Source organism: Rahnella sp. RFA10(1/100), assembly GCF_004195115.1.
GTDB classification, from domain to species: Bacteria; Pseudomonadota; Gammaproteobacteria; order Enterobacterales; family Enterobacteriaceae; genus Rahnella; species Rahnella perminowiae.
Genome location: NZ_SEWR01000006.1, coordinates 115,343 through 230,685, shown reverse-complemented (window position 1 = coordinate 230,685; position 115,343 = coordinate 115,343). Strand labels below are relative to the sequence as shown.

Sequence of the window (115,343 nt, the reverse complement as noted above, 5' to 3'; positions counted from 1 at the left end):
TCGAACGTTTTGCCGGGCTTAAAAACCAGCATGGTTTCTCGTTGCTGCACATCGCCTGCTGTCAGGACACCGAAGAAGATCGCGGCACCGTGCAATATTTGCAGGACTGCGCGCTGGAAGCGGAACTGGCCAGCGAATTCCTGTTTATCGAGGAAATCGGTCTGGGGGAACGCGGGCAATTCACCGACACGCAGGATCAGGTGATTTCTAACCTGTTTAAACTGTATCCGTGGGAATTCATGTTCCGCGAAGTCTTCGCGACCAAGCTGGAAGATGCCGGTGTACGCTGGCTGGAACCGGCCTGGAAAGCCATTGTGTCGAATAAAGCGTTATTGCCGCTGTTGTGGGAAATGTTCCCGGATCACCCGAATCTTTTACCGGCTTATTTTGCCGAAGATCCGCATCCGGAACTGGATCACTACGTGGTGAAGCCGCTGTTTTCCCGCGAAGGCGCGAACATTAAAGTCATCGAGAAAGGCCAGGAAGTCGCCCGTGTGGATGGCCCGTACGGTGCTGAAGGCATGATCGTGCAGCAGTTCCATCCGCTGCCAGTGTTTGAAGGCAGTTACACCCTGATCGGCAGCTGGCTGGTCAATGATCAACCCTGCGGGATCGGCATCCGTGAAGATAAAGCGCTGATCACCCAGGATCTTTCACGTTTTTATCCGCACACGATTGTCGGATGAAAAACCAGAAAAGGATAATGAAGAAATTCATTATCCTTTTTATTTCGGGCTGACAGTGGCGCTATTAACCTAACTGCACCGAGAGCATCGAAAGCGATCCCATCACGATCCCGTCCGTTGGCTGCGTGATCGGCTCAATACCATTCCACGCGCCTAAAACATACAGCAATGGCAGATAGTGATCCGGAGACGGATTCGATAATGCGCCGCCTTCATGCTCCATAAACTGCACCAGAGGATGATCTTTCGCCTCACCCTTCCAGCGCAGATTGTCTTTCACATAAGTCTCAAAAGACGTCGCCCACGGATAAGCTTCAGTATCGCCGCCCCATTTCACCATCCGCAGGTTATGCACCACATTACCGCTGGCAACAATCATCACGCCTTCGTCACGCAGCGCCGCCAGCTTCTTACCCAGTTCATAGTGGTATTCCGGCGGCTGTGTACCATCAATACTCAGCTGGATCACCGGAATATCCGCGTCAGGATACATCTTGATCAGCACACCCCAGGTGCCATGGTCGAAACCCCACTCGCGGGTATCTGAAATCACATTTACCGGGCTAAGTAATTCCTGAACCCGCTTTGCCAGCGCCGGTGAACCGGGTGCCGGATAACGCTTATCAAACAGCGCCTGCGGGAAGCCGCCAAAATCATGAATCGTGCGCGGGTTTTCCATCGCCGTAACCGCAGTACCACGGGTGAACCAGTGAGCTGATACGGCCAGGATCGCCTTTGGCCGCGGTAATGTTTCACCCAGCGTATGCCAGGCACGGGTATAAATATTGTCTTCCAGCACGTTCATCGGACTGCCGTGGCCTAAGAAGAGTGCGGGCATACGTTGAGTCGTCATCATGAATTCCTTACCCAAATAAAAGAGAGCGGGCCGGTGAGTGACCTGCCGCGTAATAACACTACGTTACTCTTTTTGATGGCCGGTGACAGCCGGGTAACCGTGAAGGAGATGTTCAATAAATTTGATGAGTCAAATCAAAAGAAAGCGGGAGGATGGCGTTCTTCAAAGCACAATTTTGGCAATAATTCACAATAAAAAGCAAAAAGGCCGCACAGGCGGCCTTTTCTGTTACGCATAACCCGTCGCTTAGCTTGCCTGACGGGTCTGCGCCTGGCGATAGGCCACCAGATCGGCGATGGTCACTACCGGCATATTATGCTGACGGGCAAACACCACCACTTCCGGCGCGTGCGCCATAGTGCCGTCATCATTAGTGAGTTCACACAGCACGCCGAAAGGCTTCAGACCCGCCAGCGTTGCCAGATCTACCGACGCTTCAGTGTGACCGCCACGGGTCAGCACCCCACCGGCCTGCGCACGCAGCGGGAAAATATGCCCCGGGCGATTCAGATCAGAAGGTTTCGCGCCGTCTTTGATTGCCGCACGGATAGTCGTAATACGGTCGGCCGCAGAAACGCCAGTAGTTACCCCTTCAGCCGCTTCAATAGTCACGGTAAATGGCGTCTGGAACGGGCTGGAGTTGTTCTCAACCATCATTGGCAAATCCAGCCGTTTACGGCTGTCTTCGTTCATGGTCAGGCACACGATGCCGCTGCCGTGACGAATGGTCAGCGCCATTTGCTCAACGGTCATATTTTCAGCGGCAAAAATTAAATCGCCTTCGTTTTCACGATCTTCGTCATCCAGTACCAATACACCTACGCCATTACGCATGGCGTCAATAGCATGCTCAACACGTTCAGCTGATGTACCGAATTCGGAAAGTAGGGTCTGATTCATGGTAAAAATAACCTCATGTTCTGTATGTGGATTACCAGAATCAGGGCGTCTTGAGGAGGCTAGCTGCAGCAGCCATCAGGCGTGCTACAGTTATAAAAAATAACGCAGCGGGCATGTTTGCCCGGCTTGAATCGTTACTCTCTCCCATCCGGACTTTAACCGTCGGCCCCGGAATTACACCGGATCTGCTGACCTCTAATCCCGAAGGATTGAGCGCTCGCGGGCTTCCACATGGAAGGGATTATAACGCTTCCGATATTCCGTGGTTTACCGCCGGTGGGGACTTTCACCCCGCCCTGAGAATAAGCAAAACAACTATAGCGCCAATAAATCAACAGGGCAATCCTGCGGTTTGGCCAATTAGTGCCCCTGAAGGTTTATAGAAACGGCCTCAGCGATTACACTATGGAAAAGCACCTCCTTCTAGAAAAGGAAATAACATGATTGACCCGAAAAAAATTGAACAAATTGCCCGCCAGGTTCACGAATCAATGCCTAAAGGGATCCGTGAGTTTGGTGAGGATGCCGAGAAGAAAATCCGTCAGGTATTGCAGGCGCAGTTCAGCCGCATGGATTTAGTCAATCGCGAAGAGTTTGACGTTCAGACCCAGGTTTTACTGCGTACGCGTGAAAAACTGGCCGCGCTGGAACAACGCCTGTCCGTGCTGGAAGGCAAACAGGCAGAAGCGGAAAAACCGCAAGATCCGGCCTGATTATTACGAGTTGTGTAAACAGAAAGGGCCTGCCTGGCAGGCTCTTTCATTATGTAAAATCGGGTTTATTGTATGCGGAATACTGTTTTAGCACCGGGTAATAACAGCCACAATCCTGCAAACACCACGACCGCGTACAGTGCTTTCCAGCCGACCATAGCCAGCAATCCGCAGCACAATACCGCACCCAGCATCGCCATCCATTTTGAGCGCCCTTTCAGAATCCGGGTACCCGACAGCATGCATAACAGATAAATCAGGATGAAAATCCCGTTAGCGTAAGTGATCAGCGCGCCCAGCGGCAGATGCAACCAGTAAATCAGTAATGTAAACAACACGCAGCAACCCACCACCAGATTCAGCGCGGCAACCGGCACCTGCTGAGCGGAAAGCTGTGCCAGTGCACTTTGCGGTTTAACCTGCGCCTGCGACCATACCAGCCGGGAAAAACTCTGGGTATAAATATTGACGCTGGCAAAACATGCCAGGTAGCCAATGATGCAGGCGATCCACAGTGCTTTTTGCCCGAATAATTGTACGACAATACCCGGTAACGAGGCCCCGGCTTCCCGCCCTTCTCCCCAGGCATGAAATTTCAGCACCGCCACCGTACATCCCCAGTAAACCGCGCCCGCCAGCAGCATGCCGATCAATAATGCGCGCGGGAAGTCCCGTTGCGGATGACGAAATTCGGTCGCCAGATGCGCAAAAGCCTCCAGCCCGACGAAACACCAGAACATCACCGCCAGCGCATCAAACAGATTTGATGGAGAAATGTCATGCACCGCAGGCAGCGGGATTTCAGGCAGAGAAATATTCCCTTTCCACCAGATCGCCGCCACCAGTGCGATCACCAGCAATGCGATTACCGTCTGGATATTGGCACTTGACCCGGCACTGCGTGTGCCGAGGAACCAGATGAAAAAAAGCGTACCAAGCTGCACCAGCAACAGATTTGTGCTGCTCCAGCCAAAGGCTGCCTGCCAGAAACCGGCAGCAATATGCAGCGCGGCGGGCAACCCGACCGGGATAACTGACAGGAATAACCAACCGGTAACCCGTGCCATATGTGGTCCGAAAGCTTTGCCGACAAAATGCGCCGCGCCGCCCGCGCTGGGGAAATGCCGGCCAAGCGCGGCAAATCCGATGGCTATCGGAAACACTAACAGGATGAGCACCGGCCATGCCCACAGGCTGTCATTTTGCGCCAGCTCCGCCGCCAGTGCAGGCACCGCAAAAACCCCGGTTCCGAGTAATGAGGTCGAAAGCAGCCCGACGCCCTGCGCCAGGCTCAGTTCCTGTTTTAATCCGCTCACAACAGAGTCACTTCCGTTTCATCGTTGATAGAAAAATCAAAAAGAAAAGGGCTTATCAGATAAGCCCTTCGTTGCAAATAACCTGATCCAGACAGAGGAAATCAGTCCTGCGATTTAATTTGATTGATGATTTTGGTGGTAGAAAGACCATCTTCAAAATTCAGTACGCGCACTTCGCCGCCGTTCGCCCAGACCTCCTGACTCCCGGCAATTTGCTCAGGCTTGTAGTCGCCACCTTTGACCAGCAGATCTGGCAAGATCCCGGCGATCAAACGCTGCGGAGTGTCTTCTTCGAAAGACACCACCCAGTCGACAGCGCCCAGCGCGCCCAGCACGATCATACGGTTTTGCAGCGCATTCACCGGACGGGTTTCGCCTTTCAGGCGTTTGGTCGAAGCATCACTGTTCACCGCGACGATCAGACGGTCACCCAGTTTGCGGGCGTTCGCCAGATAAGAAACGTGTCCGGCATGCAGAATGTCGAAGATGCCATTGGTCATCACGACTTTCTCACCGCGCTGACGCGCCATCGCCACGGCAGCTTTTAGTTGTTCTTCGTTCATTATGCCAAAACCAACGTCTGAACGTCCGCCGATAGCATTTTCCAGTTCAACCGGAGAAACGGTTGAGGTACCGAGTTTACCCACGACCACACCGGCGGCGGCGTTCGCCAGGAAGCAGGATTCTTCCAGCGTATTGCCTGCGGCCAGTGCAGCAGCGAGCGTGCCGATCACCGTGTCACCGGCACCGGTCACGTCATACACTTCCTGCGCCTGCGTTGGCATGTGGAATGGCGCTTTGCCGGGCTGCAATAAGGTCATCCCGTGCTCAGAGCGGGTGACCAGCAGCGCGGAAAGTTCGAAATCAGCGATCAGCTGCATACCACGGGTAACAATTTCACCTTCGTTTTTGCAATGACCGACAACAGCTTCGAATTCGGATAAATTTGGCGTCAGTAACGTTGCTCCACGGTAACGTTCGAAATCCGATCCTTTAGGATCAACCAGCACTGGCACACCCGCTTTTCTCGCCAGTTGGATCATTTTCTGCACTTCAGTCAGGGCACCTTTGGCGTAGTCTGACAGCACCAGTGCGCCACTTTGCGGTAAAGCCTGTTCTATTTTGGTCAGCATCGGCTCGAGATCAACGCCTTCAAAACCTTCCTCAAAGTCGAGGCGGATCAGTTGCTGGTTACGGGACAAAATTCGCAGTTTGGTGATGGTAGGATGTGTGGATAGTGCGACGAAATCGCAGTTAACTTTCACTTCTGCCAGACGCTCACTGAGGGCACGCGCAGCGTCGTCTACGCCGGTCAGGCCGATCAGACAGGAAGAGGCGCCCAGAGATGAAATGTTCATCGCCACGTTAGCTGCACCGCCAGGCCGCTCTTCAATGGTACTGACCTTCACCACCGGCACCGGAGCTTCCGGAGAAATACGATTGGTCGGGCCATACCAGTAACGGTCTAACATTACGTCACCGACAACCAGCACACCTGCGCGGTGAAAATCAGGCAAAGTCACTTTCATCCCAAGACTCCAAAACAGATAAATCAAATCGGGTAAATACAATGCGCCGGATAATATCACAAGCGCCTGTTAGCCGAATAAAAACCCTCAGCCGAGCCACTTTACCCAGCTGGCACGGATCTGCGCGCGCTCAGTAGCAAAGCTGTCCGCGGCCACTTTCCCGCTGTGTTCCTGCAACGCCAGATGATGAATTTCATCGCGCAGCGTCACATAAGCCTGCGTCAGATGGCGCGCTTCCTCTTCCGGCATGATGTCATATCGTGCCATCAGTTCAAAAATCCGCACGTTATCAGACCAGCGCGTCAGCTTCGGCTCATCATGCGCGAAACGCAGAACCAGGTATTGTGCAATGAATTCAATATCCGTGATGCCACCCGGATCGGCTTTCAGATCAAACTCGTGGGCTTTTTTACTCCCCAGATGGGCATACATTTTCTCGCGCATTTCACGGACCTCCTTACGCAGGCCGTCGCCATCGCGCTGGCGGCAAAGAATGTCGCGACGCGTGGCGTTAAATTGCTGTGTCAGTTGCGGATCCCCGTAAACCACGCGCGCGCGAACCAGCGCCTGATGCTCCCACGTCCAGGCTTCATTGGCCTGATAATCTGCAAACGCTTCAATGGTACTGACCAGCATGCCGGATGCGCCGGAAGGTCGCAGACGCGGATCAACCTCGTAAAGAATGCCTGACGATGTCCGGGTGCTGAATAAGTGCATAATGCGCTGCGCCAGCCGAAGATAAAACTGACGTCCGTCGATGCTGCGTTCACCGTCCGTCATCACCTCCGGCGCGCAATCGAGCAGGAAGACCAGATCCAGATCTGAGCTATAACCCAGCTCCCAGCCACCGAGTTTCCCGTAACCGACCACGGCAAAACCGCGCCCCTCACGGTGCTGAAGATGCGCGGGCTGCCCGTATTTTACGACCATTTGTTCCCACGCATGCTGCACCACGACATCGAGAATGGCCTCCGCAAGGTAGGTTAAATGGTCACTGACTTTCATCACCGGCAATGCCCCGGAAATATCCCCGGCTGCGATACGCAAATGCTGGGCCTGTTTGAACTGGCGCACGGCTTCAAGCTGCTGTTCTTCGTCTTCTGTTGGCACCCGCATCAGATACTGACGCAGTTCGTCGCGGTAAGCGCCCGGCTCAATCGGCTGGTAAAGCGTGCGCGGGTCGAGCAGTTCATCGAGCAATAAAGGATGACGTGCAAGTTGTGTCGCGACCATCGGCGAGGCGGCACACAGACGGATTAACTGTTTGAGCGCACCGGGATATTCCACCAGCAACTCGATATATGTCGTGCGCGTGACGATATTAAGCAGTAACTGCATCAGCCGCTGTAACGTGACATCGGCATTTTTATAGGTACAGACCTGCGCCAGTAAACGCGGCATCAGCAAATCCAGTTGATCACGCCCGCGTGGCCCGATCGTACGTTTATCCACGTCACGGCGAAAATCAGCAATCTGATGCAAAACATGCCGTTGCGCGTTCTCGTCAAGTTGCGGTACCAGCGGAGCCAGCTCGTCAGGCTCCAGTGCATCAATCCATAAGCTGCTGAAATGGGCGAGTTGCACATCGTCTTCGGCATCTGGCGTATCATCGCCTATCAGCTCATTAAACACCGAGCGCACAGCCTGCATGTGAGCATTCACGGCATCCAGAAGCTGTGGCCAGCCGGCGTAATCCATCCCCCACGCCAGACGCGCCTGATTCAGTTCATCCGACGGCAAGGTCTGAGTTTGCTCGTCCGCTATCGCCTGCAATAAGTTTTCCAGGCGGCGCAGAAACAGATAACTGTTACGCAACTGCAACACCTGTTCTACCGGCAGCAGGCCCAGATTTTCCAGCGCCTGGAGCGTGGGCAGCAACGCACGTTGCTGCAATGCCGGTTCACGCCCGCCACGGATCAGCTGGAATACCTGCACAATAAATTCAATCTCACGGATACCGCCCGCACCGAGTTTAATGTTGTCTTTCAGACCACGGCGGCGTACTTCGCGGGCGATCATGCCTTTCATGTTGCGCAGGGACTGGATCACACTGAAATCGATATAGCGGCGGAAAACAAAAGGCATCAGCATTTTTCGCAGTTCCTGACTGCTGATATCCTCCGCACCGCCCATCAGACGCGCTTTCACCATCGCGTAGCGCTCCCAGTCGCGCCCCTGCTCCTGGTAATAATCTTCCAGTGCGGGAAAGCTCATCACCAGCGGGCCGCTGTCGCCGAACGGGCGCAAACGCATATCCACGCGATAGACAAAACCATCGATAGTCGGCTGATCCAGTGCCTTGATCAGACGCTGACCAAGGCGGGTGAAAAACTGCGCGTTATCCAGTTCACGGCGTCCGCCGCGGGTCTGGCCATTTTCCGGATAAGCAAAAATCAGGTCGATATCCGAAGAGAAATTAAGTTCACCTCCGCCCAGTTTCCCCATCCCGAGGATCAGTATACGTTGCGCTTCTCCTGCCGCATTGACCGGCGTACCGAACTCACGGCAACAGGCTTCATATAACCAGTCACGGGCACTGACAATCAGTAACTCTGCCAGTTCGCTCAGTTGGTGAAGCGTATCTTTCGCTTCACTGGTTTGTGCTGATTGCGACCATGCAATGCGGGTCAGAATACGCCGGCGAAACAGACGCAGCGCTTTCATTAAGCCGGCTTCATCGGTCACCTGTGTCAGCGATCCCTCCAGCCACTGGCGGTAAAGTTGCCACTCCTGCGCCTGGGGGGGATTTTGGTCAATTTCATGCCACCACTGCGGAAACGCCAGCAAACTGTCCGTCACGAATTCACTGCTGCTCAGAATGGCCAGTTGTTGATCATCGGGAAGGGGCAGGTTGTCAGGATGTTCACGCCAGCGTTCAAGCAAACTCTGCGCATGGCTTTGCAAAACAGAAGAAAGTGGCAACATGAAATCAGATTCCTTGCAAAAAAAAGCCCGGGCAGTTTGCCCAGGCTAGTCAGTCAGTTAACGAGGTTGTCCGTTTAACCAGAAAGCATCCATCATCACCGCGTGAGAACGGGCCGAATCCTCCCAGGCGTGTTGCTGCTGAACGATGGCCTGTTGCAGGTCCACCCAGCCGGCAATATACGCATCGACGTCTTTTTCAGGGTAAGCACCGGCAAGCAAATGGAAGGTAATGATCTGACGTTTCAGGCGCGCCAGTTGATCGCGATAACCTTCTTCCGTCAGTGGCTGCGCAAAGGCTTCTTTCAGATCCGCTGCGGTACGACCGAGCATGATGTCAGCAAAACGTTTGAAGGAAGCGTCCAGTTTCTTCGCAGATTTATCATCAATAAACGGCGTCCAGCCTGAGGTTGCCAGCCAGGAAGTAAGCACTAACTTGCACTTCAGACAGGCCGTGCCATAACAAATTTCCTGCGCATCCGCCGATTTCTGTTCCAGCACCGGCACCAGATCAGTCAGCAATGTGCGCAGTTCTGCGGACGCTTTACGCGGCACCAGCCCGCCGAACAGTACCAGAATCTGACGCACGGTTTCCACCGCCTGCAATACGCTCAGACGTGCAATTTTGTCGCCGCGAACCCACAGTTCTTCATGATATTGCCAGTGATCCAGCGCCAGTTCGAACATCGCAGACATAGCCTGTTCAACCGTGGCTTTCGGCTTCGCTTTAAACACCGGCAGCGGTTTAATGTCGCGCGCAGGATTGCCCTTCGCGAGGTGATAACCACGAGCCGCCTTGCTGAAACCGCCCTGACGTAAGCCGCCATGAGCACCGATTTCTGCCGCCAGTGCCAGTAAATCGGCGGTGTTACCCTTTTTCAGCTCAAGTTCGATTTCAGCCAGCGGTTCGGTGAGTTCGCCGGCGACCACCTCACCCTGATCTAACCCAAGTTCTATCTCGCTTTCGCCGTAAGTAATTACCCACTTCTCGCGAGTAAAATCCGTGCGGAACAGCGGAGCGAGTTCTTTCTGTAAAGCAGCGGGCTTGCAGCCTTCCGGCCAGATATCTTTCGGGAACGCGCTGAGTTTCAACACCGGCTTTTTCAGCTCAACGTTGTATTCCGGGCGCTGATGTAACCCACCCACCACTTTGCCACCGGTTTTGATGGTCATTTCATACTGATCGTCAAAACCACGTATGCGCAGACCCATGTCATGCGAACGTAAATAGTTTTCCGCAGTCTCAAAATAGATGTTGGTCAGTTTTGAAGGCGCGGTGTGCTCACTGTTAAAACCAGCGAGTTGCGAAGGTAATTCGGCGATTGCGGCCGGGGTGGCGATAAATTTTAATTCTATTTCTACGGTCATATGAGTCTTCACACCGATGCTTTGCTGCCAAAAGGGATTAACGCGTCGCTGCAATTCTATCATAAGCACAGCGCGCAAGCCGCATGTTGCGGGATTGTAAGATAGTTCTCATTCCGGTTTATACGTTGCGTCGTCACACTGTTGCCCTTACTATCGGTCTCCAACTTTTAGTACCTGTATGAGTGCAATGGCCGGACAGTGGCGGTTGCCAGAAGACGTATCCCGATAAAACGGATCCACACTTCACGTTCCCTAAATTCACAAAGAAACGATGAAATAATGCAGAAATTACGCCTAATTGGTTTCGCTTTGCTTGGTTTAAGCATGACATGGGGCGCTCACGCTGATGAGAAGCGCTATATCTCCGACGATTTGATCACCTATATCCACAGCGGTCCGGGTAATCAGTATCGTATCGTAGGCACTCTGAATGCCGGTGAAGAAGTCACCCTGCGCAGTGTCAACGAGAGCACAAAATACGGTGAGATCGTTGATTCTAAAGGCAAAACAGCCTGGATCCCACTTGATCAGTTAAGCAATGTGCCGAGCCTGCGTACCCGCGTTCCGGATCTGGAACAACAGGTGAAAACGCTGACCGACAAGCTGAACAACATTGATTCCAGCTGGAATCAGCGCACGGCCCAAATGCAGTCCAAAGTCTCGTCGAGTGACGGTATTATTGATGGTCTGAAGAAAGAAAATCAGGATCTGAAAAATCAGCTGATCGTTGCCAAAAAGAAAGTTGATGCCGTGAATGTCCAGCTCGATGACAAACAAAGAACCATTATTTTACAATGGTTTATGTATGGCGGTGGTGTCGCAGGTGTCGGTCTGGTGCTGGGGCTGGTATTGCCACATCTGGTTCCGCGTCGCAGGAAAAAAGATCGCTGGATGAGCTGAAGGCTCCCACGCAAGACTCGTGATCTCTTGTCATTGCTCAGGCACTCCGGTGCCTTTTCGTGTTTGTTTTTGTCAGGAAATCATCAGCCCGGGAAATCAACAACACAACTTTGCTATGATAAAGGCAGGGTTCCTTTTCTGTTTTCAGCGACATGATGCGTTGGAATAAGCTAATTGCAGGAGTTATCGCGTGGAGATTTACCTGGTCGGCGGCGCAGTCCGAGACAGTTTATTAAACCTGCCTGTGTCTGAACACGATTGGGTCGTGGTAGGCGCCACGCCTGAATACATGCTCGAAAAGGGTTATCAGCAGGTCGGTAAAGATTTCCCGGTTTTCCTGCATCCGGTGACTCATGATGAATATGCGCTGGCCCGTACTGAGCGAAAATCGGGCTCCGGTTATAACGGTTTCACCTGTTACGCCGCCCCCGATGTGACGCTGGAACAAGATTTAATGCGTCGGGATCTGACCATCAATGCCATCGCCAAAAGCAAAGACGGCGAACTTTTCGATCCATACCACGGCCAGCGTGATATAGAACAACGTCTGCTGCGCCACGTTTCCGATGCTTTCGGCGAGGATCCGCTGCGTGTTCTGCGAGTTGCCCGCTTTGCAGCACGCTTCGCGCATTTAGGTTTCACGGTCGCCCCGGAAACGCAGGCTCTGATGCAACAGATGGCGGAAAGCGGCGAGCTGGAAGCCCTGATATCTGAACGTGTGTGGAAAGAAACAGAAAAAGCATTACAAACGCAGGACCCGCAGGTCTTTTTCCAGGTGCTGCGTGACTGTGGTGCCCTGAAAGTTCTGTTCCCTGAAATTGATGCGTTATTTGGCGTGCCTGCGCCGGAGAAATGGCACCCGGAAATTGATACCGGCATCCATACGCTGATGACACTGAAAATCGCCAGTACCCTGACACCTGACGTTGATGTGCGTTTTTCAGCACTTTGCCATGATTTGGGTAAGGCCCTGACGCCGCCGCAATTCTGGCCTGCTCATCACGGACATGGCCCGGCAGGCGTAAAACTGGTGGAAAAACTCTGCCAGCGGCTGAAAGTGCCGACACACATTCGTGATTTAGCGAAACTGGTCGCGGAGTTTCATGATTTGATTCATACCGTGAATAAACTGCGTCCGGAAACCCTGTTAAAACTGTTCGATACCATTGATGTCTGGCGCAAACCTCAGCGGCTTGAGCAGATGATTATGACCAGTGAAGCCGACGCACGCGGACGGACGACCTTTGAAAATAATCCGTATCCGCAAGGCGATTACCTGCGAGAAGCCTTTAACGTTGCCCGCAGCGTGACAAATAAAGATGTGCTGGATGCCGGTTTCCAGGGTATGGCTATCCGCGATGAACTGAAGAAACGCCGTACTCAGGCGGTGGCCGACTGGAAACAAACCCAGGATGCGGCGAGCTAAACGCTGACTTTTTTCATAAGAAAAGCCCCGCCGGTTATTCACCGTGCGGGGCTTTTTATGGCCTCAGGGCAAGCAAAAATCAGGCAATGAAGACAAAATACACGGCAATTGCCACGAAGAAACGATAAATCGCAAACGGGATAAACGAAATACGTTTAATCACCGCCAGGAAGGTTTTAATCGCGATCAGCGCAACAATGAATGCAGAGACAAACCCTGTGACAAACATCGGTAAATCTGACATGTTCAGGAAGCTGTAGCTCTTGTACAAATCCAGAGCCGTCGCCCCCATCATCATCGGCACCGCCAGCAGGAAAGAGAACTCAGACGCCGCAAAACGGCTAATCCCCATTAACATCCCGCCACTGATGGTCGCCCCTGAACGGGAGAACCCCGGCCAGAGCGCCAGACACTGGAAAACACCGATCATAAATGCCTGGACGTAGGTGATGTCATCCACGCCCTCGGCACGCGGTTTTTTGGGTTTCAGCAATTCAGCAGCAATCAGCAAGATACCGCCGACAACCAGCGAGTACATGACATATTTTGGCTCAAACAACGTTTTGATTTGAGAGTGCAAAAGCAGCCCCACTACCGTTGCCGGAACCATTCCCAATATAATATGTAATAAATTCAAACGGCGAAAACCGGTGCCTTCGTGAACAGGCGGTTTACCGAAATGCAAACCTAACATGCTGAACAAACGACGCCAGAACATCACAACCACAGCCAAAATGGAACCTAACTGAATAACGACTTCAAATGATTTTGAGGTATCCCCGGTAAAGCCAAGAAGATTCCCGACAATAATCAAATGACCGGTAGAAGAGACAGGCAAAAACTCCGTGAGCCCTTCAACCACCCCCAAAATAGCCGCAACAAGCAAAGAATGACTTTCGACGATCATTATCGCACCCTACCCTTTAAAAGATCCGCTATGGGAAATATGCTTACAAAACAGACAATAAAAAAGCGGCATCATGCTGAGCCGCTTCATTAAAGAAACCCCGGCAACCCGGACTTTCCTTTTAACGCTTCTTTATGACATTAAATAGACAAGCGTTTTTTAAATTTTATCCATGACAGGATTTAAAAACGCTTTCCGCGCTCAATAATCACACCGACATTGGCCGCCTGAGCAACGGCACCCGGCTTGCTGAGCTTAATCCGAACCCACGGGGAATGAAACCGGCTCAGCAGCAATGTCGCAACTTCTTCCGCTACGCGCTCAACCAGCGCGAAATTTTGTGAAGAAACATGCTCGATCACTGCGTCACTGACATCAGCATAGCTTAAACAATCATTCACATCGTCACTGGCGGCGGACTTTTGGTTATCCCAGGCCATTTCGATATCGAAGACCAGTTTCTGTTTAATGGTCTGTTCCCATTCGTAAGCGCCAATAGTAGTGATTACATTTAGTTGCTCAATAAATACGATATCCATCACGCGATTCTCTGTTTTTGGCCCAGCCGGATACCACTTCCAGCAGAAAATGCGTATTATCCATGGATGTTGCGATTAAAACGACCCTTATTAGACGGAACGGCTTTATGAGTGCTACCGCGCTTGGAATGATTATTTTCGCCTACCTTTGCGGCTCGATTTCCAGTGCGATTCTGGTCTGCCGGGTAGCCCGCTTACCTGATCCGCGTACGGCGGGCTCAGGCAATCCTGGCGCCACCAACGTTTTACGCCTTGGCGGCCGTCTGGCTGCAGCGGCTGTTCTGATTTTCGATGTCCTCAAAGGCATGCTGCCGGTCTGGCTGGCATATCGCCTGAACATTCCGCCGATGTATCTTGGCCTGACGGCGATTGCGGCGTGTCTCGGCCACATCTACCCGGTATTCTTCCGTTTTAAAGGCGGCAAGGGTGTTGCCACAGCGTTCGGCGCCATTGCCCCGATCGGCTGGGACTTAACCGGCCTGATGACCGGTACATGGCTGCTGACCGTGCTGCTGAGCGGTTATTCCTCACTGGGCGCCATTGTCAGCGCACTGATAGCCCCCTTTTACGTCTGGTGGTTCAAACCCGAGTTTACCTTTCCGGTTGCGATGCTTTCATGTCTGATCCTGTTGCGTCATCACGACAATATCCAGCGTCTGTGGCGGGGCCAGGAAGGAAAAATCTGGGATAAGCTGAAGAAGAAACGTAAAGCCACAAAAGAAGATAAAGCCGAATAGCGGATAACGTCAGACTTCAGACATAAAAAACGACCTCAGCAGGTCGTTTTTTATTGGTTTTTTCAGCGCAGCAAGCCTGACTGAGCGGGAGCGAGACAAGGCACCAGGAGAGCTGAAAGCGCAGCATACTTGAGTATGTGAGCATTTCGGGTCGGCGCAGCAACGCAGTCGCAGCCCCGCTCAGACTGGCGAAGGCCTGACTCAGACTGGCGGAAGCTCAGCGAGAGGCCAGCGCGGGCGAACGGTCACACCGAGATCGGGCGTTGCACCGCTTTTCAACCGCACCATACCCGCATACGCGATCATCGCACCGTTATCAGTACAGAACTCAGGACGTGCATAAAACACCTGGCCGCCACGCTTCGCCATTACGTCAGCCAGTTTGGTGCGTAATGTGCGGTTCGCGCTGACACCACCAGCCATCACCAGCTGTTTAAAACCCGTCTGATCGAGTGCGCGTTTACATTTAATCGCCAGCGTATCGACCACCGCATCTTCAAAAGCGCGGGCGATATCGGCATGCGTCTGAGGATCACTGTCATTGCCACGAATGGTATTCGCTGCGAAAGTTTTGAGGCCGGAGAAACTGAAATCCAGCCCCGGCCGATCTGTCATCGGGCGCGGGAAGGTAAAACGTCCTGCAACACCCTGAGAAGCCATTTTCGACAGCAACGGGCCACCCGGGTAATCAAGGCCGAGTAATTTAGCCGTTTTATCAAAGGCTTCACCGGCAGCATCATCAATGGATTCGCCGAGCAAGGTATATTCGCCGATCCCGGTAACGCTGATTAACTGCGTATGGCCACCGGAAACCAGCAGCGCCACAAACGGGAAATCCGGCGGATTATCTTCCAGCATCGGTGCCAGAAGATGGCCTTCCATGTGATGCACCGGCACCGCAGGTACATCCCAGGCAAAGGCCAGGGAACGCCCGATGGTGGCCCCGACCAGCAACGCCCCGACCAGGCCAGGGCCGGCGGTGTAAGCCACCCCGTCGATATCCTGAGCGGTCAGCCCGGCTTCTTTCAGCGCGGCCTGAATCAAGGGTACTGTTTTACGTACATGGTCACGCGATGCCAGTTCAGGCACCACGCCGCCGTAATCTGCATGCAGTTTTACCTGACTATACAGTTGGTTGGCTAACAAACCGGCTTCGCTGTCATAAACTGCAATTCCGGTTTCATCGCAGGACGTTTCAATACCCAGTACTCGCATCACTCTTTCCATCATGTTTTCGCGCTAACTCGCGGCGCGCAGTTTAGCACACAAGCTTCTGCCGGTGCTGCACCGGAGTGGGAATTCCTCGCTTCACAGGCCAATTAATGTCGAGCAATTTCGACTGATTGGTATATAATCGCCGCCCGACGCAAAAGCGAGCGCACAATGTTGCAGAAGGGTTGCAGAAAGCGCCTGTTTCAATTTGCCGTTATGCTTTACAAGACGACGCGAATTGGAGTAAAATTCCGCACCATTTTGAAATGTGCTGGTACAACATCAGCAAACAAACCGATTTTATCGAGGTGAGAGGCACATGCCTGTAATTAAAGTACGTGAAAACGAGCCGTTCGACGTAGCTCTGCGTCGCTTCAAGCGTTCCTGCGAAAAAGCAGGTGTTCTGGCAGAAGTTCGTCGTCGTGAGTTCTATGAAAAACCGACTACCGAACGTAAACGCGCTAAAGCATCTGCAGTAAAACGCCACGCCAAGAAACTGGCTCGCGAAAACGCACGCCGCACTCGTCTGTATTAATCTTCGGGGGCAACCCCAAATCGCGTGATTTGCAATATTAAGAACGCGCAGACTGCGTAGTAACATACGAAGGCCGTGCTTTCCGAAAGGAATGCGCGGCTTGTTCTCGTTTATAGGCTAGTGAGTAAGGGGCTTATGGCTGGGAGAATTCCGCGCGTATTTATCAATGACTTGCTGGCTCGCATCGATATCGTCGATCTGATCGACGCCCGGGTAAAGCTCAAGAAACAAGGTAAAAACTATCACGCGTGCTGCCCTTTCCACCATGAGAAAACACCCTCATTTACCGTAAATGGCGATAAGCAGTTTTATCACTGTTTCGGCTGTGGTGCCCACGGCAACGCCGTCGATTTCCTGATGAACTATGACAGGCTTGAGTTTGTCGAAAGCATTGAGGAACTGGCGACAATGCAGGGTTTGGAAGTGCCGTACGAAGCAGGCACCGGTCCGAGCCAGATGGAGCGTCATCAGCGTCAAAGCCTCTACCAGTTGATGGCACCGCTTAGCGAGTTCTATCAGCAGTCACTTAAACAGCCTGCAGGAGCTCCCGCACGGGAATACCTGGCCCGGCGCGGTTTAAGTGAAGACGTCATCAGCCATTTCGCCATTGGTTTCGCCCCACCGGGTTGGGACAACGCATTAAAGCGTTTCGGTAAAAATGCCGATGATAAAGCGTCTCTGATTGATGCCGGTATGTTGGTCACTAATGACAATGGCCGCAGTTATGATCGTTTCCGCGAACGGGTGATGTTCCCTATCCGCGATAAACGTGGCCGCGTGATTGCCTTTGGTGGCAGGGTTCTCGGTGACGGTACGCCGAAATATCTGAACTCACCGGAAACCGAAATTTTCCATAAAGGCCGTCAGTTGTATGGCCTGTATGAAGCGCAGTTAAAGCATCCTACGCCGCCGCGTTTACTGGTGGTTGAAGGGTATATGGATGTCGTCGCGCTGGCGCAGTTCGGCATTGATTACGCCGTTGCCTCATTGGGCACATCCACAACCGCTGATCATATTCAGCTGATGTTCCGCAGCACAGATAATGTGGTTTGCTGTTACGACGGTGACCGCGCGGGACGTGAAGCCGCATGGCGCGCTCTGGAAACGGCATTACCGTATCTCAATGATGGTCGCCAGCTGCGTTTTATGTTTTTACCCGACGGCGAAGATCCGGACACGCTGGTGCGTAAAGAAGGTAAAGAAGCGTTCGAACAACGAATGGAACAGGCTATGCCGCTTTCCACTTTCCTGTTTGATTCGCTGTTGCCGCAGGTAGATTTGAGCAGCCCTGACGGGCGCACCAAATTGAGCATGCTGGCATTGCCGCTGATACGCCAGGTTCCCGGTGAAACGTTACGGATGTATTTGCGCCAACAGTTAGGGAATAAGCTCGGTATTTTGGATGACAGCCAGCTGGAAAAGCTGATGCCTAAACAGGCAGAAAGTAGCAATGTCTATCAGGCGCCCCAGCTAAAACGCACAACCATGCGTATACTTATAGGGTTACTGGTACAAAATCCACAACTGGCTACACTTATACCCTCACTGCAAGGTTTGGAGCAAGCGAAGCAACCAGGACTGGATCTGTTCAGCGAGTTAGTGACCACTTGCTTAGCCCAACCGGGGCTGACAACCGGCCAGTTACTGGAACTTTATCGCGACAATAAGTTCTACCAACAGCTTGAAACTCTGGCGACATGGAACCACATGATCGTAGAGGACATGGTCGAAGAGGAATTTCGTGCCACGCTAGCCAGCCTGTATGACTCGATTTTGGAGCAGCGGCTTGAAACATTGATTGCAAAAGCCAGGACGCACGGCCTGAGTCCCGAGGAACGGACCGAAGTCAGTTCCCTGAATCAGGTATTAGCGAGAAAAAGTTAAGCTTTTATAACAAAAACATATAATTACCCCAAGTAATTCGCGTTACTGAAAGGCAGCAAACGAAGAGTCCCGATGAGTTTATACCGCGGGCGATAAGAGCAGCCAACGCATCTGCAACGCGAAGTACGACGGGTAAAACCGAAAAAACGGCTTAAGTGCCGATAAAAAGCGGGGCACGGCCCTGCGCAGAGCCGCCCTGGTGGGCCGCGGCACAATAAACGCCCCTAACGTTATTGTTGGCGATGTTATCCGACCGACACCAACCCAAATACTCTGAAGTGTGGATACCGTCTTATGGAGCAAAACCCGCAGTCACAGCTTAAGCTACTTGTCACCCGTGGTAAGGAGCAAGGCTATCTGACCTATGCTGAGGTCAATGACCATCTGCCGGAAGATATCGTCGATTCCGACCAGATCGAAGACATCATCCAGATGATTAACGACATGGGCATCCAGGTACTTGAAGAAGCACCGGACGCCGATGATTTAATGCTGGCCGAAAACCGTCCTGATACCGACGAAGACGCTGCAGAAGCGGCGGCGCAGGTACTTTCCAGCGTTGAATCAGAAATTGGCCGTACCACCGACCCTGTGCGTATGTACATGCGCGAAATGGGTACCGTTGAATTGCTGACCCGTGAAGGCGAAATCGATATCGCCAAACGTATCGAAGACGGTATCAATCAGGTTCAGTGCTCCGTTGCCGAATATCCTGAAGCTATCACTTATTTGTTAGAGCAATATGACCGTGTGGAAGCAGGCGAAGTTCGTCTGTCTGATCTGATTACCGGTTTTGTTGACCCGAACGCTGAAGAAGAAATCGCGCCAACGGCAACTCATGTGGGTTCTGAACTGACCACTGAAGAGCAGGATGACGACGACGAAGACGAAGATGAAGACGACGACGCTGAAGACGACAACAGCATCGATCCGGAACTGGCTCGCCAGAAGTTCACCGAACTGCGTGAACAGCATGAAGCAACGCGTCTGGTCATCAAGAAAAACGGCCGTAGCCACAAGAGCGCAGCAGAAGAAATCCTGAAGCTGTCCGATGTGTTCAAACAGTTCCGTTTAGTGCCAAAACAGTTCGACTTCCTGGTCAACAGCATGCGTTCCATGATGGATCGCGTCCGCATGCAGGAACGTCTGATCATGAAAGTGTGCGTTGAGCAGTGCAAAATGCCGAAGAAAAACTTCGTCAATTTGTTCGCCGGTAACGAAACCAGTGATACCTGGTTTGATGCAGCTCTGGCAATGGGTAAACCCTGGTCTGAAAAGCTGAAAGAAGTCACCGAAGACGTGCAGCGCGGTCTGATGAAACTGCGTCAGATCGAAGAAGAGACTGGCCTGACTATCGAACAGGTTAAAGATATCAACCGTCGCATGTCGATCGGCGAAGCGAAAGCCCGTCGCGCGAAAAAAGAGATGGTTGAAGCAAACTTACGTCTGGTTATTTCTATCGCGAAGAAATACACCAACCGTGGTCTGCAATTCCTTGACCTGATCCAGGAAGGTAACATCGGCCTGATGAAAGCCGTTGATAAGTTTGAATATCGCCGTGGTTATAAGTTCTCAACTTATGCGACCTGGTGGATCCGTCAGGCTATCACCCGCTCCATCGCCGACCAGGCGCGTACCATCCGTATCCCGGTACATATGATTGAGACCATCAACAAGCTCAACCGTATTTCCCGTCAGATGCTGCAAGAGATGGGCCGTGAACCAACGCCGGAAGAGCTGGCTGAACGTATGCTGATGCCGGAAGATAAGATCCGCAAAGTGCTGAAAATTGCGAAAGAGCCAATCTCCATGGAAACGCCAATCGGCGACGATGAAGATTCGCATCTGGGCGATTTCATCGAGGATACTACCCTCGAGCTGCCACTGGATTCTGCAACGTCTGAAAGCCTGCGTTCTGCAACACATGACGTTCTGGCTGGCCTGACCGCACGTGAAGCGAAAGTTCTGCGTATGCGTTTCGGTATCGATATGAACACTGACCACACGCTGGAAGAAGTGGGCAAACAGTTCGACGTTACCCGTGAACGTATCCGTCAGATCGAAGCGAAAGCGTTGCGTAAACTGCGCCACCCAAGCCGCTCCGAAGTGCTGCGCAGCTTCCTGGACGATTAATCGTTCTCAGGCTGTCAGCCAATAAAAAGCCCCGCCTTTCCCTGGAAACGGCGGGGCTTTTTCATTTGCATCTTACTGAAGTCATCATTACTTCCATTTTCTGCTAACTGAGTTCCGGATCCACTTCAATCCATTTTGAGTCGTCAGGTAAGGGAATCATCCCCTGACTCACACCGGTAATACCCAATACTTTTGATGTCTGATGATCTGCATGAAAATCCAGATAAAACGTTTCGGCGAAGCTAAGCAGATCCTCCGTATTATCTGCAGATTCGCAGGCATCAATATAGACATTCCCTTTATAAGTTTGTGTGAGTAGTTTTGCCGGAATATCTTCTTTGATCGCCACCTGCATTGCTGCCCGGCGAATAGCGATAAACACACCCCAGTTGGATGGCGTATCCAGATATCCAGAAGAATCAATTTTTTTATAAATTCTGTTATATTTATTTTGCGGAATATTAATCCCGTAGATCTGATGAAACTTCTCCGCCTCTTTGGGCATATATATTTTTCTCCCTCCGTGGAGATGAATAAAATGAAATAATCCGGAAAATCCCCCGTGTTCAGCAAACTCCGACGCTATCCAGGGCATCACCGACATAATGCTGACACGGTTCTTTTCACAAAAGTTGATTAGTCTTGCTTCTCTTTCCGAATGCCGGAGCGGTAGTCCTGAAAATAATTCGAACCATTCCTCCAGATTCTCCTGTCTTTCTTCTGTTTCAACATTAGCCATATCTCCTGCTCCTGAAGAATCACATTGCCCGACTGCTTTGCTGCTCACCCCGAATGAGGCGATGGAATAAGTTTTAGTTCAGTTGAGCGTATTCACACGGGGGAAGCATTCCTCTTACATTAAATATCCAAATGTATTCATGAGGAACCGGGAGAGAATAAAGCTGCTTTAATAGTGAAATGGTTCGTAAAAATAGCCAAAAACAAGATTATTTTTAAAAAATATCGACATATTGATATTTAATATCAGAGGGGATAAGAGGGAGAGGCCATAGCGTTATGCTGTGGTTTGTATTGATAAGAATAGTTCACGGTATGCCGATACCAGCTCATCCAGCGTCGCCCGGTTCAGACCGCTTGGGTTAGGCAACACCCAGACTTCTGTGTCACCGATTTTCAGCGTCTGACGCCCCCAGTTAACTTTGCTGATACCAAATGCTTTGCTGAATGCCTGTTTACCTAAAACAGCCAGCGCACGCGGCTGATAGTGCTCAATTTTCGCCGTCAGCGCTGCGCCCCCTTCCCGCAATTCATCGCGAACCAACTCCGTTGCTTCAACGGTCGGACGTTCCACCAGCATCGTGATCCCGCACCTGGTATCCAGCAAATGCTGTTCTTCTTCAGGCTTCAGTAAACGCCTGGTAAAACCAGCCTGATAGATAACTTTCCAGAAACGGTTATTGGAATTAGCGAAATGGAAACCATGATGAGCAGTGGACAGGCCGGGATTGATGCCGCAAAACACAACAGAAAGATCCGTGGCAATAATATCTGTAATCATTATTATCCCTTAAGATGTATTTACCTGAGTTATAGGTAAAAAAAGCTGTGAACACAACAGACTAAAACTGTGCACAAAACGCGCATACAGACCGAACACATATAGACCTGTAAGCAGAGTTTACCGTATAATCCTGCACCTCGGCCCTTTAGCTCAGTTGGTTAGAGCACGCGACTCATAATCGCTTGGTCGCTGGTTCAAGTCCAGCAAGGGCCACCAAATTTTAGCTTTAAAATCAAATGACTAAGCCACCTATCAGAAGATGGCTTTTTCTTTTCTCAATATCATTGCCTCAAAATTGCCTCACCAGAAAAAATCTGCCTCGTGGTTTTGACCCTGAATTGTTGATATCCACCTCCAACCTGCGCACCTCAATTTGTTCTCCATAAAAAAACCGCATTCGCGAGCTTCTGTTGAAATGTGTTTTCAGTGCATCTGGAAGGACTGCTGCTGATGTTTATCTGGATGCAGTTGAACGGCGTGAACTGTTCCCGGCTCCACAATGATGTCAGCGAGCGACTCATGGATTTTGAACGTGCAGCTGCAATTAATATTCTGACATTGATGATAACGCTCTTTAGTGTTCGCGCTCAGGTAACGGCTTGAACGGGCGTGGGTGGCGTTTGGCATCTCGGGCAGCGCATCATTTCAATCACCATGTAATCATTTTTAATCATATGAAATCATTGTATATTATCCCGCAAAACATACATCTGACATTCCAGTGATTTACACATTCAATTTATTAGACTCAAAGAGTAAAAATATAAGGGGATTCCTACCCAAGCGACAATGTCAGTCCTCCGCCTTTAAATTTCCGTTGTACAGACAAGCTAAAGAAACTGTAAGTTCAGTCCAGCAAAAATTTGCCACCTGGGCTGACCAGGCCCATGATCAGCTACTGAGCCCTGTGGTTCGATAAAAAAGTTGTAGACGGTTTTTTCCTGCTTGATGACCTGCCCAATCCCCAGCCCCATAGGCACGCTATAACTGTCGTTCTGGAAGTTATAAGCCCATATAGGTGCCGCACGAAGATAAGTACCGCCCCCTAACTGATAGAAGAGAAATGGCTGAAATGTTCCGAGATGAATATCGCTGCGATCATCTTTTCCGGCAAAACTATGCTGCCAGGAAGCCAGGTACCCGTATTGAAACTTCGGCGAACTGGCGTCAAACAGCACGTTAACCAGACCCGCAGACCACTTTTCCGTACCCAGTGAATCATCGCTCGCAGTGGGCGCTGTAATTTGTGGGCCAAAGCCAAAGCTGACAGCAGGGTTACCCGTGTCGATCAACCATGAAGCGAAAAGGTTAAGGTCACCGGTGCCGGTTTTGTGGCCGCCATCAGGAGGGGATGGGTAAGTATTGATGGGCAAAGAACCACGCAGCAGCCAATTACTTTCTCCAAGAGAAAACGGCTGTGCATAACGAAACCAGAACTGGTTAGCATCTTTATCCGTGCCGCTGACGTCACCAATATAATAGTTCTGCATGTTGAATGCAGTCATATTGGCTAAGGGGTTATTCGCCTGCGCAGCATCCGCCCCATGCTCTTCGGCAGCAAGGGCATAACCCGAAGTGAGGCTTAAAAGTGAGGGTATTAATATCCTACGCATAAGACCACCTGAAATTAGCTCCCCTGCGGTGAAGACACCACAGGGGAGCTTGGTTTATGGTGTGACGATATTGAACCAGAATTCAAACTTATCCATATAGCCCAGCATTTCATCCAGTTTTGCACCGTTGCCGGTCACTTTCACGTCGCCTTTATCTTCAGCTTGTTTCAGTGTTTCTTCTTTCAGGATGATTTTATTGAGGGTATCGCGGTTCAGGACAATAGTTGCATCAGCATCTTTTGCCTCTGCGTCAGCAGTATGATTCAGGACACCGTTTTCCAGCTCCAGTTTGTACTTGCCGCCGTCACTGCCCAAATCAACGTTAAACACGGCTTTTGCATTCGCTGCTTTCTCGCCATTAATGTGAACACCGAGGTAATCAAAGAACATTTCCGGTGACATGGCTTTTACCGTATCCGGGCTTGCTGTATTCGGCGTTGGCAGTTTCTGTACGCCATTACGCAATTCCTGCGCGCCGGTAAGATAGAAGTTACGCCATGGCCCTGACTCAGCCTGATAGCCCAATTGTTCCAGTGCGTCAGCTTCGAGATTACGGGCAGCCTCATTCTTCGGATCAGCAAAGACCACTTTACTCACGACCTGAGCAACCCAGCGGTAATTCCCCTGATCGTAATCCTCTTTGGCCTTTTTCAGGATGTTATCCGCACCGCCCATGTAATCGACAAATTTCTTCGCCGCTTCTTCTGGTGGCAGTTCATCCAGTGTTGCAGGGTTGCCGTCAAACCAGCCGAGATAAAGCACGTAGGTAGCTTTAACGTCATGACTCACAGAACCGTAATAGCCACGGCTCGCCCATGTTTTAGCCAGACCGTCAGGAAGTTTAAAGTTCGCCGCAATTTCATCACGCGTCAGGCCGGTGTTCGCCAGGCGTAGTGTCTGATCGTTGATGTAACGGTACATGTCTCGCTGACTTTTCATCAGATTAACGACGTTATCTTTACCCCACGTCGGCCAGTGGTGCTGAGCCATGATGATTTCTGCTTTATCACCCCAGCGATTAATGGCGTCGTTGATATATTTTGACCATGCCAGCGGATCGCGGATTTTGGCACCACGAAGCGAGTAGGTGTTATGCAGGGTATGCGTGATATCTTCTGCTGCTTCGATGAGTTTTTTCTCCTCGATATACCACAGCATTTCCGAAGGGGCTTCAGAACCAGGAGCCATCATGAAATCGTAGGTCAGGCCATCAATCGTTTCTTTCTGACCCGTTTTAGTAAAGTAGTTGGTTGGTGCGATTAGTGTAACTGTACCCGCCGATGTGGTGGTTCCCAGCCCCGCACCTACTTGCCCTTTTGCATCTGGTTTCAGCAGGTTACCGTACATATAACTCGCACGGCGACTCATGACATTACCGGCCATGATATTCTCGGATACGGCTTCATCCATAAATCCGGCAGGGGCATAAATTTTTACTTTACCGGATTTCACATCCGCTTCGTCAACCACACCACGCACGCCGCCATAGTGGTCAACGTGGCTGTGGGTATAGATCACTGCGACAACAGGTTTTTGCCCGCGATTCTTATAATACAAATCCATGCCCACTTTGGCGGTTTCTGCCGACACTAACGGGTCAACCACCGTAATACCTTCTTTACCCTCGATAATGGTCATGTTGGACAAATCGAGATTACGTATCTGATAAACGCCATCCGTGACTTCAAACAGACCGCTGATATTGATTAACTGTGACTGCCGCCAGAGGCTTGGATTGACACTATCAGGCGCCTTATCCCCTTCTTTGATGAATGCATATTTCTGCGGATCCCAGACGACATTCCCCTGTGCGCCTTTGATCACATCCGTCGACAAAGCAGCAATAAACCCTTTATGTGCGTTGGTAAAATCGGTGTTATCGGAGAAAGGAAGCTGATTATAAAGTGCGTCATTAGTTTGTTTGGTGGCCGCCGTCGCATCTTTTGGGGCTTCTTGTGCAAAGAGTGGTGTGAGTGTGGTTGATGAAAGTAAGCCTGCCAGAGCAAGGCTTTTGACTATCAATTTAAGTTTCATTCCTTATCCTCAAAAAGTAATCATCCCCATATGGGGCTTGTTCAATAATCCGCACTCGATATACCTCACGCGGGATATAACGATCGCGGACTAAATTTTCATGACTCGTTTTAAGAATAATCGCGAACTTACATTTCGCAATTTTTTGACATAAAAAACATACAACTATTTAGATATAAAAACTTTTCTAACCGAAATAGAAGTAAGTATAATTTAAAATTTCAGATAAATAAGAGTTACATTCTTTTTCCTAATCACTGCTTTCCGCAGCCTCATAACTCACATCTGACAGCAATACCTCCAGATTCAACGTCGTCACAAAGCCACTGCCGCCCAGGCTGTGCGTCACCTTGCTGATTATCTAGTGCTGCGCGTCGATCACGGATTTAAAGCCGGACAGCCCCGCCGCCAGCGTGGTGTCTGCATCCACCGTGACCGCGTAGGTCACGCCGTTAATGCGCTTGGTCTGAATGACCGTACCCGCCGCCACGGTGCCCGCATGGCGGGCATCTTCTTTGTAAAAATGAATGGCACCCTTTGCCGCCGTCGCCGGTTTGGCCGTGAGGTTTACGCCCCAGGCCAACATCCGCAGCATTGCGCCGCTGGCCGCCGCCAGATACATATTGGCCAGCACCGTGTTAACGAGAATGTCTTTGATCCACAGCACCGGTGGCCAGGCTGGGAGCACTGCTACAGCGTCCAATTCTGACAACCTGCGAGTTATTGACTGGACAGACACAGCCGCCGTGAGGGCGATTGTGGCGCGTATAAGGGAAGAAACACCGAAGGTGAGTAAGTTACAGCGAAGTTTTGACCCAACGAAAGCCCGGGATGTTGCTCCATCGGCGAGATTGACGACAGAAGAACGGGCACGTTTGCCTGAAATTGAGCGAGAATTGATGAAAAGCAAAATCACTGCTGCGCGCTGGGAGTAGGAGGTATTAAGCAGCGGGGCTACCTTGAAAATAGGTGATACAGAATTACATTTCGGAATGGTTGAGGATTGGCCGGAGTTTAGCTAAAAGAAATGCCCTGGTGGGCGTTTTAGTTCATTTGCTGAGTATTTCAATCTGAAGCTTTTAACTGCAGCCGGATGTGTAAGTGAAATAAATAAATTACTCCTACAGCAAGCAAGGCTGAAACACTCATCGCTATATTTAGGTATAGGTCTAATATTCCCTCTGCATCGTAGATACCAAAGAACCATGCAAAGTGGTGCATTGCGCCCTCAGTGATGAAGTTGTCAATCACCTGGCTAAAGATGACCGTCAATACGAAGAACGCAATCAGATAGCCTAAGGCCGCAAAAAAAAACTTAACCCACTTCATCCAACCATAATCTTAATAATTCCTCAATAAAGGACACGATTTAAGGCATGTTCTTCTGCCACAGACTACTTATTGGTTTTTGAGGCATCTTCCTGTTTAACCTGTTCCATCCATCCTTCCAGTGACCATAGACAGGTTGCGGATTCAACTCCAGGAACATCTAGCAATGCCAGACGTGTTTCATTATAAATACGCATCACTTCTTCTTTAGACTTATTTAACGGGGAAACACAGGATAGAACGCTTCCTTGCTGATGCTTATATTTGTGCTTATCGAGTATGGCGAGAGTGTTCAATGTCTCTTTAACATTTGGGGCAATAGCATAATAAAGTGCTTCGGAGAGCTGTTCTGCCTGTTGCTGATTGATCACCGGCGCTAAATCCGGTGCTAAAAATATCCAATCATTTTGACCGCTGGCAATATTATCAAGTGCGGTTTTCCAATCATCGGATGATATTTTTTCAGAGAATTCAGTTTCGCCATATTTTCGGATTTCACTGCGTAATTTTTGCGGAGTAACCGCAGCAAAAGCCATCACAGGAAACAATAAAAGTGCAGCAAAAACCCTCATCTGACTACCTCAAGAGATTCAGACGACCCTCGGATTTGGTGACGCACTGATGGCGGCAGGATAATACAGCCCTCAGATGCGAAACCTGATGGCCCGTGCGTTCTTTCACCATGAATTCGAAATAGGCTCCTGCCAAAAGAATCGCCAGATGTTTGGTGAAGTTCTATGGTCATTGGGCCTTTAGACGCAGTCGTGGATCCAATTCGATAAGTCCCACGTGGGAGAGGTCCCATTCCTCTAACATGTTGGCAGTCAGGGTTGTTTTTGTTAGTCAAAACGCCGGAATAACCTTGTCCAACAAGCACACCATCGTGGAACATTTCGCCGGTACTTTGTTTGTATGTCCAAACCATTTTCACATCTCCTTATGCAGTAGCGCGTTCGTTCCAGCTATCAGAATGTTGAATGTTCCCATCCAAATACTTCCACGTGATTTTTTCATATCTCAATTCAACGTATTCGATGTGGTTTATTTTTTCGCCATACGCAGATTGAATATCGTGCATCATTGGTATAATCCCAATAATTTTTACGTTTTCTAAAAGAGTATTAAAATATTCCACTTCCTGCCCAGCATCATTGATACGGTAGTATTTGATTTCAGCGGATTTGAGCGTCTGCCCGGTGCATAAAGCTTTATAGATATAGGGGGTCGATGAATCAATTTCCTTATCGAAAGTAAACGGTGCATGAATTCTGGTGCCCGTTGGCTTACCAGTATTGTTGTCATTGGGGATTGAAACGTCATGCGTAAAACCTACTATCTCAATACTTCCCTCACGTCCCCGGACCTCGACAGAACCTTTAATATCTGCTCCACCGTCATCCTTCAACCATAAATACGCTGGTATAGCCATTGTTAACAACTCCTTATGTTTTGTAGGGAAAACATACACCCAAAAAAACCCTTGAACAATATGGACTTTTACCGCAAGGCAGGGATTGTCTATTTTGCCAGCAAAGCATTCAGGTGGTAGATTATTGCTATGCATAACATTCAGAAATATATGGAAATCATATCAGAAAAAACCTAGAACACTGTATAAATACTCAGTTAAATGAGGTGGGAATGGAAGGCTTACAAACGGCTGCATTGTTGGAGAGGTTCGCGTTAATTGCCAAATTAGCCACATCTACAGATTGCGATCATGATGAACGTGAGATGGTTGCCATTTGGATTGCGGAAATGGCCGTAACCGCAAAAGAGGGGTTACTTGCCATTATCTTTGATGTAAACGGTGCGGGCAAAATCCATTGATTTCGGTGCATAGCTCTTTGAGGGGCTATGCATGCATTACCTGCATGTATTTGCATGATCCAGAAAGGATCAAAAAATGCCTGTTCGCCCTGACCTAGTTTGTATTGTTAAATTGTGCCTATCAACTGGCGCACGCTGGTCAGAAGCAGAAGAACTCAATAGAAGCCAGGTCACAAAATATAAAGTCACTTACACAAAGGCAAAAGGCCGGAAAAATAGAACCATCCCTATAAGTGAAGATCTTTATGACTCTTTGCCAGAAGTGAAAAAAGGGAGATTGTTAAAAAATTGCTACGGCGCTTTCCGTTCCGCTCTGGAGCGTACAAATATTGAGTTGCCCGCAGGTCAGTTAACGCACGTACTGCGTCACACTTTTGCATCTCACTTTATGATGAATGGCGGTAATATTTTAGTTCTGCAAAGGGTGCTTGGACATACAGATATCAAAATGACTATGCGATATTCTCATTTCGCACCGGAACACCTTGAAGAAGCATTAAGGCTTAATCCTTTAACAATTATCTGATTTCACAACGCTCTGTAGCAGGTGCGTATAAATTGAACAGTTGACCTTCCTTAATTATATACCGGAGAGCATTATGGAGAATAAGGGATTACTTCACACAGACGTTATCAGGCAGCACACCGTACCGAGATTTCTGCTTCAGCATTTCGCCATCAATACGGAGAAAAGTAAACGGGGCGGTCAGATATTCGCTTTTAATAAACAAACCCGTCGGGTTATGAAAATGAGCGTGAATGATGCAACTGTTCATAAACGGTTTTACAATCTTCGCGAACAGCCCACGACTGTCAGCCTTGAATCCCTGCTGTGTCTCTATGAAGGCAGAGGTGCGTCGGTGATCCAGAGGCTTATCTCCACGAAGAACATACAGGGACTCTCAGAGGAAGAAAAATTCAATCTGGCCCAGTTTGTCACTGTGCAACACCTCCGTTCACGAGGTGAGTATGAGAACCAGAAGCACATAGCACAGGGGCTTTATAATGCGCTCAAGTCAAGAGGCATAACCAGTGGTGAGTTCGAAGATTATTTCAGCGAAGAGCGCTTTGAGCAAAATACCAAGGGCAATTTTCTGGGTCAAATTGCTAACTGCGATTTTGAGGTGGCAGTGCTTATAGACAAGGAATGGCTGCTGTTTGAAACAACTGCAGATAAACCATTTTATATTTCTGATAATCCCGTTACTCTGTATAACGAAAATAAGTTCAGCGATAGGAGTAATACAGGAATAGCCCTGAAAGGCATCCAGATATATATCCCCTTGTCCTCAACACTGATGCTGGCCATGGTTTGCCCTTCGCTGAATGACGTTCTCAGTGAAGAGCGAAAATTCATCTATAAATGTATTGTAAATAACATTGGCGGCAAAGACTTAAAGATTTTTGAAAGACTCGACTTCCTAAAGTGTTTGCTGGACAAACGACTGGTTAATATTGAGGAGTGGCGGCTGACCCACCTGAATAATTTACAGGTCTGGCGAGCAGAGCAGTTCATATTCAGCCAAAAGGATGATTTTGAGCATATAGGAAAGTTGCTTGATGAATGTCCAGAGCTGACTTGCGGCCCACGCTCTATTGTTTCATAACGCTTACATAACAAAGGATAAAGTGAAGGAGGAGAATATTATGATAGAACTACTCGGCCTCATCGACTGTATTCGCCCAAAGCATCGACACTCACATCTGGGACAGGTAACAACGACCTCGGTCAGCCATGAGCAAAAAACGGAAGTTCGCAATTGTTATCACCGCCGGGTAGGCATTATTAACATTGTCCAGTGTTAATCAACTGGGAGTAGGTCACTGCAGTTGGGTCGCAACCTGTGTGTAGGCAGTCAAATGCTTTATCCACTGGGGCCCCTAAGAAATTGCTGTATTTATATTTACAAGTTGAATTAAATTACGATTACTTAATCAGGAAAGTGACTTAACGTCCCACAAGGAAGCTAATGCATAATACAGCCTCTATTAAGCTTGACCTCAGCGAATTGCAGGACAGCGGTCCTCTGCTCAGAAAAAGCAAACTGCAACCCGGTGACGTTCTGTTGGTGCGGGGGAACAACCCATTTAGCTCATTGATTGTTATGATGAGTGGGGGACAATATTCTCACGCCGCTATTTGGATCCCGGGAGGGGATGCTGATTTCACAGATCTTTTTCTTGCTGAATCTGACACAGCCGGAGTCGGTTTCACCCGTATCATGCCAATGAGTCTTTATCAGGAAGGACTGTCGACCTCTGAGACGGTATATTGTATTCCTGATAATCCTAAGAGCTGCGTTTTACTGCGTCACCCTGAGTGTAAAAATATTGATGAGGCCCAGATGTGTCAAGCGTCAATACAGCTCCAGAAAAATGATTTTTTTAAAACTTATTCAGCTGTGCCACGGCTGCTTGAAGCCGTGACGTTACCCAACCCATACCATCTTCTCCTGAAAGGTTTAGCTCAAACAGTAGAGTGCTGCCGTGTTGATGAGGGCACTAGGGGTGCATTCTGTTCAGAGCTGGTCGCGACTTTTTTCTCGACCCTTGGCCTTGATCTATTCTCTAATGACTTGCATCCACACACGGTATCGCCAAATGATTTTTTACTGCCAGAATGCCGCTTGAAGGTTGTTACTGATGCATTTGTAGATACGAGTACTCTGCCTCCAGGAACTTATGGATACAGTTCTATTGTTCAGGGCAGAAAGAATGACCCTTACCTACGCGCAATGATAAAAAGGCGCGGTGTTAGCGATCAACTTAGCGCTACCGTTGATTGCTTCACAAATAACCTGCGTGAAGCAAACACTAGGCTTACTGAGCAACAGAATGAACAGGCCACCATCATTGAAAACCAGTTTATGCAGAGTATTGAGCAGGCGGAGGTTTGGGGCGATTCAAGTGAGGTTGAGAAATTACAGCGTTACGCGATAATGTATAAATACGGGAACCGCTTACTTCAGTGTTTAGATGAGTATGATAATCGTCTGCGTAATGTAGAACCTCCTTCAGCGGATATAGATTCCTGGAATAATACGAACGCGAATCTGCAATATATTGCCATCGAAATGATGTCCTGTGCTCAAAATGCGTTAAACCGAATCAAAATTGTTTCAGGTCTGCGCAGAGTAAGGAAAATACACAGCAACTCAAAACCGAGCATAGCGAAGTTATTAAAATTCAGACGATTCCGGGTAAAAATATTGAGAGACTGGCAGAAGAGTAAACATGAAAACTATAATACCCGTAATTTCCTGAAACGATTATTAGCGACAGGCATGCTCAGCGAGCAGGCGCAGGCCTATAGGCGCGATGTGGCCCAAATAACTTATCAGTGCCTGATTAATGAATTTACGCCTAGAAAGACACTTGATCTTATTCCGCAGTCTAATGACAAAGGCTAGTCTGATGAGGTTGCTCCATATCTCCTAAAGCGAACGGCCCTTCGGGCCGGAGCAAACCGGTGCTGATGAACCGATCATCCCGCTTAGCCTGCGCTTTCTGACGATTTTCTATGCCTTATTGCTATGGTTGATATTCAAACAGACGTTATTATTGTTGTTCTGCAGTTGTTACGCCGGATTAGTCATCTGGTAGATCAGTGTCAACTGCGTTTCAAACCCATTGGCCCCGACAGGCCGGGTCGTCAGCCCAACTCCGCTAAACGCCGAGCCGATAGACTTCGTCGAACAGCGAAAAAATGCGTTTCGGGCCTGGCTGCTGAGGTCCGATGACAGCAGACCTTTCAACTCCTACTGACTGGTCAACGTTTGCATCGACCAGTTGAATTCACAGCACAAAGCTGACCGTCTAACCGTAGCGCATCGCCTCAATGAGACCAAGAAACCAATGGCGATAAAGTGGCGATGAAATCGGTGATCTTCGGCAAAACGAGGCAATTATCGGCAAGCTATATCATTGTTTATAAACATAAATATATGATTTTACTAGGATACAGTTGATACTCATAATCGCTTGGTCGCTGGTTCAAGTCCAGCAAGGGCCACCAAATTTTAGCTTTAAATTCAAATGATTAAGCCGACTTTTTCAAGTCGGCTTTTTTATTGGCTAAATTCATTGTCCTTCAGGTGACACTCTGGCTTACAGCACGCCCTGCGCCAGCATGGCATCTGCCACTTTGACGAAGCCCGCAATATTCGCCCCGCGCACATACTGCGTCTGCTGGCTTTCGCCGCCGTACTCGACGCACGACTGGTGAATATCCAGCATGATGTGGCGCAAACGCGCATCGACTTCATCGGCTTTCCAGCTCAGACGCGCGGCGTTCTGCGCCATCTCCAGTCCCGAGGTCGCTACGCCACCCGCATTCGCCGCTTTACCCGGCGCGAACAGCACACCGGCATCGGTGAACAGATCAGTCGCTTCAATTGTCGTCGGCATATTCGCACCTTCGGCCACCGCTTTCACGCCGTTGGCGATCAACACACGCGCCGCTGATGCATCCAGCTCATTTTGCGTGGCGCAAGGCAATGCGATATCCACCGGCACATTCCACGGTTGCTGGCCTTCGAGATACGTCAGCCCGAGTTTCTGTGCGTAATCTGCCACGCGACCGTCGCGGCTGGCTTTGATTTCCGTCAGCAGTGCCAGTTTTTCCGGGGTGAACCCGGCTTCGTCAACCACGGTGCCGTTGGAATCAGATGCGGTGATCACGCGTGCGCCCAGTGACATGGCTTTTTCAATGGCATATTGCGCGACGTTGCCGGAACCGGACACCGCCACGCGCATGCCTTCGAAATCCAGGCCATGACGTCTGAGCATCGATTCGGTGAAGTAGATCAGCCCGTAACCGGTCGCTTCCGGGCGGATCAGACTGCCACCGAACGACAAGCCTTTGCCGGTGAAAACACTGGCGGTATTGTTGGAGAGCTTTTTCATCATCCCCGCCATATATCCGACTTCACGCCCGCCGACGCCGATATCGCCCGCAGGCACGTCCGTATCCGGCCCCAGATGGCGGTAAAGTTCCAGCATCAGTGCCTGACAAAAACGCATGATCTCGCCTTCGCTTTTGCCTTTCGGATTGAAATCGCTGCCGCCCTTGCCACCGCCCATCGGTAACGTGGTCAGCGCATTTTTGAAGGTTTGTTCGAAGCCGAGGAATTTGAGAATCGATAAATTGACCGACGGGTGGAAACGCATCCCGCCCTTATAGGGGCCGATGGCTGAACTGAACTGCACACGCCAGCCACGGTTGACCTGCACCTGGTTTTTGTCATCCACCCACGCGATGCGAAACTGAATGACACGTTCCGGCTCAACCAGACGTTCCAGCAATGCAGAACGGCGGTATTGTGGATTTTGTTCGAGGAAAGGCCATAGCGTGGTCATGACTTCACGTACGGCCTGAGAGAATTCGACCTGATGCGGGTCGCGTTGCTGGACTGAGGATAAAAACTGTCCGAGGGATTGAATCTGATCCATTGATTTAAAACTCCGTCTGTAGGTGATGTTGTCTTTTTTATTTACTGCTTATTTTTTGACTATGCATCGACTAACAAGCGGACATCAAGCAATTTATTCCCCAATAAAAACCTTACGATTTACGGCCTTCCAGCTTCAGTAACAACAACTTGTTCTCCAGTCCGCCGGCAAAGCCGGTTAATTTGCCGGAAGAACCGATTACCCGGTGACAGGGCGCCACGATAGAAATCGGATTGCGACCATTGGCAGCACCCACGGCGCGAACCGCTTTCGGGCGACCGATGCGTCGGGCGATTTCGCCGTAGCTGCGCGTCTCACCAAAAGGAATTTCCAGCAACGCCGCCCAGACTTCTTTCTGAAATTCGGTGCCGGTAAAATCCAGATCCAGCTCAAAACGTGTACGTTCACCCGCAAAGTACTCGTTCAGCTGTTGTTCGGTTTTCAGCAAAATCGGAAACGCCGGGTCTTCCAGCATCGTGCCCAAAGGCACGCGTCCGTCGATTTCACATTCCCACAAAATGGCGGTCAGCTTGTCGCCTTTCGCCGCCAGTGTAAGTAACCCGACCGGTGATGCCATCCGCTTGAATCTGTATTCCATCAGTCCCTTCCTTTGCAAGTTTTACGCCCCATACTTTACCGGAAAGGCAGGAACTGACGAAAATTATTTCAGACCAAGCTGTGCACGAACTTCCGCTTTCGCCGCGTCGAATTCGGTTTTGAAATCCGGTTGCTCTTCCATTTTCTGGGCAATCAGCGCAGCACCGGTGCGGCTCATCACGGTATCAGAACGGTAATGGAAACCAGCCACCAGACGGTTTTCGGCATAACCGGCTGCACGGGTAAACAGCGCATTACGTTTTTCCGGCACCATTTCACCGAGCACGGTCGCCATCAGGTAACCGATAGTCGAATGACCGGAAGGCCATGAGCCGGATTTGGATTTTTTCAGCAGCGGATGGATCTGTTCATCCAGCATGTAAGGACGCGGGCGGTTAAAGGCTTTCTTGGCGTGATCGTCCACCACATCTTCGGTCGCAACAATACGATCAAACAGTGCCGCGGTTTTCGGCAGTTTTGCGGCATCAAAGTCCGGCCCCATCACGTCGGCAAAACGCCAGACGTTTTCCTCAGCATCGGCAATCGCCGCTTTTTCCTGCTCCGGTGTACGGGTGGCCTGAATTTCCAGCAATTCTTTCAGTTCCGCTTTGGTCTGCGCCGAATCATCCGCCGGTGGCGCGGGCAGATATTTGGTCAGATCCAGTTCCTGGCTGGTGATAAAGGGTTTGGCTTCGTCAGCGGCCTGGACGGCAAACGTGGAACCGAGGGTGAAAAGCAGCAGAGCAACGAGGGTCTTGCGCACGGGAAAACTCCTGATATTAGTTTGAATATCAGGAGAGTAGAGAACAAGTGTGACACTTAAATGACAGGCGTCAGCCGAGCAAAGCGAGTTTGCCGGTCAGCTTACGCACCACTTTCTTTTTGCCCGCCAGCGCGATACCCAGCAGTTGCAGATTGTCCGTCGCTACAACAGACACAGCTTCGCGAAAGGCAGCATAATCAGTGGTCTGCTGTCCCCCGACCGGGAAAATAATACCATCCATTTCGTCGTCATTAAGCAGATGCTGATGGAGTTGCGTGAGCTGTTCGCTGTCGGCAACCAGCACGCTGATACCAATCGGGATCAACCCCGGATGCTCGCGGTTATCGGCATCAACCAGTGGCGCGCCTACCAGCGACGGATGGCGTTGCCCGAGCGTCAGGGCCAGTACGGCGGCGGCATTGGCGGCGTGTCCGGCGGCAAGTTGCTGATTGATCACAATCACACAGCGTTCCGGGGACGGGGGCAGAATTGTTGCAGACGTATTCATGATGACAGGCTCCGGTTCAGTTGAGTGCCGAGCTTAGCCTGTCGCTTTTTCTCAATCTGGAAGATTTGTGCATAAACGCCGGTAATGCGCAGGCGTGAGCTGATATGCACGGCGGAACCAGCGCCCGAGATGGCTCTGATCGGCAAAGCCTAAATCCGCCGCCACCGCTGCCGGTGTGTGTCCCCGCGCCAGACCTTCGCGGGCACGGGTCAGTTTCAGCTGAATAAGGTAGGCATGCGGCGGTAGTCCAAATTCAGCTTTAAACGCACGGCTGACTACAAAACGGCTTTCGCCGGTCGCTGCCGCCAGTTGCTCAAGACCGATATCTTCGTGCAGATGGGCATGCAGATATTCCCGTGCCTGATGCGCCACCCGTGACCACGGTGCAACGCCTTGTGAGCGCGGCGGCTGCCAGGTGAGATGACCGCCCAGCGCGCTGAGCAGCGCGTCAAGCGCGGTCTGACGCACGATGCGCAGGTCTTTACCATGCAGCGCCTGAAATGCCTGCGACGTCGCCAGTGCCAGTTGCGGATCCTGCGCTAAGGTATTTTCGAAACCCGGATCACCGGCCGAAGAAAGGGAATCACGCCGTGCCGCCAGTTCACGGCTCAGCCATTGCGGCTCGAGATACAACATGTGATAGGTGAAACCGCCGGGCTGCACGGCATCGCCGTCATGAATTTCGCCTGGTTCGAGCATAAACACTTTACCCGGCAGGCTCTGATGCTTCTGGCGGCGGCAGCTGAACTGCTGCAAACCGTACTGGGTGACACCGACCAGATAACTGTCATGCCAGTGAGGATCGTAAGCATGGCCTTCGAAATGGGCGCGGATCGTCTCGATCCCGCTGTCTTTATCTTTCGATAAATCGACCCAGTTTGCAGACGCCATAAATCCCCCGCTGAATGAATTAACAACAGGGTAACAAATAGAAGGGAGAAAAAGAAATGAAGGCAAACGGGTATCGGGATGACCGGGCTTGGGCGGCTTTCTCCCCCTTCGCAGGGGGAGGCGCTAACAAAAACTGCCAGCTTCTTCGCGGGGGATGCGCTGAAAAGCTTAGTGCTTCACGCTTTCAATAAAGGTTTTACGGGCGGTTTTGGAACCCAGACGTTCAGCTTCGTCCAGCAGTTTCAGGGCTTTATCAACGTCCCCTGCTTTCACTGCTTTCTTAATCGCGTCGTTAAAGTAAGTTTCGGAATCACTGAGCATTGGCTCAGACGGTTTTGCCGGGGCTGCCGCATGTGCCGGAGCCTGTGTGCTGCCGACGACGACCGGTGCTGCCGCTGCAGGTGCGGATGACGGGAAGATCTGGCCGATCATTACGTTGCCGGTTTTTTGCTCAGCGGTCACTTTCAGGCTCAGCGTGCCGGTTGGCGTGTGACGGGCAATCGGATCCGGGATATCCGGCACCGCATTACCTACCCCTGCCGCAAAGGCTTTCGCCGGGTTGACCATCTGCGTAGTGTCTGCCAGATCCTGACGGGTGGTGTACACCAGCAAATAAATTTGTTTCTGACCCAGCGCTGGCGTCAGTTTCAGTGTGCCTTCCAGACGGTCACTCGACACAATCCCCGGTTTCTGATACGGGAAATAGCTGGAAGGATAAAATGCCGCCGGACGCATCTGCTCATCCAGCACCAGAACATTCGGCGCATACACGGTTTTACCGGTCGCGATACTGGTCAGTGTGATTTCAAGCGAGCCACGGTCAGCAGGTAATGCGAAAGCCCCGACGGCACCCTGAATTTCACCCTGATTAATTTCAGCGCTGGACGTGCCCAGCGTGACATCCTGCGTCACTGGCGGAACCAGCGGCGTCCATGAAAGGTTGCGTAAGGTCTGGCTGGAAATAGCCGGTGCCGTATTCGCATCATTTTGCGCAGCATTCACTCCCGCAGGGACAGCAGCCAACAGGCTCAGCGACAGACACAGTGACAGCAGATTCTTTTTCATTATTGGTTCCTTTGAAATCACCATGAAGGCTGGCGGTCATCAGCGACAATCCGCCAGCCAGCACATCTTCTTTACTGCGATTTTTAAAGCTTACATTGCCATTTTTCCAAACTCTTTCGGGTTGCCGGAAGGCGGCAAGCGTCCAAGTCCCTGGGAGCGTAGACAACTACGTGACCGGGGCGAGGACGCGCAGCCAACGCATCGGCAGCGCGAAGGAGGAAGGAAAAATTTACCACCAGATTTCCATTTGGGCGCCGAACGTTACTTCATCGTCATTACCACGGCTGAAGGTACGGGTGCTGGTATCATTCATCGCTAAGCCATTGTTTGTGCCGGTATCGGTGTCGTAACCCCATTTTTCATCCCAGTTCGCATAAGTGGCAAACACGCGGATGGCCGGACGTGACCAGATGCTGTCGCCAGCCTGCCATTGTTGCGCCAGGGTGACTTTGTACTGACCATTTTTGTCGCCGGTACGCTGAGATTTCACGTTGTCGTAACCCACTTCCAGCAAGGTACTCATGATCGGGGTCCATTTGTACATCGGACGGACACCGACGGTATACCAGGTGGTGCCGTTGTTGTTATCACGATCAACGTCCTGATACATTGCCACGTACATCAGGCTCCAGGTGTCGTTGAAGTCGATAGCACCGTGATCGAGAACGCGCACCATGCTGCCGTTGTTATTGATGGCTGCGCCATTAGAGTGGCCGTTTGCCGTGCCCTGACCCGGATCGGTCATGGAGTCAGAAGCATATTGCAGAACGAATTTATTGTAGCCGTTGTAAATGCTTTGCGTATGTTCCGCAGTGACCAGGAAACCGTCTTTGGTGGCATCATCCGCCAGTGAATAACCGTCACGCGCATTGGCACGACCATAATCCACCCCTAACTCCAGTACGCCGCCCGGGTTAGTTTGCAGGCCCGCCAGACGCACGTCGAACACGTCGTTGGAGGTTGGCACTTCGTTACGCTGGTCGGCAATATAACCGTATGAACCGCCGCTTTCGGTATTACGGGTTGCAGCCAGAGACAATTTACCGAAGCCCAGATCGATATCTTCCAGACCCGCACCAGGACCTGAAATATCCCAGTAGTAGAAGTCGATCATGTGAACATCATGACGTTGGTAGAAACGCTTACCCGCCCAGATGGTGGAGCCCGGCAGCCATTCGATCAGGTTCTTACCCTTCACGTTGGCTTCGCGGAAAGCCGGATCGGTTGACTCCCAGTCGTTCTGTTGAGAGACGGAATACGCCACGTTGGTGTCGAAATAGAAGCTCTTATCTCCTTCTTTCCACACTTCCTGACCCAGTTTCAACTCTGCATACGTCTCGCATTCGTTACCAAGACGGTATTTGCTGTCTGCACCGGTTGCTTTGAAACATTGCTGTTCGCCGCCGCTGCCGGTCCAGCCAATACCCGAACGGGCATAACCGGTGAAATCTACCGCCATTGCTTGTGTAGAAAGGATGCCAGCAGCCACTGCCAGCGCCAGGGAAGAACTACGCATTGTGATCATCATTTTCTCCTGTAGGGGATCGCGTGCTTTCAAACACCAGGTTCTGGGTGTAACCGGCGACATGCAGTGCCATCCTCGCGGAACAGATGACAGCGGTGTGGCGGCAAACCAATGGCGAATGTTGCACCTTCTTCTACCAGCACCACGTCGTTCTGGCGGTACACCAGGTTCTGACGAATTGCCGGAATTTGGATGTGGATCTGTGTTTCGTTACCCAGTTGCTCGACAACCTGCACTTCGCCGGAAAGCGTCACTTCAGCGACGTCGCTTGGCAGAAGATGTTCAGGGCGGATACCCAGTGACAGGTTGCTGCCGACGTTAACGTTGGTCCCCTCCACCGGCAGCCAGACTTGCTGGCGGTTTGGCAACTCGACCTGCACACGTGCAGGTTCAGCACCGGTGACTTTCACCGGCAGGAAATTCATTTTTGGAGAGCCGATAAAACCGGCGACAAAGCGGTTGGCAGGATAGTGATACAGCCCGAGCGGCTTACCGACCTGAGCGATATGTCCGGCATCGAGCACCACGATTTTATCGGCCAGCGTCATCGCTTCGACCTGATCGTGAGTCACATAAATCATGGTGCGTTTCAGGCGCTTATGCAGGCGTGAAATTTCAATGCGCATCTGCACACGCAGCGCGGCATCTAAGTTAGAAAGGGGCTCGTCAAGCAGAAAAACCGTCGGCTCGGCAACCAGCGTACGGCCAATCGCCACGCGCTGACGTTGTCCGCCGGAAAGCGCTTTCGGGCGTCTGTCCAGCAAGTGCGCCAATTGCAACACTTCGGATACCTGATTCACCCGCTGGCTGATCTCGGTTTTTTTCGCACCGGCCAGCTTCAGGCCAAAAGACATGTTTTCTGCCACGGACAGGTGCGGATAAAGCGCATAAGACTGGAACACCATGCCAATGCCACGATCGGCGGGCGGTACTTCGTTCATGCGTTTATCGCCAATCTTTAGTTCACCGGACGTGATGTCTTCCAGACCAGCAATCATGCGTAGCAGCGTGGATTTACCACAGCCGGACGGCCCGACAAACACAACAAACTCGCCTTCTTCTATTTCCAGATTGATATCACTGGAAATCACGGTATCGCCAAAGGCTTTGTACACGCTGTTAAGGGAAACGCTCGCCATCCTGAACTCCTGTACTTGTTGCCAGCGAGAAAACTCGATGCAACGGAGAGTGAAGGATTAGCCGGTTATCGTAATCATCCGTAACAAAGTTTTTCATGGGGGAGGAGCAGGGAGGATGACGGTTTCCCGTAAACGGATGAAAGTTCATACCAAAAATCAAATTCGTGATCTGAATGGCAAAAAACGAAGCATAATTTTGAGTGATGAGCCACATAACGCCTGAGAGTGTCGGCGGGATCACATTCTGAGAGACGGGGGCGTAGAGAGGGGGATGATGAAGCGCCGACAGGTTGAATCCACACTGGCGTCGTACCCTGTCTTTTCCGTCTCAGACGATAAAAAAACCGACTACAAAAGGATTGGATTATGACCCTCAGCATTAAGAAGATTGTTAAACACACACTGGCACTCTCGGCGCTGGCTACGCTGGTGCTGTCATCTTCCGCGTTCGCCAAAATAGAAGAAGGGAAACTGGTCATCTGGATTAACGGTGACAAGGGCTATAACGGCCTGGCGGAAGTCGGTAAGAAATTTGAAAAAGACACCGGCATTAAAGTGACGGTAGAGCATCCTGACAAGCTGGAAGAAAAATACCCGCAAGTGGCCGCCACCGGCGGCGGCCCTGACATCATCTTCTGGGCACATGACCGTTTTGGCGGCTACGCACAATCCGGCCTGCTGGCTGAAATCAGCCCGGATCAGACCTTTAAAGATAAACTGTTCCCGTTCACCTGGGATGCAGTCACCTTCAACGGCAAGCTGATCGGCTATCCGGTCGCGGTTGAAGCGCTGTCACTGATTTACAACAAAGACATCATTAAAGAAGCACCAAAAACCTGGGAAGAGATCCCGGCGCTGGATAAAGAGCTACGCGCCAAAGGCAAGAGCGCCATCATGTGGAACTTGCAGGAACCGTACTTCACCTGGCCGATCATCGCGGCTGATGGCGGTTATGCGTTCAAATATGAAGACGGTAAATACAACATTAAAGACACCGGCGTGAATAACGCAGGTTCACAGGCTGGTCTGCAATTCATTATCGATCTGGTGAAAAACAAGCACATTAATGCTGACACCGATTACTCCATTGCTGAGGCCGCGTTCAACAAAGGCCAGACCGCCATGACCATTGACGGTCCGTGGGCATGGTCAAACCTCGACAAGAGCAAAATCAACTACGGCGTGACGCTGCTGCCAACGTTCCACGGCAAACCGTCTAAACCGTTCGTCGGCGTACTGACGGCCGGTATCAATGCCGCCAGCCCGAACAAAGAACTGGCGAAAGAATTCCTGGAAAATTACCTGATCACTGATGACGGTCTGGCTGTGGTGAACAAGGACAAACCGCTGGGTGCCGTGGCGCTGAAGTCTTATCAGGAAAAACTGGAAAAAGACCCGCGCATTGCTGCCACCATGGCTAACTCGAAGAACGGTGAAATCATGCCAAATATCCCGCAGATGAGCGCCTTCTGGTATGCAGAACGCAGCGCAATCATTAACGCGGTAAATGGCCGACAAACCGTTGTACAAGCGCTGAAAGACGTAGAAACACGCATTACCAAGTAATGCCAAAGCATTAGCTCAATGAACGGTGCGCAACTCACGGGTTGCACACCGCCACCACAAGGATTGTCCTTATGCCAAGAGCCAAAAAACGGCCGTTCAGCAATGCGTTCAAATGGCTGATCATCGCCCTGCTCGCCTGCTTTACCGGTTATCTGATCGTGCTGATGTATGCGCAGGGCGAAACCCTTTTTGCCATTCTGACCCTGATCCTCTCCGGTGTCGGCTTATACATTTATGGCAACCGCCGCGCCTATTCGTGGCGCTATGTATACCCCGGTCTGGCCGGGATGTTGTTATTTGTGCTGTTCCCGCTGATCTGCACCATCGCGATCGCCTTCACCAACTACAGCAGTACTAATCAGCTGACCTTTGAGCGCGCACAGTCTGTGCTGATGGGACGTGAATTCCAGGGCGGCAAGGTGCTGAATTTCGCCCTCTACCCCGCCGGTGATAAATGGCAACTGGCACTGACGTCAGCGGATAACGGCGAGACGCTGGTTTCCCCGCCTTTTGCTTTCAACGCTCAGGCGCCGCAAACGCTGGACATGCTGCCGCAAACCGCGCCATCGGCTGAAAAAGCCGGATTACGGGTGGTGACACAAAACCGTCTGGCGCTCGGTCTGATCTCAGCGAAATTACCCGACGGCGAAATGCTGCGCATGAGCTCACTGCGCCAGTTCTCCGGCACGCAGGCGTTGTACAAACCCGGTGAAGATAAGAAGCAACTGACCAACGTACAAACCGGCACGATTTACCGCCCGAATATGGACACCGGTTTCTATCAGGCTGTAAACGCCCAGGGCGAATGGCAGGCTGAAAAACTCAGCCCGGGCTTTACCGTCGGCATTGGCTGGGGCAACTTCCTGCGCGTGCTACATGACGAAGGGATCCAGAAACCTTTCCTGTCCATTTTTGTCTGGACCGTGGTGTTCGCCCTGTTGACCGTGGTGCTCACCGTCGCGGTCGGCATGGTGCTGGCCTGCGTCGTACAGTGGGAAGAACTCAGGGGCAAAGCGGCGTACCGTATCCTGCTGATCCTGCCTTACGCCGTTCCCGCATTTATTTCGATTCTTATTTTCAAAGGGTTATTCAATCAGAGCTTCGGTGAAATAAACCTGATGCTCAGCGCGCTGTTTGGTATCAAACCGGCATGGTTCAGCGATCCGTGGACCGCCAAAAGCATGATCATTATCGTCAACACCTGGCTCGGTTATCCGTACATGATGATCCTGTGCATGGGCCTGCTGAAAGCGATCCCAGACGATCTTTACGAAGCATCCGCAATGGACGGCGCGACGCCGATGCAGAACTTCTTTCGCATCACGCTGCCGCTGTTGATCAAACCACTGACGCCGCTGATGATCGCCAGTTTCGCGTTTAACTTTAATAACTTCGTACTGATCCAACTGCTGACCAACGGCGGGCCGGACATGCTCGGCACCACTACGCCAGCGGGTCATACCGATTTGCTGGTCAGCTACACCTATCGCATCGCCTTTGAAGGCGGCGGCGGGCAGGACTTCGGGCTGGCGGCGGCGATTGCCACGCTGATCTTCCTGCTGGTGGGTGCGCTGGCTATCGTGAACCTGAAAGCATCACGCATGAAATTCGACTAAGGAGAAACAGACAATGCCCATGGTTAAACCGAAGTCGCAGAAAGTCAGATTGCTGGTGACGCACCTTTTACTGCTGTGCTTTCTGGCGCTGATCCTGTTCCCGTTGCTGATGGTATTCGCCATTTCGCTGCGCCCGGGTAACTTTGCCACCGGCAGTCTGATCCCGGATCAGGTCTCGTGGGATCACTGGAAACTGGCACTCGGGATTGCCGTCACCAACAGCGACGGCAGCATCACGCCACCGCCGTTTCCGGTCATGTTGTGGCTGTGGAATTCGGTCAAGATCGCCGGGATTACCGCTGTCGGCATCGTCGCGCTTTCTACCACCTGCGCCTACGCCTTTGCCCGCATGAAATTCCGCGGTAAAAGTTCGCTGCTCAAAGGGATGCTGATTTTCCAGATGTTCCCGGCGGTGCTGTCACTGGTGGCGTTATATGCCCTGTTTGACCGTCTCGGCATGTACGTGCCGTTTCTCGGGCTGAATACGCATGGCGGTGTCATATTTGCCTATATGGGCGGTATCGCCCTGCACGTCTGGACCATCAAAGGTTATTTCGAAACCATCGACGGCTCGCTGGAAGAAGCGGCCGCGCTGGATGGTGCCAGCCCGTGGCAGGCATTCCGTCTGGTGCTTTTGCCGCTGTCTGTACCTATTCTGGCGGTGGTGTTCATTCTGTCGTTCATCGCGGCTATTACCGAAGTGCCGGTGGCATCGTTACTGCTGCGTGACGTCAACAGCTACACGCTGGCGGTCGGCATGCAGCAATATCTGAATCCGCAAAATTATTTGTGGGGTGACTTTGCCGCGGCGGCGATTCTGTCTGCCATTCCGATTACGGCAGTGTTCCTGATTGCTCAACGCTGGCTGGTGGGTGGCTTAACGGCAGGGGGAGTGAAAGGTTAACGGTAAGGCTAATGCGCTTTGTAATACTTGAGCAATTCCCTGTGTCTTGGGCGGCCGAATGGCCGCCCTTTTTTATTTATTACACCGACAATTTATTTGAAGGCGACTTCTCCCTCATACTTCCAGTAAGTATTGTCGGTTTTATTAGTTGGGAAGTACCAATAACGGCCATCGTTTCCTGTCGCTTTCAAGGTAAATAACTCAAGGCGACCGTTGTAAGGATTACTGTAAATAAACGTCGTTCCCAGGCTCGCTTTACGATCGTTTTCTCCCCACTGTGCATAACCCATTAACGATTCGTTATTGGTTTTTGCTGTTTCCTTATCAGTGCCTAAATAAATCCAGTCAGCATTGTTGGTTTTATTGGTTGGGAAATACCAATATTGGCCGGTTTTGGCGGCGGAGAAATATTCAGTCTGATGGTTATAAGGGTTGTCGTAAACATAGATATTGCCACGCTCACCATAATGGCCATTTTCCTCCCATTGATGGCAGCAGGTATCATCCGGTGCGTCTGGTTGAGCAAACTGTGAAAGCACCTTACTGAACGCATACTTCGGTGCCTGTTCTTCGGTCAGACCACTATGGGTGGCCTCTACAACGCCCGCAGGTCCTGGCTGATCGCGGACCATAGACCAGATACCGATCATCCCGAGATTACGTTCTTTCGCCTGTTCCATCACAATGTTGGCATCTGACAGATAGAAGGTTTCACCTTGCACATCGTTGTACCCGATCATCGGCGTAGTGCCCATCATGGCGTTAATTTGCGCATCAGTTTTATCGGCGTAAATTTCTTTCAGCTGAAGGAACATATTGTCGATAGCAGAAGTCGCACAATGACCATGAATATTCTGACCTTCAGTACCTGTGGACTGGCAGATACTATTGCCATAATCCATGGTCATGATGTTAATACCTGCCAGTTCGATGCCTTTCGCTTTCGCATCGTTCAGCACGTACATGCCTTCAGCCGTCAGACCGGTAGGCAGAACAGGCAATGTGTACCAGACTGCGATTTTCTTACCGTCTTTTTTCCATTGATCCTGTGCCGCTTTTACAGCAGTATTCCGGCGCTGAACGATGGCGCTATCAGCCAGATAACCCCCCTCAATGTCAAAATCCAGTACCTTCAGATTCAGGTTTTCAACGATATCCACATACATCTGTTTCAGGTCATCAATATTGTGACAGGCAGCAGCAAGAGGCGCATTATTTGCACCACCAATGGAAACCATAACGTCCCCGCCAGCTTCACGTAATGCTTTGATTTTTGAATACTGGGCGTAGTTTTGCAGATTGTATGCTGTACCCCAGGTTGGCATACAAGTGTCTGTGTCTTTCGCCACCACAAATGCCATAGTGAAATGGTTAATACCCTGCTCCGTGGCCAGTTTAGCCAGATCAGGAATATCGTTTAACGTGAAGTCAACATAAGGAGCATAGACATGCGCTGGCCAGTCACTTTTTGCTGTACCGACGCGATCTTTCGTGCCAGTCCAGTCGACAATCGCTTTCCAGGTGTTGATATCGGTTGGTGAAACCTTCTGAACTTTAGCCTGGGAAACGTACGGCTGATTTTGGAATCGAACCAGTGTATTCGCGGCATACAGCTTAGAGGCATCGAATACCGGCGCAGCGGCCAGTTCCTCATCGGTATATCGTGTTGATGCGTCTAATGGCTTCCAGGGTGCGCCATTGACCCCGTCCGGGTTCTGATTGGCAACATCTGCCGGATCCTTACCTACTGTATAAAATAAGGCCTCATAGCTCTGCGAGCCTACAGTGACCACATCGCCTTCATTATAAACGGTTTCAGCATTCCACGGTTTCGCCGGGATATAAGCTTGCCATGGGTTGCGGACATCAGGCGCGAAAGAATTCGCAGGTATTGTGGTCGTGGCCTGATAATTGGTTTCGCCGGCAGAAACAATATCCCCCTCCTGGTAAACTTTATCGGCACTAAAGGCAGGATAAGTAGGGGTGTCGGAGCCTGGAATGTCGCAACTGGTCGGGTTGCCATATTGCGTGATTTCCGCCGGAGTTGCATCACGGACATAATTCCACGGGTTAGAACCTTCTGGTGCGTCCGGAGTGACCGGACAATTGGTTGCCCCCACCCACCAGGCATTCTGATAGACGGAGCCATCAAAAATAACCTGAATGGTGTCTCCACCCTCCTGACCATTCCAGGCTTCCAACGCACAGGCGCTGCCTGCAACCGCCAGCATCCCCATACCTAACATGGCTTTGCTGATTTTATTAAATTCCATTTTAATTTCCTTTATTATTAAATGCTTTACAAAATTAACCGGCTTTAATTAAATAATTAACCGCTTGTACAGGCACATATACTAATAGAGAAATTAAATCATGGCTGTTAATTAATTAATTCAGAAAACTTACGGAAACTAATCACATAAAAAACTGATTCACGAGATGAATGCATTAGTAATTTACATTTTGGAAAGAAATTAATTTATTCTTATCAGTTAAATAAAAAGACAATAAAAAAGACAATAAAAAGAGAGCCATGATATGACTCATGGCTCTCTTTGTAATGATGACAGTTTAATTTACCGAGACTTTCCGGCGACGTTTATCAAGATCTTTAATCAGCTTATTCACCTGCTCGTCGGCGAACATGTCTTCGAGCGTATGAGAAAGCTTACGCCGCCAGTTCGGGTATTCATCGCTGGTGCCGGGCACATTGACCGGTGTGTCCATGTCCAGCCAGTCTTCCGGTTGCAGACCGAGCAAGGCGCAGGCGCTGTCGGCAACGTAGCGTTGCAGACCCCGGTTGAGTACCGGCGTCATTTCCATCAGCGCGGCTTTATGCCCGGTTTTCTTCGGGATGCAACCGTAATGATGCAGGCCGTCGAGCAACCCCTGACGTGCGCGGGCACGGTCAGCGTACAGCGCCTGTAAAACAGCTTCGTCACGGTATAAACCGAGGGTTTTGCCCAGCGCCAGATCGTCACTTTGCCAGTAGCCTCGCAGCGTCGGCAGGTCATGCGTGGTGATAGTTGCCATCGCCTGAACCGGATAGGACTGCGGCGCGCGGAAGTTGTTTTCCTCATCGCGTTCGAAATACAGCACCTTATAGGAATACACACCGCTTTCGCGCAGCTTACTGACGATCTCGACCGGCACCGTACCCAGATCTTCGCCGATCACCATGCAGCGGTGCCGCTGACTTTCCAGTGCTAAAATGGCCAGCAGATCATCCACCGGATACTGTACATACGCGCCTTTATCCGCCGTTTCACCAGCCGGGATCCACCACAGACGCAGCAACGTCATCACATGATCAATACGCAATGCACCGCAGCTGGTCATATTGGCACGCAGAAGATCGATAAACGGCTGATAGCCGCGTCTCACCATCACATGCGGATCCATCGGGCGCAGATCCCAGTTCTGTCCGAGCGGGCCCAGAATATCCGGCGGCGCCCCCACCGAGGCTTTCAGGCAATACAGCTCGCCGTCACCCCAGGTTTCGGAGCCGCCTTCTACCACGCCGACCGCCAGATCCCGGTAAAGCCCCATCGGCATCTCGTACTGCTGGCTGGTGTGGTAACACTGCGTAAACTGCGTTTCCGCCAGCCACTGCAACCACACATAAAACTCCACATCCTGCGCATGCTGTTCACAGAATGCCCTCACAGCCGGGCCCCGGGCATCATGATATTTTTCCGGCCAGCGGTTCCAGCCAAGCGCCACATCACTTTCTTTCGCCAGATACTCGTACAATGCATCAAAGGCAGCCTGCAGATACAGGCTTTCACCGCCCTGTTTGACGAAATTACCCAGGGACTTCACCTGCGGATCCTGTGGCTTACGCCCCAGGAAATGCGCGTAAGCCAGCCGTAACCCTTCTAATTTCAGCGGCATGACGTTAGCGTAATCCACCCGGTCATTCGCGCGCACCGCCTGTATGCGTTGCTGCGTCAGCGGCTGATGCCACCATTGTTGCGCCGCATCGCTTTGCCTGAAATCTTCTACCGCACTGACGTCGATATAAATCACATTCAGCCAGCGGCGGGAAGACGGGCTATAGGGGCTGGCAGCCACCGGGTTCGCCGGATACAGCGCGTGGATCGGATTAAGCCCGACAAATGCGCCGCCGCGTTGAGCGATATTTTTCAGCATCATACTGAGGTCACCGAAATCACCGATGCCCCAGTTATTTTCCGAGCGCAACGTATAGAGCTGTACGCAGGCGCCCCACAGTTTTTTACCGGCCAGCAGGGCATCCGGTTCATAACAGCGTTTCGGTGCCACAATGACCCGGCAATCCCACTGTTGCGCGTCCTGTGTCAACGTCAGCTGATGATAGCCGGCAGGAATTTTACCCGGCAGCGCCAGTGTCATTTTGCCGCTGATCCGCCCCTTTTGCGTCGTGCCGCTTTCCAGCTTCAGTGTCCAGGCATATTCGCCTTCACCGCTGACCGGTAATGCCAGACGGCTGCCCGTGACAAATACTTTGACCGACGGTACCGGTGTGGTCACCGGGCGGCTGTGTCCCGCCTCCCAGCCCATCGCCGATAACAGCTCACGCTTGGTCTCAGGGGCGATCGCCTGCTGTTTACCGTGCGCGTTAATAAAACCAGAGGCGATCCCCGCCTCCCTGGCGGCCTGCTCCAGTGCTTTGTTCTCCATGCCGGCTCCTTATCGCTTCGCCTGCCAGATCCGCTGCTGATAATCGCGGATCGAACGGTCGGAACTGAACATCCCTACGCGGGACGTGTTGAGGATAGTTTTGCGCGTCCATTCATCCTGATCGCGATACAGCGCGTCCACTTTCTGCTGTGCCGCACAGTAATCCGCAAAGTCGGCCAGCACCAGATACGGGTCGCCGCCGCCCAGCAAGCTGTCGAGCATCAGACTGAACGCCTGCTTGTCACCATTACTGAAGAAGCCGTTTTCCAGTTCTTTGAGAATTTTATCCAGGTGCTTGTCTTTCTTGCGAATTTTAAGCGGATCGTACCCCTCCGCCTGCAAAGCTTTGACCTGATCGACGGTATGACCAAAGATGAAGATATTGTCTTCACCCACCTCTTCGGCAATCTCAACGTTCGCACCGTCGAGGGTGCCGACGGTCAGCGCACCGTTCAGTGCCAGTTTCATGTTGCCGGTACCAGATGCTTCTTTGCCCGCTGTTGAGATCTGCTCGGATACATCGGCTGCCGGGATCATCAGTTCAGCCACGGATACGCGGTAATCCGGGATAAATACCACTTTGATGCGGTCACGCACCAGCGGATCGTTATTCACTTTTTCCGCCACCTTATTGATGGCGTAGATAATATTTTTCGCCAGGTAATAACCCGGTGCCGCTTTCGCGCCGAACAGGAAGACACGCGGCACCAGGTCCATTTCCGGGTTATCACGCAACTGGCGGTACAGCGACAAAATGTGCAGCAGGTTAAGGTGCTGGCGTTTGTACTCATGCAGGCGTTTGATCTGTACATCGAAAATGGCATCAGGGTTGAGCGTCAGTCCCATTGTCTGTTGCACGTAATGCGCCAGTTTGATTTTGTTCTCACGCTTAATGGCCTGATAACGCTGACGGAACTTTTTGTTGTCGGCAAAACCTTCCAGCCCTTTCAGCGCGTCGAGGTCATTCACCCATTCCGTTTTCAGGGTGTCATCAATCAGCGATGACAGCGCAGGGTTACACTGTTTCAGCCAGCGGCGCGGTGTGATGCCGTTGGTCACGTTATGGAATTTATTCGGCCACAGCAGGTGGTATTCCGGGAACAGATCTTTGACCACCAGTTCGGAATGCAACGCTGCCACGCCGTTCACCGCAAAACCACTGACCACGCACAGATTCGCCATCCGCACTTGTTTGTCCTGATGAACTGACAGTTTTTCCCATACGGCTTTGTCACCCGGCCACTGTTTTTCGACCACCTTTTTAAAGCGGGCATTGATGGCTTTGATCAACGAGAAATGGCGGGGAAGCAGGCTGCGCACCAGTTTTTCATCCCAGCATTCCAGCGCTTCCGGCATCAGTGTGTGGTTGGTGTACGCGAATGTCTGACGGGTGATCGCCCAGGCCGCATCCCAGTCAAGCTGATGTTCGTCGAGCAAAATACGCAGCAGCTCAGGAATGGCAATGGTCGGGTGCGTATCATTGAGCTGGATGACTTCGAATTTCGGTAAATCCTCAATTTTCCGGCCAAGGAAATGATGGCGGCGCAGGATATCGGCCACCGAGCAGGCGCACTGGAAATATTGCTGCATCAGGCGCAGGCGTTTACCGGCGTCATGATTGTCATTCGGATAAAGCACTTTGGTGAGTTTGGCCGCATCAATGCCTTTTTGCTCGGCTTTAAGAAATTCACCGTCATTGAACAACGTCAGATCGAACGGATGTACGTCAGTGGCCTGCCACAGGCGCAGCGGTTGGGTGACACCATTTTTGTAACCGACCACCGGCAGATCCCAGGCTTCCCCCCGCAGGGTAAACGCGGGCTGCCAGCGTTGAACGCCCTTTTCGTTTTTCGTCAGTTTGCCGCCGAACGCGACATCTACAGACAGCGAGCTATTGTGGCTGAACCACGGATAGCTTTCGCGATGCCAGCTGTCCGGCGCTTCCTGTTGCTTACCTTCGCTGAACGACTGGCGGAAAAGACCATACTGATAGTTCAGACCATAGCCGGTCGCGGGTTGCCCGACGGTTGCCATAGAATCGAGGAAACAGGCAGCCAGACGGCCTAACCCGCCATTGCCGAGTGCCGGATCGGTTTCCTGCTCCAGCACATCGGCCAGTTCAACCCCCTGCTCTTTCAGCGCCTGACTGACCGTGTCATACCAGCCGAGATTGATCAGATTGTTTGCGGTCAGGCGCCCGATCAGGAACTCCATCGAGATATAGTTAACGTGGCGCTGAGGCTGTTTTGTCGCTTTTGCCGCAGGCTGCGCACTCAATTGTTCAGATAATGCGGCACTGGTAGCCTGCCACCACTGATGCGGTGTCATATCCTGTGCCTGTTGCAAACCGAACCCTTGCCACTGGCGTTTCAGCGCGGCTAAAAATTGCGTCTTATCTAAAGTCACCTGCATTTCATGCCTCTTTATCGGGGAATTTGTAGGGAAAGCCTGATGTTGATTATCACTATGCTGACGTGTGTATCGGTCAGCGGCATCATCCCGGTAAAGATTAGGCAGGGAGGAGAAACGGGGCGTAGCCGGAGGAGACGGAGGTTCAGGGCAAACGCCTGAAAATTTGTATTAAGAAGTGTGATGCAGAGCAACTTAACGGCATGTAAAAACGTAACATTCTTGCAATCAATGTTTCAAAGGAGGACTTTAGAAAAAGTGATTAATTACACGCTGTGAAATAAATAACACCCCTCTGTCCCTTTCTGTCAAAAGAATCGAAAAAAATGCTGATCCCTTCAAAATTAAGCCGCCCGGTGCGGCAGCAAAATACAGTAGTTCGGGAACGTCTGCTGACGAAGCTCTCGACTGCGCCGAATTATCGTCTGACCCTGGTCGCCAGTCCGGCGGGCTATGGGAAAACGACGCTGGTGGCGCACTGGGCAGCAGGCAAAAGCGATCTGGGCTGGTATTCTCTTGATGAAAGCGACAATCAGCCGGAGCGCTTTGCCTGCTATCTGATTGCTGCTGTGCAGCAGGCCTGCGGCGGACATTGCGTCAAAAGCGAAGCGCTGAGTCTGAAGCATCAGTACGCCAGTCTGCCGGCGCTGTTTGCCCAGCTTTTTGTGGAACTTTCCGACTGGCACAGCCCGTTGCTGCTGGTCATCGATGATTATCATCTGATTTCCAATGATGCCATTCATGAAGGGATGCGTTTTTTCCTGCGCCATCAGCCGGAAAATCTTTCACTGGTGGTGCTTTCACGCACCCTGCCGCCGCTGGGCATCGCCAATATGCGTGTACGCGAGCAACTGCTGGAGCTCAACGCTTCGCATCTGGCCTTTACGCATCCGGAAACACAGCAATTTTTCGATAACCGGCTGAAAGACCCGATTGAGCAGGCGGACAGTAGCCGGTTATGTGACGAAGTCGCAGGATGGGCCACCGCGTTGCAACTGATTGCCCTATCGGCACGGCAGTCTTCGCACTCTTCCCAGCATTCGACCCAGCAGTCCGCACGTAAGCTGGCCGGGTTGAATGCCAGCCATCTTTCTGAATATCTGGTGGATGAAGTTCTGAATCGCGTTGATGCACCGACGCGTGATTTTCTCCTGCGCTGCTCGCTGTTGCGCTCGATGAACGATGCGCTGATTGTGCGCCTGACCGGCAGTGAAAATGGTCAGCAACGTCTGGAGGAGCTGGAGCGCCAGGGGTTATTCATTAACCGCATGGATGACAGCGGCGAATGGTTTAACTTCCACCCGCTGTTTGCCACCTTCCTGCGGCAGCGCTGTCAGTGGGAACTGGCGTCTGAGCTGCCCGCTATTCATCGCGCTGCCGCCGAAGGCTGGCTGGCACAAGGTTTCCCTGCCGAAGCGATTCATCATGCGCTGGGTGCCGAAGACACTCATCTGCTGCGCGATATTCTGCTGCAACACGCCTGGGCGCTGTTTAATCAAAGCGAACTGGCGTTGCTGGAAGAATGTCTGGCCGCCCTGCCTTACGACCGGCTGATTCAGAATCCTAAGCTGGTGCTGTTACAGGCATGGCTGGCACAAAGCCAGCACCGTTATGCTGAAGTCGACGTGCTGCTGGCCCGCGCTGAAAACGAAATGAAACAGCGTAATATTGTGATGGAACAGGCGCAGGCAGCCGAGTTTGATGCGCTGCGTGCACAGGTGGCCATCAACGACGGACGACAGGATGAAGCGGAAAAACTGGCCGCTGAGGCCCTGCGTTATCTGCCTTATGAAAGCTATTACAGCCGCATTGTGGCGACATCCGTCACCGGTGAAATCCAGCACTGCAAAGGGGATCTCACCCGCGCACTGCCGCTGATGCAACAGACCGAACAAATCGCACGCCGTTACGAAGCTTATCACTACGCTTTATGGGCGCTGCTGCAACAGAGTGAGATCCTGATTGCTCAGGGTTTTTTGCAGGCCGCGTTTGAGATGCAGGATCGCGCTTTTGAACTGGTACGCGAACAGCATCTGGAACAATTGCCGATGCACGAATTTTTACTGCGTTTACGTTCACAACTTTTGTGGTCGTGGTCGCGGCTCGATGATGCGGAAGAAGCCGCGCGTGAAGGGCTTAATGTGCTGACCAACTTCCAGCCACAGCAGCAGTTGCAATGTCTGGCGATGCTGGCGAAATGTTCGCTGGCACGCGGCCAGCTCGACAATGCCCATCACCATTTGCAGCGCTGTGAAGCGTTGCTGAAAACGGGTCAGTATCACATCGACTGGCTGACCAATACCGATAAGCCACGTGTGATTTACTGGCAGATGATTGGCGATAAAAACGCGGCACGTCAGTGGCTGCAACAGGCGCGTAAACCGGATATGGCGGATAACCATTTTCAGCAAGGTCAGTGGCGCAATATCGCCCGTGTACAAATTTTGCTGGAAAAGTTTGATGAAGCAGAAGTGGTGCTGGATGAACTGAATCTGAATGCCCGGCAGCTGCGCCTGACCAGCGATCTCAACCGCAATTTACTGCTGAGTAACTTACTTTACTGGCAAACCGGGCGCAGAAGTGACGCCCAAAAGGTATTGATCGAAGCGCTGTCCCTGGCGAACCGCACCGGTTTTATCAGCCATTTCGTCATTGAAGGGGAAATGATGGCGCAACAACTGCGTCAGCTGATCCAGCTTAATCTGTTGCCGGAGCTGGAACAGCGTCGCGCCCAACAGATTTTGCGCGAAATTAACCAGCATCACCGCCATAAGTTTGCCCATTTCGACGAAGGCTTTGTGAACAAACTACTGACCCATCCGCAGGTGCCGGAACTTATCCGCACCAGCCCGCTGACTCAGCGCGAATGGCAGGTTCTGGGGCTGATTTACTCCGGCTACAGTAATGACCAGATTGCCGGTGAGCTGGATGTAGCCTCGACGACGATCAAAACGCATATCCGTAATCTCTACCAGAAACTGGGCGTCGCACACCGGCAGGAAGCGGTACAGCAGGCTCAGCATCTGTTACAAGTCATGGGCTACGGCGCATAATTATCCCGTCGGCAGACATCGCGATTTAGCCGCCTTCATAACACATCATCAAAATAAGTTGATGTGTTATGCCTATTTTTCATTAGCGCACATTTTTTACTCAAAAATAAAATCCGGTGATATAATGTGACCGTCGTCACATAATTGTAATTCACCATTTCTTCAGTAAAGCCCATTGCCCGCCTGTTGTAGCAGTCCTCCGGCTGTTTTTTGGCTTCGTGCAAGCGGCTGTAGTGAGTAAGGATTTTATCGATGGGTACATTAACTGCCGGGATTTTAATGATGCGCTGGGAATTGCTGAGCGCCTTTTTGATGTTCTGCACCAGCCAGCTTAATATTGTTTGTCGCCAGTCCAGCCGCAATACCATGGCATTCGTTTGCAGCGGTATCGGTCTGACCGTGACCTGTTTTTTTGTCATGAGCCTGATGGGCATGAGCTACAACGCCGTTGCCATCGCGCAGTTCTGGGCAAACACCAAAGACGTTTTCTTTGATGTCATGAGTAAAACCCCGACCGATATGTCTTACTACTATTAGTCTGATGTCCTTAGCGGATATTCCTGAATATTAAAGGGCAGAGCCGTATGTGCTGCCCTTTTGTATTATCCACGCGCCTCCCCCGCCAGACTTTTGGTGCTTATTTGTTCAGCCAGATGTCATGTAATCCTAAATATAAAAATTTGCGTGATGCATCGAAGGTCTTTTTGTATCTATCATTCTGATTACCTGTAAATTGCGGGATGTCCCGAAAGGTAAAAAGATATTGTGTTGGCGTCTAAACTATTCATTGCTAATAGTTGAACGGACGTATTAGATTCTCACTCTATACTTTTCTTAGAATGATCATTGCTTTGTTTGCTTCAGGCTGCTGAATTTTCTCTGATTTAGCTCCCCTGTTTATGGCTGAAGGAATTCCGATGAATACGCATCACATGCTTGGCGCGTTAGTGTTACTGGTAAGTTCTGCTTCTTCTCTCGCCGTTGAAACAACGGGCATACCTCAGGATCAGGTGAAAGAACGCAACGCGTTCATTGCTGACCTGATGAAAAAAATGACCCTTGATGAAAAAATCGGTCAGCTGAATCTGGTCACTGTGGGGCCTGAGTACCAAAAAGAAGCGATTATGGCTGACATCCGCGCCGGTAAAGTCGGTGGCGTGTTTAATACTGTAACGAAACCTGATATTCGCCGTATGCAGGATCAGGTGCAGTACAGCCGCCTGAAAATCCCACCGTTTTATGCCTATGACGTGGTGCATGGTCAGCGCACCATTTTCCCTATCAGCCTCGGTCTGGCGGCGAGTTGGGACATGCAGGCGGTTGCCACCAGCGCACGCATTTCGGCACTGGAAACGGCAGCCGATGGCCTGAACATGACGTTCTCACCGATGGTCGATATTACCCGTGATCCGCGCTGGGGGCGTGTCTCAGAAGGTTTCGGCGAAGATACCTATCTGACCTCGCGCCTCGCGCATGAAATGGTTACCGGTTATCAGGGCAAAGATCCGTCTGCCCCTGATGCCGTCATGGCAAACGTCAAGCACTATGCGTTGTACGGTGCTGTCGAAGGTGGTCGTGAATACAACACCGTCGATATGAGCCTGACCCGCATGTTCAATGATTACATGCCGCCGTATAAAGCGGCAGTGGATGCCGGTGCCGGCGGTGTAATGGTGGCGCTCAACAGCGTTAACGGCATTCCCGCCACCTCGAATACCTGGTTACTGAAAGATATTCTGCGCGACGACTGGCAGTTCAGGGGCCTGACCGTCAGTGATCACGGGGCTATTGGCGGGCTGGTCAAACACGGCGTGGCCGAAGATGATCGTCAGGCTGCCGCGATGGCGCTGAAAGCCGGTGTCGATATGGACATGGCCGACAATATGTACGGTAAATACCTGAAAGGCTTACTCGCCGACGGTCTGGTCAGCCAGAAAGATATTGATCGCGCCGTTCGCGATGTTCTGGCCGCAAAATGGGATATGGGGCTGTTTGTCGATGAATATCGTCATTTAGGCCCGCAGTCGAGCGACCCGGCGGACACCAATGCCGAGAGCCGTCTGCATCGCCAGGAGGCACGCGAAGTGGCGCGAACGTCGCTGGTACTGCTGAAAAATAACAATCAAACGTTGCCGTTACAGAAAAAAGGCACGATTGCCGTCGTTGGCGCCCTGGCTGACAGCAAACGTGACGTAATGGGCAGCTGGTCTGCAGCCGGTAAAGCGGCGCAGGCTGTGACGGTATTGCAAGGCATGAAAGATGTACTCGGCGATAAAGGCACCATCCTGTATGCCCGGGGAGCCAACGTCACTAACGATCAGGCTATGGTCGATTTTCTGAACTCTTACGAGAAACAGGTAATCAACGATCCGCGCAAACCGCAGGATATGATTGACGAAGCGGTGAAAACGGCCGAAAAAGCTGACGTTGTGGTCGCCGTCGTCGGTGAAGCACAAGGCATGGCACACGAAGCGTCCAGTCGTTCAGATATCAACATTCCTCAAAGCCAGCGGGACCTGCTCAAGGCATTGAAAGCCACCGGTAAGCCGCTGGTTATCGTGTTAATGAATGGCCGCCCTCTGACCCTGACGTGGGAAAACGAAATTTCTGACGCTATGCTGGAAACCTGGTTCAGCGGCACCGAAGGGGGACATGCGATTGCCGACGTTCTGTTTGGTGATTACAATCCGTCAGGCAAACTGCCGATGACCTTCCCGCGCTCTGTCGGGCAAATTCCTTTGTATAACAGCGTGCTCAATACCGGCCGTCCGTTTAATCCGCAACATCCGGATAAATACACCACCCGTTATTTTGATATCACCAACGGCCCGCTGTTCCCGTTCGGTTATGGTCTGAGCTACACCCGTTTCAGTGTGTCTGACGTGAGTTTGTCGTCCACGACGATGGATGCCAGCCACCCGCTGACGGCCAGCGTGACGGTGAAAAACACCGGTAAAGTCAGTGGTGCCACTATCGTTCAGATGTACCTGCAGGATGTGACGGCGTCGATCAGCCGTCCGGTTAAGGAGTTGAAAAACTTTGAGAAAATCAACCTGCAGCCGGGTGAAGAAAAAACCGTTACATTTGCGATCAACGAAAAAGATTTACGTTTCTACAACGACAAGTTGAAATGGGCTTCAGAGCCAGGAAAATTCAATGTATTTGTGGGGTTAGATTCGCAGGATGTGAAAAAAACCAGTTTCCTGCTGAAATAACTTTCCGGGCCTGTAACCGGGCCCGGAACACAATCGCAAAGCTTCCTCTTTCAGGCGGTAGTCCGGCAACGGAGGCCGCCTGTTCTGAGCAGTAATATCTGTCCGGTTACTGGATATATAACCGACAGTTGCTAACCTTTAATTCAATGTGTTACGCCATTCCGCGCCTATCCGTTTTTTATGGCGTGTTGCGGGTGAGCTGAACAGAGTAAGCTCCGTCTGTGCTGACTGTCGCCTGTCGCCACACTGGCGGCGTATAGCGTTCTTTGCGGAGAAACATTCATGGCCGACTCTCAAGATGCTTCCCTTCTGTACCTGCATTTTGGTACACCACGCCCTTATTGGCGACTGGGTTCAGACAGCAATGCCCTTGAGTTATCTGCAGAGAAAGGCGTCGTCAATATTACTATCCCCCTGACACAATGGCAGGCCGGGAAAATAAGGCAACTGACCGGAATCACCTCAAGTTTTACGCTGGATATCACCCTGTTCGGATCACCTGTATGTCTGTATCTTGTCGGGCGCAAAACCGACAGCAAAGCCTGGGCCGGTACGGCCTCCGCCTATCAGGACACCGCGTCTGTCGCCCATGATCTTGAAGTCGGTCTGACCTTTGCTGAACAGGTGGTTTCCGAAGCCAATTCCGTGATTGTCATTATCGATCAGGAAGGCAAAGTCCACCGTTTTAACCGTCTGAGTGAGGAATATACCGGCCTGCGCGAAGAAGATGTTATCGGGCGAAGCGCCTATGACTTATTCATGACCATGGAAGAAGGTCTGGCTTCACGCCAGAACATCACGGGTTTTTTCCAGCATCAGCAGTCTTACGAAGTGGAACGCTGGATCAACACCGTCAAGGGCCAGCGCCTGTTCCTGTTTCGTAATAAATTCGTCCACAGCGGCAGCGGTAAACAACAAAAATATTTGATTTGCTCCGGCTCTGACATCACAGACGAACGTAAGGCGCAGGAGCGTTTACGCGTGCTGGCAAACACCGATCTGGTCACCGGTTTCGCTAACCGTAATGCCTTGCAGGAATCCCTTGCCAGAGCACTTCTCGATCGTGGTGAAAACAAAGTCGGGTTGATTTATCTGGATCTGGATAACTTCAAAAAAGTTAACGATGCCTACGGACATATGTTTGGTGATCATCTGCTGCGGGCTGTCTCTGACGCCATTCAGGATTGCCTGTCGCCCAACGATAAACTGGCGCGACTCGGTGGCGATGAATTTATTATTCTCAGCACCCATGCTGAGATAAAAATGCTGGAAGCACTGAGTCAGCGGGTGCTGCGCAGGCTCAGTTTGCCGTTCCGTATTGGACTGATTGAAGTGTACACCGCCTGTTCAGCCGGTATTGCGATTTGCCCGGAACACGGTACTGACGGCGACACACTGTTACAAAACGCCGATACCGCCATGTACGCGGCCAAGGAAAAAGGCAAAAATGTACACTGTGTATTCTCATCAGGCATGAATGAAAAAGCCTCTGAATACATGTGGTTAGATACACACTTACGCAAAGCCCTGTCTGAGAAAGACCAGCTGGTTTTATACTATCAGCCAAAAGTGTCGCTTTACGGCAACGTGCAAAGCGTGGAAGCGCTGCTGCGCTGGAATTCTCCGGAACGCGGCCTGATCCAGCCTCAGAGCTTTATTTCCTATGCCGAAGAATCGGGGCTCATCACGCCAATCGGTAAATGGGTGATTGAAACGGCAACCCGTCAGGCCACTGAATGGCAGAAAAAAGGGCTAAATTTGCGTGTGGCGGTAAACCTTTCCGGACGCCAGCTCAACAACGGCTCATTCATCACCACATTGTCGGATGCCATGAAAAATGCAGGTATGAAAGGCTGTCTGCTGGATTTCGAACTGACAGAAAGCTGCCTGGTAGAAGACGAAAGTGCAGCAGTCGCCATGATTAACCAGTTGCATAAACTGGGCGCGCAGGTGCATCTGGATGATTTCGGCACCGGCTATTCTTCACTGTCACAACTGGCGAGGATCCCCCTTGACTGCATCAAACTGGATCAAAGCTTTATCCGTGGCATCAATGACAATACGGTGTCTCAGGCACTGGTGCGGGCGATTGTGGCGGTGGCAAAAACGCTGCAACTGACGGTGGTCGCGGAGGGGGTGGAAACGGCGGAAGAAGAAAAGTTGATTGACGAAATCGGTGTGGACAGCAAACAGGGCTTTTTGTACGCCAAGCCAATGCCCGCGAATGAGCTGGAGCACTGGCTTGAGGAAAAAACAGGTGCTTCACCCCATATTTTTAAACATAAAGCAAAACAGAAATAGCGCCAGTGACGGGCTGTCTCTGTTGCTAGCCGGTTTTACGCAATGATGCCGTATGCCGGTTTTGCAGCATGACCAGACGCTCCATATAACTCAGATCTTTCTCCTCCAGAGTAAATGCGGCATCCACCCAATCCTCTGTAATATCCATCAGTTCTGAACGTGATAATTGCAATACACGCTGGCGTGCGCGGATCATCGCCCGGATACCGTTGAGCTTTGGCCGCAAAACATCCATAAATGTACGCGTGGCGTTGAAGGCTTCCCCCGGCTGGAATAACACATCCACCAGTCCGCGGCTTTCAAACCATTCGGCAGTATGCGACTCGCCGGTGGAAATCAGTTCCTCCGCCAGCTTCATCCCCGCCTTACGTGACACCAGTGAGTAACCGCCCATTCCCGGGAAAAGGTTAAACGCGATCTCGGGGAACCCCATCCGGGCCGTATTCTGCGCCAGCACATAATGGTGCGCCAGCGCGGCTTCAAAGCCACCGCCAAGGGCTGTACCTTCGATCATCGACAAACTGATCGCTCCCACGTCAAATCCGCGCGCAGCAGCATGTACGCAGTCCACACAGGATCTGGCGTAAGCACGTAACGTCTCGCGTTTGTTATTGACGATGGATTCCACAAAGAAACTCAGATCACCTCCCACATTGTACATATTGGGCACCAAAGAGCCGGTAACCCAAAAATCAAAACGCAGCCCCGACGCTTTTGCGGCATAAGTCAGCGTCATGATGTCTTCAATGAGTTCATGATTAAAACAGGGGCGTGGATAAGACCTGAGCATCATCCACATGACATTACGACCTTCTTCATAATAGGCTGCAATCTGGGACAAATGCCCGGCTTCGGTGAACGGGCGGCAGGCTGTATGGTCAATAAGATTCATAATATATATCCAGGTTAGAAATGAATTTTAGGGTGAAGCAGCTCCAGCCTAGTCCAGCTCTAACCCGAACTGAATCGATTCGATATCGTTTTATAAAAATAATCCTAACACGCACAAATCCCTAAAAAAATGTTAAAAATAAATGACCTGCAATAAGACGCATACTGTGTAAAAACAAAGAAATAACTATTTCACCTGTCATGTTTTGCTGTTTTCCGCCCTCAAAAATTATCGCTGCTCATGAATAAACGGCGATAAATAATAGGCATCATCGTTAATTCATTCCCAGCAGATTGCGCACAGTGATACATATCACAGTCATTACACACTGACTTTCCAATTACTCTGCCAGCAGCTAAATTGAATTCATCTCATCCGACCACTTAAGAGAATTCCATGACTGAACGCGCTTCGCTGTTTTATCCGCACCTGCTGGCGCCGCTGGATTTAGGTTTTACCCGACTTAAAAACCGTGTGCTGATGGGTTCAATGCATACCGGGCTGGAAGAACGGGAAGACGGGCCTCAGCGTCTGGCGGCCTTTTATGCCGAACGCGCCGCCGCTGGTGTCGGGCTGATTGTCACCGGCGGCATTTCCCCCAACGCGCAGGGCGTGGTGTATCAGGGCGGCTCCGTTCTCGCCGAACAGGAACACATCACGCATCACCGTATAGTGACTGACGCGGTTCATGCTGCTGGCGGTAAAATCGCGCTACAGATCCTTCACGCGGGCCGCTACAGCTATCAGCCACACCCCGTTGCCCCCTCAGCCCTTCAGGCACCGATCAACCGTTTTACGCCGCATGCGCTGAGTGAAGAGGAAATCGAATCCACGCTGGCGGATTTCGCCCGCTGCGCACGGCTGGCGAAAGAATCGGGTTATGACGGTGTGGAAATCATGGGGTCAGAAGGCTATCTGATTAATCAGTTTCTCGCCGCGCGCACCAACCAGCGCACAGACCGCTGGGGCGGTTCTGCTGATAACCGGATGCGGTTTGCCACCGAAGCCGTGCGCCGCGTACGTGAAACCTGCGGCCGGGAATTCATCATTATTTATCGCTTATCCATGCTGGACCTGGTCGAAGAAGGCTCGGACTGGCAGGAAGTCGAAATACTGGCTCAGCGTATCGAACAGGCGGGCGCAAGCATCATCAATACCGGCATCGGCTGGCATGAAGCGCGTATTCCGACCATTGCCACCCTGGTGCCACGCGCGGCGTTCAGCTGGGTGACGCAAAAACTGATGGGCAAAGTCGGGATCCCGCTGATCACCACCAACCGCATTAATGACCCGGAAGTGGCGGAGAAAATCCTCGCCGAAGGCTGTGCGGATATGGTCTCGATGGCGCGTCCGTTCCTCGCCGATCCGGCGTTTGTCGAAAAAGCTGCGCAGGGACGGGCTGATGAAATCAATACCTGCATCGGCTGCAATCAGGCCTGTCTGGATCAGATCTTCGCCGGGGAAGTCACCTCGTGTCTGGTGAACCCGCGCGCCTGTCGGGAAACGCTGTTACCGGTCAGCCGTGCCACAGTCCTCAGACGTCTGGCCGTGGTAGGCTCCGGACCCGCCGGCCTGGCCTTTGCCACCACCGCCGCCAGCCGCGGGCATCACGTCACATTATTTGAGGCACACAATGAAATCGGCGGGCAGTTTAATATCGCCAAACAGATCCCCGGTAAAGAAGAGTTTTATCAGACGCTGCGTTATTACTCGCGCCAGCTGACATTACTGGGCGTTACGCTGCGTCTGGGTGAAACCGTCACCGCCAGCCAGCTAACAGACTATGACGACGTGATCCTCGCTTGTGGTATTTCGCCGCGCCTGCCGGATATTGCGGGCATCGATCACCCGAGCGTACTGACTTATCTCGACGTCTTGCGGGATAAAAAACCGGTCGGGCAGCGTGTCGCGATTATTGGTGCCGGTGGCATTGGTTTTGATACCGCCGCATATCTGATCCACCACGGCTCGTCGTCGAGTCTCAGCACCCAGGCTTTCAGCCAGGAATGGGGAATCGACCAGAGCCTGACGCATCGCGGCGGCCTGGCACCGCAGGGGCCACAGCCGGAACCCGCCGCGCGGGATATCGTTTTGCTGCAACGCAAAACCACTAAGGTCGGTGCGGGCCTGGGGAAAACCACCGGCTGGATCCATCGCGCCAGTCTGTTGCAACGCGGCGTGAAAATGCAAAGTGGGGTCAGTTATGAACGCATTGACGATGCGGGTTTGCATCTGATGATGAACGGTGAACCGGTGTGTCTGGAAGTGGATAACATTATTATCTGCGCCGGGCAGGAACCCCAGCGCGCGTTGTATCAGCCATTGCAGGAGGCCGGTCAAACTGTACATCTGATTGGTGGCGCAGACGTGGCCGTCGAACTCGATGCCCGCCGTGCTATCGATCAGGGTACCCGGCTGGCACTGAAAATTTAGTAGTAAAATTTATGTTTTGTTATATATTTTTCATTACCCCCAATAATTGGGGGTTAATTGGGGGGATATAGTTTTGGGCTAATCACTTAATTACTGTTTCCCATTTCATGGATGACACATATAAACAATCTGCGCTGAACAGCATAACCGCTGGTAATACCTATATTCATGGCAAATCGTCACCCTCTATATTTCATCCGGGGAAAACAAGGATGCCATCAATTTTATTCACCAGTTGAATGATTGTATTTATCAAAGGATATAGAACATGCCTTCCGACCTCACTCTACATACGCAACAACACTTATGCTCTACTGATACACCCATTTCGGTTGAAAATATTAATCTTCAGGGAAATATTTTAGAGGTCCCTCGTGATATAACACTCATCCAGAATATATGTTTTGGTTCTTCACCTCATGTCAATATGTCCTCTCTTTCTCGTCATGGTACAGGCAGAACGCTTGAAAGGATACAGAGTTCATTTTCCAGTCAGTATCATCTGAGGCAATTTGATATCAGTATTGACACCCCAAATTATTCACATCATGGAAGTTCAAACAAGACAATCAGACAAAATGCGTTACAATCAGGTTTCATTTCCCAGGAACATGAGAAAAATAACACCGTAATTAAATTTCACCTCCCGGCCCAGACAGGTAATTTCCGCACGGAACTTGCCCATCATAATAAATTAGGCATGCATGTAGATTCATCTTATAGCTTTAAAATGAAAGTGGGACAGGCCGCCAACGATGTGATTTTCTTTCAGGTCCGCGAACCTGGCGGCCTCATGAAGACCATGGGGAAAGATCGCCCTCCCATATCCCTTCATTTGATCGAGGGTAAAAAGATAAAGATCGTCGTAAATTCTATCTATGGACAACAAACAAGATGATCGCTACTCTGGCCTGTCCTGATGCCTGGAACCAATTTCAAATAAAAATAACGTGGGATAAAAGAAAGCCTTTTATTGAACTATTGATCAATGGGAAAAATATGTTTTCAACTTCCTGCGCATTTGGTTCCCCTACATCTGAAAAACATTATTCTAAGTTTGGAGTTTACATCCCTAATCAGAAAAAAGTCGAGGGCATAAAATCAACATCTATATATTTTGACAACGTCCGTGAGGTTCATCGTAAATATATTCCCAGCCAGACAGGAAAACACAGACATCATTATTAAGTTATTACGAACAGTGTAGTCTCTGAGCCGCCCGCCGGAACCATGTCGGAGCCGGCGGGCGCATGTCAGTGATGCGACGCCGTTTTCACAGAACGCAAAATCACGAATTTCTGATTGGTGGCGATCGTCGTGCAGTTACCGAACAGACGACGTAACTTCTGGTAGTAATCCAGATGGCGGTTGCCGACGATACGCAGTTCGCCGCCGGTTTGCAGGCAACGCTTGGCATCGCAGAACATGCGCCAGGCGGTGTCATCGCTGATGACCGTGCCCTGATGGAACGGCGGATTACACAGCACGGCGTGCAGCGTTTCACGTTCGACACCGGCCAGCATGTTATTTACTTCGAAATGGCAGCGGCTGACATCCTGCGGCAGGTTGTTTTCGACGTTAATACGGCTCGATTCCACCGCCATATAGGATTCATCGACGAACAGCATTTCCGCATCGGGATTCAGCGCCAGTGCGGTCATGCCGATCACGCCGTTACCACACCCTAGGTCCGCCATGCGCCCCTGGATGCCTTCCGGCAGATGCTGCATGAAGAAACGCGCGCCAATATCCAGACCGCCGCGTGAGAACACGTTGGCATGGTTGGAAATACGGAACTCGCTGTCATCCAGCGCCCATTCAGAAATCACCGGCTCAGCGGTTTGCGCAGGCAAAGTGGCTTCACAATGGATCAGACGGGCTTTTTTCCACGCCAGACTGGTTTTGGTAGGACCGAGAATTTTCTCGAACAACTGCAACGTTGACGTATGAATGTCGCGGGCTTTCGCGCCGGCGATAATCTGCGTGCCCGGCGTCACGACTTCACGCAGCGCCAGCAATTGTTGTTCCAGCAGTGCCAGGGTTTTTGGCACTTTGATGACGACCAGACCCGGGTTGATCGGCAACGGCACCAGACTACTTTGCGTTGCCACACTGTCTTCGTCAAAACCGTTAATGCGCAGATTATGGCGCATCGCCAGCTGGCTCATAAAGGAATCGTTGATACTGGTCGGATTGTGCGGCTGCAATGCGCAGGCCAGAGTGCCAAAAGCATCGTTGAAAATTAGCAGCGGACGGCCGTTGAGCGCATCAGTATTCAGGTTTTGCAGCAAATATTCATCGGCCGCTTCCCATGCCTGTAACTGCGTTGCCGCTTCTTCCAGCGGATAACGTTCCAGACGCAGTTGCAGTAACTGACCACCGGTTTCGGTTTCAAATTGGCTCATTGGCCCTCCTCATATTCAATTTGCGCTGTTTATCCCTTAATTTGGTCTATCAGTAAAACGTTTTTTCAGTTAAAAAGGGGTTTAATGGCCGGATGCGTGTGATCGTTGCAAAAACAACGCTGGCCGGTACGGCAACTTTTCCCCCGGTAATAAGAGATAAAGCAAACAGTTATGCCTGAATTGACCTATCTTCAAGGCTATCCGGAGTCGCTTCAGGCTCAGGTGCGTCAGTTAATCGACCAGGAACGTTTAGGTAAAGTCTTGCTGACGCGATATCCGGAACCGCACGAGCTGACCACCGACAAATCGCTCTATCAGTATACGCTGGACCTGAAAAACCAGTTTTTGCGCAGTTCATCGCCGTTAAGCAAAGTGGCTTACGACAATAAAATTCATGTGATGAAGCACGCACTGGGGCTGCATACCGCGATATCCCGTATTCAGGGCGGCAAGCTGAAAGCCAAAGCGGAAATCCGTGTAGCGACAGTGTTTAAAAGCGCGCCGGAAGCATTTCTGAAAATGATCGTGGTGCATGAACTCGCGCACCTGAAAGAAAAAGAACACAACAAAGCGTTCTACAGCCTGTGCTGTCATATGACGCCTGACTATCATCAGTTAGAGTTCGACACGCGCATGTACCTGACGCATCTGGAAGTTTTCGGTAAGTTATACACCTAAATGAGATCTCAACTTATCTATACGGAATATATATGATTCGTTTTGCGGTTGTTGGTACCAACTGGATCACCCAGCGTTTTATTGATGCCGCACACGAGAGCGGTAAGATGAAGTTAACCGCGATTTATTCCCGCACGCTGGAAGGCGCTAAAAAGCTTGGCGAGGATTATCCGGTTGAGCATTATTTTGATTCCCTTGAAGAAATGGCAGCATCCGATCTGATTGATGCGGTGTATATCGCCAGTCCGAATTCCCTGCACTACCCGCAGTCTCTGTTGTTCCTCAGCCACAAAAAGCATGTGATTTGCGAAAAGCCGCTGGCGTCCAATCTGCGCGAAGCCGAAAGCCTGATCGCCTGTGCGAAAGAGAACAACGTGGTGCTGTTCGAAGCCTTTAAAACTGCCTATCTGCCCAACTTTCTGCATATGAAAGGTGCGCTGAACCGTATCGGTAAACTGCGTAAAGCCATTCTGAATTACTGCCAGTATTCCTCACGTTATCCGCGTTATCTGGCCGGTGAAAACCCGAATACCTTTAACCCGGCGTTTTCCAATGGCTCGATCATGGATATCGGTTATTACTGTCTGGCGAGTGCCATTTCATTGTTTGGCGAACCGGAATCGGTGAAAGCCACGGCGACCTTGCTGGAAAGCGGCGTTGATGGTCAGGGAACGGTCATCCTGTCATATGCTGATGATTTCGAAGTGGTGATCCACCATTCCAAAATCAGCGATTCCCATTTGCCGAGTGAGATCCAGGGCGAAGACGGTACGTTGCAGATGGAAAAACTGTCTGAATGCCAGACGCTCAGCCTGACGCCACGCGGCAGCCAGAAGCTGGATCTGACCCAACCGCAGCACATCAACACCATGTTGTATGAGGCAGAAACGTTTGCGATTCTGGTCGACAGCCAGTTTGTCGCGCATCCGGGGCTGGAAGTCTCGCGTATCACCGCCAAAGTGCTGACGGAAATCCGCCGTCAGACCGGCGTGGTGTTCCCGGCCGATAACCAGCCTTAATGTTCAGTCATAATCGGGAGTAACAGATGATTGCACCCAGCCAGAAACCGCTGTTAATTTTGCAGACCGGCCACGCGCCGGAACCTATCCGACGTGCGCACGATAACTTTCCGCAGATGTTTATCCGTCAGGGCGATATTGACGCACAGCAGGTTGTGATTGTGGACTTACAGGCAGGTGAACGTCCGCTGCCGCCGGAAAACTATTGCGGGGCGATCATTACCGGTTCACGCAGCATGGTGACCGAGCATCTGGCATGGAGCGAAGAAGCGGCGGATTGGGTACGGCTGGGGATGTTGCAGGAATTACCGATGTTCGGCGCCTGCTACGGCCATCAGCTGATGGCATATGCACTGGGCGGCGAAGTGGATTACCACCCGCAAGGCATCGAAGTTGGTACGCATGAGGTGTCGCTGACGCCGGACGGGCATCTTGATCCGCTGGTATCGCAGCTTCCGGCGCAGTTCGCCGCAAATCTTATCCACCTGCAAACCGTCATCACCCCGCCCGCGACGGCGAAGGTGCTGGCAAAAACGCAGCACGATCCGCATCAGATCCTGCGCTATGGCCCGAACGCCATCAGCACGCAGTTTCACCCTGAATTCAGTCTGGCGGTCATGAAGACATATTTGTCCTGGCTGGGTTCCATTGCCGAAGATGATCATGTCGATTTTGCGCATCAGGCTCAGCAACTTAGCGAAACACCTCTCAGCCGCAGCCTGCTGCTTTCCTTTGTCGGCGCACTCGGTAAACGTCAGGCACTGGCGGGTTAATAGTCTAAAATGTTTCTGAATATTTGACATCTGACACATTTTGCATTAATTTGCAAACTGCAAAGGGGAGTAACTTCTTCGCCGGATAATCGTCATTACGGTGCCTGGATCCGCGCTTAAGCGCCATCTCAGCCACCCGGTTACCGGGGCGAAGATAGACATTTACAAAGTGAATGCCTATTTTCGTAAGTGAGACCTTGCCGGAAGGCGAGGTTTGCTCACAACTCAAAAATGAGCGGCTAACGTCTTCTGACGCTGGCCGTTTTTTTTTGATGTTTTTTCGAGGATGACGCAATGATGAACTCCGTAGGCAACCCGATGTTGTGGGGCTCTTTTGCCGTGGTAGTGATAATTATGCTCGCTTTCGACCTGCTGTTACAGGGTCGCAAAGGCGCGCAAACCATGAGTATGAAAAGCGCCGCGCTGTGGTCGCTGGTGTGGATAGGCCTGTCGTTGCTGTTCAATTTCGGCTTCTGGTGGTACCTCAACGGCGAGTTTGGTCGCGAGGTGGCCGACGCCAAGGCCACGATGTTCCTGACCGGCTACCTGCTGGAAAAAGCGCTGGCGGTAGATAACGTCTTCGTCTGGCTGATCCTGTTCAGCTACTTCTCCATTCCGGCCAACCTGCAACGCCGCGTACTGGTGTACGGTGTGCTCGGCGCTATCGTCCTGCGTACCGGCATGATTTTCGCCGGAAGCTGGCTGGTGGGTCAGTTCAGCTGGATTTTGTACGTGTTTGGCGCGTTCCTGCTGTTCACCGGGATCAAGATGGCGCTGGCGAAAGAAGACGACGGTGAGGTTGGTGAGAAACCGATGATCCGCTGGCTGCGCAGCAAAATGCGCATGACCGACGAGTTGCAGGGTGAGAAATTCTTCGTGCGCCGTAACGGTATTCTGTTCGCCACCCCGCTGTTGCTGGTGCTGATCATGGTCGAACTGAGCGACGTCATTTTCGCGGTCGACAGCATCCCGGCGATTTTCGCGGTGACCACCGACCCGTTCATCGTGCTGACCTCTAACCTGTTCGCGATCCTCGGTCTGCGTGCGATGTACTTCCTGCTGGCAGGCGTGGCAGAACGTTTCTCGATGCTGAAATACGGTCTGGCGGTGATCCTGATTTTCATCGGTATCAAAATGCTGCTGCTCGACGTGTTCCACATTCCGGTGGGTATTTCACTGGGCGTGATCGCCTCGATTCTGATCATCACCCTGCTGATTAACACCTGGGTGAACCGTCGTAACGATCGCAAGAACAATGCACAGTCGTAAAATTTCAAACTGATTAATGCAAAGCGCGGCCGCTTCACCGGTCGCGCTTTTTAGCATTCAGGATAGAATTTTAAAGATTACTGCCAGCCGTAACGGCGCACGAACCAGCCTTTCACGCACTGAGTCAGCACCATGTAGCCTGCCAGAATCGCGATCAGCCACGGGAAGTAGCTCAGCGGCAGTGCCTGCAATTGCAGGAATCCGGCCACCGGTGAGTAGATCAGTGCAATACCCGTGATCACCACCATCAGCGTCATGATGCACAGCGGCCAGGACGCACGGCTCTGAATGAACGGCACTTTACGTGTACGGATCATATGTACGATCAGCGTCTGCGACAGCAATCCTTCAATGAACCAGCCGGACTGGAACAACGTCTGCGCTTCAACAGTATTGGCTTTAAACACCCACCACATCAGGCTGAAGGTCAGGATATCGAATACGGAACTGATCGGCCCGAAGAACACCATAAAACGGCCGATATCTCCGGCATTCCAGCGCTGCGGTTTCGCCAGTTGTTCTTCATCGACGTTATCAAACGGGATCGCCACCTGAGACACATCGTAAATCAGGTTCTGAATGAGCAGATGCAGCGGCAGCATCGGCAGGAACGGCAGGAAGGCGCTGGCGACTAACACGCTGAATACGTTACCGAAGTTGGAACTGGCGGTCATTTTAATGTATTTCAACATGTTGGCGAACGTTCTGCGCCCTTCCGTCACGCCCTGCTCCAGCACCATCAGGCTTTTTTCCAGCAAAATGATATCAGCCGCCTCTTTGGCGATATCCACCGCCGAATCCACGGAAATACCGATATCCGCCGCACGCAGCGCCGGAGCATCGTTAATGCCGTCGCCCATAAATCCGACCACATGCCCTTCATCGCGCAGAACGCGCACAATGCGTTCTTTGTGCATTGGCGTCAGTTTGGCAAACACCGTGGTTTCCCGGGCCACATGCAGAAGCTGCACATCATCAAGCGCGTCAATGTCACTGCCGATGACCACTTTATCAGCCTGTAATCCGACATCCTTGCAAACTTTACGCGCCACCAGCGGATTATCGCCGGTGAGGATTTTCACCGTCACGCCTTTGCGTTGCAGTGCGTCCAGCGCGGGCGCGGTGCTCTCTTTTGGCGGATCGAGGAATGCGATGTAACCGGCCAGAATCAGGCTGGACTCATCGGTCACGCCATAGCCCTGCGTACGCGATGGCATCACTTTATGCGCCACCGCCACCACGCGCAGGCCCTGCTGATTGAGATCGTCAGTGATACGGCGGATGCGCGCCAGCAACACATCGGTCAGCGGCACAATCTCACCGTTGAGCTGCACCAGCGTACAAATCGACAGCATTTCTTCCAGTGCGCCTTTGCAGATCAGGCGATGATTCTGGTCATTTTCTGCGACGACAACAGACATCCGCCGGCGATCGAAATCGAACGGGATCTCATCCACTTTCAGTGAACTATGCCCCGGATGCGGATCGCCCGCATCCAGCACCGCCACATCCAGTAAGTTTTTCAAACCGGTCTGGTAATGGCTGTTCAGCCATGCCAGATGCAGTACCTCATCACTGGTCACGCCGAGCACGTCAGTGTGGCGCTCGAGCACGATTTTATCCTGCGTCAGTGTGCCGGTTTTATCGGTGCAAAGGATATCCATAGCACCGAAGTTCTGGATCGCATCCAGGCGTTTGACGATCACTTTCTGGCGTGACAGTTTTACCGCGCCTTTCGCCAGCGTTGACGTGACAATCATCGGCAGCATTTCCGGCGTCAGCCCGACCGCCACCGAGAGCGCAAACAGTGCGGCTTCCCACCAGTCACCTTTGGTGTAGCCGTTGATCAGCAGCACTACTGGCGTCATCACCATCATAAAGCGGATCAGCAGCCAGCTGACTTTGCTAATCCCCGCCTGAAATGCGTTCGGTTGTGTATCTTCCTGCACCACGCGTTCGGCAAGCTGACCGAACCAGGTTTTGCCGCCGGTGGCGATCACCATCGCAATCGCTGTGCCACTCACCACGTTGGTGCCCATAAAGCACAGGGTGCTCAGTTCAAGCGGATCAGAGGCAATCGGTTTTTTCTCACAGGCATGTTTTTCCACCGGCAGGGATTCCCCGGTGAGCGCCGCCTGGCTGATAAACAAATCCTTAGCAGACAGAATACGCAGATCAGCCGGGATCATATCGCCCGCAGAAAGCTTGATCAGATCCCCCGGCACCAGCTGGCTGATCGGGATCTCCACCGTTTCGTGCCGTCCGGTTTGCGCGTCACTGCGCAGCACGGTCGCGGTGTTGCTGACCATTGCTTTCAGCGCATCGGCGGCTTTATTGGAACGCGCTTCCTGGATGAAATGCATGAAAGTAGAAATAAACACCATCGCACCAATCACCAGCGCTGCCGTTAAATCGTCGGTGGCGTAAGATACCAGACCGAGTACGGTCAGCAGCAGGTTGAACGGATTGCGGTAGCAATGCCACAGATGCAGCCACCACGGCGACGGTTGCTGATCGCCGGTCTGATTCAGGCCGGAAACTTCGCGGATCGCATCGGCTTCGTGCGCAGTCAGCCCTTCCGGATGGCTGGCAAATTGCAGATACAACTGGTCTTCGGTCGCGCGGGCACAGGCCTGACAATGCGCAGACATAGCAGCAGGGATCGCCTGCGCCGCGCGGACAGACACGTTTTCCAGCATCGGATCGCGGCGGACTAAACGGCGCGGTAAATTACGGCTGAGCGCAGTGAACAGCCGGGAAGTGAAATTTTTGAACATCATTCGCACCTTTGTTGCGCCCACGGCGAAGCCGCCATGAGCATGGCAAAAGGGTTATTAAAAACAGGGCGAACGAAAAAACGTGCGCCACTGCCTGCCAGGTAAAGTCACGGCAAGCAGCAGCAAAAATGCGGGTGCTTACCGGATCACAACGGACCTACAGAATTGGGGTCGGGTTCCATGGGTTTTCACCTCCGGTAAGGAACGGTTTGGAAATTCATACGCATCGGGTATAAAAATCCGTTAGGGTAACGTCACGGGATGACGCGCACATCATCTCCGGCGAGCGCAGTATACGCCGGTTAACTACAACCAAATTTAAACCTGACCTTTATTCACCTTAAAACATGACCCAGCAAAATCGCCTGACCATTAATGATATTGCCCGCCTGAGCGGCGTCGGAAAATCCACGGTTTCCCGCGTTTTAAATAACGAAGGCAACGTCAGCCCGCAAACCCGTGAACGCGTATTACAGGTGATTGAGCAACAGCACTTCAGCCCGTCGAAATCAGCGCGGGCAATGCGCGGCTTCAGCGATAAAATTGTGGCAATCATCGTGTCGCGCCTCGATTCCCCTTCGGAAAACCTGGCAGTACGTGCCATGTTGCCGCTGTTTTATCAGCAGGGATTCGACCCGATTGTGCTGGAAAGTCAGTTCAGCGCAGAGCGCGTTAAAGAGCATTTGCAGGTACTGAAACAGCGCAATATCGACGGCGTGGTGCTGTTTGGTTTTACCGGACTTTCAGCACAAATGCTGATGCCATGGCAGGACAAAATGGTGATGCTGGCGCGCGAAGTACCGGGGCTGTCTTCGGTGTGTTATGACGATGCGGGCGCGGTGCAGCTGCTGATGCAAAAGTTGCTGGCGCAAAACATCCGGAAGATTGGCTTTATCGGTGTTTCGCCACAAGATACCACCACCGGTCAGCGTCGCAGCGCGGCCTTCCGGGCTTTCTGTAAAGAGCACGGCCTGACACCGCACATTGCACTGGGCGCACTGACTTATCAGAGCGGCTTCGATCTGATCCCCAAGTTGCTGGAAAATGACATTCAGGCAGTGGTATGCGCGTCCGACACCATCGCTATCGGCGCACAAAAATACCTGCAACAACAGCAAATCCGTGGCGTACAGGTGTGCGGGATAGGTAACAACCCTTTGCTGCATTTCCTCTTCCCTGAATCGTATTCCGTGGAACTCGGCTATGGCGCGGGCGGTGAAGCGGCGGCAAAACAATTGCTGGCGCAGCTCAGCGATGGCGCACATGTGCGGCAGCTGATTATCCCCGGAAAGCTCGCTTTCTGATCCGACGTTATACAGAAACTTTGTGATCGTCCCGGCAAAACCGGGAACGTTCCCAGACAAATTCCCACCGCCTTCGCTATGCTTGAACCGTACCCTACACACTCACGCAAAACACAGGCCACTTCCCATGAGCAAAGTTAAGCAACAGGATGTTGATCAGCTGATCGCCCTCGTTGGCGGCAGCGACAATATCGCGATGGTGACGCATTGCATTACACGTCTTCGTTTTGTCCTCAATGATCCGTCTAAAGCCGATCCGAAAGGCCTCGAAGCCCTGCCAATGGTTAAAGGCTGCTTCACCAATGCCGGGCAGTTCCAGGTGGTGATCGGGCCGGAAGTGGACGATTACTATAAAGTCCTGCTCGCCAGTACCGGTAAAAGTCAGGCAGGTAAAGAGCAGGCAAAAATCGCCGCCCGCCAGAACATGAGCTGGTTCGAACGCAGTATTTCTCACTTCGCCGAAATTTTCTTCCCGCTGTTGCCCGCGCTAATCAGTGGCGGTCTGATCCTCGGTTTCCGCAACGTTATCGGTGAAATTCCGATAAGCGACGGCCAGACGCTGGCGCAGATGCACCCGCTGTGGCAATCCATTTACGACTTCCTGTGGCTGCTTGGCGAAGCCGTGTTTATGTTCCTGCCGGTGGCGGTTTGCTGGTCGACGGTCAGAAAAATGGGCGGCACCGAGATCCTCGGCATCGTGCTCGGCATCACGCTGGTATCACCGCAACTGATGAACTCCTATAACCTCGGCCAGCAGATCCCTGATGTATGGAATTTTGGCTGGTTCACCATCGAAAAAGTCGGTTATCAGGCGCAGGTTATTCCTTCCGTTCTCGCAGGCATGGCGTTAGCCATCATCGAAAGTGGCCTGAAACGTATCGTGCCTAATTACCTGTACCTGGTGATTGTGCCGGTCAGCTCACTGCTGATTGCGGTATTCCTGGCGCACACGTTGATCGGGCCGTTTGGCCGCATGGTAGGTGACGGCGTGGCTTTCGCGGTGAAATTCATCATGACCGGCAGCCTTGCACCGATCGGTGCCGCGCTGTTTGGTTTCCTCTATGCACCACTGGTGATCACCGGCGTGCATCAGACCACCCTCGCCATCGACATGCAGATGGTGCAAAACACCGGCGGAACCCCGGTATGGCCGCTGATCGCCCTGTCCAATATTGCACAGGCGGCCGCCGTGGTGGGCGTGATTATCGTCAGCCGCAAACATAATGAACGCGAGATTTCCGTGCCCGCAGCGATATCCGCCTTCCTCGGCGTGACCGAACCGGCCATGTACGGGATCAACCTGAAATACCGCTTCCCGATGCTCTGCGCGATGATTGGCTCAGCCGGTGCCGGTCTGATTTGCGGGCTGTTCCACGTTACGGCCAACGGTATCGGCGTCGGCGGCTTACCGGGCATTTTGTCTATCAAGCTGCAGTTCTGGAGTATTTACGCCATGGCGATGCTGGTGGCGATTGTGGTGCCGATTATCCTGACCGTGCTGGTTTACCAGCGTAAAGCCCGCCGTGGTGAACTGGCTGTGGTGTAAGACCTTCAAGAAGGAAAAAGGAATGAACAGCGAATTGCCGTGGTGGAAAAACGGCGTGATTTACCAGATTTACCCCAAGAGTTTTCAGGACACCACGGGCAGCGGTACCGGTGATATCAACGGCATCACACAGCGTCTGGATTACCTGAAAACGCTGGGCGTTGATGCCCTGTGGCTGACGCCGATGTATCTGTCACCCCAGATTGATAATGGTTACGACGTCGCCGACTATTGTGAGATTGACCCGGCTTACGGCACGCTGGAGGATTTCGAGCGGCTGACTGCACAGGCGCATCAGCGCGGGATCCGCATCGTGATGGATATGGTGTTTAATCACACCTCGACGCATCACGAATGGTTCCGGCAGTCGCAGGATCCGGGCAGCCCGTTCCGGCCTTTTTATATCTGGCGTGACGGTGCAGCCGAAGGCGGGCCGCCGAATAACTGGCGCTCCAAATTCGGTGGCGGTGCCTGGCAGTGGCATGAAACCAGCGGTCAGTATTATCTGCATCTGTTCGCGGCCGAGCAGGCGGATCTCAACTGGGAGTATCCGCCTGTTCGCGGGGCGCTCAAAAAAGTCTGCCAGTTCTGGGCAGATAAGGGCGTCGACGGACTGCGGCTGGATGTTATCAATCTGGTGTCGAAACAGCAGGATTTCCCGTCCGATGACGCAGGCGATGGGCGGCGTTTTTACACCGACGGACCACGTATTCATGCATTCTTACAGGAGTTCAGCCGTGACGTATTTCAGCCACTCGGGCTGATGACGGTCGGCGAAATGTCTTCAACGAAGCTGGAACATTGCCGCCGCTACGCTGCCAATGACGGCAGTGAACTGTCGATGACCTTTAACTTCCATCATCTGAAAGTAGATTACCCGAACGGCGAAAAATGGACTGATGCGCCGCCTGATTTCGTACACCTCAAGCAGATTTTTCGCGAGTGGCAGCAAGGAATGCACGGGCACGCATGGAATGCGTTGTTCTGGTGTAATCACGATCAGCCGCGCATTGTGTCGCGTTTTGGTGATGAAGGCGCGCTGCGCAACACCTCGGCAAAAATGCTGGCGATGGTATTGCACGGCTTACAAGGCACGCCGTACATCTATCAGGGGGAGGAAATCGGCATGACCAATCCCGGCTTTAAACATCTTGAGCAATATCGCGATGTGGAAAGCCTGAATATGTTTGCTGAGCTGAAAACGGACGGACGCAATACTGAAGAATTGCTGCGCATCCTGGCACGGAAATCGCGGGATAACTCACGTACACCGATGCAGTGGACTGCCGGCGAACAGGCGGGATTTACCACCGGCACACCGTGGATTTCCGTCAGCCATAACGCGCAGAGTATTAATGCTGAGCTGGCACTGGCGGATAACGATTCCGTGTTTTATCTGTATCAGCAACTGATCCGATTGCGCAAATCCCTACCGGTGCTGACGGACGGCGATTATGAGGATTTACTGCCTGAACATCCGCAACTCTGGTGTTATACCCGCACGGCGAACGGAAAAACCCTGAGTGTGATGGCGAACCTGAGCGCACAGGAGCAGACGCTTGCGTTACCGGTATTTTGCGGCGAACAGGTGTTAAGTAATTACGCCACACCGGCGGTTTGCGACGTACTTCGTCCCTACGAATGTCGCTGGCAACTCGCCGGATAATCTGAAATTTCTGTTCTGCCGGGTCAGTCACATTCGTGTCTGGCCCGTTTATTTTTAATGCATCTCCTTATAAAACAATCCGCAAAATTCAGGCCAGAACTGACAGTTGGTCATCAATTCCTCCGCCAAAAAAATTCTTTGTTTCAGGTCAATAAAACGAGAATTATCACTCGCATGAATGCTACATATAGTGTGTATAGTACACACCCAACCCAATATATAGCGGTTTTCCGCAAATACCCCACAACCGGCCTGTAAGCCTTGTGGGGCGCGGGTTCCGCCCAATAGGAGTGTCATTGTGAAGGCAGACAGACTGGAAACCCTACCCGCAAAACCGACTACAATGCAGCCCATCGTGATTAAGCGGGATGGTTGTCAGGTCCCTTTCGATGAAGTTCTGATCAAACAAGCAGTGCAACGCGCTGCTGCTGCTGCCGGTATCGACAGCGTGGATTATTGCGCGCAGGTTGCCCGCGTGGTGGCGGAAAGTCTGCAAGATCAGGTTCGTGTAGATATCCACGAGATTCAGGATGCGGTCGAAAATCAGTTAATGGCAGGTCCGCATAAAAAGCTGGCACGCGCTTATATCGAATACCGCCATGACCGCGATGTGAAACGTGAAATGCGTGGCCGCCTGAATCAGGAAATCCGCGGTCTGGTTGAACAAAGCAATATGGCGCTGCTTAATGAAAACGCCAATAAAGACAGTAAAGTCATCCCGACCCAGCGCGATTTACTGGCCGGGATCGTGGCAAAACATTATGCCAAACAGCATATTTTACCGCGTGATGTCGTGCTGGCGCATGAACGTGGCGAGCTCCATTATCATGATCTCGATTATTCGCCGTTTTTCCCGATGTTTAACTGCATGCTTATCGATCTGAAAGGCATGCTGAATCATGGTTTCAAAATGGGCAATGCAGAAATTGATACGCCAAAATCAATTTCAACGGCCACCGCCGTCACCGCGCAGATTATTGCACAGGTCGCCAGCCACATTTATGGCGGCACCACCATTAACCGCATCGACGAAGTGCTGGCACCGTTTGTGACTGCCAGCTTCAATAAACATCGCCAGACCGCCGAAGAATGGCAGATTGCCGATGCCGAAGCGTTCGCCCGTAACCGGACTGAGAAAGAGTGCTATGACGCGTTCCAGTCGCTGGAATATGAAGTCAATACGCTGCATACCGCCAACGGTCAGACGCCGTTCGTCACCTTCGGTTTCGGTCTCGGAACCTCGTGGGAATCACGTCTGATCCAGCAATCCATTTTACGTAACCGTATTGCCGGTCTGGGCAAAAACCGCAAAACTGCCGTATTTCCGAAACTGGTGTTTGCGATCCGCGACGGCCTGAACCATAAAGCCGGTGATGCCAACTACGACATCAAGCAACTGGCACTGGAATGTGCCAGCAAACGCATGTATCCGGACATCCTCAATTACGATCAGGTGGTGAAAGTCACCGGATCCTTCAAAACCCCGATGGGCTGCCGCAGCTTCCTGGGTGTGTATGAAGAAAATGGCGAGATGATCCACGAGGGCCGCAATAATATCGGCGTGATCAGCCTGAACCTGCCGCGTATCGCGCTGGAAGCGAAACGCGACGAGGCGGCGTTCTGGACACTGCTTGACGAGCGTTTGCTGCTGGCGAAGAAAGCGCTGATGACCCGCATTGCACGTCTGGAAGGCATCAAAGCCCGGGTTGCGCCGATCCTGTACATGGAAGGCGCCTGTGGCGTGCGCCTGAAAGCCGACGACGATATTTCCGGCATTTTCAAAAATGGCCGGGCCTCGATTTCGCTCGGATACATTGGCGTGCATGAAACCATTAACGCGCTGTTCGGCGATCAAACCCACGTGTTCGATGACAGCCAGTTACGCGAAAAGGCCGTGGCGATTGTGGCCCGTCTGCAGGCGGCAACCGAAAGCTGGAAAGAGGAAACCGGCTACGGCTTCAGCCTTTACAGCACGCCGAGCGAAAATCTCTGTGACCGTTTCTGTCGTCTGGACAAAGCCGAATTCGGGCTGGTTGCTGGCGTTACCGACAAAGGTTACTACACCAACAGCTTCCATCTGGACGTCGAAAAGAAGGTCAATCCTTATGAAAAACTCGATTTCGAAGCGCCGTATCCGCCACTGAGCAACGGCGGTTTCATCTGCTATGGCGAATATCCTAACCTGCAACATAATCTGAAAGCGCTGGAAGACGTGTGGGATTATAGTTATACCCGCGTGCCTTATTACGGCACCAATACGCCGATCGATGAGTGCTACGACTGCGGTTATACCGGCGAATTCGAGTGCACCAGCAAAGGCTTCACTTGCCCGAAATGCGGCAACCATGAACCTTCCCGTGTCTCCGTCACCCGCCGCGTCTGCGGATATCTCGGCAGCCCGGATGCCCGTCCGTTTAACGCCGGCAAGCAGGAGGAAGTGAAGCGCCGGATTAAACATTTGGGTAATGGTCAGTTGGGTTAACGTGATGAATTTTCATCAGTATTATCCTGTCGATGTCGTGAACGGGCCCGGAACGCGCTGTGTGCTGTTCGTGTCCGGCTGTGTCCATGAATGCCGCGGGTGCTATAACAAAAGTACCTGGCGGCTGGATTCCGGCAAGCCGTTTACGCAGGCAGACGAAGACCGCATCATTACCGATCTGCAAAATACGGTGATCCCGCGTCAGGGTCTCACCCTTTCCGGCGGTGACCCGCTGCATCCGCAAAATCTCTCTGCAGTGCGCCAGTTGTTGTTGCGCGTACAGGCGGAGTGTCCGGACAAAGATGTGTGGATGTGGACGGGCTATACGCGGTGTGAACTGACCGCTGAACAACAGGACGTTGTGGCGCTGATTAATGTACTGGTCGACGGGAAATTTGTGCAGGAACTCAAAGACCCGTCACTTATCTGGCGCGGCAGCAGCAATCAGGTGATTCATTATCTGAGGTGATTATTAAGGCACTGCTTTTCGGCGGTGCCTTCTCTTTTTGTCGCATCATTTTATTCCTTAAGCTTCATCGCTCTCCCCTCTCCTTTTGGCATCCCCCGATCGCAGTATTTGCCAGACGACAGATGAAAAAAAAGTGCGCCTCATAGGAGACGCACTTCAGGGCTAATGGAGATTACTGTTTTATTACTTACGCGTTCTTCGTACCCCGCTGGTTGATTGGGGTATTACTCTCAGACCATTCAGTTTCCTGATAAGTATGCTCAGAAGCCATAACATGTTCAGGCATCAGTGATTGCCAGTTAGCAGCACCGTCTGGCAGTTGCACATCCTTACGGACTGGCTGGCCTTCATAATCCGTCCCGTTATTCTTATTGCCGTCACGCGGTGGATCATTTGGCGTGATGTTATTACTGTTAGACCCCGGGCTCAGTACAACAGGATCTGGCGTGGTGACAGTCCATTTCTTACCATTATACTCGCTTGGATCGGCCTTTTTAACGTCTGGCGTACTTTCAGTTGCCGGCGTTTTGGTCGATGTATCACGTGCTTTAGTGGAGCCGCTTTTTGGCAGACCCTCGAACTGCGATCCGTTTTTACCCGGACCCGATTTCGGTGGTTCAATCCAGGTCGTGTTGCCGGTTGCAGACCCTGGCGTCAGGACAACACGCTCAGGCGTTTTAACTTCCCACTTCTTGCCATTGTATTCGCTTGGACGTGGTTTTGGCGTATCAGTGTCATCTGGTTTCACCGTATCATCTGGTTTCACCGTGTCATCTGGTTTCACCGTGTCATCTGGTTTCACCGTGTCGTCTGGTTTCACCGTGTCGTCTGGTTTCACCGTGTCGTCTGGTTTCACCGTGTCATCTGGTTTCACCGTGTCGTCTGGTTTCACCGTATCGTCTGGTTTCACCGTATCGTCTGGTTTCACCGTGTCATCTGGTTTCACCGTGTCGTCTGGTTTCACCGTGTCATCTGGCGTTTTCACCGGAGTAAGATCTTCAACATCCGGTGTCGGTTCCGGTTTCGGCTGTGGCGTCGGCTCCGGTGTCGGTTCCGGTTTCGGCTGTGGCGTCGGCTCCGGTGTTGGTTCCGGTTTCGGCTGCGGTGTTGGTTCCGGCGTTGGTTCCGGTTTCGGCTGTGGTGTTGGTGTTGGTGTCACATCATCCGGTTTCGGCGTCGGACGTGGAGTAACGCCATCAGTGGTATCAGCTGGCTTCGGCTTCACCGTAGTAGGCGTATCCACATCATAGCTACCCGTCTTACTCGGACTCCAGCTGATGGTGGCAGCAATATCACTGCCCCATTCTTTCTCGTCTTTGACAACGTCAGAGATTTTCGTACCGTCAGTGTTGAGGTTGCCATTAATCTGGCCAGCCTTCGTATCACCCACATCGATCGTTGAATGCTGATTTTCCTGATAGTGGATCTCATCCGTGGTTTGCGCGTATATATTAGCACTGGTCCCCGTCTTCGTTACACCGCCGCCGCCGCCGCCATACGCACCATCCTGTTCAGTGGTATCAACAAGGTCCTGCGCATTGATATTGCCTGCAACATGAACGGTACCAGTATGGTCATCAGAGATCAGCTGACCGCCAGTCATATTCATATCACCACCGGTTTCCACGTTCAGCGGACCTGAAGTATGGATACCTGACTGTTTATTCGTCGTCGCGCTGTCAAGGAAATCAGATCCTCCGCCAGCATTCACAGATGCTGTAGGAATAGGGATGGTTCCCGTCTGTGTTGTGAACGCAGCCCCGATAGAAGCACCTGCATGCCAGCTTGAAGCATCATTGTCGACGGTGTCCTGAACGGAAACAATGTTCATATTCCCTGCGGCTTTCACATCTGCAGTTTTTGCCGTGATATCCGCTCCGATCAAATTAACGTCTTTGCCACTGATAATGGAAATATTGTCTGCCGCAATCGTTGTGTTGGTGTAACTCTTAGAACTGTTGTTCGTATGATTATTACCGCCGCTGGCATCCAGTGAGACCCCGGCACCTGCAGAATCGCGGTCAACCCCTGCACCGGCAGTGATGCCAATGCTGAAGTTCATGCCATCCTCTTTATAAGAGGTGGTTTGTTCAGCAGCGCGCATGTTGACATCGCCACCCGCATCAATCGCCACATCTTTGGCTTTCATATCAACCCCATTGAGCGTGGTATCGCCTTTGGTTTTGATATTGACTTTACCGGCATCAATGTGGGTAATATTTTCACTGGTCGAACTTGCTGAACCAGATGATTTATTGTAATCAATGCCGTATGTGGTATTGAGTGAAGCATAATCATTGAAGATTAAGTTGGTTACATCACCCGCCACCTGAGCACTTGTGGTTAAGGCATCAAAACCCACGTCCGGGTCGTTGACTGCATTGGCGATCATATTGGCATTTTTATCCGCGACATCCAGGAAGACACTGGACGTCGTTGATGTTATCCCCACAGAAAGCGCTTCATGACTGAACGTTTCCTCATGAGTATCAACATATTTGGTGGTCTTAAGTTCATCCGCCGTAATGTTTAACTCATCAGCGACTTTAAAATCGCCCCCCCCAATATCAACAGTTTTCGCCTCTAGGTTCAGGTCGTCGGCAAAATTGAAAGAAGCATTCTGGTTTGTTTTGGTATCAGATGTCGCCTCATCTGTAGATGAACGGAAGCCCACGAAGACTTCTGTTGCCGGAGCGACCGCAGATTTACCTGGGTTTTTCGCCCCACCATTATCTGAACCATAATCAAATTCATACTCGCCCTGTGACGTACTGCCACTGCCGCCATCACGCGCGCTATATTCACCTGATGCGGAATAACCCACTGCATTAGCATTCCCGGTGAGCGTAAACTCACGAGCTTCAACCACAGATTCTGTATGTTCATAATCCTGTGTGGCCTGTATATCGACATCGCCCGCCGCAGTGATGTTGCCGGATGTACCGGAATATTCACCGCCTTTCATCACAACATCTTTAGCAGAGTCGATATTTAATTTACCGCCGGCAGCCACTTTGCTTTCAATAGCGGTGGCGGTGGTGGTTTCAGTTTCAGTATGGGTAAAGTTAAGTGCGTTCTTTTTATCTAAATCATTCGTGTATTCGGCCGATATTTCGTGCATCTCATTGAAGGTAATATCGCCTTCAGTGGACGTCATATTAATATCGTTACCGGCTTCAAAGGTAGCTGCATTAGATGTAATATCTTTGGCTTTCATATCAATGTCGCCGCCCGCAGAGATGGCGTCATCATAAGTATGAACCTGCTGCTTACCTTCTTCATCACGACCCACGCTGGCGGTAATTTCAATGCTGCCATTTTCAGCAGACATATTAATATCATCGCCCGCTTTAATATAAGCGCCATCGTTGTTAATAGACCCGTCAGTTGTGGTCAGATCAACATTATTACCGGCAGAAATACCACCATTAGCCCCGTTACTCGTATTATTAATGTCCCCTTCTGAAGTAATGTTGACATCATTCCCTGCAGAAATAACGGCATTATTATTATTCACCTGGGTTGCATCAATATTGACGTCACCTTCAGCATGAATAACTGCAGAACCGGAGGATTCTTTTGCACCGGTAGACATTGCGTCAAGGGTCGCGTTGGACAGATAGACAAAGGGTACTAATACTTGTTCACCATCAATGGTTTGGTTTACAAACCAAACAATATCTTTATCCAGCTTACCGCGCTGTTCTTCAGTCAGTGGTTCACCCACGACCAGACCGAGATCTTCCGTATGTGTATTGGATGGTGGAGTTTCTGCAACATCCTGATTAAGGGTTTGCCCAGGAAGGTTATCAGACGCCTCATATCCTACCGGGATATCGGTGCTCCTCATAGAGTATGAGTTTTCCGGAGTGACTTCTGTATCAACCACATCCTGATTAAGCGTTTGACCTGACAGAATATCAGACGCCTCATTTTCTACCTGGACACCGTTGTTGACCACATAGTTGGCGTTATCCATTAACATCTGAACCATGTCAACACCATCGACACCATCACGCACCGCGAAATAGGAGCCAACAGAATCATTAACCTGGCGACGGATCAGTTCCGAGATGTAATAGTTATCACCAATAACATATACCGGCTCATCAGGTACATAACCGACCTGTTCAAAGAAATAGTCCGAACCATAGTATTGGCTCTGGTCAATCATTTCAAAGCGCGTTTCGAAGACAGGCGTAACAGTATTTGATGGACCATCCTTGAGTGAAGGTTCACTGGTATTACGCTGGTTCCATTCAGGCGAATAAGGGAACATCGCAGGCATTTTACTCATCGCATCGATGGTGCTCATTGGCGAAATACCGGCGCGATATTCTTCAATATCTTTAAGGTTAATCAGAACCTCGGTGCTGCCACCAATCGGGGCAATCTCCTGATCCCCCACTTTTTCAACATTTACAGAATCCGACGTACCCGTTTCAATCGCAAAATCACCAATACCGTTATTCAGTTCACCACCGTTATGGGTGAAAGTCCCCAGCGTGACAATGCTGCCCGTGTCATTAGGCAGGAAGTAAAAACCTTTTGCCTTCAGTGCTTCATCATCAGATTGACTGATATTTTCCCAGTCACTTCTTAACGTATTCAGATCTTTGGTAATCCAGCTCTCACCAAACATCATGATCATCAAGGAATTCAGTTGCGGAGATGCAGTTGATTTTTCACCGCCACCAGCAGCCTTACGCACTGATTTCAAGAAATCATCTTTCTCGAGTTCTGCAGTACGGATGAACATCTTGGACATCACGTCATCAGTGAGAGTATACCCATTAATGGATGTCGGATTACCATCGCCAAACAACCAGTCCATGAAGGAATAAACAGTATCGAATGTTGCTTTATCCCCACCACTGGCAACAGTTTTCCAGTAATACTCAATCTCAATCGGTTTTTCTAAAGGCGTGGTAACATATTCATACAATGATGCTTGTGTATATCGAGGTTTGTTGGTCAGATTACCCGTAATGGTCATATCACCGACCGACTGGATCATACCTCCTTCATTGAGCACTTCTAAAGGATTCTCAGCCGTATTTTCAAAAATACCGCGCTGATTGATGTCGATCTTACCGCCCGATGAAATCTCCGCTTTGGTTGTTACCGTAAGATCGGAAGATAATACCGGCAGATAAGTTTCTACTCTCCAGGAAACATAGGTCGCAACTTTAGAGTAATCCTCAATAAAGCCTTCCCCCTCCTGCAGGGCACCTGTTTGCCAGCCACCACCGCTGTATTCGCTGAGGTTGCTCAGGCTTTGGGCATCCAGCGCCATATCACCTTCTGAGCGAATGATACCCGCATCATTGATGATATCGTGGGCGATAATACTCATATTGCCCACGCTCAGGACATTACCGTATTTTTGATTGTGGAACGTGCCTTCCCGTGCATCAATATTGACATCACCGAACGCCCAGATAAGGCTGCTCATGCCAGCAACAGGGTTGCCTTCACTATCCGTACCCGGCTCATTATAAGCATTGGTAATATTCTTACCTTTCAGCGTAATATCCTGATTACTGACAATCGCAAAATAGTTAGTAATATCTTTTCCGGCGTCCAGAATAATATCACCCATACTTTCGAGCGAACCACGAACCACAATGTTCCCGTCAGAATGAATAGATAATTCCTGCGTGGTCAGAAGATCCCCCGCCGCCTCATCGAACACATAATCCTTCGCCATATCAAGAGATAATCTATCATTACCTCTGACAGTACCATCCTGATTCACAAAATCATTTTTAATTCTAAGATCAGCGGTGCTGAAGCCTTCAATGTTACCAGAGGTATTATTCAGATCATTAACGTCTACAAGAACATTTGTCGCATTAATTTCGCTGTTATTCACCAAAGTATTTGCATGAATATCAATATTTCCGTCAGAAACCAGATTGGCATTAAATACAGTCGGGTTATCGTATTCATCAATGCCAGAGGACGATAAGTTTTCAAGTATATTCGTGATGTTGAGAACAATATCACCATAACTTTGAATATTACCGGCCAGGTTCGTGAGATTAGCGGCATTGATAGTCAACGCATCTTCTGACTGGATGAGCGCCGCGTTATTGATCAGCGTACCAATGGAATTGAGCACTAATTCCAGACCCGCAGATAGGGTTGCGCTCTCGGTATTGGATAAGCTGGTGATATTCGCCATCGTCAGATTATCAAGCGCAGCAATCAGGGAAGATTCACCTGAGTTCAGCAACGTAAGCACATTCTCAATGGACAGATTGCTATTGGACTGGATAGTCCCCGCATTCTCCAGACTTTCTGCATTCGAGATATTCAGCGCAGTTTCACTGATTATCTGACCCGAAGCATCATTATGAATATTTTTTACAGTATCAATATTCATCACATCTTGTGAAATGAGAGAAGAACCCTCTGTATTTTCCAAAGAAGTGACAGAATTGATCAACAATGCCGCAGAGGCCTGAATGGTTGACACCGCAGTATTGAGTAAATTTTCAACATGGTTGATGTCCAGAATGCCACCGGAACTTATCAGACCATTCACGTTACTCACATCAGAGACGTTGCTTATGGTGATATCGCCATCAGACTGAAGAGACGATTTATTGTTATTCAGGGTATTAACATCCGTGATCTGAAGGTTACTGCTACCTTCAATAACGGAGTCCTGGGTGTTGTTGATATTTTGAACATGGCTTAATAATACAGAGTCAGCCTTAATCAGAGAATCATCATTAAAGATATTATTGATATTGGAAAGCTCAATGGCATTATTGGCAATGAACGTCCCGTTTGCTGTGTTACTGATAGTATCAATATCACTTACGCGAATATTACCGCCCTGTACCCAACCCGCCTCATTGAATACAGAAAGTTCATGATCAGCCAGGTTACTGTGAATTAACAGGTCCTGCTCGGCAATGATTTCTGCCGCTTCACCACTATTTTTCAATTCTTTCGTTAACGTAAGATCAGCCACTGTACCTGCAGTGACTTGGCCGCTGTTATGCATTGAATCAGAATTGATATGCAGGGAACCACTGGTATCTATACTGCCATCATTGACAAAAATGGCACTTTTATCGGCCTGATTTTTTTGATTGATGGTGATATTTTTCGCAGCCATGCTGCCGCTGTTATTGGCTGTCGTACCATTAACATTAAGCTGCATATCGCCGTCAGTTGAACTCATCTTACCGCTGTTGATGAATGAGTCAGTTGTCGCATCAATGGTATTCTGCGCATACAACCCACCGGTATTTTCTAATGAGCCGGTATTAATCAACTGACTGTCAGTAAAGATAATCCCTTTGTTTTTAAATGCGCGGGTATTGATGGTCAGTTTACCCGATGCGTTGATCATACCGTTGTTTTCGACCAGCTCATCAATGTTTAATACCAATGCGCCTTTCTGAGCAACGATGCCCCCGTTATTATTTTTGGCAGATTTGGCATTGATGACAACATCACCACTATTACTCACAACCTGGGCATTGGAGGCAACGCTGGCCTCGATGACCTGGCCATCGCGGCGCACCACATAGTCGCCATTTTCCAGAGAAACCACCGCCCCTGGTATAGTCTGGCCGGACTGATCAACCGCATACAGCGAGCCGACGATCTGGTATTCATTCGCAACGTTGATCTGGATTGATGGCACATTGACAGAGGCAGTCTGACCATTTTTTGCCATTAATGTGGCGGCATTTTGCAGCATTGAACTGGCATCAATAATGATCCGGCCCTGCTGCGAGATAGCATCAGCACCGATATCCACATGGCCCAGCGCATTGATCATCAGATCCCATTGGCTGTCGATGCCACCTTGCCCCGCTGAGTTTTTCTGAATGCTGACATTATTACCGGCAAGCGCGACGCTACCCTGATCGCTTTTCAACCCCGATAACCGCAGATCACCGTTCGCCGAAATTTCGATGCTTTGATTGCCAATGATACTGCCCTCGTGACGCACACCTGCGCCACTTTCGGTACTGATCAGTTGGATACGGCCACCATACATTGAGCCTAATGCACTACCATCAATAGAGACTTCGGGGCGGTCGCTGGCATTGGCATCACGAACGGTATGCGTACGGGACTGAATGTCATAGTCATTCAGACCTGTTACCATTTTAATATCAGCCTGGCCGGCAATTTCACCTTCCAGTACGGCTGAACGGCTGATGATATCAAAGTAACCCAACCCTTCGGTTGAAATCCCTTGCCCCTCAATATTGATCGTCCCTTTCTCGACGCTCAGTTGGATGCGGCCATCAGCCTGCGGATTAATTTTACCCGTCGTTAAGGTCAGGTTATTGGCATTAACCGTTGATACACCATTAACGGAAATACCATTTTGGTTAGCAATAATGACATCAGCTTTTTTACCAAAAACCTCCATCGCACCATTAATCTGCGTTCCCTTCGTCCCGGTAACTTCAGAAATAATGGCATTTGCCTCATTATTCAACTGATCATTCTTAATAACAAAGCCGCCAATCTTACTGGTGCCATCGGTTGTACTATTGTTAAAAATGACCCCTTCCTGATTAACGTTAAATTCAGTAAATTTATTATGAGAAATACCGCTTGCATTGGGATCAACAATGTTAATAACGGGTGTGCCATTGGCACTTTGGTTCATCGTGGGTGCACTATGGTCACGACTATCAGGAATAATTGCCCCTGCATCGGCAAAGCTTGAAAAAATGCCAGCCATTGCCAGGTATAATGGCTTCAATTTTATCACTCTTTTTGAGTGACCTTTTTTACTATGATTATTCATAACATCCTCTGTTTTCATAGGTAATTACTGGTGTTGTTCATTAAAACGAAACTGACGCATTATAATAAATTGCTTCTTCTGACATGCCGGTATGTCTTAATGAGGTTGGTTCTGTTAACGGGCGGCTATAAGTCAATGCACTATTGAAATGAGTGGCATTAAATTTCAAACCTATTGCCGCGCCGGTCATGTATTCTGCATGGCACAAAGAGACATCTTGGGAACAATTATCTTTTACCACGGCCAAATCATAACCAATGAACGGTGAAACCTGATTGATGCCGTATTTAAATACACTGATTGGGAATTTGAAAGTATTGGAAATGTAGGCAGCGCTGTTTACAGACATATAACTATCTTTATAGCCCCGGACGGTATATTCATCGCCTACGCTCATATTTTCATCGCTGACCAGAATATCATCTGTATACTGGAAACCAGAACCCAGTTCATACTCAACGCCAACACGCCCGGCCTGATACAGATTCTTTGACCAACTGAGCAAACCGTTGTATTTCACGGCATCGATGTCGAACCCCGTTAAATCAGGGTCGTTTTTCCAGGCAGCACCAAACCATGGCACACCAAAGGTCGTACTCAGATCAGCGTAAAGTGATCCATCAAACATCGTGCCGACCCGGGTTAACCCCAGTGTCACATTCGAGAAACGCTTACTGCTCACATCAATTTGTGAGCCTTCGATGCGGTTGTTACTGTCATTAGTTTCTACTTTGGCATAAGCACTGGTTTTACCCTGTGCATTACGGAAAAGCATCCGGCTGACTTTCAGCGACAAACGATCGGATGAACCGTCGGAACCGTAACCACCGAAATCTCCCCCAATGGTTTTGTCATAACTTGAATGATAATACTGTGTATCAAATGCCCAATATCCCAACGGGATACTGTAGTTCAGAGACCAGGACTTCTGATTATCATTATTATTATTCAGATCATTGAATGAGGTATAATAGTTAAGTACATCATTAAAACCGACCAGATTATTCGCACTGAGGCTGGCAAAATATTGACTCCAGCCATCTCTTTCTGTGCCTGAGTTATTGGTCCCCAGGCTACCTGAAAACATCTGAACATCGCTGTTCTGTAAATCCAGGGTGGAATAGCCATTTTTATCTGACGGGACAATAATGAGTTTGCTGCCCCCGGAGACGCGCAGGAGGTTATCCAGCCCCTGGTCTACGTCAGACATATTCAGCACGTCATTTTTGGCAAACGGGATTGCACTGAACAGACGGGTCGATTGGCGAAAATTTGGGTTTTTCCCCTCAACGCTAAAACCATCAATTTTGCCCCACAACACTTTAAGTGTCAGAACGCCGCTTTTCAGGCTACTTTCCTGAATAGTCACGGTGGTGGTTGTGTAGCCTTTACCCACATAAAAATTAGTCAGATCTTTAACGAGCGAAATAATCTCATACTGGCCCATTTTCTTATGATTATAGGCATCAATAATTTTCTGACGCTGTGGGGAGTCAGCAAACTCCTCATCACCCGACACCGTAATTTCATTAATATCAAATTTATACCCTGGCCCGGCTTTCGCAAAGCTATCAGGCAACTGTTCGCTATTCTTCTCAGCATTGATAATTTCTGCTTCGCGGCTTTTTTCCTGCTCAATATTCATTTGCGTCTGGCGACGTTCTAACTGGTCAAGATCACGATTTGAGTTCATTGGCGTCAATACAGCGGCCTGCCCAGAAAGTGAAACCACAAGTAAGCCAGCGCCCAACGCGCTGTATTTCCTATACATTAGATTCTCCCTAAATAGTATTTATATGTGTAATTCATTAATTCATTAAAATATCAAAAACCACGAAAGTATCTATTTTACCGGCGGTCATTTTAGTTTCATCAAGCGGATATATTTGTGCTTTATATCCAAATGTTTTATCACCCGATATAATGGTTGATGCACCTTTCTTTCCTGTCGCATCGACAGAAGCACCTGCGGTATCAATAGCGGATCCTGAATTATTCAGCAATCTCACACCGACCTGCTGAGCACAGCTTTCGTCATCGCAATTAGCAATATATCCGTTCGGTGCACCCACGGGTCTTTCACCCCGAAATTGAAATTGCACTGAGGTTTGATCAGGGCAACTTAATATCAGCGTAAAGGGGACTTCTGCGCCCCGCCTGACCTTCCGGCTCTGAAAATCAGCCAGGGAATAGGTGCCTAAATCAACGTTTTGAGTGGTTGTTAAAATGGCACATGAGCGTGGCACCACATCAATAGGTGCCCCTAAATTAATAGTGACAATATCAACCGGTGTACCCGGGCTGGTATCAGCAACTAAACTCACATGCCCGATAAGGCCAGCAGGGATCGTCCCGCTTTTGATGACACCAGTCTGAACAAACTCCAAAACGACTTTATCAGCAGGTTCAGTACATATGCCTATGCACTCAAAGGCATCGGGGAAATAGGCATTTCTGGAAGCCGGCCAACTTAACCGGATCCCAAGACCGACAATGTTCGTATTATAAACATTGTCCGATGCCTGCAGCGTTGACTCTGGCCGGGTAAAAGCTGAACGCCAGGTATTGCGAATCAACGCTCCGCAGGTATAGGTGATGGCTGAAGTATTCACTTCGGCCCTTCCTAATACGGTTCCCACTGTGCCTTTACTGGCGGGCCTGAGCGTCGGTATTATAACGGAAACATTAAGGGCTTTACCCTGTGTGATGGTACAGTCATTAGCGGCAAATGCCACAGACACAGGCATCAGCCAGGATATTAAACCCAGCATAACGACTGATATTATCAACCTCATCATGCCCCTCCTTAATTTATCAATAAATATGAGTTATCGTTATTCACACACTTTATTGAGTGTGGCGATACCAACTGTTTTTTCTGCAGATTCCTTTTCGTCTGGAATATATTTCATACGACAAGAATGAGCGTTTTTCTTTTCAGACCAGGAAACGGTTAACCATTGTTCAGCATTATTTTCAGGCTGAGCCACCATCGCCCTTCCGCCCTGGCCAACAATCCCGAGGACGATTTCATCACTGTCTTTAATCATCGCTCCATAAGGGACAACAACACCTTTATTATCTTTAATAAGTAAGAATTTATTGATGTTATTTTTTGTTTTAAAGCTCAGTTTTACTGAGGCGCCGGCAGTCGGAACTAAACTTGCCTTAGTATCGTCAACTTCGACTTCCATATCCGCACCCTTAGTATCAAGATAAATATCGTTATATTGATAAGGATTGAGTGAGGAAATAATGGCATACCCATTCTCTGAAACCTGAGAGATCATATCAGGGTAAACATGTGAGCCTGTTGCTCCTTTCGCTTCGACAATACCGAAGGTATCGCTCAATGCAGAACTGTAATTAACGCCTCCTTCATGCAATACGATCCCGCCACTGGCATTCATCGTGGTCATGAATGAAGTTTCGGTTTGGCTATACCCGATATTCCCCTGCATGGCACTGCCGCTGTAACCTAAATTTATCCCTGCATTTGTCTGGTGATCCTGTACATAGTTTATCCAGCCACCATACGACATCTGGTTATATTCCCCGGCAGTACCGTTCAGCGCGGTTCTGATGCTGGAGTCTTGGTCGCTGTAGCTGACAGACGCATTAAGTTTCGGCACCTTCGAGTGCAGCGTACCAAATGGCACTGACATACTGAGATATATCGCATCATCGGTATCGCCATCTTCATCAATAGTTTTGCTGAAGTTAATGTTATAACTCATTGCATGCCATGAATTGGAATAACCAAACTGATAGCTGCTGGTGTTATTTTTTTCTGTTTGTGAATCCCAGGCACGGCCATAGTATCCGGAAAGATAAACATTCCCCCAGCCATCGATAAGGTTCTGGCTAATATTTATTTCAACCTTATCCCGGTAGTTAATAGGTAAATATTTACCATCATCGTCCTCTAATGCCTGAGCGGTCAGCAGAGCATCACTGAGAGAATAATAATCCTTACTTGAATAACGGTAACCCGCAAGGCTGAGGTTCGTTCCGGTGTCATTGAAAAATTTAGCCAGACTCAGTTTCAAACTCATATTGCAGAAACGATCACAGGAATCCTCATCTTCCACCTCGAACGAGGTGAAGGACCGGGTAATATCGGCCCCCAAAGCCCCTATGGGTGTATTGACAGCAGCACCGGCCATCAGCGCGGAATATTCGTTATCCTCTGTGGTCTGAAAACCTGTGTAAGCGGTGACCTGGTTAGTCAACCCATACTGGTAAGTTCCCTCCAGAACCAGGGGTTTATCGCGTAATGAGTCATTACGTATTTCACCGACAGTGGTTGAAAATCTCGATTGCCCCGGACGTAATAACATCGGTACGCTGGAGTAAGGCGTAATAAAGGTACGTACCTGACCTGTTGCCTCGGTGATTGTAACTTCCAGATCACCGCCATAGCCCGTAGCATAAAGATCCGTGATTTCGAATTCACCGGGTGGAACTGTCAGTTCCTTAAGGACATTACCATTTTGTCTGATGGTTATTTTTGCATTGGTATCCGCAACACCACGGATCACCGGCGCATAGCCGCGCAGTGAATCAGGCAGCATGCGTTCATCAGTGGCTAAACTGACACCACGCAGCGAAACGGTATTAAACAGTTCGCCGGTCGTGTTGATATCACCGGCTTTCATTTCGGCTTTAAGCGGTGCGATTGCACGCTGTGTATACGCTGAAATATGATCCCACTGGGTGGAAGTGCTGTCTTTAGTGACGCTGTCGAACGTATAGAAACGCCATGCTCCCAACTTTAATGAAGAGAGGGCATTTCCGTAATAGTAATCATCGGAGGTATGATCCTGATTACGCACATTCGTTGCGCTGAGAGAATAGTTTACCGCTAAAGAAGGTACACCATTATCCCAAAGCGCAGGGTTAACATACCCTTCAGGATTATTGAGTAAGCTTACCTGGGGTATAGAAAACTCTAATGTTTCTTCATCAGAGTCATACTTAAATGTTGCGGAAGGAATGAGCTTACTTAATAGTATACACTTATCCACATCCCATCCGGCATGAAGCTTAGAAGTATCAATATCGAACTGATAAATAAACTCTTTTGTTAAACAAGGTTGAATTTCGCTACCTACAGAGACATATTTAATTTTTTTTACGCCAATAGATTTGCCATTGACTTTAACATCTACGTGATAGTCGCCTGGTTTCGTTAATTCTTCATTATCAAACGCCGAGAGATCCATGCCTGCAAGATTACCGACCATAAACCCGTTGTTAAACCGTACGGTTTTTTTCTCTTTTACAGTACTCTTAGATTCAATATTGCTTCCAAGCGTCATTCCAGTAACAGGCACTGTTTCGCAAAATGCATTACTTACCATGAAACTGGAAAATCCCACTATAAAAGCGGAAAAATTTCTTGATGCTTGATTTAAGCGAATCACAAAAATATCCCTTAATTTATTGCAATAACGTTACGTCATTACAATTTCAATTCCTTATTGACAAACGCACCCAGGTCTGTGATGAAAGTATATTTAAGGACCGGTGCCGTAGAATTTTTAATATTTTTAAATTCAAACACTTTACTACTGAAAGGTTCGATAACATCGCCCTGAAGAATAGTATCTTCCTGACCCGCAATCTTTAGCGAGGCAAAAGAAATATAATATGGCGAGTTATTGCTTCCCGTAACTTTATAACCTGTTGCTGTTTTCTGTGTGGTCCAGGCAACATTCTCTGAAGCAGTTAAAAGTTCGCCTTTTAAGCCCGCCGGGCGGTAAAAGAATTTAAGGCGTGTTCTTACCGCAATATTCATCAGATTCTTATCAGCTGCATTCTCACTTTCAGGGGGTATATCGAGAATGTTTATCCAAAGCATCGTCTCGCGATCCTGAGGGTATTTACTGGCTGTTTCGTCTGTCGGAAAGATACGTAAGACCTTCCCTTTGCCTTTATTAACTCTGGCAATCGGTGGGTTGATGATAAAAGGTAAATTCTCTTTATCTTCAACGCTTGATTCCCGGCGACTATCAATCCAGACCTGAATAAGCGCAGGAGCATCCCCGACATTATTAATACGGACTGATTGCTCTTTTTCTTTGGCGTTAAAAATAACCCGCGTTCCCATGACCTGAATAGAGGCAAAGGCTGGCGTCAGGAATGAGAAAAACAGAGGCAACAGAATTGCCAATTTTAGCTTCATCTTTAATACTCCGATAATAACCAGGGTACAAGTACCCTGGTTATTATTCTTAGTTATAAATAATGGAGTAAACAACGTCAGTATTCACTGTACCTGCAGTAGTTGCACCACCGGTAGCAATATATTGTGCCCAATAATCAAAACGGGCAGCATTATTTGAAATTGCTTTACCGGTAGTCGGATCAGTCACTGGTACACGTAAATCGATGGCTTGTTTGTTTTCGTCAGACAAGACAACCTGTACTTTCGTTGCCGAACCTGAAGCAGTAGAGTTCATCAGGTTACCGGTCGCACTGTCAATTTTGGTACTTGCCGCACGTTCCCAGGAAACGTTAGCAAATTTACCATTCGGACAGTCAGTACCACTTAAGCTGATATAAAATGGCGTGTCACCGGCTTTCTTACCGGTAGCATCCAATGCTGTCGTGCTGACAGGTTTAAGGTTGACTGTAAAAGTACCAGATGGCGTCAGGCCTTCATCAGTCCCACCATTGACAATACAGGTTGCACTACTAATGGTACCGGTAAAAGTAATGGTACCGTCTTCAGCACTGGCCGCCATGCTGCTGGCAAATAAGCAAACAGGCAATAATAAAAGTTTGGATTTCTTTAACATAAATAACTTTTCCTTGTTATTGAGACAAATATAATCAACCGCTCTAGAAGATGCATATTGTACATAAATGAACGATAGTTGAAATATATACTAATTTTTAACAAATCACTTCCATATGCGATTAATTATATTTTATTATGTTTTTTTGATTTATTATTTACAACCCAAATGAATTTATGCCGCTATTGTATATTCACTTTTAAATTCAGCATGAAAAACACCGGGTTATACTTTTAGAACTCCACTTCGTGTTAAGCATTTCGTTTAATTGCCCTGTCTTTTTTTTAAATTAAGATATGGATGATTATAAATTAAAATAACTTAAGATCTAAATTGTAAAAAACACCTAGAATAATTTACATTTGGAGGAAAGATAAAATCTAATAGAATCAAAGGAGAATAAACATTTAGTAAAAACTATCCTAAGGTAAATGTTAATAAATCGCGTTTCAAAAAGTTCCCTCAATTTTGAACTTTTTTCCCCTTATTTCATCTTTCACATCACTGCAACCAGAACTTCACCCAACTGTCACTTAACTTCTCCAACATGATGCCAACACCGAACTGAGGTTTGCATCATGTCTCCTTTATTTCGTTTCCGAAAAATTCTCCGGCGAATGCACATTACCGCAGCGCTCTCCTTTGCCTGTTTCTCCCGTGCGAGGTATTCATTGTGATGAACTTATCTAGACATCCGACCAGTCACACGACTGTCTATCAACAAATTGCCGCTGAGCTGGAACAGGAACTGCGTAACGGTTACCGCTGTGGCGATTATTTGCCACCGGAACAACAGCTTGCCGAACGTTTTCAGGTAAATCGTCATACGCTGCGCCGTGCGGTGGATGAGCTGGTGGATCGCGGCTGGCTGCAACGCCGCCAGGGAATTGGCACGCTGGTCCTGATGCGCCCTTATGATTATCCGCTGCATTCACAGGCACGGTTCAGTCAGAACCTGTTGGATCAAGGCAGTCACCCGACCAGCGAACGACTGCTGGCGGTGCTGCGTCCGGCGACCGACCACGTTGCGGCGGCACTGTCCCGTCAGGAAGGCGATACAGTGATCCATCTGCGTACGTTACGCCGCGTTAACGGCGTGCCGGTCTGCGTGATTGACCACTATTTACCGGACCTGGACTGGTGGCCTGCGCTGCAAAATTTCCACAGCGGCTCGCTGCATGATTTTATTCGCGAGGAAATTAAGCAAAAACTCACCCGCCGTACCACCCGCATTAATGCCCGCCGCGCACTGGCTAAAGAGAGCAAATTACTTGAAATCGTACCCCAGGCACCGCTGCTGTGTGTCCGCACCCTGAATATCTGTGAAAGCAACGCGTCCGTGGCGGAATACTCCGTCAGCCTGACACGTGCCGACATGATTGAACTGACAATGGAGCACTGAATGGATCACTTGCAAACCCGCCAGCGCTGGATGTCAGTGCTGGCTCACAGCCGGCCTGATGAGTTGCTCGCACACTGGCAACCACTGAATTTATCGCCGCAATTTGAGCGACTCCGTGCAGCTGAAACCGGCCTGACTCAGCTTCAGGGCCGGATGGGGGGTACCGGTAAACGTTTCGTGATGGGCGACATGACCATTACCCGCGCGGTTATCCGCACCGATAACGGCATCTATGGCTACAGCTATGTTGCCGGTCGCAATAAAGCCCACGCCGAACTGTGCGCCATCATTGATGCATTACTGCAAATACAGGGCATGGACGAACTGCTGCATAAACGCGTGATAGCACCGCTGGCCGCACTGCAACAGGAACGCCGCCAGCAACGTGCCCGCGAAGTGGCTTCCAGCCGCGTCGATTTCTTTACTCTGGTTCGTGGAGAATAACTCATGTCACTTGTTGCCAGTTTTCAGCATCCGGTCGCCGATGCGCAGTACAGTTTTCGCCGTATTCTCAAAGGATTAAGCGAGCCAGGCATCAGCGTACAACTGCCTGCCATGCCCGGTTTCGGCGCACTGGGATCCGCCAGTGCCTGTGTGCTGCTGACGCTTATCGATCAGGACACACCGCTATGGCTGAGTGCATCGCTTAACGATGAAATCCTGCGTAAAAACCTGCGTTTTCATACCGGCGCCGTACTGACCAATGACCCATCCGCTGTCAGTTTTGCGCTGGCTGATCCTGCGCTGGACAGCGCAACCCTGCTGGCTTTCCCGTGCGGCGATGAAATGTCGCCGGAGCTGGCGACCAGCGTGATTGTTCAGCTCGAAAGCCTGACCGGTGGCACGCCGCTGCGCCTGCGCGGGCCGGGCATTGAAAACAGCCGGATTATTTCTCCACAGTTGCCTGATTGCGTGCGCGATTATCTGCTGAACCGTCCTCACCGTTTCCCGCTGGGTCTGGACTTTATGTTCACCTGCGGCGAAGAACTGATTGCCATACCGCGCACCACGCGCGTGGAGGTCTGCTGATGTATGTAACCGTTAAAGGGGGTGAGAAGGCGATTGCCGCCGCCCATCAGTTGCTGGCGCACGAGCGCCGTGGCAACACGAATGTGAATGAAATCGGCTGTGATCAGATCGAACAACAATTAGGTCTGGCAGTCGATCGCGTCATGAGCGAAGGCGGGATTTATGACCGCGAACTGGCAGCACTGGCCATTAAACAGTCCGGCGGGGATCTGGTTGAAGCCATTTTCCTGCTACGCGCTTACCGCACGACATTACCCCGTCTGGCCACCAGCGAGCCGCTGAATACCCAATCGATGCGTATTGAACGGCGTATTTCCGCCATCTATAAAGACTTACCCGGCGGTCAGGTGCTCGGTCCCACTTACGATTACACCCACCGTCTGCTCGACTTTGCGCTGCTGGCCGAAGGCGAAGCGCCGTTCACGCCAGTGGCAGATGAACCGCAGCCGGAAAACTGCGGCCATGTGTTTGATTTACTCACGCAACAACAGCTGGCGATTCAGGAAGAAGATGACGGCAGCGAACCGGAAGATATCACCCGCACGCCGCCTGTCTATCCGGCATCCCGCGCCGCGCGCCTGCAGCAACTTGTCCGCGGCGATGAAGGATTTTTGCTGTCGCTGAGCTATTCCACGCAGCGCGGTTACGGGCGAACGCATCCTTTCGCCGGTGAAATCCGCACCGGCTGGCTGACGGTCGAAATCGTGCCGGAAGAGCTGGGCTTTGCGATTGATATCGGCGAAATCCTGCTGACCGAATGCGAGATGGTGAACGGTTTTGTCGCACCGGAAGACAAGCCCCCGCACTTTACCCGCGGTTACGGACTGGTGTTTGGTCGCGCTGAACGCAAGGCGATGTCGATGTCGCTGGTCGATCGCGCACTGCAAACCCGTGAATACAACGAACAGATCAGCAGTCCGGCGCAGGATGAAGAATTCGTGTTATCCCATGCCGATAACGTCGAAGCCGCCGGTTTTGTCTCGCACCTCAAGCTGCCGCATTACGTCGATTTCCAGGCCGAACTGGAGTTGTTAAAACGCCTGCGCGCCGCAAAACAACAGGACTCCGCCCATGAACAATAATGCCGCCCAAACGATCACCGGCTACAACCACGGGTATCTCGACGAGCAGACCAAACGTATGATCCGCCGTGGCATCCTGAAAGCGGTGGCGATCCCCGGTTATCAGGTGCCGTTCGCCGGTCGCGAAATGCCGATGCCTTACGGATGGGGCACCGGCGGGATCCAGCTGACTGCCAGCGTGATTGGCGAAAACGACGTGCTGAAGGTTATCGATCAGGGCGCTGATGACACCACCAATGCCGTGTCGATCCGTAAATTCTTCCAGCGCGTCGCAGGGGTGAAAACCACCGGGAAAACCGTGGAAGCCAGCCTGATCCAGACCCGTCACCGCATTCCGGAAACACCGTTGCAGGAAGATCAGATCCTGATCTTTCAGGTGCCGATCCCGGAGCCGCTGCGTTTTATCGAACCGCGTGAAACCGAAACCCGCAAAATGCACGCGCTGGAAGAATATGGCGTGATGCAGGTGAAGCTGTATGAAGACATTGCACGCTTCGGCCATATCGCCACCACCTACGCCTATCCGGTGAAAGTGAATGATCGTTACGTGATGGATCCGTCGCCGATCCCGAAATTTGATAACCCGAAGATGAACATGATGCCTGCATTGCAGCTGTTCGGCGCCGGGCGTGAAAAACGCATTTACGCCCTGCCACCGTTCACCAAAGTAGAAAGTCTGGACTTTGACGATCATCCGTTTACCGCTCAGCGATGGGATGAGCCCTGCGCCCTCTGCGGCTCGCACCACAGTTATCTCGATGAAGTGGTGCTCGACGATCAGGGCAACCGCATGTTCGTGTGCTCCGACACCGATTTTTGCGCTCAGCAGGTTGAGCAACAGGCTTCAAACGAGGGTAACCACTGATGAACACTCCCTTAAATCTTACCGCCGGGCCGCTGTTGTCGGTGAATAACCTGACTCATCTTTATGCGCCGGGCAAAGGCTTTTGCGATGTGTCGTTCAATCTGTATCCCGGCGAAGTGCTGGGCATTGTCGGCGAATCCGGTTCCGGCAAAACCACACTGTTGCAGTCGATTTCTGCCCGTCTTGCGCCGCAGCAAGGCAACGTGATTTACAACAACGGGCAGGTTCCTGCGCAATCGTTGTATGACATGCCCGAAAGTGACCGCCGCCGTCTGCTGCGCACCGACTGGGGCGTGGTGCATCAACATCCGATGGACGGCCTGCGTCGCCAGGTTTCAGCCGGGGGAAATATCGGCGAGCGTCTGATGGCTGTCGGTGAGCGCCATTACGGCAATATCCGCAAGAAGGCCGGTCAGTGGCTGGAAGATGTCGAAATCCCGGTTTCACGTATTGATGACCTGCCGACCACGTTTTCCGGCGGAATGCAGCAACGTCTGCAAATCGCCCGCAATCTGGTGACGCATCCCCGTCTGGTGTTTATGGATGAACCAACCGGTGGCCTGGATGTGTCCGTTCAGGCACGTCTGCTGGATTTACTGCGCACGCTGGTGGTGGAAATGCAGCTGGCAGTAGTGATTGTCACCCACGATCTTGGCGTTGCCCGCCTGCTTGCGCACCGTTTGCTGGTGATGAAACAAGGTCAGGTGGTGGAAAGTGGTTTAACCGACCGCGTGCTCGACGATCCGCATCATCCCTATACACAGCTGCTTGTTTCTTCCGTGCTGTCCTGAATCTACTTCCAGAGAAAGAGTGACCAAAATGACGACGAAGCTCAGGGTCGAAAATCTCAGTAAAACTTTCGTGCTGCATAACCAGAACAGTGCCCGATTACCGGTGTTCAGTCACGCCAGTCTGACGGTCAATGCCGGGGAATGTGTGGTGCTGCATGGCCAGTCCGGTAGCGGAAAATCCACCCTTTTGCGCTCCTTATACGGCAACTATTTGCCGGACAGCGGCACCATCTGGGTGGAGCATCAGGGTCAGCAAATCGACATCGTCAGCGCCGAAGCGCGCGAGATTCTGGCGGTTCGCCGTCATACCGTCGGCTGGGTCAGCCAGTTTTTGCGGGTTATTCCGCGTATCAGCGCGCTGAATCTGGTGATGCAGCCGCTGCTCGAACTGGGTGTGGATAAAGCGCAGAGTGAATCACGCGCCAGCGTATTGCTGCACCATCTGAACGTACCGGAACGCCTGTGGCATCTTGCGCCTTCAACGTTTTCCGGTGGCGAACAACAGCGCGTGAATATCGCCCGTGGTTTTGTGGTCGATTATCCGGTGCTGTTGCTCGATGAACCTACCGCCTCACTGGATGCGGTTAACCGCGCCGCCGTGGTTACGCTGATTGAGCAGGCCAAAGCACGCGGTGCGGCGGTCGTCGGGATTTTCCATGACGAGGATGTGCGCCAACGTGTTGCCGACCGTTTGTATGAAATGAGCCCCGAAACCGCGCCGGAGATGTCCGTATGATCATCAATAACGTCAGACTGGTACTCGACGATCAGGTTGTTGAAGGATCGCTTGAGATGAAAAACGGCGTGATCAGCGCCTTCGCAGACAGCTGCAGTCAGTTGCCACAGGCGCTGGATGCGCAGGGCGGCTGGTTGCTGCCGGGTTTAATCGAGCTGCACACCGACAATCTGGATAAATTTTTCACGCCGCGCCCGAAAGTTGACTGGCCGGCGCATTCGGCTATGAGCAGTCATGATGCCCTGATGGTCGCCAGCGGCATCACCACGGTGCTGGACGCCGTCGCTGTCGGTGATGTGCGCGACGGCGGGCATCGTCTGGATAATCTGCAAAAGATGATCGACGCTATCATCAACAGCCAGAATGCCGGATTAAACCGCGCCGAACACCGGTTGCATCTGCGCTGCGAACTGCCGCATGAAACCACCTTGCCGTTGTTCGAAAAGCTGATGGATACGTCAATATTGTCACTGGTTTCGCTGATGGACCATTCACCGGGCCAGCGCCAGTTCGCCACGCCGCAGAAATACCGTGAGTATTATCAGGGCAAGTACCACCTTAACGACCAGCAGATGGACGACTATCAGGAAGAGCAAATCGCCCTCTCGCGCCGCTGGGCACAGCCAAACCGTGAAGCCATTGCCGCGCACTGCCGGGCACGCAATATTTCACTGGCCAGCCACGACGACGCGACGGCCGCGCATGTTGAAGAATCGCTGGCACTCGGCAGCGTGATTGCCGAATTCCCGACCACTGAAGAGGCCGCACGCGCCTCGCACGCCAACGGTTTGCAGGTGCTGATGGGTGCGCCAAATATTGTGCGCGGCGGGTCCCATTCAGGCAATGTCCCGGCGCATCATCTGGCCTCGCTCGGTCTGCTGGATATTCTCTCTTCTGATTACTATCCCGCCAGCCTGCTCGATGCTGTTTTCCGCATTGCCGGTGATGAAAATAACGCTTTCAGCCTGCCGCAGGCGGTGAAACTGGTAACACGTAATCCGGCCAATGCCCTGGGCCTGAAAGATCGCGGTGAAATAGCCGAAGGCAAGCGCGCGGATCTGGTGCTGGCACGCGCGCATGGCGATCATCATTACGTGCAAAACGTCTGGCGTCAGGGCATTCAGGTGTTCTGAGGGGATGAGAGTCTAAGGAGATGAAATGAGTCGTTTACTCTATCTGATGGGCGCTTCTGGCTCGGGAAAAGACAGTTTGCTGGATGCCCTGCGTCAACATTTACCGGACAATGTCACGGTGGCGCATCGTTATATTACGCGCCCCGCAGACGCCGGTTCGGAAAATCATATTGCATTGAGCGAAGCTGAATTTATGCAACGCCGTCAGCAGGGATTGTTCGCGCTGGAATGGGTCGCACACCAGTGCCGGTATGGCGTGGGCATTGAGATCGACCATTGGATGCAGTTGGGCTGTCATGTGGTGATGAACGGCTCGCGTGCCCATCTGGAACAAGCCCGTCAGCGTTACGGCCAGCGCCTGCTCCCGGTGTGTTTGCAGGTATCGGATCCTGTGCTGGCCTCACGACTTTCGCAGCGCGGACGTGAGGATGTGGCGCAAATTGCCCGCCGTCTGCAACGTGCCAGAGAATATGCCAGCACGCTGCCCGCAGAGTGCCATCTGCTGAACAACGACGGTGCATTGCAGGACACCTTACAGCATCTGCTGGCGATCCTTTCTCTGCCGGTCAGTACGCCTGTTTATCCCGTAACTTCACAATGAAGGATCCTATGACAGACATCATTTCTCCCTTTTCGCTGGCTGATGAACAGGATTATGCCCGACCTAAAATTGGTCAGCAGGTCGAGCTGAACGGATCGCAGCTCGGACAATATGTACATATTGCCGATAATGCGATTATTGAAGAAACGCAGATCGGCGATTACTCCTATACCGCCGGAAATAATCAGATCTTCTACGCAACGATCGGCAAATTTGTATCGATCGCCACCTATGTACGGATCAATCCTGGTAACCATCCGACTTATCAGCGTGTGGCTCAGCACCATTTTACCTACCGCAGTTCAGCATACGGGCTGGGTGAGGACGATCAGGCATTTTTCGACTGGCGACGTGAACATCACGTCACCGTGGGTAATGATGTATGGATTGGTCATAACGCGGTGCTGATGCCCGGCGTGAAAGTCGGCAATGGCGCGGTCATTGGTACGTCAGCCGTAGTGACCAAAGACGTCGAGCCATACTCCATCGTCGCAGGCGTGGCGGCTAAAAAGATCGGCATGCGGTTTGACGACAGTATGATCGAACGGATCGAGAAAAGTCAGTGGTGGAACTGGGATCATGAAACACTGAAAGAAAGGATGCCGGACTTCAGAGATCTGGCTGTGTTTGCGGAAAAATATCTGTAGAGAAGGCGGGGAGCGGGCTCAGGGTTTGACAGGCAGGAAATTCGCATTTTTTGCCTGTCAGCTTATCACAGGGATCCGCTGAAGCGGATCCCTGTGCATTAAAGTTCTTCAACGCTGGCAGCAATCTGATCGGAATCCAGCACAGTGATCCCCCCCAACCCGGCGTTAAACGCCTGTTCCAGCAAAGCTTTTGCCACGATGTCAGACTCCACGGCTTTCCATTTCCCTGGCAGCATTTTAAATAATGGCGCGCTCAGTTGCTCGAGCAGGCGCGGCGGATGACGCCGGCCTACCAGCAGCGACGGTCTGACCAGCGTGAGCAGTGGCCAGCCCTGTTGCATCAGCGCCAGTTCCATTTCACCTTTGGTGCGGTTGTAGAGAAAACACGAATGCGCATCCGCGCCGTGTGCGCTGACAGCCAGACAATGGCGGGCACCCAGTTCCCGTGCCGCTTTGGAGCAATCGACCACCAGATCGTAATCCACGGCCCGAAATGCCTGTGCACTTCCCGCCTGTTTACGTGTGGTACCCAGACAGCAGAACAGCAAATCAATCGGTTCATCAAGTGCAACAACCAGTGAGGTCAGATTCGTGCCCAGCGGATTGATCAGTTTATTGCCCGGTGGCAACGGACGGCGACTCGGCGCAACAATACGGCTGACACGCGGATCCAGCTGCAGCAGGCGTAAAAGCTCCCTCCCGATCAGACCACTCCCACCCAGCAGAAGAACTTTTGCCATATCACTTCCTTTTAAATCACGGCATACAGACACAGAGGATCGAAGTGTTACCTGAATGTGAATATCACGCTATAAGACAGTTCCTGTTACCTGACCAGACTCGGAGGAATCCAGTTTGATCAGTCCGTCCCTGGCTTCTAGGATTATGGGGGTAAGTCAAAAAACACATTCTCAGCAGGAGGAACCATGAGCAAGAAGATAGCGGTACTCATCACTGATGAATTTGAGGATTCTGAATTCACTTCACCCGCCGGGGCTTATCGCGAGGCTGGACATCAGGTCATCACCATTGAGAACAAAGCGGGTAACGTCATTAAAGGCAAGCAGGGGAAAGCTTCCGTTACCATTGATAAATCAATTGATGATGTGAACGTCGCTGAGTTTGACGCCCTGCTGCTGCCCGGCGGACATTCGCCGGATACCCTGCGCGGAGATGACCGGTTTGTCGAATTTACCCGGGAGTTCGCCAATAGCGGCAAACCGATTTTCGCCATCTGTCACGGGCCGCAATTGCTGATTAATGCCGATGTCGTTCGGGGACGCAAACTCACCACGGTGAAACCGGTGGTCGTGGACGTGAAAAATGCGGGTGCCGAGTTTTATGACAAAGAAGTGGTGGTCGACAACAACACGCTGGTCACCAGCCGGACGCCGGATGATCTGCCCGCTTTTAACCGTGAATCACTGAAGATTCTGGCAGAATAAACCCGCCGCCCCTCTGCACAGAGGGGCAAATCACCTTGTCTCTTCTCTGTCCCATACAAGTTTCTTACCAAATCCCAACGCATTATCTGTCATTTTAATGTGGCTGAGCCTCAGTGCCCAGACCGGCGCTTTCATCGCGATGGCGACAGGGAAACGTTTACAATACTGACTGCGCGCAAGGCTTTCTTCTTCACCATCGAGAACGGTAGCTTCCCCACGATACTGAATGCCTTTAATTAGCGCGATGGATTTCGGAGGTGGCGCAATCGTTCCCACAATGTGTGGCGATCGGGACATCAGCGAGCCATGAAGAGTTTTGAGTTCTGTCATGAAATAGAGCGTCATGCTGCCCTCATCGGTAACATAAAAGCAATTAGCGCTCCACATTTCGCCGTCAGCAGTAGCGCACAGCGCCAATACATGGTTCTTTTTCAAAAATTTCAGGATATGTTGCAGATCATCAGGGTTATTCATCGCCAATCCTCATCTTCATTTTTCACAGTTTAACGCTGTATGACGATGTTTTGCCTCACTCTGTTGTGCCTTTCGGGTAAACTGACACGACCTTTTCCTTTCCCATACCTAAGCTTATGCCCGTCACCGCCAACTGGTTTTTATATATGCTGAGAACGCCTACCGGGATGCTCTATACCGGCATCACGACAGACGTGACGCGGCGTCTCGCCCAGCATCAGTGTGGTAAAGGAGCGAAATCATTGCGTGGGAAAGGAGAATTAGCGTTGGCATTTCAGTGCCAGGCAGGTGACCGCTCGCGGGCATCAAAGCTGGAAATAAAAGTCAAAAAACTGAGTAAGGCACAGAAAGAGCTGCTGGTGACAAACGCGCCGGAATGCCTGGAAAATTATCTGGGATTCGCGGAAAGCGGAAAATAAAAAAGGCCGGGAAACCGGCCTCTGTGCCCTCTGACTGTCATCAGAAGCGATTAAACGCTGACGGGAAGACCACTTCACCGCTGGCGTCGGACAGCGCATCGTCTGCCAAAGTAAACAGCTGGAACATGGTTTCAGTATCTGTCCAGCGGCAATGCAGGCCGTGAGCAGCCGCAGGTTGAAAACCGAAACGCTTGTAATACGCAGGGTCACCTAATACCACGACCGCGGCATAACCAAATTCATTCAGGGAATCTAACCCTTCGTACACCAGTTTTTCGCCCAGTCCCTGACCACGCAGAGAGTGCTCTACCGCCAGCGGTGCCAGCGCCACCCAGTTACGGTCTTCGCCCTGAATATCCACCGGACAGAATGCCACATACCCCACGACACCCCCTTCATCGTCGGTCGCGACCACGCCAAGCGTCAGGAGACCATCTTCACGCAACTCCTGCACCAGATCAGCTTCTGCGCCAGTCGGAAATGAGGCGCGCAGCAGACGGTCTATGCCCGCAGCATCGACCGGAATTTCAGTACGGATTAACATGGCTCAGCTACCGGAGTTTTTGACCCGCGGTCCTCTTGCAGTCCCGCTTCGACAAAACCGGCCAAACGCAGCAGACCGTTTTTCAGCAACAGCGGCATGGTATCAAGATCGATAGAATCCATCAGATTTTTCACATACAGACCGAGCTCCGTATCGCCTTCAATGCGCAGACGGCGCTGGAAGAACAGCGTATCAGGATCTTCTTTACGGGCGGCAATCAGGATCAGGTCGTTAGCGTTTGCGCTGAAGCTGACATCCGCCTCGCCGTGTTCAGCGATCATCAGCTTACCTTCGCCCACCGACATCAGCCAGCTCAGGTTCAGATCGCTGACATCAATTTTCAGCCATCGGTTTTCGAGGAAATCCAGTTCGCCATCAGCCAGTGCCTGACGAAGCTGCCAGCTCAGCACCTGTTGCAGAACCTGACGTTGTAATGCAAATGGCGTGAATTTCAAAGGCACACTCAACAGGGTGGGTCCCTGACGAACCAAACGTGCACGTAGTTTTTGCAACACTGGCACTACTCCTCTCGGTAACTTTTCGACAAGTTTTAAGGCGGTTATGCGGCCTATTTTGACACATTGCCGGTAACGTTCAGCGGTCTATATCAATAAATACTGCAACAGAAAAACGCCACGTACAACCTCCCCGGGGGCGGTAAGCCCTTCAAAGCCGCAGAAACTGCCTCAAATCAAAATATTGCATCCCTGCATTCTCTAAAATAGTTCGCCAATCAAAGCCCTGACTGATGAATGAATGACGTCGGCAACTGGCTTTTCATCACCCCCAACTGTTCAGCTCTGGCTGACCGGTTGCAGTAAGGAACGAGAATGGAGCTACTTTGCCCGGCAGGAAATTTACCTGCGCTGAAAGCGGCGATCGACAATGGCGCAGATGCGGTTTATATCGGTCTGAAAGATGACACGAATGCGCGCCATTTCGCCGGCCTGAATTTTACGGAAAAAAAGCTGCAGGAAGCCGCCAGTTACGTTCACCGCCACCGTCGTAAACTGCATATTGCTATCAATACATTTGCCCATCCTGACGGTTATCAGCGCTGGGAACGCGCGGTAGATATGGCGGCACAACTCGGCGCAGATGCGCTGATCCTGGCTGATCTGGCGATGCTGGATTACGCGGCGAATAAATATCCTCATGTTGAACGCCATGTATCGGTGCAGGCTTCCGCCACCAACGACGAAGCCATTCGTTTCTATAAACGCAACTTTGATGTTGCCCGCGTGGTATTGCCGCGTGTGCTTTCCATGCATCAGGTGCGTCAGCTTTCCCGTACTACCGTTGTGCCGCTGGAAGTATTCGCATTCGGCAGCCTGTGCATTATGGCCGAAGGCCGCTGCTATCTTTCGTCCTATCTGACCGGCGAATCGCCCAATACTGTGGGTGCCTGTTCTCCGGCACGGTTCGTACGCTGGCAACAGACCATGCAGGGCATGGAATCACGTCTGAATGATGTGCTGATCGACCGTTATGACGAAGGCGAAAACGCCGGTTATCCGACTCTGTGTAAAGGCCGTTATCTGGTGGATGGCACGAAATACCATGCGCTGGAAGAACCGACCAGTTTAAACACGCTGGAATTATTACCGGAACTGTTCGCCGCCAATATTGCGTCAGTGAAAATTGAGGGGCGTCAGCGCAGCCCGGCATATGTCAGCCAGGTCGCACGCGTATGGCGTGCGGCCATCGACCGCTGCATGGCTGATCCGCAAAACTTTAAAACCGAGGAAGCCTGGATGAACACGCTGGGCTCCATGTCTGAGGGCACACAAACGACGCTGGGTGCCTATCACCGCAAGTGGCAGTAACTGAAGAGACGATGATGAAATATTCTTTAGGCCCCCTCCTTTATTACTGGCCGAAAGCACAGGTGGAAGACTTTTATCAGGCTGCGGCGACCAGCAGCGCGGATGTGATTTACCTCGGCGAAAATGTGTGTGCCAAACGCCGGGAAATGAAAGTGAACGACTGGCTGGAGATCGCGCGTCAGCTGGCTGCAACGGGTAAACAGGTGGTGATTTCCACGCTGGCGTTGTTGCAGGCACCGTCAGAGCTCAATGAACTGAAACGCTATGTGGAGAACGGTGAATTTTTGCTCGAAGCCAATGATTTCGGCGCGGTGAATATGGCGGCGGAACGCAATCTGCCATTTGTCGCCGGCCATGCGCTGAATTGCTACAACGCGGTCACGCTGAAATTGCTGCATAAACAGGGCATGGTGCGCTGGTGTATGCCCGTCGAGCTTTCCCGTGACTGGCTGGTGAATCTGCTCAACCAATGCCAGGCTTTGGGCATTCGCGATAAATTTGACGTAGAAGTGCTGTCCTACGGGCATCTGCCACTGGCGTATTCGGCGCGCTGTTTTACTGCACGTTCAGAAAACCGGGCGAAGGATGAATGTGAAACCTGCTGCATCAGTTATCCGCAGGGCCGTAAAATGCTGTCTCAGGAAAATCAGCAGGTGTTCGTGCTCAACGGCATTCAGACGCAAAGCGGCTATTGCTATAACCTGGGTAACGAACTTATGTCAATGCAGGGGCTGGTAGACATTGTGCGTCTGTCGCCGGAAACCATGGACACACTCGCCACGCTTGAAGCGTTTCGCACCAACGAACGCGGACTGTATCCGCTGACACTTACCGATAAAGCCGACTGTAATGGCTACTGGCAGCGTGTCGCCGGGCTGGAACTGCGCCAGTAACCACAGACAAACAACACTAAGAAGGGATATGACCACTGCGCCATATCCCTTTTTTATGAGTGCGGAGGCTTCGGCCGGAACATCGCGCGCAGCCGGACGCCATCACGCAACATGCCCACGGCAATGCCAATGAAAGTGTAAAACACGCACAGGATCAGCAGCATCATAATGTCGCCACCCACGTCTTTAAACGGCAATCCCATCTGATTCACACCGGCAATGGCTTTGGTCGCCCACGTTGAAGGGAGCATGGAAGAAATCGCCCGAACCCATGCGGGCATCGCCTGCAACGGCCAGATGGTACCTGATATATAGAAGACCGGCGTAGTCAGAAACGCCAGCGTCAGGTAAATCAGCTCCACGCTGCGCAGACATTCCGTCACCAGTTTCCCTAAACCTAATACCGCCATCAGGAACGGAAACGTCAGCAGCAAAATCTCAGGAATGGTTGCCGTTTGCCGGTAACCCAATACCCAGGGCCACAATACGAACAATACAATCGACAGAAAAAGCCAGACCGGAATCAAGGCTGAAATTCCCCCCAGAAACGCCGGGATCGATGATTTCCCGGAAGGCCCGCTGTTGAGCACAATACTGACGCGCACACTGGCTATCAGTAATGAGTGCTGCAAAAGCATCACCAGTAAACCTGGAAAAATAATGGCGGCAAAACTGATGCCGGGGTTAAACAGATCAGATGACTGGCCCAGGATCGGCGAAAGCACCACGCTGGCCTGACGCTCACTGAAACCGTTGCTGAGCAGCAAATCTGTGTTGTACTGCGTCAGGATCGACTGATACGCCGACAGCACATCCTGTTGAATCTGCCCGTTTGCCAGCCGGTTGGTGGCATCACCATACACCGGGATCACAATATTTTGTCCGGCGAGGATCTTCTTCTCCAGATCGACCGGCATGATGATCACTGCGAACAGTTTTCGCAGCGCCAGATCGTGTTCCGCGTCAGCCAGATTGTCATACGCGACGGTGGCAATTTTCGACCCCGCATCAAGCTGGCGGGACAGCATGCGGCTGGCCGTACTGTGATCCTGGTCGATCACCGCGACGGGCAAGTCCCACACTGTTCTGTTGGCATAAACCAGACTCATCACACACAGTGAAAGCAGTAACATCATCCACATCGGTTTATCGAGCAAACCGGTCAGCACTTTACTGAAGGTTTTCCACCAGGTTTTACCCCATTCGCGCCCCGTCATTGCCCTGGTTCCTGTTGTTTCATTCGCATATACAGGCGTTTACGCACCAGCAAACTGGTCAGCAGCGGATAGATCAGCAGAATGCAACACACCATCAGAATGCCGCGCACTGACACTTCCCGCAGGAAAACATCAAACATGGCGGCCAGCGCATAACTCAGCGGCTCAATACCGGAAATGATACGGGCTGGCAACGGCATCGATAGCACCGGCACCGCCATGCCCGAGAAAGTCAGCGCAATACTGACGAAAATCCCCATCATGGTGTAAGCCGTGATGGTGGTTTTAGTGAAAGTGAAAAGGAGTAATCCGAGGCTTTGTGCGGCGATCACATAGAAAAAACCGATCAGCAGCATATACAAAGGATTACCACTGACACGGGCGTCAAAAAACCCGACCAGCATGGCGATTTCCACCATCAGCAACGTGGTAAAACACAATGTGTATGGCGCGAGTTTGCCAAGCAATGCCAGTGTGAACGAAGGTGCGCCGAGTAATGCCTGGCTGCGCGCCATCACGTAAATCATGCAGGTGACAGTAAACAGTTGCAGCAGATGGATGGTCGCGGCAAATTGCTGATAATAAATGTAGCTGCCACTGGCGTTAAACAGGCTGCCGTACGAGAGATCTACACTTGCCAGCGAAGGCAGCGTTTTCCCCATTTCTGTCGCAATGATTGAACGGTAGCGGGTATTAAGTTCGGTGATCAGTCCGCTGAAATCTTGCGTGGAATATAATCCGGCACCGTAGAATAATGCGTTGTAATAGAGGACGGCGCCGGGCTGTTTTCCGGCCAGCACATCGGCTTCAAAATCGTTGGGAATATACAAAAGCGCATAATCCTGCGCGGTACGCAGACGGTATTCAGCTTCCGGCAAACCGCCTTCAAAAGCCTGCACGTGCGCGTGAGAACCGGCGTCCAGTTTGCGGACCAGCATTTTGGATAGCGGACTATGATCATTGTCGACCACAGATACCGGTAAATCCAGCAATGTACCTTCCGAGAAGTTACTGCTGATAAGCCCGAAAAGCAGCAGAGGAAAAATCCAGCACAACCAGTGGATCACCGGCTTGCGGAAAGCATGCCGGACCTCGCGGGTAAAAGCCCGACTGAAACAGCGCCATGCGGCTTTTACCCTTTCACTGCGCGGCGCTTTGACCGGCCTCATTGAGCTTGCCATTGCCACAATGCGCTCATGCCCTGACGTAATCCGGGCACAGGTTTCGCGGGATACAGACGCACTTCAAAAGTTTTTAAATCAAAGTCGCCGGTCGCTCGCGTGGCGCGTTTGGTCGCATAATCGCCAAGCGGAGCAAGGTAACGCACTTCCGCTTCGATCATCTGGTTATTCAGCGCGGGAACGCGTATCCGGACTTTATCGCCTTTACGCACGCCCGCCAGGATATCCTCCCGCAGGTTAAACACGAAATACGCATCAGGCAGACGAACCAACGTCAGTAACGGGCTCGAGGCGTTTTGCAACTCGCCGACCTCCACAGGAATCGGTCCGACCTCACCATCAACCGGGGCTTTGACTAATAAATCATCGGTTTGCGCTTTCACTTCCAGAAGGTCTTCTTCCGCCTGGCGCAACTGAGCGGCATAGCTTTCACGTTGCTCGACGCGGTCACCGTTGACGCCTTCATCCAGGTTGGCTTTGGCCACCAGCACCTGCTGATAAGCACTGTCGCGGGCGCGGCGGGAATCTTCCAAATCAGCCGCAGAAATGAAACCTTTGGATGCCATTTTGGCATTACGGTTATAAAGGTCCCGTGCATTAATGTATTCCGCCTGCGACTGCGCCAGCGTGGCTTTCAGATTGCGAATACTTTCTTCACGCGTGCCGTTAACGGAAAGATCAAGCTGCGCTTTTGCCTGATCGCGCGCCGCTTCAGCCGCACGTAACTGCGCCATTAATTCGGGGCTGTCGAGGGTAATCAATAGCTGTCCGGCTTTGACATCGTCACCGCGTTCTACATGACGTTCTGTCACCCGGCCTTTGGCTTTCGAGGCCACAATGACTTCCGGTGCATCCACTTCACCCTGCAATAACAGATCCTGATTGTGCGCCCGGAACAGCACAGCCAGAGAAACCGCTACTGCAATCAGCAGCAGGGTCAATAAAATTCGTTTACTCATCGGTACGACATCCTTTTTGTTTGCCTGTTTTTATCAGCGGCTTTGGGTATCCTTTCCATATTATTGTCCTTTGTTGCATCAATCTCTTCAGGCGGAACATACAGATATCAGTGAAATCATAGCGGGATAAACAGAGCATTTTTAACTCAAAACAACATATTGGCTGAAATGATAGTTTAGGTTAATTCAATCATATTTTAGGATGTTTAAATGGCATTTAAGGGCACAAATGCCGTATTCAATCTATTACTATTGGGTGATACTCGTTCTAATTATGAGCGGAGTGAATACTTTCTCCACTCACCTCAATCAAGAGTGAGCTGCGATTATGTCTGATAAAAACACCGTCCCCCTTTCCGTTCTCGATCTGGCACCGGTTCCGCAGGGCGCCGATCCTGCCCGCGCATTTCAGTGTTCACTGGAACTGGCACAACATGCCGAGAAATGGGGCTACCAGCGTTACTGGATGGCGGAACACCACAATATGACCGGCATCGCCAGTGCGGCAACCTCTGTGCTGCTGGGTTATATTGCAGGTGGGACGAAAACAATCCGCGTGGGTTCCGGCGGCGTGATGCTGCCGAACCACTCACCGCTGGTGATTGCCGAGCAGTTCGGTACGCTCGCTACACTCTACCCGAACCGTGTGGATCTGGGATTAGGTCGTGCGCCGGGCACCGATCAGCGCACCATGATTGCCCTGCGCCGCCATCTCTCCGGTGAAATCGACAACTTCCCGCAGGATGTGCAGGAGTTGCAGATGTACTTCGGTGACGTTCAGCCGCAGCAACCTGTCCAGGCCGTGCCCGGACAGGGTTTGCATGTGCCGATCTGGTTACTGGGCTCAAGCCTTTACAGCGCCCAGCTGGCGGCGGCGCTCGGACTGCCCTTCGCCTTCGCTTCACATTTCGCACCGGACATGCTGTATCAGGCATTAGCAATTTACCGCAGCAAGTTCCAGCCTTCTGCACAGCTTGAGAAACCCCACGCCATGGTATGTATCAATGCCATTGCTGCCGACACGGATGAAGAAGCGCGCCGGATGTTCACCTCTAATCAGCAACAGTTCATCAATTTGCGCCGTGGAATGCCGGGTAAACTCCCTGCGCCGGTTGATAACATCGAAAGCTTATGGTCCGCTCAGGAACGCTTTGGCGTTGATAATGCGCTGCGTATGTCGGTGGTCGGCAATAAAGAAAGTGTGCGTCAGGGGCTGCAAAATATTCTGCGGGAAACTGAAGCCGATGAACTGATGATCAACGGCCAGATTTTTGATCATCAGGCACGCCTGCATTCATTCGAGATTGTTTCACAACTTCAGGGTGAACTGGTCAAAGAGCAACGCATCAGCTGACAGGTCAGGTAAATCGCAGGCATAAAAAAACCAGCCCGGAGGCTGGTTTTTTATTATCTGAAAATCAGCGAACTGAAAGCAGATTATGCGTCAGAAGTACGACGTGGTGCGCGGCTTGGCGGACGACGATCACCTGCGGCTGCAGAACCTTCACGACGGTCACCGCTGAAAGAACGTGGAGCACCGTTACCACGGCCACCTTCACGACGTTCACCGTTGAACGGACGCGGAGCACCATTACCACGACGCTCACCGCCAGCACCGGCCGGACGATCACGACGTGGAGCCTGTGGCACCGCATCACCGATCAGTTGCATGTTCATCGGTTTATTCAGGATACGTGTACGGGTGAAGTGAGACAGGATCTCGCCCGGCATACCTTTCGGCAATTCGATAGTAGAGTGCGTACCGAACAGTTTGATGTTACCGATGTAACGGCTGCTGATGTCGCCTTCATTAGCGATAGCACCAACGATGTGACGAACTTCAACGCCATCGTCACGACCCACTTCGATACGATACAGCTCCATTTCGCCAGCGTCACGACGCTCACGACGCGGGCTGTCGCCATCACGTGCAGGGCGGTCATTGCTGCGGGCCGGACGGTCACGACGATCACCACGGTCGCCACGTTCTTCGAATTCACGGCGTGGTGGGCGGCTTTTGAAGACCGGATCCGCTGCAACGATCAGAGGGCGTTCACCCTGTGCCATTTTCAGCAGTGCCGCAGCCAGTGTCTCAACGTCCAGCTCTTCTGCAGGTTGCAGTTTTGCCAGCAGCGCACGGTATTGATCCAGATCGCTACTTTCCAGTTGTTGCTGAACTTTCGCTGCAAACTTAGCCAGACGACGCTCGCCCAGAACTTCTGCAGTTGGGATTTCA

Annotated in this window: 90 protein-coding genes, 1 tRNA gene, 4 pseudogenes and 1 riboswitch (2 of these 96 running past the window's edge); of the genes and pseudogenes, 47 read left to right on the top strand and 48 right to left on the bottom strand. The window is 51.1% G+C overall.

All coding sequences use genetic code 11. The features are described 5' to 3' along the window. Positions 1-686, top strand: the 3' portion of a protein-coding gene (locus ETV65_RS18325; protein WP_129954503.1) for a glutathionylspermidine synthase family protein. 475 nt of this gene lie to the left of the window's left edge; the window shows 686 of its 1,161 coding nt (coding positions 476-1,161); its start codon lies off the left edge, out of view; its stop codon occupies positions 684-686. A gap of 64 nt (positions 687-750) precedes the next feature. Here the strand turns inward: ETV65_RS18325 and ygiD are convergent, their stop codons facing one another. Together ygiD and ribB are read right to left on the bottom strand one after the other, a co-directional pair. Continuing rightward, entirely contained in the window at positions 751-1,539 is a 789-nt protein-coding gene (gene ygiD / locus ETV65_RS18320) for a 4,5-DOPA dioxygenase extradiol (protein ID WP_129954631.1), read from the bottom strand. A 249-nt stretch (positions 1,540-1,788) separates the two neighbouring features. Then, positions 1,789-2,442 (bottom strand): 3,4-dihydroxy-2-butanone-4-phosphate synthase, encoded by a 654-nt coding sequence (gene ribB / locus ETV65_RS18310; protein WP_129954501.1) that lies wholly within the window; start codon positions 2,440-2,442, stop codon positions 1,789-1,791. A 132-nt stretch (positions 2,443-2,574) separates the two neighbouring features. After that, a riboswitch (FMN riboswitch) is annotated at positions 2,575-2,750 on the bottom strand. 132 nt (positions 2,751-2,882) lie between these two features. Between ribB and ubiK the strand changes: the two genes are divergently transcribed. Beyond that, complete coding sequence (ubiK, locus tag ETV65_RS18305; protein WP_129954499.1) at positions 2,883-3,155, top strand: ubiquinone biosynthesis accessory factor UbiK; 273 nt, start codon at positions 2,883-2,885, stop codon at positions 3,153-3,155. 65 nt (positions 3,156-3,220) lie between these two features. On the opposite strand, the gene yjeH is transcribed toward ubiK, so the two are convergent. The 4 genes from yjeH to ETV65_RS18285 all read right to left on the bottom strand — a co-directional run bounded on the left by yjeH (position 3,221) and on the right by ETV65_RS18285 (position 10,290). Then, entirely contained in the window at positions 3,221-4,471 is a 1,251-nt protein-coding gene (gene yjeH, locus ETV65_RS18300) for an L-methionine/branched-chain amino acid transporter (RefSeq protein ID WP_129954497.1), read from the bottom strand. Between the two features lie 101 nt (positions 4,472-4,572). Beyond that, positions 4,573-6,000 (bottom strand): bifunctional D-glycero-beta-D-manno-heptose-7-phosphate kinase/D-glycero-beta-D-manno-heptose 1-phosphate adenylyltransferase HldE, encoded by a 1,428-nt coding sequence (gene hldE / locus ETV65_RS18295; RefSeq protein ID WP_129954495.1) that lies wholly within the window; start codon positions 5,998-6,000, stop codon positions 4,573-4,575. An 87-nt stretch (positions 6,001-6,087) separates the two neighbouring features. Then, a complete protein-coding gene (gene glnE / locus ETV65_RS18290; RefSeq protein ID WP_129954493.1) occupies positions 6,088-8,925 on the bottom strand; it encodes a bifunctional [glutamate--ammonia ligase]-adenylyl-L-tyrosine phosphorylase/[glutamate--ammonia-ligase] adenylyltransferase in 2,838 nt (945 codons plus the stop codon). A gap of 57 nt (positions 8,926-8,982) precedes the next feature. Next, positions 8,983-10,290: an inorganic triphosphatase gene (locus ETV65_RS18285; RefSeq protein ID WP_129954491.1), complete on the bottom strand. Its 1,308-nt coding sequence runs from the start codon at positions 10,288-10,290 to the stop codon at positions 8,983-8,985. Between the two features lie 279 nt (positions 10,291-10,569). Here ETV65_RS18285 and ETV65_RS18280 point away from each other — a divergent pair, with 279 nt between their 5' ends. After that, positions 10,570-11,190: a TIGR04211 family SH3 domain-containing protein gene (locus ETV65_RS18280; RefSeq protein WP_129954489.1), complete on the top strand. Its 621-nt coding sequence runs from the start codon at positions 10,570-10,572 to the stop codon at positions 11,188-11,190. 190 nt (positions 11,191-11,380) lie between these two features. Continuing rightward, a complete protein-coding gene (locus tag ETV65_RS18275; protein WP_129954487.1) occupies positions 11,381-12,616 on the top strand; it encodes a multifunctional CCA addition/repair protein in 1,236 nt (411 codons plus the stop codon). Between the two features lie 79 nt (positions 12,617-12,695). Here ETV65_RS18275 and bacA read toward each other — a convergent pair whose 3' ends face one another. Then, the gene (gene bacA, locus ETV65_RS18270; RefSeq protein WP_129954630.1) at positions 12,696-13,520 is read right to left on the bottom strand and encodes an undecaprenyl-diphosphate phosphatase; all 825 of its coding nucleotides are present in this window, start codon (positions 13,518-13,520) and stop codon (positions 12,696-12,698) included. Positions 13,521-13,705: 185 nt separating this feature from the next. Continuing rightward, entirely contained in the window at positions 13,706-14,062 is a 357-nt protein-coding gene (gene folB, locus ETV65_RS18265; protein ID WP_129954485.1) for a bifunctional dihydroneopterin aldolase/7,8-dihydroneopterin epimerase, read from the bottom strand. A 107-nt stretch (positions 14,063-14,169) separates the two neighbouring features. On the opposite strand from folB, the gene plsY reads away from it, so the two are divergent. Next, complete coding sequence (gene plsY / locus ETV65_RS18260) at positions 14,170-14,799, top strand: glycerol-3-phosphate 1-O-acyltransferase PlsY (protein ID WP_129954483.1); 630 nt, start codon at positions 14,170-14,172, stop codon at positions 14,797-14,799. Positions 14,800-15,000: 201 nt separating this feature from the next. On the opposite strand, the gene tsaD is transcribed toward plsY, so the two are convergent. Continuing rightward, positions 15,001-16,014, bottom strand: coding sequence for a tRNA (adenosine(37)-N6)-threonylcarbamoyltransferase complex transferase subunit TsaD (gene tsaD / locus ETV65_RS18255; protein ID WP_129954481.1), 1,014 nt, complete (start codon positions 16,012-16,014; stop codon positions 15,001-15,003). A gap of 316 nt (positions 16,015-16,330) precedes the next feature. On the opposite strand from tsaD, the gene rpsU reads away from it, so the two are divergent. From rpsU to rpoD, 3 genes are all read left to right on the top strand, one after another. Continuing rightward, positions 16,331-16,546, top strand: coding sequence for a 30S ribosomal protein S21 (rpsU, locus tag ETV65_RS18250; RefSeq protein WP_001144069.1), 216 nt, complete (start codon positions 16,331-16,333; stop codon positions 16,544-16,546). 135 nt (positions 16,547-16,681) lie between these two features. Further along, a complete protein-coding gene (dnaG, locus tag ETV65_RS18245) occupies positions 16,682-18,430 on the top strand; it encodes a DNA primase (RefSeq protein ID WP_129954479.1) in 1,749 nt (582 codons plus the stop codon). A gap of 294 nt (positions 18,431-18,724) precedes the next feature. After that, positions 18,725-20,563 (top strand): RNA polymerase sigma factor RpoD, encoded by a 1,839-nt coding sequence (gene rpoD, locus ETV65_RS18240; protein ID WP_129954477.1) that lies wholly within the window; start codon positions 18,725-18,727, stop codon positions 20,561-20,563. Positions 20,564-20,666: 103 nt separating this feature from the next. On the opposite strand, the gene ETV65_RS25025 is transcribed toward rpoD, so the two are convergent. Then, entirely contained in the window at positions 20,667-21,302 is a 636-nt protein-coding gene (locus ETV65_RS25025) for a hypothetical protein (protein ID WP_205951604.1), read from the bottom strand. Positions 21,303-21,578: 276 nt separating this feature from the next. Then, the gene (gene mug / locus ETV65_RS18230; protein ID WP_129954475.1) at positions 21,579-22,082 is read right to left on the bottom strand and encodes a G/U mismatch-specific DNA glycosylase; all 504 of its coding nucleotides are present in this window, start codon (positions 22,080-22,082) and stop codon (positions 21,579-21,581) included. Positions 22,083-22,224: 142 nt separating this feature from the next. Here mug and ETV65_RS18225 point away from each other — a divergent pair. Continuing rightward, a tRNA-Ile gene (locus tag ETV65_RS18225) sits at positions 22,225-22,301 on the top strand. Between the two features lie 207 nt (positions 22,302-22,508). Here ETV65_RS18225 and ETV65_RS18220 read toward each other — a convergent pair. The 9 genes and pseudogenes from ETV65_RS18220 to ETV65_RS18180 all read right to left on the bottom strand — a co-directional run bounded on the left by ETV65_RS18220 (position 22,509) and on the right by ETV65_RS18180 (position 28,490). Beyond that, positions 22,509-22,729: pseudogene (locus tag ETV65_RS18220) on the bottom strand (ogr/Delta-like zinc finger family protein). 186 nt (positions 22,730-22,915) lie between these two features. Then, the gene (locus tag ETV65_RS18215) at positions 22,916-23,698 is read right to left on the bottom strand and encodes a hypothetical protein (RefSeq protein ID WP_129954473.1); all 783 of its coding nucleotides are present in this window, start codon (positions 23,696-23,698) and stop codon (positions 22,916-22,918) included. A 54-nt stretch (positions 23,699-23,752) separates the two neighbouring features. Then, positions 23,753-25,732: an alkyl sulfatase dimerization domain-containing protein gene (locus ETV65_RS18210; RefSeq protein WP_129954471.1), complete on the bottom strand. Its 1,980-nt coding sequence runs from the start codon at positions 25,730-25,732 to the stop codon at positions 23,753-23,755. 250 nt (positions 25,733-25,982) lie between these two features. Then, positions 25,983-26,132, bottom strand: a pseudogene (locus ETV65_RS24955) (phage late control D family protein); the annotation flags it as partial. Next, positions 26,133-26,402, bottom strand: a pseudogene (locus ETV65_RS25230) (baseplate J/gp47 family protein); the annotation flags it as partial. It abuts the pseudogene before it with no gap. A 395-nt stretch (positions 26,403-26,797) separates the two neighbouring features. Beyond that, the gene (locus tag ETV65_RS18195; protein ID WP_129954469.1) at positions 26,798-27,061 is read right to left on the bottom strand and encodes a hypothetical protein; all 264 of its coding nucleotides are present in this window, start codon (positions 27,059-27,061) and stop codon (positions 26,798-26,800) included. A 65-nt stretch (positions 27,062-27,126) separates the two neighbouring features. Then, entirely contained in the window at positions 27,127-27,633 is a 507-nt protein-coding gene (locus ETV65_RS18190; RefSeq protein ID WP_129954467.1) for a hypothetical protein, read from the bottom strand. Next, positions 27,630-27,986, bottom strand: coding sequence for a tlde1 domain-containing protein (locus ETV65_RS18185; protein ID WP_129954465.1), 357 nt, complete (start codon positions 27,984-27,986; stop codon positions 27,630-27,632). The genes ETV65_RS18190 and ETV65_RS18185 overlap by 4 nt, the downstream gene beginning before the upstream one ends. 12 nt (positions 27,987-27,998) lie before the next feature. Next, on the bottom strand, positions 27,999-28,490 hold the full coding sequence (locus tag ETV65_RS18180) for an Hcp family type VI secretion system effector (protein WP_129954463.1): 492 nt from the start codon (positions 28,488-28,490) through the stop codon (positions 27,999-28,001). A gap of 212 nt (positions 28,491-28,702) precedes the next feature. Here ETV65_RS18180 and ETV65_RS18175 point away from each other — a divergent pair, with 212 nt between their 5' ends. From ETV65_RS18175 to ETV65_RS18160, 4 genes and pseudogenes are all read left to right on the top strand, one after another. Next, entirely contained in the window at positions 28,703-28,891 is a 189-nt protein-coding gene (locus ETV65_RS18175) for a hypothetical protein (protein ID WP_129954461.1), read from the top strand. An 88-nt stretch (positions 28,892-28,979) separates the two neighbouring features. Then, a pseudogene (locus ETV65_RS18170) lies at positions 28,980-29,417 on the top strand (tyrosine-type recombinase/integrase); the annotation flags it as partial. A gap of 73 nt (positions 29,418-29,490) precedes the next feature. Further along, the gene (locus ETV65_RS18165) at positions 29,491-30,498 is read left to right on the top strand and encodes a DUF4238 domain-containing protein (protein WP_129954459.1); all 1,008 of its coding nucleotides are present in this window, start codon (positions 29,491-29,493) and stop codon (positions 30,496-30,498) included. 363 nt (positions 30,499-30,861) lie between these two features. Beyond that, positions 30,862-32,301 carry a hypothetical protein gene (locus ETV65_RS18160; protein ID WP_129954458.1) on the top strand — a complete coding sequence of 480 codons (1,440 nt, stop codon included), beginning with the start codon at positions 30,862-30,864 and terminating at the stop codon, positions 32,299-32,301. A 697-nt stretch (positions 32,302-32,998) separates the two neighbouring features. On the opposite strand, the gene gdhA is transcribed toward ETV65_RS18160, so the two are convergent. The 8 genes from gdhA to malK form a co-directional block, all read right to left on the bottom strand. Beyond that, positions 32,999-34,342, bottom strand: a complete 1,344-nt coding sequence (gene gdhA / locus ETV65_RS18155) for an NADP-specific glutamate dehydrogenase (protein ID WP_129954456.1) — start codon at positions 34,340-34,342, stop codon at positions 32,999-33,001. A 112-nt stretch (positions 34,343-34,454) separates the two neighbouring features. After that, positions 34,455-34,940 carry a methylated-DNA--[protein]-cysteine S-methyltransferase gene (locus tag ETV65_RS18150; RefSeq protein ID WP_129954454.1) on the bottom strand — a complete coding sequence of 162 codons (486 nt, stop codon included), beginning with the start codon at positions 34,938-34,940 and terminating at the stop codon, positions 34,455-34,457. Between the two features lie 63 nt (positions 34,941-35,003). Then, on the bottom strand, positions 35,004-35,702 hold the full coding sequence (locus ETV65_RS18145; protein ID WP_129954452.1) for a phosphatase PAP2 family protein: 699 nt from the start codon (positions 35,700-35,702) through the stop codon (positions 35,004-35,006). A gap of 70 nt (positions 35,703-35,772) precedes the next feature. Continuing rightward, the gene (locus tag ETV65_RS18140; protein ID WP_129954450.1) at positions 35,773-36,210 is read right to left on the bottom strand and encodes a DUF2000 domain-containing protein; all 438 of its coding nucleotides are present in this window, start codon (positions 36,208-36,210) and stop codon (positions 35,773-35,775) included. A 51-nt stretch (positions 36,211-36,261) separates the two neighbouring features. Beyond that, the gene (locus ETV65_RS18135; RefSeq protein WP_129954448.1) at positions 36,262-37,101 is read right to left on the bottom strand and encodes an AraC family transcriptional regulator; all 840 of its coding nucleotides are present in this window, start codon (positions 37,099-37,101) and stop codon (positions 36,262-36,264) included. Positions 37,102-37,269: 168 nt separating this feature from the next. Next, positions 37,270-38,166 carry a maltose operon protein MalM gene (malM, locus tag ETV65_RS18130; RefSeq protein ID WP_129954447.1) on the bottom strand — a complete coding sequence of 299 codons (897 nt, stop codon included), beginning with the start codon at positions 38,164-38,166 and terminating at the stop codon, positions 37,270-37,272. 229 nt (positions 38,167-38,395) lie between these two features. After that, the gene (locus tag ETV65_RS18120) at positions 38,396-39,691 is read right to left on the bottom strand and encodes a maltoporin (RefSeq protein ID WP_129954629.1); all 1,296 of its coding nucleotides are present in this window, start codon (positions 39,689-39,691) and stop codon (positions 38,396-38,398) included. Positions 39,692-39,720: 29 nt separating this feature from the next. Further along, a complete protein-coding gene (gene malK, locus ETV65_RS18115; protein ID WP_129954443.1) occupies positions 39,721-40,830 on the bottom strand; it encodes a maltose/maltodextrin ABC transporter ATP-binding protein MalK in 1,110 nt (369 codons plus the stop codon). Between the two features lie 366 nt (positions 40,831-41,196). Between malK and malE the strand changes: the two genes are divergently transcribed. The 3 genes from malE to malG all read left to right on the top strand — a co-directional run bounded on the left by malE (position 41,197) and on the right by malG (position 44,916). Continuing rightward, positions 41,197-42,396 (top strand): maltose/maltodextrin ABC transporter substrate-binding protein MalE, encoded by a 1,200-nt coding sequence (gene malE / locus ETV65_RS18110; RefSeq protein WP_129954441.1) that lies wholly within the window; start codon positions 41,197-41,199, stop codon positions 42,394-42,396. Between the two features lie 71 nt (positions 42,397-42,467). After that, positions 42,468-44,012, top strand: a complete 1,545-nt coding sequence (gene malF / locus ETV65_RS18105) for a maltose ABC transporter permease MalF (protein ID WP_129954439.1) — start codon at positions 42,468-42,470, stop codon at positions 44,010-44,012. A gap of 13 nt (positions 44,013-44,025) precedes the next feature. Beyond that, complete coding sequence (malG, locus tag ETV65_RS18100; protein ID WP_047609161.1) at positions 44,026-44,916, top strand: maltose ABC transporter permease MalG; 891 nt, start codon at positions 44,026-44,028, stop codon at positions 44,914-44,916. 92 nt (positions 44,917-45,008) lie between these two features. Here malG and ETV65_RS18095 read toward each other — a convergent pair whose 3' ends face one another. The 3 genes from ETV65_RS18095 to malP form a co-directional block, all read right to left on the bottom strand. Next, the gene (locus ETV65_RS18095; protein WP_129954437.1) at positions 45,009-47,189 is read right to left on the bottom strand and encodes a glycosyl hydrolase family 18 protein; all 2,181 of its coding nucleotides are present in this window, start codon (positions 47,187-47,189) and stop codon (positions 45,009-45,011) included. Positions 47,190-47,487: 298 nt separating this feature from the next. Beyond that, positions 47,488-49,578 (bottom strand): 4-alpha-glucanotransferase, encoded by a 2,091-nt coding sequence (gene malQ, locus ETV65_RS18090; protein ID WP_129954435.1) that lies wholly within the window; start codon positions 49,576-49,578, stop codon positions 47,488-47,490. A gap of 9 nt (positions 49,579-49,587) precedes the next feature. Next, positions 49,588-51,990, bottom strand: coding sequence for a maltodextrin phosphorylase (malP, locus tag ETV65_RS18085; protein ID WP_129954433.1), 2,403 nt, complete (start codon positions 51,988-51,990; stop codon positions 49,588-49,590). A gap of 323 nt (positions 51,991-52,313) precedes the next feature. On the opposite strand from malP, the gene malT reads away from it, so the two are divergent. From malT to pdeR, 4 genes are all read left to right on the top strand, one after another. Beyond that, positions 52,314-55,040: an HTH-type transcriptional regulator MalT gene (gene malT, locus ETV65_RS18080; RefSeq protein ID WP_129954431.1), complete on the top strand. Its 2,727-nt coding sequence runs from the start codon at positions 52,314-52,316 to the stop codon at positions 55,038-55,040. A gap of 252 nt (positions 55,041-55,292) precedes the next feature. Further along, entirely contained in the window at positions 55,293-55,577 is a 285-nt protein-coding gene (locus ETV65_RS18075) for a YjcB family protein (protein ID WP_129954429.1), read from the top strand. A gap of 380 nt (positions 55,578-55,957) precedes the next feature. Next, positions 55,958-58,255: a beta-glucosidase BglX gene (gene bglX, locus ETV65_RS18070; RefSeq protein ID WP_129954427.1), complete on the top strand. Its 2,298-nt coding sequence runs from the start codon at positions 55,958-55,960 to the stop codon at positions 58,253-58,255. A gap of 282 nt (positions 58,256-58,537) precedes the next feature. Continuing rightward, positions 58,538-60,556: a cyclic di-GMP phosphodiesterase gene (gene pdeR / locus ETV65_RS18065; protein WP_129954425.1), complete on the top strand. Its 2,019-nt coding sequence runs from the start codon at positions 58,538-58,540 to the stop codon at positions 60,554-60,556. Between the two features lie 25 nt (positions 60,557-60,581). Here the strand turns inward: pdeR and ETV65_RS18060 are convergent, their stop codons facing one another. Then, positions 60,582-61,448, bottom strand: coding sequence for a crotonase/enoyl-CoA hydratase family protein (locus ETV65_RS18060; protein ID WP_129954423.1), 867 nt, complete (start codon positions 61,446-61,448; stop codon positions 60,582-60,584). Between the two features lie 396 nt (positions 61,449-61,844). On the opposite strand from ETV65_RS18060, the gene ETV65_RS18055 reads away from it, so the two are divergent. The 3 genes from ETV65_RS18055 to ETV65_RS18045 all read left to right on the top strand — a co-directional run bounded on the left by ETV65_RS18055 (position 61,845) and on the right by ETV65_RS18045 (position 65,069). Further along, a complete protein-coding gene (locus ETV65_RS18055; RefSeq protein ID WP_129954421.1) occupies positions 61,845-63,881 on the top strand; it encodes an NADPH-dependent 2,4-dienoyl-CoA reductase in 2,037 nt (678 codons plus the stop codon). A 268-nt stretch (positions 63,882-64,149) separates the two neighbouring features. Next, positions 64,150-64,779: a hypothetical protein gene (locus ETV65_RS18050; protein WP_129954419.1), complete on the top strand. Its 630-nt coding sequence runs from the start codon at positions 64,150-64,152 to the stop codon at positions 64,777-64,779. Continuing rightward, positions 64,776-65,069, top strand: a complete 294-nt coding sequence (locus tag ETV65_RS18045; protein ID WP_129954417.1) for a hypothetical protein — start codon at positions 64,776-64,778, stop codon at positions 65,067-65,069. The genes ETV65_RS18050 and ETV65_RS18045 overlap by 4 nt, the downstream gene beginning before the upstream one ends. 65 nt (positions 65,070-65,134) lie before the next feature. Here the strand turns inward: ETV65_RS18045 and rlmG are convergent, their stop codons facing one another. Beyond that, the gene (rlmG, locus tag ETV65_RS18040; protein WP_129954415.1) at positions 65,135-66,286 is read right to left on the bottom strand and encodes a 23S rRNA (guanine(1835)-N(2))-methyltransferase RlmG; all 1,152 of its coding nucleotides are present in this window, start codon (positions 66,284-66,286) and stop codon (positions 65,135-65,137) included. Positions 66,287-66,457: 171 nt separating this feature from the next. On the opposite strand from rlmG, the gene ETV65_RS18035 reads away from it, so the two are divergent. The 4 genes from ETV65_RS18035 to ETV65_RS18020 all read left to right on the top strand — a co-directional run bounded on the left by ETV65_RS18035 (position 66,458) and on the right by ETV65_RS18020 (position 70,025). Further along, entirely contained in the window at positions 66,458-66,964 is a 507-nt protein-coding gene (locus tag ETV65_RS18035) for a M48 family metallopeptidase (protein WP_129954413.1), read from the top strand. Between the two features lie 32 nt (positions 66,965-66,996). Then, complete coding sequence (locus ETV65_RS18030; RefSeq protein ID WP_129954411.1) at positions 66,997-67,983, top strand: Gfo/Idh/MocA family oxidoreductase; 987 nt, start codon at positions 66,997-66,999, stop codon at positions 67,981-67,983. Positions 67,984-68,009: 26 nt separating this feature from the next. Continuing rightward, entirely contained in the window at positions 68,010-68,756 is a 747-nt protein-coding gene (locus ETV65_RS18025) for a glutamine amidotransferase (RefSeq protein WP_129954409.1), read from the top strand. Positions 68,757-69,050: 294 nt separating this feature from the next. Then, entirely contained in the window at positions 69,051-70,025 is a 975-nt protein-coding gene (locus tag ETV65_RS18020; protein ID WP_276320340.1) for a TerC family protein, read from the top strand. 77 nt (positions 70,026-70,102) lie between these two features. Here the strand turns inward: ETV65_RS18020 and mgtA are convergent, their stop codons facing one another. Further along, entirely contained in the window at positions 70,103-72,805 is a 2,703-nt protein-coding gene (mgtA, locus tag ETV65_RS18015) for a magnesium-translocating P-type ATPase (protein WP_129954407.1), read from the bottom strand. 344 nt (positions 72,806-73,149) lie between these two features. Between mgtA and treR the strand changes: the two genes are divergently transcribed. From treR to nrdG, 5 genes are all read left to right on the top strand, one after another. After that, a complete protein-coding gene (gene treR / locus ETV65_RS18010; protein ID WP_129954405.1) occupies positions 73,150-74,106 on the top strand; it encodes a trehalose operon repressor TreR in 957 nt (318 codons plus the stop codon). Between the two features lie 127 nt (positions 74,107-74,233). Further along, positions 74,234-75,652: a PTS trehalose transporter subunit IIBC gene (gene treB / locus ETV65_RS18005; protein ID WP_129954403.1), complete on the top strand. Its 1,419-nt coding sequence runs from the start codon at positions 74,234-74,236 to the stop codon at positions 75,650-75,652. A 22-nt stretch (positions 75,653-75,674) separates the two neighbouring features. Further along, entirely contained in the window at positions 75,675-77,318 is a 1,644-nt protein-coding gene (gene treC / locus ETV65_RS18000; protein ID WP_129954401.1) for an alpha,alpha-phosphotrehalase, read from the top strand. 343 nt (positions 77,319-77,661) lie between these two features. After that, positions 77,662-79,800: an anaerobic ribonucleoside-triphosphate reductase gene (gene nrdD / locus ETV65_RS17995; protein ID WP_129954626.1), complete on the top strand. Its 2,139-nt coding sequence runs from the start codon at positions 77,662-77,664 to the stop codon at positions 79,798-79,800. Between the two features lie 4 nt (positions 79,801-79,804). Continuing rightward, positions 79,805-80,269, top strand: a complete 465-nt coding sequence (gene nrdG, locus ETV65_RS17990) for an anaerobic ribonucleoside-triphosphate reductase-activating protein (RefSeq protein WP_129954627.1) — start codon at positions 79,805-79,807, stop codon at positions 80,267-80,269. Positions 80,270-80,456: 187 nt separating this feature from the next. On the opposite strand, the gene ETV65_RS17985 is transcribed toward nrdG, so the two are convergent. The 6 genes from ETV65_RS17985 to ETV65_RS17960 are packed head-to-tail and all read right to left on the bottom strand — an operon-like array spanning position 80,457 to position 95,863. Continuing rightward, complete coding sequence (locus ETV65_RS17985; RefSeq protein ID WP_129954399.1) at positions 80,457-89,078, bottom strand: hemagglutinin repeat-containing protein; 8,622 nt, start codon at positions 89,076-89,078, stop codon at positions 80,457-80,459. A gap of 22 nt (positions 89,079-89,100) precedes the next feature. Further along, positions 89,101-90,831: a ShlB/FhaC/HecB family hemolysin secretion/activation protein gene (locus ETV65_RS17980; RefSeq protein WP_129954397.1), complete on the bottom strand. Its 1,731-nt coding sequence runs from the start codon at positions 90,829-90,831 to the stop codon at positions 89,101-89,103. A 37-nt stretch (positions 90,832-90,868) separates the two neighbouring features. Beyond that, positions 90,869-91,858 carry a fimbrial protein gene (locus ETV65_RS17975; RefSeq protein ID WP_129954395.1) on the bottom strand — a complete coding sequence of 330 codons (990 nt, stop codon included), beginning with the start codon at positions 91,856-91,858 and terminating at the stop codon, positions 90,869-90,871. Between the two features lie 36 nt (positions 91,859-91,894). Next, a complete protein-coding gene (locus ETV65_RS17970; RefSeq protein WP_129954393.1) occupies positions 91,895-94,486 on the bottom strand; it encodes a fimbria/pilus outer membrane usher protein in 2,592 nt (863 codons plus the stop codon). 38 nt (positions 94,487-94,524) lie between these two features. Then, positions 94,525-95,247 (bottom strand): molecular chaperone, encoded by a 723-nt coding sequence (locus ETV65_RS17965; protein WP_129954391.1) that lies wholly within the window; start codon positions 95,245-95,247, stop codon positions 94,525-94,527. A gap of 49 nt (positions 95,248-95,296) precedes the next feature. Then, positions 95,297-95,863 carry a fimbrial protein gene (locus ETV65_RS17960; protein ID WP_129954389.1) on the bottom strand — a complete coding sequence of 189 codons (567 nt, stop codon included), beginning with the start codon at positions 95,861-95,863 and terminating at the stop codon, positions 95,297-95,299. Between the two features lie 676 nt (positions 95,864-96,539). On the opposite strand from ETV65_RS17960, the gene phnF reads away from it, so the two are divergent. The 10 genes from phnF to ETV65_RS17910 are packed head-to-tail and all read left to right on the top strand — an operon-like array spanning position 96,540 to position 104,149. Then, entirely contained in the window at positions 96,540-97,265 is a 726-nt protein-coding gene (gene phnF, locus ETV65_RS17955; RefSeq protein WP_129954387.1) for a phosphonate metabolism transcriptional regulator PhnF, read from the top strand. Then, positions 97,266-97,709, top strand: coding sequence for a phosphonate C-P lyase system protein PhnG (gene phnG / locus ETV65_RS17950; RefSeq protein WP_129954385.1), 444 nt, complete (start codon positions 97,266-97,268; stop codon positions 97,707-97,709). A 3-nt stretch (positions 97,710-97,712) separates the two neighbouring features. Further along, positions 97,713-98,294, top strand: coding sequence for a phosphonate C-P lyase system protein PhnH (gene phnH / locus ETV65_RS17945; protein ID WP_129954383.1), 582 nt, complete (start codon positions 97,713-97,715; stop codon positions 98,292-98,294). Then, entirely contained in the window at positions 98,294-99,376 is a 1,083-nt protein-coding gene (locus ETV65_RS17940; RefSeq protein WP_129954381.1) for a carbon-phosphorus lyase complex subunit PhnI, read from the top strand. Before phnH ends, ETV65_RS17940 begins: the two co-directional genes overlap by 1 nt. After that, on the top strand, positions 99,366-100,241 hold the full coding sequence (locus ETV65_RS17935) for an alpha-D-ribose 1-methylphosphonate 5-phosphate C-P-lyase PhnJ (protein ID WP_129954379.1): 876 nt from the start codon (positions 99,366-99,368) through the stop codon (positions 100,239-100,241). Before ETV65_RS17940 ends, ETV65_RS17935 begins: the two co-directional genes overlap by 11 nt. Next, entirely contained in the window at positions 100,241-101,032 is a 792-nt protein-coding gene (gene phnK / locus ETV65_RS17930) for a phosphonate C-P lyase system protein PhnK (protein ID WP_129954377.1), read from the top strand. Before ETV65_RS17935 ends, phnK begins: the two co-directional genes overlap by 1 nt. Before the next feature lie 28 nt (positions 101,033-101,060). Beyond that, positions 101,061-101,768 (top strand): phosphonate C-P lyase system protein PhnL, encoded by a 708-nt coding sequence (phnL, locus tag ETV65_RS17925; protein ID WP_129954375.1) that lies wholly within the window; start codon positions 101,061-101,063, stop codon positions 101,766-101,768. After that, the gene (gene phnM / locus ETV65_RS17920; protein ID WP_129954373.1) at positions 101,765-102,901 is read left to right on the top strand and encodes an alpha-D-ribose 1-methylphosphonate 5-triphosphate diphosphatase; all 1,137 of its coding nucleotides are present in this window, start codon (positions 101,765-101,767) and stop codon (positions 102,899-102,901) included. Before phnL ends, phnM begins: the two co-directional genes overlap by 4 nt. Positions 102,902-102,926: 25 nt before the next feature. After that, positions 102,927-103,502, top strand: a complete 576-nt coding sequence (gene phnN / locus ETV65_RS17915; RefSeq protein ID WP_129954371.1) for a ribose 1,5-bisphosphokinase — start codon at positions 102,927-102,929, stop codon at positions 103,500-103,502. Between the two features lie 8 nt (positions 103,503-103,510). Beyond that, the gene (locus tag ETV65_RS17910; RefSeq protein ID WP_129954369.1) at positions 103,511-104,149 is read left to right on the top strand and encodes an acetyltransferase; all 639 of its coding nucleotides are present in this window, start codon (positions 103,511-103,513) and stop codon (positions 104,147-104,149) included. 98 nt (positions 104,150-104,247) lie between these two features. On the opposite strand, the gene ETV65_RS17905 is transcribed toward ETV65_RS17910, so the two are convergent. Continuing rightward, positions 104,248-104,889 carry a hypothetical protein gene (locus ETV65_RS17905; RefSeq protein WP_129954367.1) on the bottom strand — a complete coding sequence of 214 codons (642 nt, stop codon included), beginning with the start codon at positions 104,887-104,889 and terminating at the stop codon, positions 104,248-104,250. Between the two features lie 186 nt (positions 104,890-105,075). Between ETV65_RS17905 and ETV65_RS17900 the strand changes: the two genes are divergently transcribed. Continuing rightward, positions 105,076-105,594 (top strand): type 1 glutamine amidotransferase domain-containing protein, encoded by a 519-nt coding sequence (locus ETV65_RS17900; RefSeq protein ID WP_129954365.1) that lies wholly within the window; start codon positions 105,076-105,078, stop codon positions 105,592-105,594. Between the two features lie 30 nt (positions 105,595-105,624). Here the strand turns inward: ETV65_RS17900 and ETV65_RS17895 are convergent, their stop codons facing one another. Beyond that, on the bottom strand, positions 105,625-106,068 hold the full coding sequence (locus ETV65_RS17895) for a YhbP family protein (protein ID WP_129954363.1): 444 nt from the start codon (positions 106,066-106,068) through the stop codon (positions 105,625-105,627). A 116-nt stretch (positions 106,069-106,184) separates the two neighbouring features. On the opposite strand from ETV65_RS17895, the gene ETV65_RS17890 reads away from it, so the two are divergent. Then, positions 106,185-106,487, top strand: a complete 303-nt coding sequence (locus tag ETV65_RS17890; protein WP_129954361.1) for a GIY-YIG nuclease family protein — start codon at positions 106,185-106,187, stop codon at positions 106,485-106,487. Positions 106,488-106,527: 40 nt separating this feature from the next. Here the strand turns inward: ETV65_RS17890 and ETV65_RS17885 are convergent, their stop codons facing one another. Both ETV65_RS17885 and ETV65_RS17880 read right to left on the bottom strand, forming a co-directional pair. After that, the gene (locus ETV65_RS17885; protein ID WP_129954359.1) at positions 106,528-107,031 is read right to left on the bottom strand and encodes an N-acetyltransferase; all 504 of its coding nucleotides are present in this window, start codon (positions 107,029-107,031) and stop codon (positions 106,528-106,530) included. Then, complete coding sequence (locus ETV65_RS17880; protein WP_129954357.1) at positions 107,025-107,546, bottom strand: SCP2 domain-containing protein; 522 nt, start codon at positions 107,544-107,546, stop codon at positions 107,025-107,027. Before ETV65_RS17880 ends, ETV65_RS17885 begins: the two co-directional genes overlap by 7 nt. A 315-nt stretch (positions 107,547-107,861) precedes the next feature. Between ETV65_RS17880 and ETV65_RS17875 the strand changes: the two genes are divergently transcribed. After that, on the top strand, positions 107,862-108,857 hold the full coding sequence (locus tag ETV65_RS17875) for a peptidase U32 family protein (protein ID WP_129954355.1): 996 nt from the start codon (positions 107,862-107,864) through the stop codon (positions 108,855-108,857). A 14-nt stretch (positions 108,858-108,871) separates the two neighbouring features. Beyond that, entirely contained in the window at positions 108,872-109,750 is an 879-nt protein-coding gene (locus tag ETV65_RS17870; protein ID WP_129954625.1) for a U32 family peptidase, read from the top strand. 53 nt (positions 109,751-109,803) lie between these two features. On the opposite strand, the gene ETV65_RS17865 is transcribed toward ETV65_RS17870, so the two are convergent. From ETV65_RS17865 to ETV65_RS17855, 3 genes are read right to left on the bottom strand one after another with little or no spacing between them, the layout of a single operon-like run. Further along, on the bottom strand, positions 109,804-110,967 hold the full coding sequence (locus ETV65_RS17865; RefSeq protein ID WP_129954353.1) for an ABC transporter permease: 1,164 nt from the start codon (positions 110,965-110,967) through the stop codon (positions 109,804-109,806). Next, positions 110,964-112,136, bottom strand: a complete 1,173-nt coding sequence (locus ETV65_RS17860) for an ABC transporter permease (RefSeq protein WP_129954624.1) — start codon at positions 112,134-112,136, stop codon at positions 110,964-110,966. Before ETV65_RS17860 ends, ETV65_RS17865 begins: the two co-directional genes overlap by 4 nt. After that, complete coding sequence (locus ETV65_RS17855) at positions 112,133-113,107, bottom strand: efflux RND transporter periplasmic adaptor subunit (RefSeq protein WP_129954351.1); 975 nt, start codon at positions 113,105-113,107, stop codon at positions 112,133-112,135. Before ETV65_RS17855 ends, ETV65_RS17860 begins: the two co-directional genes overlap by 4 nt. Before the next feature lie 328 nt (positions 113,108-113,435). On the opposite strand from ETV65_RS17855, the gene ETV65_RS17850 reads away from it, so the two are divergent. Then, positions 113,436-114,461, top strand: a complete 1,026-nt coding sequence (locus ETV65_RS17850; RefSeq protein WP_129954349.1) for a luciferase-like monooxygenase — start codon at positions 113,436-113,438, stop codon at positions 114,459-114,461. Positions 114,462-114,544: 83 nt separating this feature from the next. On the opposite strand, the gene ETV65_RS17845 is transcribed toward ETV65_RS17850, so the two are convergent. Further along, positions 114,545-115,343: the 3' end of a DEAD/DEAH family ATP-dependent RNA helicase gene (locus ETV65_RS17845; protein WP_129954347.1), read on the bottom strand. 1,115 nt of this gene lie beyond the right edge of the window; the window shows 799 of its 1,914 coding nt (coding positions 1,116-1,914); its start codon lies off the right edge, out of view; it ends in the stop codon at positions 114,545-114,547.

What these genes read in the sequence shown, in the direction of transcription:
- ETV65_RS18195 (WP_129954469.1), bottom strand. Translation starts at nt 27,061, where the DNA reads ATGAAGTGGGTTAAGTTTTTTTTTGCGGCCTTAGGCTATCTGATTGCG.
- ETV65_RS18175 (WP_129954461.1), top strand. Translation starts at nt 28,703, where the DNA reads ATGGAAGGCTTACAAACGGCTGCATTGTTGGAGAGGTTCGCGTTAATT.
- phnN (WP_129954371.1), top strand. Translation starts at nt 102,927, where the DNA reads ATGAGTCGTTTACTCTATCTGATGGGCGCTTCTGGCTCGGGAAAAGAC.
- treC (WP_129954401.1), top strand. Translation starts at nt 75,675, where the DNA reads ATGAACAGCGAATTGCCGTGGTGGAAAAACGGCGTGATTTACCAGATT.
- ETV65_RS18180 (WP_129954463.1), bottom strand. Translation starts at nt 28,490, where the DNA reads ATGGCTATACCAGCGTATTTATGGTTGAAGGATGACGGTGGAGCAGAT.
- gdhA (WP_129954456.1), bottom strand. Translation starts at nt 34,342, where the DNA reads ATGGATCAGATTCAATCCCTCGGACAGTTTTTATCCTCAGTCCAGCAA.
- ETV65_RS18285 (WP_129954491.1), bottom strand. Translation starts at nt 10,290, where the DNA reads ATGACCGTAGAAATAGAATTAAAATTTATCGCCACCCCGGCCGCAATC.
- phnH (WP_129954383.1), top strand. Translation starts at nt 97,713, where the DNA reads ATGTCACTTGTTGCCAGTTTTCAGCATCCGGTCGCCGATGCGCAGTAC.
- ETV65_RS17895 (WP_129954363.1), bottom strand. Translation starts at nt 106,068, where the DNA reads ATGAATAACCCTGATGATCTGCAACATATCCTGAAATTTTTGAAAAAG.
- ETV65_RS18120 (WP_129954629.1), bottom strand. Translation starts at nt 39,691, where the DNA reads ATGATCACAATGCGTAGTTCTTCCCTGGCGCTGGCAGTGGCTGCTGGC.
- malE (WP_129954441.1), top strand. Translation starts at nt 41,197, where the DNA reads ATGACCCTCAGCATTAAGAAGATTGTTAAACACACACTGGCACTCTCG.
- nrdD (WP_129954626.1), top strand. Translation starts at nt 77,662, where the DNA reads ATGCAGCCCATCGTGATTAAGCGGGATGGTTGTCAGGTCCCTTTCGAT.
- ETV65_RS18150 (WP_129954454.1), bottom strand. Translation starts at nt 34,940, where the DNA reads ATGGAATACAGATTCAAGCGGATGGCATCACCGGTCGGGTTACTTACA.
- malP (WP_129954433.1), bottom strand. Translation starts at nt 51,990, where the DNA reads ATGCAGGTGACTTTAGATAAGACGCAATTTTTAGCCGCGCTGAAACGC.
- mgtA (WP_129954407.1), bottom strand. Translation starts at nt 72,805, where the DNA reads ATGATGTTCAAAAATTTCACTTCCCGGCTGTTCACTGCGCTCAGCCGT.
- ETV65_RS18140 (WP_129954450.1), bottom strand. Translation starts at nt 36,210, where the DNA reads ATGAATACGTCTGCAACAATTCTGCCCCCGTCCCCGGAACGCTGTGTG.
- rlmG (WP_129954415.1), bottom strand. Translation starts at nt 66,286, where the DNA reads ATGAGCCAATTTGAAACCGAAACCGGTGGTCAGTTACTGCAACTGCGT.
- ETV65_RS18050 (WP_129954419.1), top strand. Translation starts at nt 64,150, where the DNA reads ATGCCTTCCGACCTCACTCTACATACGCAACAACACTTATGCTCTACT.
- ETV65_RS18190 (WP_129954467.1), bottom strand. Translation starts at nt 27,633, where the DNA reads ATGAGGGTTTTTGCTGCACTTTTATTGTTTCCTGTGATGGCTTTTGCT.
- tsaD (WP_129954481.1), bottom strand. Translation starts at nt 16,014, where the DNA reads ATGCGAGTACTGGGTATTGAAACGTCCTGCGATGAAACCGGAATTGCA.
- ubiK (WP_129954499.1), top strand. Translation starts at nt 2,883, where the DNA reads ATGATTGACCCGAAAAAAATTGAACAAATTGCCCGCCAGGTTCACGAA.
- ETV65_RS17965 (WP_129954391.1), bottom strand. Translation starts at nt 95,247, where the DNA reads ATGAAGCTAAAATTGGCAATTCTGTTGCCTCTGTTTTTCTCATTCCTG.
- rpoD (WP_129954477.1), top strand. Translation starts at nt 18,725, where the DNA reads ATGGAGCAAAACCCGCAGTCACAGCTTAAGCTACTTGTCACCCGTGGT.
- ETV65_RS18025 (WP_129954409.1), top strand. Translation starts at nt 68,010, where the DNA reads ATGATTGCACCCAGCCAGAAACCGCTGTTAATTTTGCAGACCGGCCAC.
- ETV65_RS18075 (WP_129954429.1), top strand. Translation starts at nt 55,293, where the DNA reads ATGGGTACATTAACTGCCGGGATTTTAATGATGCGCTGGGAATTGCTG.
- nrdG (WP_129954627.1), top strand. Translation starts at nt 79,805, where the DNA reads ATGAATTTTCATCAGTATTATCCTGTCGATGTCGTGAACGGGCCCGGA.
- ygiD (WP_129954631.1), bottom strand. Translation starts at nt 1,539, where the DNA reads ATGACGACTCAACGTATGCCCGCACTCTTCTTAGGCCACGGCAGTCCG.
- ETV65_RS17980 (WP_129954397.1), bottom strand. Translation starts at nt 90,831, where the DNA reads ATGTATAGGAAATACAGCGCGTTGGGCGCTGGCTTACTTGTGGTTTCA.
- ETV65_RS17850 (WP_129954349.1), top strand. Translation starts at nt 113,436, where the DNA reads ATGTCTGATAAAAACACCGTCCCCCTTTCCGTTCTCGATCTGGCACCG.
- ETV65_RS18045 (WP_129954417.1), top strand. Translation starts at nt 64,776, where the DNA reads ATGATCGCTACTCTGGCCTGTCCTGATGCCTGGAACCAATTTCAAATA.
- ETV65_RS18185 (WP_129954465.1), bottom strand. Translation starts at nt 27,986, where the DNA reads ATGGTTTGGACATACAAACAAAGTACCGGCGAAATGTTCCACGATGGT.
- malG (WP_047609161.1), top strand. Translation starts at nt 44,026, where the DNA reads ATGCCCATGGTTAAACCGAAGTCGCAGAAAGTCAGATTGCTGGTGACG.
- ETV65_RS17870 (WP_129954625.1), top strand. Translation starts at nt 108,872, where the DNA reads ATGAAATATTCTTTAGGCCCCCTCCTTTATTACTGGCCGAAAGCACAG.
- ETV65_RS17885 (WP_129954359.1), bottom strand. Translation starts at nt 107,031, where the DNA reads ATGTTAATCCGTACTGAAATTCCGGTCGATGCTGCGGGCATAGACCGT.
- ETV65_RS18135 (WP_129954448.1), bottom strand. Translation starts at nt 37,101, where the DNA reads ATGGCGTCTGCAAACTGGGTCGATTTATCGAAAGATAAAGACAGCGGG.
- phnK (WP_129954377.1), top strand. Translation starts at nt 100,241, where the DNA reads ATGAACACTCCCTTAAATCTTACCGCCGGGCCGCTGTTGTCGGTGAAT.
- dnaG (WP_129954479.1), top strand. Translation starts at nt 16,682, where the DNA reads ATGGCTGGGAGAATTCCGCGCGTATTTATCAATGACTTGCTGGCTCGC.
- ETV65_RS17900 (WP_129954365.1), top strand. Translation starts at nt 105,076, where the DNA reads ATGAGCAAGAAGATAGCGGTACTCATCACTGATGAATTTGAGGATTCT.
- ETV65_RS17935 (WP_129954379.1), top strand. Translation starts at nt 99,366, where the DNA reads ATGAACAATAATGCCGCCCAAACGATCACCGGCTACAACCACGGGTAT.
- ETV65_RS18210 (WP_129954471.1), bottom strand. Translation starts at nt 25,732, where the DNA reads ATGAAACTTAAATTGATAGTCAAAAGCCTTGCTCTGGCAGGCTTACTT.
- ETV65_RS17865 (WP_129954353.1), bottom strand. Translation starts at nt 110,967, where the DNA reads ATGACGGGGCGCGAATGGGGTAAAACCTGGTGGAAAACCTTCAGTAAA.
- ETV65_RS18165 (WP_129954459.1), top strand. Translation starts at nt 29,491, where the DNA reads ATGGAGAATAAGGGATTACTTCACACAGACGTTATCAGGCAGCACACC.
- ETV65_RS18055 (WP_129954421.1), top strand. Translation starts at nt 61,845, where the DNA reads ATGACTGAACGCGCTTCGCTGTTTTATCCGCACCTGCTGGCGCCGCTG.
- malM (WP_129954447.1), bottom strand. Translation starts at nt 38,166, where the DNA reads ATGAAAAAGAATCTGCTGTCACTGTGTCTGTCGCTGAGCCTGTTGGCT.
- ETV65_RS17860 (WP_129954624.1), bottom strand. Translation starts at nt 112,136, where the DNA reads ATGAGGCCGGTCAAAGCGCCGCGCAGTGAAAGGGTAAAAGCCGCATGG.
- phnF (WP_129954387.1), top strand. Translation starts at nt 96,540, where the DNA reads ATGAACTTATCTAGACATCCGACCAGTCACACGACTGTCTATCAACAA.
- phnL (WP_129954375.1), top strand. Translation starts at nt 101,061, where the DNA reads ATGACGACGAAGCTCAGGGTCGAAAATCTCAGTAAAACTTTCGTGCTG.
- ETV65_RS18280 (WP_129954489.1), top strand. Translation starts at nt 10,570, where the DNA reads ATGCAGAAATTACGCCTAATTGGTTTCGCTTTGCTTGGTTTAAGCATG.
- ribB (WP_129954501.1), bottom strand. Translation starts at nt 2,442, where the DNA reads ATGAATCAGACCCTACTTTCCGAATTCGGTACATCAGCTGAACGTGTT.
- ETV65_RS17855 (WP_129954351.1), bottom strand. Translation starts at nt 113,107, where the DNA reads ATGAGTAAACGAATTTTATTGACCCTGCTGCTGATTGCAGTAGCGGTT.
- mug (WP_129954475.1), bottom strand. Translation starts at nt 22,082, where the DNA reads ATGATTACAGATATTATTGCCACGGATCTTTCTGTTGTGTTTTGCGGC.
- folB (WP_129954485.1), bottom strand. Translation starts at nt 14,062, where the DNA reads ATGGATATCGTATTTATTGAGCAACTAAATGTAATCACTACTATTGGC.
- ETV65_RS17985 (WP_129954399.1), bottom strand. Translation starts at nt 89,078, where the DNA reads ATGAAAACAGAGGATGTTATGAATAATCATAGTAAAAAAGGTCACTCA.
- plsY (WP_129954483.1), top strand. Translation starts at nt 14,170, where the DNA reads ATGAGTGCTACCGCGCTTGGAATGATTATTTTCGCCTACCTTTGCGGC.
- rpsU (WP_001144069.1), top strand. Translation starts at nt 16,331, where the DNA reads ATGCCTGTAATTAAAGTACGTGAAAACGAGCCGTTCGACGTAGCTCTG.
- ETV65_RS18030 (WP_129954411.1), top strand. Translation starts at nt 66,997, where the DNA reads ATGATTCGTTTTGCGGTTGTTGGTACCAACTGGATCACCCAGCGTTTT.
- ETV65_RS17875 (WP_129954355.1), top strand. Translation starts at nt 107,862, where the DNA reads ATGGAGCTACTTTGCCCGGCAGGAAATTTACCTGCGCTGAAAGCGGCG.
- ETV65_RS17905 (WP_129954367.1), bottom strand. Translation starts at nt 104,889, where the DNA reads ATGGCAAAAGTTCTTCTGCTGGGTGGGAGTGGTCTGATCGGGAGGGAG.
- phnG (WP_129954385.1), top strand. Translation starts at nt 97,266, where the DNA reads ATGGATCACTTGCAAACCCGCCAGCGCTGGATGTCAGTGCTGGCTCAC.
- ETV65_RS17975 (WP_129954395.1), bottom strand. Translation starts at nt 91,858, where the DNA reads ATGATGAGGTTGATAATATCAGTCGTTATGCTGGGTTTAATATCCTGG.
- malQ (WP_129954435.1), bottom strand. Translation starts at nt 49,578, where the DNA reads ATGGAGAACAAAGCACTGGAGCAGGCCGCCAGGGAGGCGGGGATCGCC.
- malT (WP_129954431.1), top strand. Translation starts at nt 52,314, where the DNA reads ATGCTGATCCCTTCAAAATTAAGCCGCCCGGTGCGGCAGCAAAATACA.
- pdeR (WP_129954425.1), top strand. Translation starts at nt 58,538, where the DNA reads ATGGCCGACTCTCAAGATGCTTCCCTTCTGTACCTGCATTTTGGTACA.
- treR (WP_129954405.1), top strand. Translation starts at nt 73,150, where the DNA reads ATGACCCAGCAAAATCGCCTGACCATTAATGATATTGCCCGCCTGAGC.
- phnM (WP_129954373.1), top strand. Translation starts at nt 101,765, where the DNA reads ATGATCATCAATAACGTCAGACTGGTACTCGACGATCAGGTTGTTGAA.
- ETV65_RS18060 (WP_129954423.1), bottom strand. Translation starts at nt 61,448, where the DNA reads ATGAATCTTATTGACCATACAGCCTGCCGCCCGTTCACCGAAGCCGGG.
- ETV65_RS18215 (WP_129954473.1), bottom strand. Translation starts at nt 23,698, where the DNA reads ATGCGTAGGATATTAATACCCTCACTTTTAAGCCTCACTTCGGGTTAT.
- hldE (WP_129954495.1), bottom strand. Translation starts at nt 6,000, where the DNA reads ATGAAAGTGACTTTGCCTGATTTTCACCGCGCAGGTGTGCTGGTTGTC.
- ETV65_RS25025 (WP_205951604.1), bottom strand. Translation starts at nt 21,302, where the DNA reads ATGGCTAATGTTGAAACAGAAGAAAGACAGGAGAATCTGGAGGAATGG.
- malF (WP_129954439.1), top strand. Translation starts at nt 42,468, where the DNA reads ATGCCAAGAGCCAAAAAACGGCCGTTCAGCAATGCGTTCAAATGGCTG.
- ETV65_RS17940 (WP_129954381.1), top strand. Translation starts at nt 98,294, where the DNA reads ATGTATGTAACCGTTAAAGGGGGTGAGAAGGCGATTGCCGCCGCCCAT.
- ETV65_RS17890 (WP_129954361.1), top strand. Translation starts at nt 106,185, where the DNA reads ATGCCCGTCACCGCCAACTGGTTTTTATATATGCTGAGAACGCCTACC.
- glnE (WP_129954493.1), bottom strand. Translation starts at nt 8,925, where the DNA reads ATGTTGCCACTTTCTTCTGTTTTGCAAAGCCATGCGCAGAGTTTGCTT.
- ETV65_RS18035 (WP_129954413.1), top strand. Translation starts at nt 66,458, where the DNA reads ATGCCTGAATTGACCTATCTTCAAGGCTATCCGGAGTCGCTTCAGGCT.
- ETV65_RS17910 (WP_129954369.1), top strand. Translation starts at nt 103,511, where the DNA reads ATGACAGACATCATTTCTCCCTTTTCGCTGGCTGATGAACAGGATTAT.
- malK (WP_129954443.1), bottom strand. Translation starts at nt 40,830, where the DNA reads ATGGCGAGCGTTTCCCTTAACAGCGTGTACAAAGCCTTTGGCGATACC.
- ETV65_RS18160 (WP_129954458.1), top strand. Translation starts at nt 30,862, where the DNA reads ATGCATAATACAGCCTCTATTAAGCTTGACCTCAGCGAATTGCAGGAC.
- ETV65_RS17960 (WP_129954389.1), bottom strand. Translation starts at nt 95,863, where the DNA reads ATGTTAAAGAAATCCAAACTTTTATTATTGCCTGTTTGCTTATTTGCC.
- ETV65_RS18095 (WP_129954437.1), bottom strand. Translation starts at nt 47,189, where the DNA reads ATGGAATTTAATAAAATCAGCAAAGCCATGTTAGGTATGGGGATGCTG.
- ETV65_RS18020 (WP_276320340.1), top strand. Translation starts at nt 69,051, where the DNA reads ATGATGAACTCCGTAGGCAACCCGATGTTGTGGGGCTCTTTTGCCGTG.
- bglX (WP_129954427.1), top strand. Translation starts at nt 55,958, where the DNA reads ATGAATACGCATCACATGCTTGGCGCGTTAGTGTTACTGGTAAGTTCT.
- treB (WP_129954403.1), top strand. Translation starts at nt 74,234, where the DNA reads ATGAGCAAAGTTAAGCAACAGGATGTTGATCAGCTGATCGCCCTCGTT.